The sequence below is a fragment of the Delftia sp. WSY_10 genome (genome assembly GCF_043104705.1).
GTDB lineage: Bacteria > Pseudomonadota > Gammaproteobacteria > Burkholderiales > Burkholderiaceae_C > Comamonas > Comamonas tsuruhatensis.
The window spans coordinates 282,415-392,959 of the sequence record NZ_JBICKY010000019.1 but is presented as its reverse complement, the minus strand read 5'-3'; the positions used below and the strand labels follow the sequence as shown (position 1 = coordinate 392,959).

Sequence of the window (110,545 nt, the reverse complement as noted above, 5' to 3'; positions counted from 1 at the left end):
CTGTGTCATGGGATGGTTGTGCTCCGTGTGCAAGTGGTTCAGGCGGCCGACGGTGCGGCCAGGGCCGGCGCCAGGCGTGCACGCACGCCCAGCACCAGGGCCGCAGCCAGCAGCGTGGTGCCGGCCAGCAGGTACAGGCCGGCCGCCGGGGAGTGGAAAAAGCCCTCGGCCCAGTTCTTGACGATGGGGGCGATGAAGCCCCCCACGGCGCCGAGGGAGTTGATGAAGGCGATGCCGCCAGCGGCCGCAGCGCCGGCCAGCGTGTTGGCGGGAAAGGTCCAGAACACGGGCTGCACGGCGATGAAACCGGCCGCCGCCAGGCACAGCGCGGCCACACCCAGCAGGGGGCTGGAGAAACTCACCGATGCAGCCATGCCCACGGCAGCCATCACCAGCGTCAGGCTGGCGATGCCGCGCGGCTGGCCTGTCCGCTCGGCATGTCCCGGAATCCACCAGGCGGCCAGCAGCGCGCACAGCCAGGGAATGGCCGAGACCACGCCCACCAGCAGGCCCACCTTGGTGCCCAGCAGGCCCGCCACCTGGCTGGGCAGGTAGAACACCACGCCATAGACGCTGGCCTGGATCAACAGATAGATCAGCGCCAGGTAGAGCACGCGCGGTTGGCACAGCGCGGCCAGCAGGCTGTGGCCGTGGCCGCCCTTGGCGCGCTCTTCGCTGTCGAGGATGTCCTGCAGCAGCGCCTTGTCCTCGCGGCTGAGCCAGGTGGCGTCGGCGGGGCGGTTGTCCAGGTGGAAATACGCCCAGATGCCCACGGCCACCGCCATCAGCCCCTCCACCGCGAACAGCCACTGCCAGCCGTGCCAGCCGCCGATGCCGTCCAGCTCCAGCAGCAGGCCCGATAGCGGGCTGCCGAAGATGAAGGCCAGCGGCGCGCCGAAGTAGAAAAAGCCCATGGCCTGCGCGCGGTGCGCTGCCGGGAACCAGTAGGTCAGGTACAGGATGACGCCGGGGAAGAACCCCGCCTCGGCCACGCCCAGCAAAAAGCGCAGCACGTAGAACGTGGTCTGGTCGTGGGCGAACATCATGGCCGCCGACACCAGGCCCCAGGTGACCATGATCCGGCACATCCACATGCGTGCACCCACGCGGTGCATGATCAGGTTGCTGGGCACCTCCAGCAGCGCATAGCCCGCGAAGAACACGCCCGCGCCAAAGGCAAAGGCCGCATCGCTGATGCCGGTGTCGGCCTGGAAGGCCACCTTGGCAAAGCCCACGTTGGCCCGGTCCAGGAAGGCCATGATGTACATGAGCAGCAAGAAGGGCAGCAGGCGCCAGGAGATCCTGGCGAGCAGGGGAGCGGGGAGTTTTTTCATGACTTTCCTTGCAGGCAATGAGAGGCCGTCACGCCCGGTCGTCCGGAGCGCTGAAGGCGTGCTTTGATGAAGGTGCGAGCGGCCGCGGCGTTGGTGCCGGCCGCGTCAGCGCGTCATGAAACAGGCGATGGGCTGTGCATGTCTTGTCTCCTGGATTGGGTCTGCTTTTTCTTGTCGCAGGGCCAATGTACGGCGCATGATCGATGCTCAACAAATCGAATTTCGGTCACATCCGATACCTTGTGCTTATGCCTGCGAACACGCCCGAATCCGCCCCGCCCGTGCTGCACCGCAGCCTGCTCAACCGTCTGCGCTACAAGCACCTGCACATGCTGGTGGCGCTGGGATCGAGCCTGAACCTGCACCGCGCATCGCTGAGCCTGGCCATGTCCCAGCCTGCGGCCACGCGCATGCTGCGCGAGATCGAGGACATGTTCGGCTGCCAGCTCTTCGAGCGCCTGCCGCGCGGCATGCGGCCCACAGCCCTGGGCGCGCAGCTGGTGCGCTTTGCCGAGGCCTCGCTCAACAGCCTGGACCGCTGCGCCGAGGACCTGGCCGCGCGCCGCCAGGGCGGCTACGGCTACCTGTCCATCGGCACCATCATGGGCGCAGCACCCGACCTGGTGATGACGGCCGTGGCCCGCATAAAGGCGCAAAGCCCGCAGCTGCGCCTGCGCATCATGGGCGACACCAGCGACCAGATCCTGCGCCTGCTGGACCAGCGGCGCATCGACCTGGCCATTGCACGGCGCAGCCCCACGGCAGACAGCAGCGGCTACGGCTTCGAGGAACTGGGCAACGAGCGGCTGCTGCTCGTCGTGCGCAGCGGCCATGCGCTGGCGCGCCGGCGCAAGCTCGACTGGGAGGAACTGGTGCGCGACTGGCCCTGGATCCTGCAGCCGGCCACCAGCCCTGCGCGCATCGCGCTCGACCAGCTGCTGCAGCGCCTGGAGCTGCCCGCGCCGGCCGACATCATCGAATGCAGCTCGGTGTACTCCATGCAGCAACTGGTGCAGCTGACCGATGCCGTGATGCTGCTGTCCGAATCCGCGCTCAAGGACTATCTGCGCATGGGCCTGGTCAGGGCGCTGCCGGTCTGCATCGACGTGCCCATGGCGCCCTTCGGCATCCTCACCCGCACCGACGACGCGCCCACGCAGGAGCAGCAGCGCTTCATCGCGCTGCTGCGCGCGCAGGCCCGGGGGCTGGCTCAGGCCGGCTGAGCCAGCACCGCTCGCGTTTCGACCTGCAATCTCGCATGGCGCAGGGGAACGGCAGTTGCCGGGCCTGCTCGGCGGCCTGCTGTCGCGCGGCTTCGGCTTCAACACCGGCGTGCAGTTCATGGGCTACTACACGGCCGTGCTGAGCGTTCCGGCGCTGGTGAAGCTGTTCTGATTTTTGCGCTGCAAGGGTCAGAACATTCTGAGATTTGGGTTCAGCGCCGCGCCCGCCGTCCACAAGGCCCAAGGCCGTTGCCATACTGGGTCACCGAGGCCGCCGCACCGCTGGCGGCTTCTTCCTTTGTGTGGCTTTGTGTCTGTCGTTCCTGCGAGGTGCCCATGGGTCTGGCCCTGGTTCAAAGTCGTGCGCTGCTGGGGCTGGCCGCCCCGCGTGTCACCGTGGAAGTGCATCTGGCCAACGGCCTGCCGTCGTTCACGCTGGTGGGTCTGGCCGATGTCGAGGTCAAGGAAGCGCGTGAACGCGTGCGCTCGGCGCTGCTGAACTCCGGGCTGGAGTTCCCGAGCAACAAACGCATCATCGTCAACCTGGCGCCCGCCGACCTGCCCAAGGATTCGGGGCGCTTCGACCTGCCGATTGCGCTGGGCATTCTCGCGGCCAGCGGCCAGATCAATGGCGATGCGCTGGCCGACTACGAATTCGCGGGCGAGCTGTCGCTGTCGGGCGCGCTGCGGCCCGTGCGCGGCGCGCTGGCCACGGCCCTGGCCCTGCACCGCCAGCAGGACGGCGCCCGCCTGGTGCTGCCGCCGGGCAGCGCGCAGGAGGCGGCCTTCGTGCCATCGGCCCAGGTGTTCTGCGCGCACCACCTGCTGGACGTGGTGCGCCGCTTCATCACACGCTCGGCCAATGCCCTGGTGCAGGCGGAGCAGGAACCGGACGATGCCTGCTGCAGCGACGAAAGCGAGGACACCGAAGAGACCGACGAAACCGACGCCTTGCCGGCAGCAGGCGACACCCATACATGCCCCGGCCCGGGCTGGCATGCGGTGCAGCCGCAGCCCGCCGTCGCCGTGCGCAGCAGCCTGGACCTGGCCGAGGTGCGTGGCCAGGCACAGGCACGGCGCGCGCTGGAGATTGCGGCGGCCGGAGGCCACGGCCTGCTGCTGGTGGGGCCGCCGGGTTCGGGCAAGTCCATGCTGGCCCAGCGCTTTGCCGACCTGCTGCCGCCCATGAGCGACGACGAGGCGCTGGAAGCCGCCGCCATCGCCAGCCTGGCCGGCCGCTTCGCGCCCGAGCGCTGGCGCCAGCGCCCCACGGCCAGTCCGCATCACACGGCCAGCGCCGTGGCCCTGGTCGGAGGAGGTTCGCCGCCGCGCCCTGGCGAGATCTCGCAGTCCCATCACGGAGTACTGTTTCTGGACGAATTCCCCGAGTTCGCACGCAGCGCGCTGGAGGCGCTGCGCGAGCCGCTGGAGACCGGCCAGATCACCATCGCCAGAGCCGCCCAGCGCTGCGAATTCCCCGCGCGCTTCCAGCTCGTCGCGGCCATGAATCCCTGCCCTTGCGGCCATTGGGGGTCGACGGTGCAGCGCTGCCGCTGCACGCCCGACAAGGTGGCGCGCTACCAGGCGCGCATCAGCGGCCCGCTGCTGGATCGCATCGACCTGCATGTGGAAGTCGGCGCCCTGCCCCCGCAGGAGCTGCTGGCCGCGCGCTCGGGCGAAACCAGCGAGGCCGTGCGCGAGCGCGTGGTCCAGGCCCGCGCGCTGGCCCTGCAGCGCCAGGGCAGTGCCAACCACCAGCTCCAGGGCCAGGCCCTGGACGACCACCTGGGCCTGTCGCCCGAGGCCCTGGCCTTCGCCCACAAGGCCGCCGCACGCCTGGGCTGGTCGGCCCGCAGCACCCACCGCGCGCTCAAGGTGGCGCGCACCATTGCCGACTTGGCCGGCAGCGCGGCTGTGGAGACCGGGCATGTGGCCGAGGCCATGCAGTATCGGAGGGTGTTGCGGTTGCCTTCATGAGGATCTGCATTGGACGCGGTTGCATGGTTGTCGGAATTATTTCTGATATTCCGAAATTTCCTCCTGAATGAAACGAAGTACTCCTGAATTTCGGAATATTGGAAATTGTTTTGAAAATTCCCTAAGAAATCCTAGAATTTCGGAATATCAGAAATAAAGCCAATCCATCCATGCCGTCTTCCACGCCCATGAACGGCCCGCAGCAGGATCCCCTGCAGCCCGGGGCCGTGGTCATCGCTGACCTGTCCAGGCTCGGCGCCCAGATCCGTGCCATGCGCAAGGCCCAGCACCTGCGCATCGATGACACGGCAGCCCTGTGCGGCGTGTCGCTGGATCTGCTCTCCCGTCTGGAGAACGGCAAGGGCGGCGTGGGCTCCGACAAGCTGCTGGCCGTACTCGACGGGCTGGGTCTCGCCATGGTCATCGCGCCCAAGCAGGACGCCCTGATGGCACGGCTTCCACGGGCCTGAAGCGCACATGGCCACGCCGCCGTCGCTTTCGCTTTCGCTGTGGAACGATGTCGGCACGCACGTGGCCGATGTGACCCATGACCCGCACAACGATCTTTGGGGACTGCGGTATGCGCCTGCATGGCTGGAGCATGGACGGCCTTTCTACTTGGCGCCCTGCCTGCCGCTGGCCGCTCCCGAAGGGGGCTACGACTCGCGCTCCATCCGGCGTTTCATCGAGAACCTGCTGCCTGAAGGCGCGGCGCTGGATGTGGTGGCCAGAAGTCAGGGCATAGGCAAGGGCAACATCTTCGGTCTGATACTCGCCCTCGGCGCCGAGACCACCGGGGCCTTCCGGTTTCAGGCCGATGGCAGCAGGCCCGATCCACAGGCCGCCAATGCCGCTCGCACCATATCGACCGCAGAACTCTCCCAACGCATTGCAGACCGAGAGACACGCCCTTTCATCGAGTGGGATGGCAAAGTGCGCATGTCGGTGGCCGGCTACCAGGACAAGCTGCCCGTGCACGTGGAAGGCGAGAGCGTGCAGGAGGGCTCCATCTTCCTTCCCGACAACGTTCCGTCCACCCACATCCTCAAACCCCAGCCGCGCGACAGCGCGGTGCCGCACATGGTGGTGAACGAGCATTTCTGCATGCGCCTGGCAGCGGCCATGCGCTTGCCTGCAGCCGAGGTGCAGATGCTGCACGTGCCACAGCCGGTGCTGGCAGTCAGGCGCTTTGACCGCGTGCGGCAGGCGCCACAAAGGCGGGTCCTGCGCACCCACATCATCGATGCATGCCAAGCGGGCGATCTGCCCGTCAGCTACAAGTACGAGCACCACATCGGCAGCGTGGGCGATGCCCGGCTATACCGCGACGGCATGAGCTTTCCCCGGCTGTTCGGTCTACTGGAGCACTCGGTGGCGAAGGCTGCGGACAAGCTGGCAATGATCCGATGGGCGTTGTTCCAGATACTGATCGGCAATGGCGACGCACATGGCAAGAACTTCTCCTTCCACGTGCTGCCGCAGGGCCTGGCGACCGCACCCTGGTACGACCTCGTCAGCGTGGCCCAGTATCCCGATGTATCCCAGGAACTGGCCATGGCCTTCGGCGACTGCTTTGCGCTGGAGGAACTCACACCCTTCGAGTTTGCGCATTTCGCGCACCTGTGTGCGATAGACCGCAGGCTGCTCACACGTGAAGCCCAGCGCATGGCCAAGGCAGCCCCTGGTGCGGCGGCCAAGGTTCTGCGCGAATCGCCTTACACGCCAGAAGAACACGCCTTCGCCCAGCGCATCGCCGCCTATGCGACCACCCAGGCCCAAAGACTGGTGGACATCGCCCAGAAGGCAGCAGCCTTGCCTTCCGACCTGTTCTGAGTCTCAGGCAGACGCTGCCGGGACGGCTTCCATGCCCAGGGCCTCTTCGCCCTGCACACCCTCGATCCCCAGCACCTCCACGCACGCATGCAGCGCAGGCGACCAGCCCTGGCGCGCGGGCACGACGAACCAAGTTTCCACGCGGGCGACTTCCTGGGCGAGTGTGCCGGGCAGGGCCGTGATGTGCACGCCGAAGCGGTGCTGCTGGGCCTGGACCACGCTGCGCGGCAGCAGGCCGTAGCCCATGCCGGCGGCCACGCAGCCGAGGATGGCGTCCAGCGATCCCATTTCCATGATGCGTGCGGCCACGCCGCGCGTGGCCAGCAGCAATTCGATGCGCTGGCGGTAGCTGCAGCCCTGGCGGAAGGCCAGGAAGGGCACGGCGCTGAGCTGGGCGGCATCGGGAAAGCGCGGCAGCGCGAATGCGGTGACCAGCACCAGTTCCTCCTCGAAAACCTTCCAGCCCTGCAGCCGCGACTGGGGCGGCATGCCCGAGACGAAGGCGCAGTCCAGCCGCCCTGCCAGCAGGTCAGCCAGCAGCTCGGCCGTGGTGGCCGTGCGCAGCTCCAGGTCCAGGCCGGGCCGGGCCTGGTGCAGGCGCGCCAGCAGCGGCGGCAGGCGCAGCGCAGCCGTGGTTTCCATGGAGCCTATGCGCAGCGCGCCTGCGGCCCGGGCGCTGCCCTGCAGCAGGGCCAGCGCTTCGTCGTGGTCGGCCAGCATGCGCCGCGCGTATTGCTCCAGCAGGCGGCCGGCAGGCGTGGCGTGCACGGGTGCGCTGCGCTCCAGCAACTGCACGCCAGCCTCGTCCTCGAGCTTTTTCACATGGGCAGTCACGTTGGACTGCACGGTGTGCAGTTGCTGCGCGGCGGCGCCGAAGCTGCCGCTGTCGCAGACGGCCAGGAACATGCGCAGGGACTTCAATTGCATCGCGGCTCCAGTGGCATTCATCTTCAATCGAGATCAACGCCATCATTTTGAATCATTGGACATGATGGGCGGCAGCGCCTAATGTATGCCCATCCTCCCCGCATGGCGCCCACTCCCGTGATCCAACGCAACGAAACTTCCCTGCTGCTGACCGGCTTCATGGCCACGCTCAGCGGCGTCGGCCTGGCGCGCTTTGCCTACACGGCGCTGATGCCGCAGATGGTGCATGCCGGCTGGTTCAGCGGCGAGCAGGTGGCCTATCTGGGCGCGGCCAATCTGCTGGGCTATCTGATCGGTGCGCTGGCCGCCGCGCCGCTGGCCGAACGCCTGGGCGCGCTGCGCGTGCTGCTGTGGTGCTGGGTGGCCCTGGCGCTGAGCTTTGCGGCCTGCGCCTGGCCGCTGCCCATGCCCTGGTTCTTTGCCTGGCGCTGCATCTCGGGCATTGGCGGCGCCATCCTGATGGTGCTGGGCCCCTCCGTGGCCCTGGCGGCCACGCCCCTGCAGCGGCGTGCGGCCCTGGGGCCGCTGATGTTCTGCGGCATAGGTGCCGGCGCCCTGCTGTCGGCCACGCTGATACCGCTGCTGGCGCGCCAGAGCCTGGGCGCCGTCTGGTGGGCGCTGGCGGCGGTCTGCGCCTGGGCCGGCTGGCTGGGCTGGCGCCATGTGCGGCGGCTGCCGGTGCCTGCGCCCATCGCCATCACGCCCCATGCCCGGCCCGTGCCCGCCGCGCCCCTGTGGACGCTGCCCGTGGTGCTGGTGATGCTGGCCTATATGACGGACGCCTTCGGCTTTGTGCCGCACACGGTGTTCTGGGTGGACTACCTGGCGCGCGAGTTGCAGTTGGGCGATGCCTATGCCTCCACGCAGTGGGCCGTGTTCGGCCTGGGCGCCATTGCCGGGCCGCTGGTGGCCTCGCTGTGCGCCACGCGCTTTGGCTGGTGGGGCACGACCACGGGCGCCTATGCGGTCAAGACCCTGGCCATTGCCATGCCGCTGTTCTGGGTGGGATTTACGGGGCATGCGACCTCGTCCTTCCTGGTGGGCGCGCTGTCGCCGGGCATGGCGGCCATCACCTCGGGCTACCTGATGCAGCTGATCGGCCCCGTGCAGCACAAGCGCATGTGGGGCTATGCCACGGCGGCCTTTGCGCTGATGCAGGCCGTGTCGGGATATTTCATGGCCTGGAGCTATGCGGGCCTGGGCTCGTACCAGCGCCTGTTCGTCATCGGCAGCGTGTCGCTGCTGCTGGGCACGCTCATGATCGCCGCCAGCCGCGCCAGCGCACGCCGACAGGCCGCCGCATGAGTGCGCGGATTCGAGACAGGAAACAAGGAGTCGTATGAGCACCGCAAAGACCGCGTGGATGGTCCGACTGGGCATGCGCCATCCCATCATCCAGGCCCCCATGGCCGGCACGTCCACGCCCGCGCTGGCGGCTGCCGTCACCGATGCGGGCGGCCTGGGCTCGCTGGGCATTGGCGCCAGCGGAACGGAGCAGGCGCGCCAGCAGATCGTGCAGACGCGCGCGCTGACCTCGGGCGCCGTCAACATCAATCTGTTCTGCCACCGGCCGGCCCGGGCCGATGCGCAGCGCGAGGCCGCCTGGCTGGCCCATCTGGCGCCCGAGTTCGCGCGCTTTGGCGCCACGCCGCCTGCCACGCTCAACGAGATCTACGCCACCGCCGTCGGCAACGCCGCGCTGCAGGCCATGCTGCTGCAGGAGCGGCCCGCCGTGGTGAGCTTTCATTTCGGGCTGCCTGAGCAGGGCTTCATCGACGCGCTGCGCGCGGCCGGCGTCGTGACCCTGGCCAGCGCCACGTCGCTGGACGAGGCGCGCCAGGTGGAGCAGGCCGGTGTCGATGCCATCGTGGCCCAGGGCGTGGAGGCCGGGGGACACCGCGGAACGTTCGATCCCGCGCAGGACCGCATGATGGGCACCTTCGCCCTGGTGCGCGTGCTGGCGCGCAACACGGCCCTGCCGGTGATCGCGGCCGGTGGCATCATGGATGGCGAAGGCATCGCGGCCGCGCTGGGCCTGGGCGCCTGCGCGGCGCAGCTGGGCACGGCCTTCATCCTCTGCCCTGAATCGTCCGCCAGCCCGGCCTACCGTGCCGAGCTGCGCAGCGAACGCGCCCACCACACAGGCATCACCGCCGCCATCTCGGGCCGGCCGGCGCGCGGCATGGTCAACCGGCTGCATGCGCTGGGCGCCAGCCATGGCCAGCCCCTGCCCGACTATCCGCGCGTCTACGACGCAGGCAAGGCGCTGCACCAGGCGGCCTCGGCGCAGGGCAGCTCCGACTACGCAGCCCACTGGGCCGGCCAGGGTGCGCCGCTGGCGCGCGAGATGCCGGCCGCTGCGCTGGTGCAGACGCTGGCCGGCGAGCTGGCGAGCGCTCAGGCAGGCCGCTAGAGCGTGTTATCCACTAAAGTGCCGCCAGCCCCTGCTCCAGATCGGCGATGAGGTCGCGCGGCGACTCCAGACCGATGTGCAGGCGCACCACGGGCCCGCGCGCACTCCAGTCGGTGACGCTGCGCGCCTGCGCCATGTGCGCGGCCGTCGCCAGGCTCTCGTAGCCGCCCCAGGAGGCGCCGATGCCGAAGAGGCGCAGGCCGTCGATGAAGCGGTCCACGGCGGCCTCGGCGGTGCCGGGCTGCAGCTCCAGCGACACCAGGCCGTTGGTGCCCTGGCAGTCGCGCAGCCACAGCGCATGGCCGGGGTGCGTGGGCAGCGCGGGGCAGAACACGGTGGCCACGGCCGGGTGCTGCTGCAGCCAGTGCGCCACCTCCAGCGCATGCGCCTCGTGCATCTGCAGCCGTGCGGCCAGCGAGCGCATGCCGCGCAGCACCAGCCAGGCATCGTCGGGGCTGACCGCCATGCCGAAGGCATCGCAGCGCGCGGCCAGCGGCTCCCAGGCGGCCTCGGTGGTGGCCACGGTGCCCATCATCACGTCGGAGTGGCCTGACAGGTACTTGGTGGCTGCCATCACCGAGACATCGGCCCCCAGCGCCAGCGGCCGGTACTGGCAGCCCGATCCCCAGGTGTTGTCGGCCACGACCAGAGCGCCGCGCGCATGGGCCATGGCCGCCAGCGCGGGCAGGTCGCACATTTCGTAGACCAGCGATCCCGGGCATTCGGCATAGACCATGCGGGTGTTGGGGCGCATGCGCGCCTGGGCGTCGCTGCCATCGGCCGCGAAGAAGTCGTACTCGATGCCGTAGGGCCGCAGCCATTGGCCGGCCAGGTGGCGCACAGGCTGGTAGGCGCTGTCGGTCAGCAGCACATGGTCGCCGGGGCGCAGGTAGCTGAGCAGGGCCATGCCGATGGCCGCCAGGCCGGTGGGCAGCAGCCGCGTGCGGTGGGCGCCTTCCAGCTCGCTGACGGCGTCTTCCAGCGCAAAGCCGGTGGGTGTTCCGCGCGCGCCGTAGCTGAAGATGCGCTCGCCGGCGCGGCGCTCGCGCATCTCGCGCTGCTGTGCCGTGCTCTCGAACAGCACGGTGCTGGCGCGCACCAGGGGCGGGTTGACGGCCGTGCCGCCCGCATAGGCCGGGCGCTTGCCCGCATGCAGCAGCCGGGTCTGCAGGTCCAGCGCGGGGGCGCCAGAGGCCGATGATCCAGGCACGGGGGCGTGTTCGGCAGCCATCAGTCGATCTTCGCGCCCGAGAGCTTGACCACGCGCGACCAGCGCTCCATGTCCTGGCGCAGCTGGGCGGCAAAGGCTTCGGGCGTATTGGCCACGACTTCGCTGCCGCCATCGACGACCAGCTTGGTCACTTCCGGCAGTTGCAGGGTGCGCACGATGGCGTCGTGCAAGAAGGCCACGCGCTCGGGCGGCGTGCCGGCGGGAGCGAAGAAGCCGTACCAGTCCTCGAAGCGCGCATTGCGCAGGCCCAGTTCCTCCAGCGTGGGCACCTTGCCGAACACGCCGATGCGGCGCGGGCTGGTGACGGCCAGCGCACGCACCTGGCCCGCCTGGATCATGCCGGCCACGGACGAGGTGGAGGTGATCAGCACATCGACCTGCTGGCCCAGCAGATCGTTGATGGCCGGCCCCGCGCCCTTGTAGGGCACATGGGTCATGGGCACGCCGTTTTCCTTGGACAGCACCACGCCCACCAGGTGCGACAGCGTGCCGTTGCCGGGCGTGGCATAGGTGACGCGGCCCGGCTCGCCCTTGCTGCGCGCCACCAGGTCGGCAAAGCTCTTGAGGGGCGAGGCCGAGGCGACCACGATGGCCAGCGGCGCCGCGTTGATCTGCGTGATGGGCACGAAGTTCTTGAGCGGATCAAACCCCGGCGCGCTGTACAGCGCGGGGTTCACCGCCATCAGCGAGACCTGGCCCGTGAGCACGGTGTAGCCATCGGGCTTGGCCTCGGCCACGGCCTTGGCGCCGATGTTGCCGCCTGCACCGCCCCGGTTTTCCACCACGGAGGGCTGGCCTGTGGCCTCGGTCAGCCGCGTGGTGACCCAGCGCGTGCTGGCGTCGTTGCCGCCGCCCGGCGGGAAGGGCGAGATGAAGCGGATCGGCTGGGCCGGATAGCCGTTGCGTGCGGCCAGCGGCTCGGCCGTGGCCTGCGAGAGCATGGCCAGGGCCGCGAGGCTGGCGGCCAGCATCCTGGCCAGGGTGGGGATTGCGAACATGTCTTGTCTCCTGTCGTTATGTGATCTGATTTATGTCGCTCTACGGCAAGTCAGCGATATATGGCGCTGCCTTTGCAACTGACGTGACTTTGGCCAGGGGCACCAAGCAAGGGCCTACGCCGGCCGCGCCGCCCCCGCAGCGAGGGTGCCGTCCCCCTCCCGCGCAGCGAGAGAGGGGGAAGCGGCGAAGCCGCTCAGGGGGAGCTTCATGCACTCGGCAGGCGGAAGGCGGCCAGTTCCTGGGCATCGAGCTGCGGCACCAGGCCCGTCTCCCAGGCCAAGTAGCGGCGTGCCGCTTCCTTGTTGCCGTCGTGGCGGTCGTGCACGAAGAACAGGTAGTCGATGCACTCGGCGTCGGTGGGGCTGTCGGGCGTGGCCTCGACGGGCAGGCCGGCCTGCTGCCATGCGGCCAGGCCGCCTTCGAGCAGCAGCGGCGCGGCGCCCTGCAGTTCCAGCGCGGCCCATTGCGCCATGCCGGGCTCATCGGCCACCAGCACGATCTGGCGCGTCTCGCCGGACAGATCGCTGGCCAAGCACGGGCGGATGGACCAGCGGGCCCCGGCGATGTGGCCTGCGCGGTACTTCATGCCCGCGCGCAGATCGACCACGGCCACCTCGCCCTGGCGCATGCGCTCATGCAGGGCCTGCGCCGTGATGCCTGCCAGTGCGGGGGCCTGGGGCAGTTGGGCCGGTGCCAGGTCCAGGCCGCTGTACAGGCCGCTCCGCAGCACGCAGGCGTCATGGCCGAGCTGGCGCAGCCAGCTGGCCACCACGGGGGCGCGCACGCCATCGCTGTCGAACAGCACCAGGCGCGCACCGCGCACGCCCACGTACTGGTCGCCGGCCTGCATGAGCTGGCCGCCGGGCGTGTGCTGGGCGCCGGGCAGCGAGCCGGCCTTGAATTCCTCGGGCGTGCGCACATCGCACAGGAACAGCGTGCGCGCAGCATCCTGGCTCCAGGCGCGCACGGTGTCGGCATCGACCTCGGGCACGTCGAAGCGTTCGGCCAGGGCGCGGGCCTGTGCTTGCAGCGCGCTGCTGGCCGAGTCGTCGCCATAACGCTGCGTGCCGCCGTGCTCCAGCGGCAGGTCGGCCAGGTACCAGCCCTGGGTGCCGTTTTCCAGCGCGTAGACGGGGTTGGGAATGCCCAGGTTGATCAAGGTCTGCGCGCCGATGATGGAGCGCGTGCGGCCCGCGCAATTGACCACGATGGGCGTGGCCGCATCGGGCACCAGGCGGCTCACGCGCAGCGCCAGCTCGCCATTGGGGCAGCAGATGGCGCCGGGGATGTTCATCTTGTGGAACTCGGAGACGGGCCGGCCGTCCAGCACCACCAGGGGCAGGCCCGCCGCCTGGCGCGCCGCCAGCTGCTGGGCCGTGATGCGCGGCGTGCCGTAGGCGTGTTCGGCCAGTTCGCCAAAGGTCTTGGAGGGCAGGTTCACGCCGGCGAACAGCGTGTAGCCCGCAGCACTCCAGGCCTTGGCACCGCCTTCGAGCACGGCGACCTGGGTATAGCCCAGGTCTTCGAGGCGGCGCGCGGCACGCCCGGCCACGCCCGCGCTGGCATCGCCCTCGCCACCGTCGTAGGTGACGACGCGCACCTGCCTGCGCGGCACCAGGCGGGGCACATCCAGCTCCAGCCGGCTGTAGGGCAGGGGCGTGGCGTAGAACAGGTGCGACTCGCCGTACTGGCCGTGCTCGCGCACGTCGAGCAGCGCGATCTCCTGGCCGTCGTGCAGCCAGGATTTGAGGGTGTGGGCGTCAATGGATGCGGTCATTGCATGCGGTCCGGGAAAAAGATCGGCAAGGAATTTCGGGCAAAGCCCTGCCACGCGCGCCCCGTGGGGCGCGCTGCGGCATGGACAGGGAAAAGGCAGGAAGCGGGAGGTAGCGGCCGGAAGGCCTGGGCTCAGCGGCGCGTCTGCACGCCGATGGCCATGGTCTGGCAGGTGCCGGCGGCCAGGTCGTAGCTGGTGCGCTCGTTGAGCGTCTCCAGCGCGCGGCCGTACATGTGCAGGTGGCGGATGACCTGCTCGCCCTGGATCTCCACGGAGTGGATGTCCTCGGGCATGAGGGCGATGCCCTGGCCTGGCGCCACCACCACGAGATCCGTCTCACGCAGCGTGGCCTTGCCGGGGACGGAGCCGTCGTCGGTGCGCTCGTAGACGCGGTTGTGCTCCGTGCCTTCCACGGCGGCAATGCAGGCCCAGGTCGTGTGGTTGTGCGGCACGATGCGCTTGCCCGGGCGCATGACGTTGAGGTACAGCGCATAGCTCTGGTCGGCGTCCTCGGCGATCAGGTAGCGCGCCTGGTGCTCGCCCTCTTCGGGCGCGGCGTAGTCGGCCTGCTGCCAGAAGTCTCGGCGCGCGGCCAGGCCCAGCAGCTGCTGGAGCACGGCGTCCAGGCTGGCGCGCGTGGCAGCGCCTTCGCCAATGGCCTGCTTCATGTTGTCGATGGCCGCTGTCACGGCGGCGCTGCGCTGTTCGGTGATGGTGGTGGTGTTCAAAGGGGGCTCCTTGTCGTCGTTGAAGCCCACTGTAGTGAGGCGTCCGGCCCGCAACAATCCACGCACCCTCAACAAATACTTCAATAAAATTGAAGTATGGAGACGCTTGACCTGGACCTGCTGCGCACCCTGGCCGCCATTGCCAGCCACGACAGCTTTGCCGCCGCCGCCGTGCAGATGGGCCGCACGCAATCGGCCATCACCCAGCAGATGCAGCGGCTGGAGGAGAAGATCGGCCACGCGCTGTTCGAGAAGCAGGGCCGGCAAAAACGCCTCACCGACCACGGCCAGCGCCTGCTGGGCTATGCGCGCCACATGCTGGCCATCCACGACGAGGCGCTGCGCAACCTGCAGCACCGCCAGGTGCAGGGCCTGGTGCGCATTGGCGCGCCCCACGACGCGGCCGACAACATGCTGCCGCCCGTGCTGCAGGAGATCGCGCTGAACTTTCCGGGCATGCAGATCGACATCCATGTGGGGCGCAGCCCGTTCCTGATGGAGTCGCTCAAGCAGGGCGAGCTGGACCTGGCCATCTCCAACCGCGATGACGAAGGCTTCGAGGGCTTTGCCCTGCGCTCCACACCCACGGTGTGGCTGTGCGGCGCGGGCTATGCCCATGACCCGGGCAAGCCCGTACCCCTGGTCATGGCCGACGGGCCCAGCATCTTCCGCCGCCTGGGCTGCGATGCGCTGGATGCGGCCGGCATTGCCTGGACGCCGCGCCACACCTGCACCAGCCTGGTGGGCATACGCGCGGCCCTGCGCGCGGGCCTGGGCGTGACGGCGCGCGGCGTGGAGCAACTGGACCCGGGTCTGCGCGTGCTGGGTGCGGGCGACGGCATGCCGCCGCTGCCGGACCTGGTCTACCGCCTGTACATCCGCAGCCATGTGATCAGCCCCGTCACGCGCCAGATCTTCGAGAACCTGCAGGCACGCATGCGGCTGCCGGCCGGCTGAGGGACAGCGTTGGGGAGGCGGAGGGACGGCAGGCGTGCAGCTTGCCAGCGTTGCTTGTAATGGGACTTATTCTCAAATAACATCCGCGCCACTGCCGCCTCCTCTGCCGGTGTTTTTCGAGCCTTTCCAGGCACTGCGCCATGCCATCTCCCACTCTTGCCCGCACCCATGACTGGTTCCGTGACTGGTTCCGTGACTACGGGCCGCTGATCTCCCGCATCCTCGCCGCGCTGTTCGGCGGCTATGCCGTGGCCGCCCTGGCCAGCGTGGCCGTTGTGGCCCTGCCCGCAGACCGCACGCAGGCGGCGATCTCGGGCACCTTGCTGAGCTTTGCCGTCTACGCGGGCGCGGTGATCTGGGTGTTTGCCGTGCGCAGCGCCACGCGCGCCTGGGCCGGCCTGCTGGTCGCCGCCCTGGTACTGGCGCCTGCCGCGTGGTGGACCTGGGGCAAGGGGCTGGGCGCATGAACACGAACACCACGAACACCCCGGACACCACGAACACGGCAGGCAAGCCCGCCAAGCCCGCGAAAGCGGCCAAGGCACCCGGCATCCGCCAGACCATGTCCGACCTGCACACCTGGGTCGGCCTGCTGCTGGGCTGGTTCCTCTACGCCATGTTCCTCACGGGCACGGTGAGCTATTTCAGGAACGAGATCACGCAGTGGATGCAGCCCGAGCAGCCGCACCAGAGCCAGGCGAGCGAGCCCGCGCTCGTGGCCCAGCGGATCGGCGACGCCATGGCGCATGTGGCGCCGCAAAGCCCGCAATGGCTGATCAACCTGCCCGATGCGCGCAGCACGGTGGCCACGGTGTTCTGGAGCCCGCCGCAGACCGAAAAGGGCGCCAGGCGCCGCTTCGAGAACGGCCGCTTCGACCCGGCCACCGGCACGCGCCTCGAAGGCCCGGTGCGCGAGACGCGCGGCGGCGAGTTCTTCTACCGCTTCCACTTCCAGTTCCACTACATGCCCGTGCTCTGGGGCCGCTATCTGGCGGGGCTGTGCGCCATGTTCATGCTGGTGGCCATCGTCAGCGGGGTGATCACGCACAAGAAGATCTTTGCCGACTTCTTCACCTTCCGCTGGGGCAAGGGCCAGCGCTCCTGGCTGGACGCGCACAACGCGCTGTCCGTGCTGGGCCTGCCCTTTCACCTGATGATCACGTACACCGGCCTGGTGACGCTGGCCCTGATGTACATGCCCTGGGCCAGCCTGGCCACGACCATGACGCCCGAGCAGCGCGTGGTGGCAGGCCAGCAGCTCAGCGCCTTCGTTCCGGCTGGCAAGCCCTCGGGGCAGGCCGCGCCCCTGGCACCGCTGGCCGACATGGTGCGCCAGGCCGAGCAGCGCTGGGGCGCGGGCCAGGTGGAGCGCCTGAACGTCAACCTGCCCGGCGATGCCAAGGCCAGCGTGGTCGTGGTGCGCGGCGACAACGGCCGCGTCTCCATCAGCCCGCAGTTCATGACGTTCGACGGCGTCAGCGGCCAGCTGCTGCAGGCCCAGGACAGCGTGGGCGCCGCCGCCGAGACGCGCGGCGTGCTCTATGCGCTGCACATGGGCCGCTTCGGCGACCTGCCCACGCGCTGGCTGTACTTCATCGTCAGCCTTGCGGGCACGGCCATGGTGGGAACAGGACTGGTGCTGTGGAACGTCAAGCGGCGCAGCAAGCTGCCCGACCCGGACAGGCCGCATTTCGGCTTCCGGCTCGTGGAACGGCTGAACATCGCCACCATAGCCGGCCTGTCCATCGGCATGGCCGGCATGCTCTGGGCCAATCGCCTGCTGCCGGTGGAGATGGCGCAGCGCGCCGAGTGGGAGGTGCACGCCATGTTCATCGCCTGGGGTGCCACCCTGTTCTGGGCGATGGGCCGGCCCGCCAGGCGGGCCTGGATCGAGTTGCTGTGGGCCGGCGCCGCCGTTCTGGCCCTGCTGCCCGTGGTCAACGCGCTGACCACGGATCGCGGCCTCTTGGCCAGCCTGCGCGCGGGCGACTGGGTGTTTGCCGGCATGGACCTCATGCTGCTGGCCCTGGCCGCACTGCATGCCCATCTGGCCCTGCGCACCCAGCGCCACCAGCCCAAGGCCAAACCGGTGCGCGCCGCCCGGCCCGCGCCCAAGTCAGCCGCCGCTACAGCAGCCGCCACGGCTGTGGCCGCCACAGCAGCGGCCGCCGCAGCGGAGACCAGCGCATGAGCATGGCCCATCTGTTCTGTCAGCTGCTGGCCCTGGGCGCCTTCGCCTGCCTGGCCCTGGCCATGGACCGCCACCAGAGCGACCTGTTCGGCAAGGAACTGCCACCCGCCCGCACACGGCGCCTGCGCGCGGCCGGCTGGGTGCTGCTGGCGCTGTCGCTGTGGGCGGCGCTGCAGGTGGAGCCCTGGTCGCTGGGGCTGGTGGCCTGGTTCGGCCACATCAGCGCAGCCGCCGCCATCGTGCTGCTGTCCATGGTGGCGCGCGAGCGGCTGCGCTGACGCCCCTCCCGGCGCCTTCAGAGAAACATTCCCCCCGAGGCCTCGATGCGCTGGCCCTGCACCCAGCCCATGCCGGGCTGCAGCAGGGCGGCCATCACGGGGCCGATGTCGTCGGGCTGGCCCACGCGGCCCAGCGCCGTCTGGCTGGCCAGGGCCGCGCCTACCTGTGCATCGTCGCGCACACGGCCGCCGCCAAAATCCGTGGCAATCGCCCCCGGCGCCACCGTGTTGACGCGAATGCCGCGCGCCCCCAGCTCGCGCGCCAGGTAGCGCGTCAGCACCTCCACGCCGCCCTTCATGGCCGCATAGGCCGCATAACCGGGCTGGGTGAAGCGCGTGAGCCCGCTGGACAGGTGGATGATGCTGCCGCCGTCGCGCAGCAGGGGCAGCAGGTGCTGGCTCAGGAAGAACGGCGCCTTCAGGTGGATGGCGAACAGTTCGTCGAACTGCGCCTCGGTGGTGGTGGCGAATGGCGCGTTGATGCCGATGCCGGCGTTGTGCACCAGCGCATCGAGGCGGTCGGCCTGCCAGGTCTCGGCCAGGACCCTGCGCACGCGGGCCGCAAAGTCCGCAAAGCCCGCGCTGCGCGCCACGTCCAGCTGCAGGGCGGCGGCCCGCCCGCCCAGCGCCTCGATGGCGGCCACGGCGGCCTGGGCCTCGTCGGCACGCTCGCGGTAGGTCAGCACCACGTCCAGGCCCTGGCGCGCCAGATGCTCGGCCGTATTGCGGCCCAGGCCGCGGCTGCCGCCCGTGACGAGGACGATGCGGCGGGCGGCAGAGGAAGAAGCGGTCGAAGGAGAAGCTGTCATGGCGGACCTCGTTAGGTGGTTTGCAATGACAGCGACTGTATTGAAGGTCTATTTTTGGATAAATTGGCTGTTTCTGATTTATTTGTTCGTCCCATGCAAACAATCAAGCTTCTGGAGCAGATGCAGATCTTCAGCCGCGTGGCCGAGATGGCCAGCTTCACGCGTGCGGCCGACAGCATGGGCCTGCCCAAGGCCAGCGTCTCCCAGGCCGTGCAGCAACTGGAGGCGCGGCTGGGCACGCGGCTGCTGCACCGGACCACGCGGCGCGTGCAGCTCACCCAGGACGGCCAGGCCTGCTACGAACGCTGCCAGGACCTGCTGGCCGACGTGGACGAATTCCAGGGCCAGTTCCAGCAGGCCGGCGACGCGCCGCTGCAGGGCAAGGTGCGGCTGGACATGACCACGGGCCTGGCGCGCCACGTCGTCATGCCCTTGCTGCCGCAACTGCTGCAAAGCCATCCGGCGCTGGAGCTGGAACTGAGCTGCACCGAGCGCCGCGTGGACCTGGTGCGCGAAGGCTTCGACTGCGTGCTGCGCCTGGGCCCCGTGGACGAGCCCGGGCTGGTCGCCCGCCCGCTGGGCCGGCTGGCGCTTGTCACCTGCGCCAGCCCCGGCTATGCGCAGGCCCACGGCCTGCCGGCCACGCTGGCCGACCTGGGCGGACACCGGCTGGTGCATTACCAGCGCACGCTGGGCGCGCGGCCGCTGGGCTTCGAGTACGAAGAGGACGGCCAGGCACTCAGCCTGCCCATGGCGGGCGCGCTCACCGTGAACAACGCCGAGGCCTATCTCTCGGCCTGCCAGGCCGGCCTGGGCCTGATCCAGGTCCCGCGCCTGGCCGTGCAGCCGCTGCTGGACGCAGGGGAACTGGTCGAGGTGTTGCCCCGCCATCCGCCCCCGCCCATGCCCTTGCACCTGGTCTATGCCCACCGCCGCCAATTGCCACGCCGCGTGCGCGTGCTTATGGACTGGCTGGCACAGGCCATACAGCCCTGGACACTCGACGCTGGCCTGCCCGAAAAGCAATAGGCGATGGCCCGCCGGACTCGGCCAGCGTCATTTTGCTTATCACTAATCCGTATCAAGACAAAGGTTCGCGCCTGCCCCTTTTGACGCCATTTACCGGACAATAGCGACCTTGCCCCGGTCACCGGCCGCCACGAAGCAGCGGCAACGCGCACACCGCGCCTGCCCCCTGTGCTTCCCGCCACCGCGTGCCTGAATGGCACTGACCTCTCATTGCAACGTCCCGGCGGGCACTGCCTGCCCCGAATTCACCGTATTGCCAACATGAGTGCTTTTCTTGAAGAACGCGTGCTGTCCGTCCACCACTGGACCGACCGCCTTTTCTCCTTCACCACCACCCGTGACACTGCGCTGCGCTTTTCCAACGGCCATTTCACGATGATCGGCCTGAAGGTCGACGGCAAGAACCTGCTGCGCGCCTACTCCATTGCCAGCCCCAATTACGAGGAGCACCTGGAGTTCCTGTCCATCAAGGTGCCCGACGGCCCGCTGACCTCGCGCCTGCAGAACATCAAGGTGGGCGACACCATCATCGTCGGCAAGAAGCCCACGGGCACGCTGCTGATCGACTACCTGCTGCCCGGCAAGAACCTGTACCTGATCGGCACCGGCACGGGCCTGGCCCCCTGGCTGGCCGTGGCGCGCGACCCCGAGACCTACGAGCGCTACGAGAAGGTGGTCGTGGTGCACGGCGTGCGCCATGCCAACGAGCTGGCCTACCAGGAGCTGTTCGAGAAGGAACTGCCCGAGCACGAGTTCCTCGGCGAGATCGTCAAGGACAAGCTCATCTACTACCCCACGGTGACGCGCGAGCCCTTCCGCAACCAGGGCCGCATCTCCAACCAGATCACGGCCGGAACCTTCCCGCAGAACATCGGCCTGCCCGAGCTCAACCCCGAGACCGACCGCGTCATGTTGTGCGGCAGCCCCGCCATGCTGAACGAACTCAAGGAGCTGCTGGAGCACCGCGGCTTCAAGGAAGGCAACACCACCACGCCCGGCGACTTCGTGGTCGAGCGCGCCTTCGTCGAGAAGTAAAGCCCACGACACCCCGTGGCGGGGCGGCTGCCGATAATCGGCGCATGCCGCCCTCCTCCCTTCCTTCAGCCCCGCCAGGCGACGAAGACCGCAACTTCATCGTCGCACTGGCGCGCGGGCTGGACGTGCTGTCGTGCTTTCGCTCCGGCGAGAAGCTGCTGGGCAACCAGGACATCGCCAGGCGCTGCGGACTGCCCAAGTCCACGGTCTCGCGCCTGACGCACACGCTGACCACGCTGGGTTACCTCATCCATGTGCCCGAAGAGGGCAAATACCGCCTGGGCACGGCCACGCTGGCGCTGGGCAGCGCCATGCTCTCGCGCCTGGACGTGCGCCAGATCGCGCGCCCGCTGATGCGCAAGCTGGCGGCCGCCACCGATGCCGAGGTGGCCCTGGCCACGCGCGACCGGCACAACATGGTCTACATCGAGCACTGCCCCAGCGCGCGCTTCATGCACCGCGACCTGGACATGGGCTCGCGCATTCCCCTGGCCACCACGGCCGTGGGCCGCGCCTGGCTGGCCGCCAGCCCCGCATCCGAGCGCCAGCGCGCGCTGGACTACCTGCAATCGCACGCCCCCGAGCAATGGGCCGCCGCACAGGCCCAGCTGCCGCTATGGCCGGAGGCAGGCAACCAGCCCCAGCCCTGGCTGTCGCGCTCGTTCGGCGACTGGCAGCCCGAGGTCAACGCCATTGCCCTGGCCTTCTCGCCGGGGCGCGGCCTGCCGCTGATGGCCGTCAGCCTGGGCGGGCCCTCGCGCTTCGTCACGGCCGACGCACTGCGCCAGGACGGCGTGCCCGCGCTGCAGCGCATGGTGCGGCGGCTGCAGCAGGACATCGACAGGGCCTGAACGCCTGTCCCGCAGGTGCCCGCGCGGTACCGCTCAGCACGGCAAAGTAGCCAAGACGACAGCGTGCACGGTGCCGGCGCCCTAGCATGCAGGTGTTGCTCAACCACCAGAAACCCAAGCCAGGAGACATACAGCATGAGCGTGAAAGCATTGTTCGACCTCACGGGCAAGACCGCCCTGATCACCGGAGGCTCGCGCGGCCTGGGCCTGCAGATGGCCGAGGCGCTGGGCGAGATGGGCGCCCGGCTCGCCATCACGGCGCGCAAGTCCGACGAGCTGGCCGAAGCCAAGGCCCACCTGCAGGGCCTTGGCTACCAGGTCGAGACCTTCACCAACGACCTGCAGAAGTTCGACACCATCCCCGCCCTGGTCGAGGACGTGCTGGCGCGCTGCGGCGACATCGACATCCTCGTCAACAACGCGGGCGCCACCTGGGGCGCCAAGGCCGAGGAATACCCGGACGAGGCCTGGAACAAGGTCATGAACCTCAACGTCTCCGCACCCTTCTTCCTCACCCGCGAAGTGGCCAGGCGCGTGATGATCCCCAAGGGCCGGGGCAACGTGATCATCACGGCCTCGGTCGCCGCCTTCAAGGGCACGCCGCCCGGCATGAACACCGTGGCCTACAACACCTCCAAGGCGGCCGCCGTGCACCTGGCGCGCACCCTGGCCTCGGAATGGGGCCACTACGGCATCCGCGTCAACTCCATCTGCCCGGGCTTTTTCCCCAGCAAGCTGGCCAACGGCCTCATCGACAAACTCGGCGACCAGCTCATCGCCCGCGCCCCGCTGCGACGCATCGGCGGCGAGGAGGACCTCAAGGGCGCCGTGGTCTACCTGGCGTCCGATGCGTCTCGGCACATGACGGGGCAGGCGTTGGTGCTGGATGGTGGAGCGAGCTTGTTGTAAACAACGCTGCCCTGCAATGAGAAAGGCCCCTGTACCGCGGTGCAGGGGCCTTTCTTACGTGAGCCGCTGCGCAGCGACTCAGCATGTCTTCTTCAAGCCTGCAGAGCAAAGGGCTCGATGGACTCCAGGTCGTCGCCTATGGCCTCGCGCGCGATATCGGCGTCGTACTGGCTTTGCAGATTCATCCAGAACTCCACGGACGTGCCGAAGAAGCGCGCCAGGCGCAGCGCCGTATCCGCGGTGATGGAGCGGCCGTTCTTGACGATGGCCGCGATGCGTGTCTGCGGGACATGGATGGCCTGGGCCAGGCGGTATTGCGTCAGGCCCATGGGCTCCAGGAATTCAGTGGCCAGGATTTCGCCTGGCGTGGGGAGGTTCAAAGGTTTGTTCATGGTCAGCACTCCTGCGCCAGATCCAGGATCAACGCTTTCGCTTCAGTGGTAATCGACGATCTCCAGCTCACTCGGGCCTTCATGGGTCCACACAAAGCACACGCGCCACTGGTCATTGATGCGGATGCTGTGCTGCCCCTTGCGATCTCCGTGCAGCGCCTCCAGCCGGTTTCCGGGCGGGACCCTCAAGTCCTGAAGCACATGAGCGGCATGCAGCATCCGAAGCTTGCGCAGCGCAACCACTTCAATGCTGCTCCACCGACGCACCCTCCTCTGCTGGAACAGTTGCTCGGTGTCGGGGCACTTGAATGACTGGATCGTCATGGAAGCAAATAATAACGCATCGCGTCAGTAACGTCAAACGTAATTACCGGGCCACTGAGTCCACAAGAAAGCGCCTGGGCCAGATCAAGCTGGCACCAGGCGCTTTCGGTCGAAAAACTGAGCAGCGCTCTACTTGTTCGCCACCGTCATCACCGCCTCGATCTTGCCGTCGCGCACAGCGGCACCGCGTTCCGTGGTCAACGTGCCGCCACGCTCATCCACGCCCTTGACGCCGCCGGGGTTCACGTCGGGGCGCAGGGATTTGTAGGCCTCGTCGAGCTTGGCGTGGATGGCCTTGGTGTCCGAGGCCGAGCCGGCCAGCTGCATGGCCTTGACGGTGGCGTGCACGGCTGTGTAGTTCCACTGCGCCTCCGAGCCCGGGATGCGGCCCGGGTAGACCTTGCCGAAGCGTTCGACGAAGGCCTTGTTCTCGGGCTTGGTGTCCTCGGAGACGGGCATGACGCCGATGGCGCCTTCCAGCGGCGCATAGCCCCCGACCACGCGGGCCATTTCGTCGAGCTTGGCCTGGTCCATGACCACGAAACCGCCCTTGAAACCCAGCTCGCGCGCCTGCTTGACGACCAGGGCCGTGGGCTCGGAGGCTCCGCCCACGAAGAGCACATCGGGCTTTTCGGCCAGGGCCTTGCTCACGCCGCTGTAGAAATCGGTGGCGCGGTTGTAGCTCATGGCGTTCTCGGCCACCACGGTGCCGCCCAGCTTTTCCCAGCCGGGCTTGAAGGCAGCGACCCAGGCCTTGGCGTAGTCGTGGTCGGCGCCCACCAGGGCCACCTTCTTGCCGAAGCGGCCCATCACGTACTTGGAGAACGGGTCGATGTACGAGGTGAACTCGGGCGGGATGCGCAGGGTCAGCTTGTTGCCCCGGTTGGTGATCTGCGGCACCGAGCTGTAGGCCAGCACGATGAAGTTGCTGCGCTCGTTGGTGGTCTGCAGCGCGAAGATGCCGCCCGAATGCGGCACCAGGATGGCCGCCGTCTTGTGCTGCTGCACCAGGCGCTGGGCGTTGATCGCGGTCTCGGACGGGTTGTACTTGTCGTCCAGCGGAACGATCTCGATCTTGACCTTCTTGCCACCGATCTCGGGCGCTGCGGCATTGATCTCGGAGACGGCCATCTGCATGCCGTCGAGCACGTTCTTGCCGTACTGGGCAGCGCCGCCCGACAGCGGGCCGGAGTAGCCGATCTTGACCACCTCCTGCGCCAGCGCGGGGCCGGCGGCGGCCACGGCGGCGCAGGCCAGGGCCAGCGTGCCCACCCTGCGGCGGGTCAATGGTGCGAATGCTGTCATGTCTGTCTCCTTGGATCGTTGGTGGTGGTGGCTTGGGTAGAGGCAAGAGGCGGCGTCATGCGCCGATGTAGGCTTTTCGGATGGAGTCGTCGGCCAGCAATTCGGCGGGCCTGCCCTCGCGCACGATGCGGCCGCTTTCCATCACATAGGCGCGGTGCGCGATCTTCAGCGCCGCATAGGCGTTCTGCTCGGCCAGCAGCACGGTGGTGCCGGCCGCGTTGATGCGCTGTATGGCCTCGAACATCTGCTTGATGACCAGGGGCGCCAGGCCCAGCGAGGGCTCGTCCAGCAGCAGGGCCTGGGGCCGGCCCATCATGGCGCGGCCGATGGCCACCATCTGCTGCTGGCCGCCCGACAGCGAGCCGGCCGGGTCGTGCTGCTTCTCGCGCAGGATGGGAAACAGCTCCATCACCTCCTGCAGCGTCTTCTGGCTGGGACCGGGGTCGCGGCGGTGCACATAGGCGCCCAGCTGCAGGTTGCGCAGCACCGACATCTGGGGGAACAGCTTGCGCCCTTCGGGGCACTGCACCACGCCGGACTGCACGATGGCCGAGGGCTTGCTGCCGGCCAGCTCCTTGCCATTCCAGACGATGGAGCCGCCAGCGGCCTTGTGGATGCCGCTGGCCGTGAGGAACAGCGAACTCTTGCCCGCGCCGTTGGCGCCCAGCAGCACCACCAGCTCGCCCCGGTCGGCATGCAGGCTCACGCCGTCCAGCGCCAGGAAGCTGCCGTAGCGCAGCGACACGTTCTCAAACTTCAGCATGCTCGCTCCCCAGGTAGGCATCGATGACGGCGGGGTTGCGGCGGATTTCCTCGGGCGTGCCCTCGGCGATCTTCTCGCCGTAGCTGAGCACCAGGATCTTGTCGGCCAGGCTCATGATCATGCCCATCTTGTGCTCGATCAGCGCCACCGTGATGCCGTGGCGCACCAGCTTGCGGATCAGCTCGGCCAGGCCCTCGGTCTCCTCGGGGTTGACGCCGCCGGCGGGCTCGTCGAGCAGCATCAGCTTGGGGTCGGTGGCCAGGGCCAGCGCGAAGGCCACGCGCTTGCGCTCCTCCTGCGTGATGTCGCCCGCAATGCGGCCGGCCACATGCGACAGGCCCACGAAGTCCAGCGCGTCGCGTGCCTTTTCGCGGCACACGCGCTCTTCCTCGCGCAGGCGGCTGGAGCCGCGCAGCACGTCCCACAGGCCTGAGCGCGTGCGCAGCCGGTGGCCCACGATGAGGTTGTCCAGCACCGTGGCGCGGTCGAACAGCGCCGTGGTCTGGAAGGTGCGCGCCACGCCCAGTTTCGCCACCTGGTCGGTGCGCAGCGAGGTCACGTCCTGACCATTGAAGGTGATGGTGCCCGAGGTGGGCTTGTGCACGCAGCTGATCAGGTTGAAGAACGTGGTCTTGCCGGCGCCGTTGGGGCCGATGATGGCGTTGATGCGGCCTTCCTCGATCACGGTGCTGACATCGCTCACGGCGGCCAGTCCGCCGAACCGCTTGGTCAGGTGGTCAATCTTGAGCATGCGGCTTGCCCTCCTTGGCATTGCGGCGCGCGCGCCAGGCGGTGACGCTGCCCACCACGCCGTAGGGCATGAAGATCACCAGCATCACGAGAATCGGGCCGAAGACGATGAAGCGGTACTCCTGCAGGAACTGCAGGTACTGCGTGATCCAGGGCATGCCGATGGCGCCCAGCAGCGGCCCCAGCACCGTGCCCATGCCGCCGACCATGGCGAAGATCATCATGTCGAAGGTGTGGTGCACGCCGGCCATGTCGGGACCGATGAAGCGCACGAAGCCCGCATACAGGCCGCCGGCCACGCCCGCGTAGACCACGCTCAGCATGAAGGCCAGCACCTTGTTGCGCATGAGGTTGATGCCGAGCGCCTCGGCCAGCTCGTCGCTGTTGCGGATGGCCATGAAGGTGCGGCCCAGCAGCGACCGGACGATGCGCCGCATCACCCAGACCGAGGCCACGAGGAAGGCCAGCACCAGGTAGTACAGCGCCAGCGGCGACTCGAAGCTCAGCGCGCCCAGGGCCTCGGGCGCAGGGATGCCCATGATGCCCACCGTGCCGTGGGTCAGGCCCTCCCACTTCTCGATGACGAGGAACATGATGTAGCCCACGCACAGCGTGAAGATGGAGAAGTAGTGGCCCTTGAGCCGCAGCGAGACGATGCCGATCAGGTAGCCCAGCACCGCGCACACCACGCCCGACATCACCAGCCCGCCCCAGAACGGCCAGCCATGGTCCACCGTGAGGATGCCCACGGTATAGGCGCCCGCGGCCATGAAGCCCGCATGCGCCAGATTGAGCTGGCCCGTGTAGCCCGTGATCAGGTTCAGGCCCAGCGTGGCGATGGCGAAGATGTAGGCCGTGCTCATCACCGTGAGGTGGTAGTCGTTGCCCGCCAGCCAGGGAAAGGCGATGCCGGCGGCCAGCAGCAGGCCCCAGGCGATGCGGGAGTCGATGAATCCGTTCATTCAATGACTCCTCTTGGCGAACAGGCCCTGCGGGCGCAGCGACAGGATCACCACCAGCAGCACGAAGGCGATGATGTCCTTGTAGTCGGTGGAGATGTAGTAGGCGCCGAAGCTCTCGGCGAAGCCGATGATCAGCCCGCCCAGCACGGCGCCCGGGATGCTGCCCATGCCGCCCAGGATGATGATCACGAAGGCCTTGGTGATGACCAGGTGACCCATGGCCGGATAGACCAGGTTGATGGGCGCATACAGCGTGGCCGCCACGGCCGCGAGCACGCCTGAGATGGCAAAGGTCAGCATGGATACGCGGTTGGCGTCGATGCCCACCATCGATGCGCCCTCGCGGTTCTGGGCCATGGCGATGATGGTCGAGCCCGTGGTGGTGCGCGTCAGGAACAGGTGCAGCGCCACCATCAGCGCAAAGGCCGCGACGATGATCAGCAGGCGCTGCGCAGGCGCCGTGATGCCGCCCATCTCCACGATGGAGGTATAGGGCGTGGGCATGCGCTGGAAGTCCGCGCCCCACAGCGCCTGGGCGCCCGCTTCCAGAAACAGCAGCAGGCCGATGGAGGCGATCTTGGGATGCAGGGGAGAGGCCTTGCGCAGCGGATGGAAGATCAGCCGCTCGCTGACGATGCCCAGCACCGCCACCGCCACCGCCGCCACCAGCATGGCCGCCCAGTAGCCCCAGCTCCAGGCCACCATGGCCTGGAAGGCCACGAAGGCGCCGATCATGTAGAAGCCCCCGTGCGCGAAGTTGGGCACGTGCAGGATGCCGTAGACCAGGGTCAGGCCCAGGGCCACGAGGCCATAGATGCCGCCCAGGGTCAGTCCGTTGAGCACTTGCTGCAGGAAGACGTCCATCACCGCCTCCCGCCTGCCGCCGCCGGTGGCCGCCACCGGACCAGGGTCTGTTCTCGCATTGCCTTGCCTCCTTGTTTGCTGTGAACCAGCTTAGGAGGCGGTGCCGTGCACCATCAACCCGAAGATTCCGCACAGCGGAATTCACCTGGGAAACCCCGAGGCTCAAACCGCTGCGGCAGTAACCTAGATGACAGGCGCAGGCCGGCAGGAGCGGGGAACGCTAGATGGACAGCGCCGGCAGGTTCTCGGGCAGGCCCTGCATGGAGCGCTGCGTGTGCTCGGCCACGAAGTCAAGGAAGCTGCGCACGCGCGCCGGCATGAACTTGCGCGTGGGCAGGGTGGCGTAGAGCGTGAATCGGCCCGTGGTCCATTCGGGCAGCACATGGCGCAGCCGGCCCGAGCGCAGGTGGCGCGCGATCAGGTCCAGCGGCTGGGTGCTGATGCCCGCGCCGTCCAGCGTGGCGCGCAGCAGCGTGCCCGTGTGGTTGGCCACCAGCACGGGGCGCACGGCCACCTCGACCTCGCCCGCGTTGCCGTCGAGCCGGCGCATGCGCAGCATGTCGGAGCGGCCCTGGATGCGCCGGCGCAGCAGGCACTGGTGGCCGGCCAGGTCCTCGGGCACGACAGGCACGCCATGGGCGTCCAGGTACTCGGGCGCGGCGCAGGCCAGGCCGCAGGTGGTGACGATGGGCCGGGCCACCACGTTGCCGTCGTAGCCCTCCTCGGCATTGAGGAAGGTGATGTCGTATTCGCCCACGGCCGCCTCGCTGGCCGACTCCACGAAGACCTCGATGCAGATGCGCGGGTGCAGGCGGTGGAAGTCCGCCACCAGCGGTGCCAGCACATGCTCGGCGAACACGGGCGGCGTGAGCACGCGCACGGCGCCAGACAGCTCCAGCGTGTGCGCCTGGGCCAGGCTGAAGGCGTCCTCCACATCGGCCAGGATGCCGCGCACGCGCTCCAGGTAGGCCTCGCCAGCCTCGGTCAGCGAGACGCTTCGCGTGGTGCGCTGCAGCAGCCGCGTGCCCAGGTGCTGCTCCAGGTCGGCCACCAGGCGCGTGACCGTGGGCACGGACATGTCCAGGCGCCGCGCCGCCGCCGAAAACCCGGCCTCGTCGGCCACGGTCTGGAATACCCGCATGGTCTGCAATCGGTCCATCTTGTCCTTGGCCCCCGGCCTTGGTGCCAGGGGACTTTGCTGCATTGTTCCATTGCCCAAACGCCTGCGCCGCGGCTTTGCGGGCCGCGGCGCAGGCGTTCATCTTCGTCGAAATGCGGGAACTCAGCCCTTGCCGCCCGGAGTGTCCCCGGCGCTGGCCGCCTCGGCGGGCGGCGCCCAGCGGATGGGGTGGGTGAAGCGCACGCCGGCATCGCTGAAGGCCTTGGCCGTGGCGGCCGACAGCAGCAGGATGGCCGAGGAAAAGTAGATCCACATCAGCAGCACCACCAGCGAGCCCGCCGCGCCATAGGCCGAGACCACGGCCGCCGTGGCCAGGTACCAGGCCAGGGCCTGCTTGCCCAGCGTGAACAGCAGGGCGCCGATGATGGCCCCGAAGATCAGATAGCGCAGCCGGGGCTTGGGGCCGCCGCCTATGCGCATCAGCCCCACAAAGAGCAGCACGGTGATGCCGAAGGACACGCACTCGTTGATCAGGCTGACCAGCGGCCCCAGCGGCTGCATCTGCAGCTTGGTGCCGGCCCAGTTGGTGATCAGCTGGATGGCCGTGGACAGGGCCATGGACACCAGCAGCAAGAAGCCCAGCGCCAGCACATAGGTCAGGCCGCGCAGCCGCAGCGCGGCCATGCGCCACCACACGGCCTTGGGCGGCGGCGGCTCGCCGTTGGAGGTCCAGAGCCTTTCCAGCGCGGACTGCAGCTCCACGAAGACACCGGTGGCGCCCGACATCAGCAGGATGAAGCCGAACAGCGAAGCCAGCCGCCCCTCGTCGGGCCGCTGGGCGCTTTCCAGCGCGCCGCGCACCACCTGGGCGCCGCGCTCGCCGATCACGTCCTGCACCTGGTCGATGAGCTGGTGCTCCACATAGCTGCGGTCCACCCACCAGCCCAGCACGCCGACCAGCAGCAGCAGCAGCGGGGCAAGGCTCAGGATGCCGTAGAAGGACATGGCGGCGCTCATGCGCAGGCCATCGGCGTCCAGCCAAAGCTGCACGGCGTTCCACATGGCGCGCAGCGGGTTCAGTTCCAGCAGCCGGTCCAGGCGTGCGGACCAGGACGAGGCGGGGGGAGTTTCCGGGGTATCTGAGGGCATGGCCCCCATTGTGCGCAGCGGCGCACCGGCGCCCTGTCAGCCTGTGCCGACAGGGGCCTGTGCGCGCGGCTCAGGTCACGGGCGCTGGATTGAACAGCACCAGGGCGTTGTGCAGCTTCCACTGCTCGGCCCAGGTCTTCCTGCGGCCGCTGGCCACGTCCAGCATCAGGCGGAACATCTCCCAGCCCACGTCCTCGATGCTGGCCTGGCCCTCGGCGATGCGGCCCGCGTTCACGTCCATCAGGTCATGCCAGCGCCGCGCCAGATCGCTGCGCGTGGCCACCTTGATCACGGGCACCTGGGCCAGGCCGTAGGGCGTGCCCCGGCCCGTGGTGAACACATGCAGGTTCATGCCGGCGGCCAGCTGCAGCGTGCCGCAGATGAAGTCGCTGGCCGGCGTGGCTGCATAGACCAGGCCGCTTTGGATGCCCCGGTCGGCCAGACGCTGGCCCGGCGACAGCACGCCGGTGATGGGCGCCGTGCCGCTCTTGATGATGGAGCCCATGGCCTTCTCGACGATATTGGACAGGCCGCCCTTCTTGTTGCCCGGCGTGGTGTTGGCGCTGCGGTCCACGCGGCCCTTGTCCAGGTAGGCGTCGTACCAGGCCATCTCCTCGATCATGGCCTGGGCCACCTCGGGGCTGGAGGCGCGCGAGGTGAGCTGGTCGATGCCGTCGCGCACCTCGGTCACCTCGCTGAACATCACGGTGGCGCCTGCGCGCACCAGCAAATCGGTGCAAAAGCCCACGGCCGGATTGGCCGTGACGCCGCTGAACGCATCGCTGCCGCCGCACTGCACGCCCACCACCAGGGCGCTGGCCGGCACGGTCTCGCGCCGGCGCGCGTTCAGCCGCTCCAGATGCACCCTGGCGCGGCCCATGATGGAGTCCACCATGGACATGAAGCCCACATGCGCCTCGTCCTGCAGGCAGACCACGTCCAGCGCGGGCTCGCGCTCATCGACGATGGGAAACGACCCCGGCGGCAGCAGCCGCTCGGGCTGCAGCTTCTCGCAGCCCAGGCTCACCACCATCACCTCGCCGCCGAAATTCGGGTTGTGGCTGATGTTGCGCAGCGTGCGCTGCGGAATCTCGGCGCCCACGGCATCGATGGCCACGCCGCAGCCATAGCTGTGCTCCAGGCCCACCACATCGTCCACATTCGGATAGCGCGGCAGCAGCTCGGCCTTGATGCGGCCCACCGCGAAATCCAGCACCCCGGCCACGCACTGCACCGTGGTGGTAATGGCCAGGATGTTGCGCGTGCCCACCGTGCCATCGGCATTGCGGTAGCCCTCGAAGGTGTAGCCCGTCAGCGGTGGCAGCTCGGGCGGCTGCACCGTGGCGATCGGCAACCCCTCGAGAGACAGCGCCCCCGGCATGCGCAGCAGCCGCTCATGCACCCAGCTGCCCGCGGCAATGGCCTGCAGCGCATAGCCGATCACCACGTTGTAGCGGCGCACCTCGCCGCCCTCGGCAATGTCCACCAGCGCCACCTTGTGCGCCTGCGGCACCTTGTCGACCAGCACCAGCCCCCCGGGCATCACCGTGCCCGCAGGCAAACCCCCGTCATTGGCCACGATGGCCACGTTGTCGGCCGGATGCATGCGGATGGAAAGAGGAAGTGGGGTACTCATGGCAATGTCTCAATTTTCTAGGGGCCTGTCGCAATCGGAGTGCGGCCCTCGCAACCGTCACGTCCCAACTCAGGAACGCCGAGCAAGAGCCGCCTCGCGGCGAAGGCGTTGTCCCCCTCCGCGAAGCGAGAAGGGGGAAGGCGCGAAGCGCCTCAGGGGGTCACTCTGCTTTAATTCCAGCAGCCTTGATCACCTTCCCCCACTTGACCACCTCGGCCTTCTGGAACTCGCCCAGCTCGGCCGGTGTCATCTGCGAAGGCAGCATGCCGAAGTTCTTCAGGCGCGCCTGCACCTCGGGCGTGGCGACGATCTTCATGATCTCCGCATGCAGCCGCTCCACGATGGGCCCCGGCGTGCCTGCGGGCGCGAACACGGCCTGCCAGGAGCCCATGTCGAAGCCCTTCTCGCCGGCCTCGGCGATGGTGGGCACATCGGGCAGGGATTCCAGGCGCTTGGAGCTGGTCACGGCGATGGGGCGCAGCTTGCCGGCCTGCACATGGGGGCCGACGACCAGGGCGGTGTCGAACATCATGTCCACCTGGCCGCCGATCACGTCCTGCACGGCCGGGCCGCTGCCCTTGTAGGGCACATGGGTGAACTTCACGCCCGTCTGGTAGCCCAGCAGCTCCAGCGCCATGTGGTTGGAGGTGCCGCTGCCCGGCGAGGCCGAGGTCAGGCCGCCCGCCGCTGCCTTGGCCTTGCTGGCGGCCAGCACGTCGGCCAGCGTCCTGTAGGGGCTGGAGGCCGGCACCACCAGCACCAGCGGGCCCGAGCCCAGCATGGCCACCGGCGTGAAGGACTTGACCGGGTCGTAGTCCAGCTTGGCGTACAGGCTCACATTGATGGCGTGCGAGCTGATGGTGCCGCCCAGGATGGTGTAGCCATCGGCCGGTGCGCGCGCCGCAATGGCCGAGCCCACGCTGCCGCCCGCGCCGCCCTTGTTCTCGATCACCACGGGCGTGCCCAGGGCCTTGCTCAGCGGCTGGGCGATCACGCGCGCCAGCGTATCGGTATTGCCGCCGGGCGGGAACGGCACCAGGTAGGTGATGGGCTTGCCCGTGGGCCAGTTGCCCTGCGCTGCGGCCGGCATGGCGGCCAGGGCCGTGCCCAACAGCAGGGCGCTGGCGAGGGAATGTTGGATGAGTGTGCGGCGTTGCATGGTGCTTGTCTCCGGGTATGCGTCGTTGGAATCGTGTGAAAGCGGGTTCAGAAGCGCGGCTGGTGGCCGGTGAAGGAGGGGTCGTACTTGCGCATCTGCCCCAGGTCGTCGCGGTTGCGGATGCCGCAGTGCAGGTAGTTGTCGTGCAGGCGGGCCAGGGCCTCGCGGTCCAGCCGCACACCCAGGCCGGGCGCCGTGGGCACGCGCAGGCTGCCCTGCTCGAACTGCAGCCGGCCGCCCTCGACCACTTCCTCGTCCTGCCAGGGGTAGTGCGTATCGCAGGCATAGGTCAGCAGGGGCACGCTGGCGCACAGGTGCGTCATGGCCACCAGGCTGATGCCCAGGTGCGAGTTGCTGTGCATGGACAGGCCCAGGTCGAAGGTGCGGCACAGCGTGGACAGGCGCTGCGTGGCGCGCAGCCCGCCCCAGTAGTGGTGGTCGCTGAGCACGATCTTCACGGGGCAGCCCATCTCGGCATTGCGGCGGAACTCGGCAAAGTCCGTGACCACCATGTTGGTGGCCAGCGGCACATCGCACTCGCGTGCCACGGCCGCCATGCCGTCCAGGCCGGGCGCCGGGTCCTCGTAGTACTCGAGCACGCCCTGCAGCTGCTGCACGATCTTCAGGCTGGTCTCCACCGTCCAGTTGCCATTGGGATCGATGCGCAGCGGCGTGCCTGGAAAGGCCTCGGCCAGCGCCAGGATGCCGGCCGCCTCCTGCTCGGGCGGCAGCGCGCCGGCCTTGAGCTTGATGCTCTGGAAGCCGTACTGCGCAATCATGCGCCGCGCCTGCTCCACCAGCTGCTGCGGCGCCAGGGCCTCGCCCCAGGCGTCGGGCGAAGAATCTGGCCCATAGGGCCTGTCGATGTGCTCAGCGTACTTGTAGAACAGGTAGGCCGAGAACGGCACGCTGTCGCGCGCCGCCCCGCCCAGCAGGTCCACGATGGGGGCGCCCGCCATCTGGCCCTGCAGGTCCAGCATGGCGACCTCGAAGGCGCTGACCACCTTGGCCACGGTCTTGGACACATGTGTGCCCGGCGCCAGCGACACCTGCTGGCCCAGGAACTCCGACGCCGTCAGCGCAGGCGGCGCCACCAGGGCCGCGACGCGGGCCTCCATCTCGTTGAGCGCCCAGGGCGACAGCCCCACCAGCGCGGGCGCGGCCTTGGCCAGCGCATCGAGCATGGGCTGGTCACCGTAGCTTTCGTTGATGCCGACCAGGCCCGAGGCCGTCTCGATCTCGATGATGGAGCGCAGCGCCCAGGGCTCGTGGATGCCGGCCGCATTGAGCAGCGGCGGATCACGGAAGGCAATGGGCGTGATGCGGACGTGGCGGATCGCGTGGGTCGCTTGGGAGGTGCTCATCTGGACTGCGGACGGGGTCGGTAAATCGGAAAAATCTGCGAAAGCGTTGACGTCTTGTGATACGTTGTCGTACAACTTGGAGCGATTATGATCAGCACCATGGAAAGTTCGGCAAAGGGATTTCCCGCATCACCCCCAACGATCGAGCTTCCCCTGCGAGGAAAGTCCGGTCGCAGCGGCCGCAATCTGGCCGCCCTGCTGTTCGACGAGTTCGCGAGCAAGATCCGCAACGGCCTGCTGGCCGAAGGCGAGAAGCTGCCCACGGAATCGTCGCTGGTGCAGACCTACGAAGTCAGCCGCACCGTGGTGCGCGAGGCGCTGTCGCGCCTGCAGGCCTCGGGCCTGGTGGAGACGCGCCATGGCATAGGCACCTTCGTGCGCGCCGCCCAGCCCGCGTCCACGCTGATGCTCAATGCCGACGAGCTGACGGCCGCCGTGGACGTGATGGCCGTGCTGGAGCTGCGCATCAGCCTGGAGACCGAAAGCGCCGGCCTGGCCGCTCTGCGCCGCAGCCCCGAGCAGCTGCAGGGCATACGCACGGCGCTGCAGGCCTTCGAGATCGCCTTTGCGCGCGGCGAGGACACGGTGGCCCATGACCTGGCCTTCCACACCCAGATCGCCGAGGCCACGGGCAACCGCTACTTCGGCGACATCCTGCGCCACTTCGGCGCCCAGCTGATTCCGCGCACGCGCATCGCCTCCATCCACCAGCCCCAGCGCGACCCCGACTACCTGCGCCGCGTCAACCGCGAGCATGAGGAAATCCTCGCCGCCATCGAGCGCCAGGACGCCGACTCGGCCCGCGCGGCCATGCGCATCCACCTGACCAACAGCCGCGAACGCCTGCGCCTGGCGCAAAAGACCAGCGCCGCCTGACGCCTTCTGACGCCTTCTGGGCATCCTGGACCGCCCTGCGCCCTGCGGGACCGATGGCGCCGGCACAGGAATTCAGACAACCAAGGGAAAACCCTTTATCACGGCATGCATGTCTCGGTTGAAAATTCGCTCCAGTTGTACGACAACTGACAACACAAAACCCGGAGACAAGAGCATGACCCTGAGCCGAAAGCAATTCCTGCGCGCCGCTGGCGCCACCGCCCTCGTGGCCACCGGCGCCGGCGCGCTGGCCCAGAGCAACTGGCCCACGCGGCCGCTGCGCCTGGTGGTGCCCTACCCGCCGGGCGGCAGCTCGGACATCATTGCGCGCGCCATCGGCCCGCTGCTGTCGGCGGAACTCAAGCAGCCCGTGGTCATCGAGAACAAGCCTGGCGCAAACGGCAACCTGGGCGCCGACATGGTGGCCAAGGCCCAGCCCGACGGCCACACGCTGATGCTGTGCGACCTGGGTGCGCTGGCCATCTCGCCCTCGCTCTACACCAAGCTGTCCTTCGACCTGTCCCGGGACCTGCGCGGCACCGCCATGCTGGCCTACTCGCCCCACCTGCTGGTGGTCCATCCCTCGGTGCCGGCCAACAACCTGCAGGAGCTGGTGGCCCTGTCCAAGAAGGAAGACCTGAGCTTTGCCGTCACCGCCACGGGCAGCGCCCCGCACCTGGCCGGCGTGGAACTGGCGCGCGCCACGGGCGCCCGCTGGGAATACGTGCCCTACAAGGGCGGCGTGCAGTCCATACAGGACACGGTGGCCGGCCAGACCCAGGTGCTGATGAACGGCATGCTGGCCACCTATCCCCATGTGCAAAGCGGCAAGCTCAAGCTGCTGGGCCTGTCCAAGGGCACGCGCATGCCGCTGGCCGCCAACGTGCCCACCATCGCCGAGCAGGGCGTGCCCGGCTTCGAGACCGGCACCTGGCAAGGCGTGGTCGTTCCCGCCAAGACGCCCGAGGCCGTGGTCCAGCGCCTGCATGAGGCCCTGATCACCGCCATCCGCTCGCCCGAGGTGCGCGCCCGCCTCACGGGCCAGGGCGCCGAGGTCGTGACCATGAACCCCGCCGAGACCGCGCGCTTCCTGGCCACCGAACGCCAGCGCTGGCAAAAAGTGGTTCAGACAGCCGGTTTGAAGCTCGACTGATTCCACCCCTTTTTCTTTCTTCCCCACCCTTGTTCCCGAGAGCACCATGACCCCCCAAGACCTCAAAGACGTGATGAGTTCCGGCCTGCTGTCCTTCCCCGTGACGGACTTCGACAGCAACGGCAACTTCAATGCCAAGGGCTATGCGGCCCGCCTCGAATGGCTGGCCCCCTACGGCGCCAGCGCGCTGTTCGCGGCCGGCGGCACGGGCGAGTACTTCTCGCTGTACGGCGAGGAATACGGCCAGATCATCAAGACCGCCGTGGACACCTGCCGCGGCAAGGTGCCCATCATCGCGGGCGCCGGCGGCCCCACGCGCACGGCCATCGCACACGCCCAGGAGGCCGAGCGCCTGGGCGCCCACGGCGTCCTGCTGCTGCCCCACTACCTGACCGAAGCCGGCCAGGAAGGCCTGATCGCCCATGTGGAGCAGGTCTGCAAGAGCGTGAAGTTCGGTGTCATCGTCTACAACCGCGACCGCACCCGCTTCACGCCCGAATCGCTGGCCATCCTGGCCGAGCGCTGCCCCAACCTGGTGGGCTTCAAGGACGGCATGGGCAACATCGAGACCATGTCCTCCATCTTCATGACGATGGGCGACCGCTTCGCCTACCTGGGCGGCCTGCCCACGGCCGAGGTCTATGCGGCCGCCTACAAGGCCCTGGGCACGCCGGTGTACTCCTCGGCCGTCTTCAACTTCATCCCCAGGACGGCGATGGCGTTCTACGAAGCCGTGCGCACCGACGACATGGCCACGCAGCACAAGCTGCTCAAGGAATTCTTCATGCCCTACCTGAAGATCCGCAACCGCGTCGAAGGCTACGGCGTGAGCATCATCAAGGCCGGCGCCAAGCTGGTGGGCCACGACGCCGGCCCCGTGCGCGCCCCGCTGACGGACCTCAAGCCCTCCGAGCTGGAAGAGCTCAAGGCCCTGATCGACAAGCTCGGCCCCCAATAAGCCACAAGACCGGGCGCAGGGGCCAGTCCGGCCCTTGCGCCCCCCAGGAGACAAGAACATGAAAAAGATTCTGATCGCGCTGGGTGCCGCACTGGCCCTCACGGCGCAGGCGGCCGGCAGCTTCCCGGACAAGGCCGTCAACATCATCGTGCCCTTCCCGGCTGGCGGCTCCACCGACACCGTGGCCCGCGCCATGGCCCTGAGCATGGGCGAGCAACTGGGCAAGCCCTTCGTGGTGGAAAACCGCCCCGGCGCCACGGGCACCATCGGCGCGGGCGCCGTCAAGCGCGCACCGGCCGATGGCTACACCCTGCTGGTGGCCTCGCTGGGCCCCTTCGTGGTCACGCCGCACCTGGTCAAGAACGTGCCCTATGACGCAGGCAAGGACTTCGACTACATCACCATCCCCGTGCAGGCGCCCAACGTGCTCGTGGCCAGCCCCGCGCAGAAGGCCCGCACCGTGGCCGAGGTCATCGCCGCGCTCAAGGCCAACCCCGGCAAGATCAGTTTCGCGAGTTCGGGCAACGGCTCCTCGGACCATCTGTCGGCCGAGCTGTTCTGGCAGCAAAGCGGCACCGAAGGCATGCACGTTCCCTACAAGGGCGGCGCCCCGGCCATCACCGACCTGATCGGCGGCCAGGTGGACTTCTCGTTCCAGAACGTCAACGCCGTGCTGCCCCATCTGCGCAGCGGCAAGCTGCATGCGATCGCCGTGACCGGCAGCCAGCGCTCGCCCGTGCTGCCCGATGTGCCCACGCTGGCCGAGGCCGGCGTCAAGGGCGCCGAGGTCTATTCCTGGCAAGGCCTGGCCGCACCCAAGGGCCTGCCCGCCGATGTGAAGGCCAAGCTGGCCAAGGCCGCCATCGCCTCCGTGCAGCAGCCCGACATCCGCAAGCGCTTCGTGGAGCAGGGCCTGGAGATCGTGGGCAACACGCCCGAGGAATTCACGCGCTACCAGGCCCAGGAATCGGAGCGCTGGAGGCAGCTCATCCAGACAAGAAAGATCACCGCTGATTGAGCTGGAAACAACGGGCCGGCCCCGGGGCCTTTGCCCGCCGGCCTTTGCCCGCTGGCCTTTGCCCGCAGGCCTGCGCACCGCAGGCCCTTTTCACCGGGGCTTCAAGCCCCCGCAAGTTCCAAGGATTCCAAGGCATGGCGACCTCCCGTCCACGCGTTCTCCAGTTCGGCAAGATGCCGCTGCCCCAGCTCGATGCCGAGCTGGCCCAGGCCTATGAGGTGACGCTGCTGTCCGAGCAGCCCGACCGCGAGCGCTTTCTCGCCGAGCACGGCGCGCAGTTCGAATACCTGGTCACCTCGGCCGCCATGGGCGTGCCCGCGAGCGTGGTGCAGGCCCTGCCCCAGCTGCGCTTCGTGAGCAGCTTCGGCGTGGGCTTCGACGCGCTGGACCGCGAGTCCCTGCTGCGCCAGGGCGTCCGCGTGGGCTACACGCCCGGCGTGCTGGACGACTGCGTGGCCGACATGGCCTTTGCCCTGCTGCTGGACGCCGCGCGTGGCCTGAGCGAGTCCGACCGCTTCGTGCGCCGGGGCGACTGGAGCCGAGGCCGCTTCGGCATCCGCACGCGCGCCAGCGGCAAGCGCCTGGGCATCTTCGGCATGGGCCGCATCGGCTCCACCGTGGCGCGCCGCGCGGCCGGCTTCGACATGGAGGTGGCCTATCACAACCGCCGCCCGGTCGAGGGATCGCCCCACCTCTACCAGCCCTCGCTGCTGGAGCTGGCGCGCTGGGCCGACTTCCTCGTCATCACCGCCGCAGGCGGCGACGGCACGCAGCACCTGGTCAACGCCGAGGTGCTGGACGCGCTGGGCCCGCAGGGCTTTCTGATCAACGTGGCGCGCGGCAGCGTGGTCGACGAGGCCGCCCTGGTCCAGGCCCTGCAGCAGGGCCGCATCGCGGGCGCGGGCCTGGATGTGTTCGAGGACGAGCCCCGCCCCCATGCCGAGCTGCTGTCGCTGGACAACGTGGTGCTTGCTCCCCACATCGCCAGCGGCACGCATGAAACCCGCCGCGCCATGGCCGACCTCGTGCTGCGCAACCTGGCGCAGTTCATCGCCACGGGCCGGCCCGAGGCCGAGGTGCCGTGGTCCGCCGCGCAGCAGGCGGCCACCGCCGCCGCATAGCCGTTTTTTCCCCGAGACCGATTCAAACGATCCAAACGATCCAAGAGCACGCCATGTCCTCCACCCCGACCATCACCGAGATCGAAGTCATTCCCGTCGCCGGCCGCGACGGCATGCTCATGAACCTCAGCGGCGCGCATGCGCCCTACTTCACGCGCAACATCGTGCTCGTGCACGACAGCGCGGGCCATACCGGTGTGGGCGAGGTGCCTGGCGGCGAAGGCATACGCCAGGCGCTGGAGGACAGCAAGGCGCTGCTCATCGGCCAGTCCGTGGGCAACCACCTGAAGCTGCTGCAGAACCTGCAGCAGGCCCTGGCCGGGCGCGACACGGGCGGGCGCGGCCTGCAGACCTTCGATCTGCGCATTGCCGTGCATGCCGTCACCGCCGTGGAATCGGCCCTGCTGGACCTGCTGGGCCAGCACCTGGGCGTGCCCGTGGCGGCCCTGCTGGGCGAAGGCCAGCAGCGCGACCGCGTGGAGATGCTGGGCTACCTGTTCTTCACCGGCCCCACCGACAGGACCGACCTGCCCTACGTCCAACCCGGCGAAGACCAAAGCGGCAGCGACGACTGGACGCAGGTGCGCCACATGACCGCCATGGACCCGGCCGCCATCGTGCGCCAGGCCGAGGCGGCGCACGCGCGCTACGGCTTCAACGACTTCAAGCTCAAGGGCGGCGTGCTGGCCGGCGAGCAGGAGGTGGAGGCCGTCACCGCGCTGGCCAGGCGCTTTCCGCAGGCGCGCGTCACGCTGGACCCCAACGGCGGCTGGCTGCTCAAGGACGCCATCCGCCTCATGCGCGACATGCACGGCGTGCTCGCCTATGCCGAAGACCCCTGCGGCGCCGAGAACGGCTTCTCGGGCCGCGAAGTCATGGCCGAATTCCGCCGCGCCACCGGCCTGCCCACGGCCACCAACATGATCGCCACCGACTGGCGCCAGATGGTGCACGCGCTGTCGCTGCAGTCCGTGGACATCCCGCTGGCCGACCCGCATTTCTGGACCATGGCCGGCTCCGTGCGCGTGGGCCAGACCTGCCGCGACTGGGGCCTGACCTGGGGCTCGCACTCCAACAACCACTTCGACATCTCGCTGGCCATGTTCACCCACGTGGCCGCCGCCGTGCCCGGCAAGGTCACGGCCATCGACACGCACTGGATCTGGCAGGACGGCCAGTACCTCACCCAGAACCCGCTGCAGATCAAGGGCGGCTTCGTCGAGGTGCCCAAGACCCCGGGCCTGGGCGTCACCGTGGACCGCGCCGCGCTGCAGCGCGCCAACGCCCTGTACCTGGAGCACGGCCTGGGAGCGCGCAATGACGCCATGGCCATGCAGTACCTGATCCCGGGCTGGACCTTCGACAACAAGCGCCCCTGCATGGTCCGCTGACCCCTTCCTTCCGTTACCCCTTTCCCGGAGCACCTCATGTCCCGCTACGACAACCTCATCAACGGCCAATGGAAGGCCGCCGACGGCTACAGCGCCAACACCAACCCCAGCGACCTGTCCGATGTGATCGGCGAGTACGCCCAGGGCAATGCCGCCGATGTGGAAGCCGCCATCGCCGCGGCAGCCGCGGCCTTTCCCGCCTGGAGCACCTCGGGCATCCAGGCCCGCCACGACGCCCTGGACAAGATCGGCAACGAAATCCTGGCCCGCAAGGAAGAGCTGGGCGACCTGCTGGCGCGCGAGGAAGGCAAGACCCGCCCCGAAGCCATTGGCGAAGTCGGCCGCGCAGGCCAGATCTTCAAGTTCTTCGCGGGTGAATGCCTGCGCCTGGCCGGCGAGACCCTGCCCTCCGTGCGCCCCGGCATCGGCGTGGAAATCACGCGCGAGCCCGTCGGCGTGGTGGGCCTGATCACGCCGTGGAACTTCCCCATCGCCATTCCCGCCTGGAAGATCGCCCCGGCCCTGGCCTTCGGCAACTGCGTGGTCCTGAAGCCCGCCGACCTCGTGCCCGGCAGCGCCTGGGCGCTGGCCGACATCATTCACCGCTCGGGCATTCCGGCCGGTGTCTTCAACCTCGTCATGGGCCCGGGCCGTGTCATCGGTGATGCCCTGGTGCGCCATAGCGACGTGGCCGCCATCAGCTTCACCGGCTCCGTCGGCGTGGGCCGCGGCATTGCCCGCGCCTGCGTGGAAAGCGGCAAGAAGGTGCAGCTGGAGATGGGCGGCAAGAACCCGCAGATCGTGCTGGACGACGCCGACCTCACCCAGGCCGTGGAGCTGTCCGCGCAAAGCGGCTTCTACTCCACGGGCCAGCGCTGCACGGCATCGAGCCGCCTCATCGTCACCGACAGGATCTACCCCGCCTTCATCGAGGCCCTGCAGGCCCGCATGGCCAGGATCAAGGTGGGCGACGCCCGCGCCGCAGGCACCGACATGGGCCCCGTGGTCAGCCAGGCCCAGCTGGAGCAGGACCTGAGCTACGTGGAAATCGCCAAGGCCGAAGGCGCCGTGCTGGCTGCCGGCGGCGCAGCCGCCGCCTGCCACACCGGCAGCGGCAACCAGGGCTACTACATGGCGCCCACCCTGTTCGTGGAGACCCAGGCCGCCATGCGCATCAACCGCGAGGAAGTCTTCGGCCCCGTGGCCAGCGTCATCCGCGTCAAGGACTATGAAGAAGCCCTGGCCGTGGCCAACGACACGCCCTTCGGCCTGGCCGCAGGCATTGCCACCACCAGCCTCAAGCACGCCACCCACTTCAAGCGCCACAGCCAGGCCGGCATGGTCATGGTCAACCTGCCCACGGCCGGCGTGGACTACCACGTGCCCTTCGGCGGCCGCAAAGGCAGCAGCTACGGCCCGCGCGAACAGGGCCGCTATGCGCAGGAGTTCTATACGACGGTTAAGACCGCCTACACGCTGGCCTGAGGCAGGCCCCAAAGCAGCCGCCAGCACCTGGCGACTGCTTTCATCCCTGACGCCATCCGCAACAAAACGATGCGGATGGCGTTTTTTCATTCGTCGTTGCGCCCACAGTCAAATCCCGTGCGCGAAAGTGCAAACCGCCCCTTCCATTGCACCAGGGCCTTGCATAGCATCTTCCTCAACGTGAGAGCCGGCTTCAGCCGGCCGGCGTCCATACCCGAGGGAGACCATGGCAACAACTGCAAGAATTTCCGGCCCCGTGGGGCGGGCGGCAATGAATCATCCCAAAGACGTGTTCACTGTCCAGCAATTGCTCAACGGACATATGCAGCGTGATCCCTGCCGCAAACTGCTGCGCGAGGACGGCAGATGGTCCAGGGCACTGGAGCGCTCAATCGCCACCTTCCAGCAACTGTCCGGCTCGCCCGTCATGACCCAGGGCCGGATTGCACCCGCGACCCGCATGTTCGAACTGCTGGCCCAGCCTCCGGCAATCTTTGGCTACGAACGGCGCATGGCGCAATTCATGGGGCCGGAGCCGGTAATTCAGGGGCCTACGATCGAGGTTTTCATCTTTGATGGGAGGTTTATCAGCTCAGGATCCCAATGGGGACATGCTGCAATTGATATCGATGGAAAGATATACAGTCGTGCGCCGACAAAATATGCAGTTCTGGATCGAGAAGAGTATATTTATGAAAATATACATAGAGTTAAAAGAGATATCATCGGCCTAGTGATACGCCTGTCCAATGAAGAGAAATCAATTATCAAGAAAGAGCTTGACAAAAGGGTAAAGGAGAATAAACCCTACAGCATCACAGCCAACAGCTGCTCCACCAATGTTGCTGAGATTCTTGAGATGATAGGCATTCTCTCCCACGATCCTCGGTTCAAGAACAATCCTTCATCCGGCCATCTAACCTCTCCCAAGGAACTACTGCTTGCAGTTTCCAAATCTGGGCGCGTAATTAGAAAAGTGAACTATTCAAAGGCAAATTGATGAAAAAAATTACTCAATTCATGGGCCCTATTTTCGCAGCCACATTGGTTGCTTGCAGCTATGAACCAACAGGTCGATGGGAGGCTACAGACACGGTAAATATTTATTCAAACAACGATCACCCACTCGTAATCGCCTTTGTTGTGGAAAAAGGAGAAATATGTGCTATCAGTGAAGACATCATCATAAGAAAGGATCTTGGATATGCACAGGTCTCCTGCGAAAAGGGCCGTGGATGGGATAAATCCGGCCGGTTCAAGAAGATCAGCGACTGAATCTCATGGCCTGCATTATTTTCCATATGACTTATGTCCAACAGGGTTTCAGTGGCGTGAAGGCACCCTAATGAAAATTACTCGCTTTTCGATCATTTTTGGTTGGTGTGCCGTAATATTCGCCTGGACTTGCTGGGTTCTGGCCTACATACAATCTAGCTGGTGGTGGCTGGTAGTTTCGTTGATTCCATATCTGATCTACCAAACATTCCTAAACAAGGATGGACAGGCCGGTGGCGAATAGGGGAACTGCCGCTGGTTTCCTTGAACCGTAAACCGTATCCCATGATAGGAATTCTCTGGGTCATCAAAAGTCTCAGTGAATCACGGTCTGTGCACACACCCATGCAGACTACATACATCTAGATTCACAAAGCTTAGAAGTGATTTACCGAAACCCGGGGCGCAATGCCCCGGCAGGCCTGTCACAAGAAAGCCTGAATCAGCGCTGAAACGCCGCCGCAGCAGCCGCTATCCGCCGCAGATACGCCGGGTCTTCCTGCAGGCAATGCACGTGGTTGACCTCGTCCTCCACCAGCTCCTCCATCCGCTGCGCAGCCCCGCAAATGGCCTGCAGCGCATTGGCCACCACCTCCAGATTGCGGTAGCCCTCGGGCCGCTCCAGCCAGGCCAGCGCCAGCTGGCCCAGCGAGTACACCTCGCTGCTGCCCTGCAGCGTCAGCCGGCCGATTTCGGTCACGGCATGGCTCAACTGCTGCGGCGTGGGCTGGGTCAGGGTTGTGGAAGCGGTATTCATAGCGCGACCTCTCTCACGGCAGGCACGCCTGGACTGCGCGCACACTGGATGGAGAAGGCCGAGAGAAAAACGGCGTACATGGTTTCGTGCTCCTTGCTGAGATCGAACCCACCGACCCGTGTTCTTACGCACAGACAGGTGGACGGGATGTTAAGAACACAGAGCAAGCCGTGCGGACGCCCTTGCGGGTAGCCCCATCCCGCCCAAAACCGCATGGACGAGCGGGCGCTATGCCCACTCTTTCCGAGTGATCAGACGTGACAAGGCCTCGCTAACGGGGAGGCAGCGCCGCTTACTCTAAAGGTGTTCTTACGCACCAGCCCCTGAACAGGGGGCCGCCGCAATGATAGAGGCATTCAGGACCGCAAGCGCCCCGAAGCCCCAGGCCGAGCGCAGCGAAGGCCCGCACCCACTCCCCGTATGTCCGCGCCTGCGCCGTGGCGGTTGCGGGGTTGCAGTCCTGCCGAAGGACAGGACTGCTTCGTCACCTGACTCGCCGTGATTGTTTGAACGTAGCGCGCAGCGCGAAGTGAGTTTCACGGCGAACCCCGCAACCGCCACGGCGCAGGTGGCCCCGCAGCGAAGCGAAGGGGTCGCGGACATCCGGGCGCTTTTCTTTGCTCACTTTCTTGCAGCGAGACAAGAAAGTGAGTCGGCCGCCGGGCCGAGACCCGGCCTCAAAAACAACCACCCGGCAGGGGCAAAAAATGCACCTAAGCCAAAAGCAAACAAGGTGGGCGGGAGTCAAGACCATGTGCAAGGCATGCGGACGCCCTCACGGGTAGCCCCATCCCGCCCCAAACCCAAAGACAGCCAGGCCCCCAAAAGCCCCAGCCATCAAACCCCGGCCAAGGATGGCAGCTCCCGCATCACTTCAGCAAATCACTTCAGAAAAACAGCATCCTCACCCAAGGCGCCACCACCACATTCAACGCCCCCGCAATCATCATCACCAACGAAGCAACCACCGCCTGCACATCCCCAAACTGCCGCGCCTTCGCCACCCCGCTGCCATGCGCGGCACCACCCAGAATGGCGCCCGCAGCCAGCTTGCTGCGCACGTGCGGCAGCAGCCGCAGGATGGTCTCGCCCATGAGCATGCCGCTGACGCCCGTGAGCAGCACGAACAGCGCGGCCAGGTCGGTGGGCCCGCCCAGCACGCGCTCGGCCTCGATGGCGAAGGGGGTGGTCACCGAGCGCACGGCCAGGCCCTTTTGCAGGTCCACGGGCAGTCCGAAGGCCTGTGCGAACCAGATGGTGGTGGCAATGGACACGCCACTGGCCACGAGCACGCCGGTGGCGATCGACATCCAGTGCTTGCGCAGCAAGTGGCGGTTTTCGTGCAGGGGCAGCGCAAAGGCCACCGTGGTGGGGCCCAGCAGCCAAACCAGCCAGTGAGTCTGGGCGATGTACTGCGGGTAGCGCACATGGGTCAGCAGCGCCAGCGCGATCAGCACCATGGGCGTAGCGACGATGGGCATGAGCAGCGGATGCGGATGGCGGCGGTACACGCGCTTGTTGGCCGCATAGCAGGCCAGCGTGGCCAGCAGCGACAGCAGGCCTATCGTCTGGTCGGACATGGCGTTCATTCCTGCTCCCTGTGCAGCCCGGCGCGCGTGGAGCGGCGCCGGGCCAGCCACAGCTCCAGCCGGTAGACGCGGTCCACGGCCAGCGCCGTGGCGGCCATCACGCAGGCCGTGCTGGCCACGATGACGCCCAGGATGCGCAGGCCCTGGTGCTGGATCAGCTCGGTGTATTCGGTGACGACCAGCATGGCGGGCACGAAGAACAGCAGCATCTCGGCCAGCAACCAGTTGGTGCCGCCCTGCAGCCAGCGCGCCTTGACCAGCCCGCTGAACAGGCCCGTGGCCAGCAGCGCGAAGCCGATCAGCCCGGCCGGCATGCCCCAGCCGAAATGCGCACGCACGGCCTCCATGGCCACCCACAGCGCACTGAGCAGCCCCACCTGCAGCACGCCGCGCAGCAGCGGCCAGCAGCGGTGCAGCAGGCCCTGCAACACCTGCGGCCGCAGGACGGGCATGGCGGAAATCTTTGACATGGGGCAATCCTAGGGTTTCCACTCAGATTCGTAAAATGAATAATCTCCATTTTTCCCATGCACAAAAGGAATCCTCATGGACCTGCGCGCGCTGCGCTACTTTGTCGAGGTGGTGCGCTGCAACAGCTTCACGCGTGCGGCCGAGGCGCTGCATGTGACCCAGCCCACCATCAGCAAGATGGTGCGGGCGCTGGAGGAGGAGCTGGGCGGCCCGCTGCTGCTGCGCGAGGGGCGCGGTGTGCAACTGACCGACGCAGGCCAGGTGGTCCATGCGCGCGGCCTGCAGGTGCTGGAGCAGTCACGCCAGCTGCTGCAGGAGGTGGCCGAGGTGGACGGCATTGCGCGCGGCAGCCTGAGCGTGGGCATCATGCCCACGGCCGGGCACTACATGGCGCCCGTGATCGCGCGCTTTCAGCAACTGCATCCGGGCGTGGAACTGCATGTGCAGGAGCAGGGCGCACGCGCCCAGCGCCAGCTGCTGCTGGACGGCAAGCTGGACATGGCGCTGGGCCTGCACGGCGCGGGCGAGGCGGGTGGCGACCTGGCCGGAGAGGGCCTGGAGTACTGCACCATCGCCCACCAGAAGACACGCGTGGCCTTTGCCGCGCACGAGGTGCCCGACCCGGACGCACCCGTGCACTGGAGCGAGCTGGCCCGGCGGCCCTTTGTGTTCTACACCTCGGACTTCGCCCTGCACCAGGCCGTGCTGGAGCATTGCGCGGCGGCAGGCTTCAGCCCACAGGTGCGGCTGCAGACGCGCTACTGGGACTTCATCGGCGACCTGGTGGCAGAAGGCGTGGGCGTGGCCGTGATGTTCGAGCATGTGATCGCGCGGTTCGACCCCCGGCGCGTGTCCAGCCGCCCGCTGGTGGGGCCTGAACTGCACTGGGACGTGGTGCAGCTGTGGCGCAGCGGCTATCTGTCGCGCGCGGCGAGGGCCTGGCTGGAGTGCGTGCGTGCGGTCTATCCCGACGACAATCGCTGAGTCCATGCAACCCAGAAAACGCCCTCCTTCGCGCTCCTTTGCGGGCCCATCCCGGCGCCCGCAGACCGCCTTCGCCGACCGGCCCGACACCGGCCCCTCACGCCTGCTGTGCTTCAACAAGCCCTACGGTGTACTCAGCCAGTTCACCCCCGAGGGCCGCTGGCGTGGCCTCAAGGAGTACATCGACGTGCCGGGCGTGCATGCGGCAGGCCGGCTTGACGCTGACAGCGAAGGACTGCTGCTGCTGACCAATGACGGGCCGCTGCAGGCGCGCATCGCCGATCCGCGCTTCAAGATGGAGAAGACCTACTGGGTACAGGTCGAGGGACTGCCCGACGAGGCCGCGCTGCAGGCCCTGCGCCAGGGCGTGCAGCTCAACGACGGCATGACGCTGCCCGCGCAGGCGCGCCGGCTGGAGCCGCCGCCCGTGCTGTGGCAGCGCGACCCGCCCATCCGCGTGCGCCAGAACATTCCCGATTGCTGGATCGAACTGGTCATCCGCGAAGGCCGCAACCGCCAGGTGCGCCGCATGACGGCGGCCATTGGCCACCCCACGCTGCGGCTGGTGCGCGCGGCCATCGGGCCCTACACGCTGGACGGCCTGGAGCCCGGCCAGTGGAAGGACGTGGAGCCCGCCTAGGGCTCCGGATTGTCGGGAAGTGCCACAGCCTTCCAGCGCTGCAGGCCGAGCCACGGATGAAAGCGCCGCGCCTCGCCCACTTCCACGCGCTCCACACTGCCGGCCAGCAGCGGCCACAGGCGCTGCAATTGCGCCGAGCGCTGCTGCGTGCAGCGCCGCGCGCGGGCCAGCAGCTCGCTGCCCTGGCCCAGCAGGCGCGACAGTTCGCGCAGGCGCGGCGGCGGCAGGCATTGGGCGCTGGCCAGCATCAGCCAGGACGGTGCCTGGCCCGCCTGGGCGGGGCCGCTGGCGGCGAACTGCTCCAGCAAAGCGACATGGGCGCTGAGCAGGGGCGTGGGTGGTTTCTCGGCCAGCATGATCTCCAGCAGAGTGCCCTCGATGCGCCAGCGGGCGGGAACCACGGCATGCTCTACCGAGTTGCCGAAGCGCGTGGACTGGCGATGGCGGACGGCACGGCTGCCCTGCTCCAGCAAGGGCTGCAGCAGTTCGGCCAGGGCCTGCTCGCGCTGCGCCGTGGGCGCTTCGGCCAGCGTGATGCGCAGTGGCACGGCCTCGTAGCCGCGCAGCTGGTCGCGCCAGGCCATCCAGCCCGCCGTGTCGGGGCCGCCCAGCAGCAGGGCGAAGAAGGCGCCCAGGCCGGCCAGGGCCGATCCGGTCCACCAGGACACCTGCACAGGCTGCCGCCCGGCGATCAGCCAGCCCGCCAACCAGACCAGCGCCCCGGCGCAGGTGGCCGCCAGCAGGCCCATGCCGAAGGCGAGGAAGGGCGCGCCATCGAGCCGGTCGGGCAGCAGCACCAGCATGGCCACGCAGGCCGCGCCGGCGCACAGCGCAACGGCCCACCAGCCCGCCACGGGCAGGGTGCGCGCGGTGCGGCCCGTGAGACCCGTGAGACCCGTACGGCCGGCCAGTGCCAGCAGCAGCACGGCCACCACCGCGCCAGCGGTCAGCGCAATGAACAGGGGCGCAAACACCCACAGCGCCAGCAGCCCGAGGACCGCCGATACCGCAAGCGACAGCGCCAGCATGCTCAGGCCTTCTTGAGGAACTCCGACTTGAGCAGCATGGAGCCCAGTTCGGTCTTGCAGTCCACGTTGTGGCCGTCGGCGCCATCGACCAGGCGGATGCCCTTGATCTTGCTGCCCTTCTTGAGCACGGTGGACGAGCCCTTGACCTTGAGGTCCTTGACCAGGATCACGGCATCGCCGTCGGCCAGCGCATTGCCGTTGGCGTCGCGCACGATGCCGTCGCCAGCGGCGGCTTCGCCGGCCTCTTCTTCGGCCTGCATGGGCCATTCGAAGGCGCAGTCGGGGCAGATGTAGCTGGCGGCGTCGGGATAGGTGTTTTCAAGGCCGCACTGGGGGCAGGCGGGAGTGGTCTGGGGCATGAGATTGAACAGATTCGGTGAAGACAAAGAGGCGCGGCGGGCGCGCCGTACCTGGCGATTGTCGCCCCTGCCCCCGCAGGCATGCACCGGCAAACCCGAGCGGCCTGCTACGCTGCGCGCCACTCTTTGCTTTTTCCCCATGGATACGCTGACCCCCTTGCGCGCCTTCCGGCGCATCGTAGAACTGGGCTCCATCGCCAAGGCGGCCGACGCGCTGGACCTGTCCTCGGCCGCGCTGAGCAAGCAGCTGCGCGCGCTCGAAGCCCATCTGGGCGCCGTGCTGCTGCAGCGCACCACGCGCCGCATGAGCCTGACCGACACGGGCCAGGCCTACTACGCCGAGTGCTGCCGCCTGCTCGATGAATTCGATGCGCTGGAGCAGTCGGTGCGCGCGCAGTCGCAGCAGGTGGCCGGCCGGCTGCGCGTGAATGCGCCGCTGTCGTTTGCGCTGAGCACTCTGTCGCCGCTGCTGGCGCGCTTCATGCAGCGCCATCCGCAGCTGCAGATCGACCTGTCCATGGAAGACCGGCTGGTGGATGCGGTGGGCCAGGGCTTCGATGTGTCCATCCGCCTGAGCGCGGAGCTGGCGGACTCCTCGCTGATCGCGCGGCGCCTGGCCTCGCTGTCGCAGATGCTGTGCGCGGCCCCGTCCTATCTGCAGGCGCATGGCCGCCCGGCCAGTGCCGCCGCGCTGCGCGGCCATTCACTGCTGAACTACAGCCTGGCGCATGCGCCCCGCGAAGCGGGCGAGAGTCCCCAGGCGCCGTCCGAGGCGCGCGCCAACGTCAACAACAGCCTGATGCTGCGCGACCTGCTGGTGGCAGGCCTGGGCATTGGCGCCCTGCCCTCGTTCCTGGCGCGGCCGGCGATTGCGGCAGGCCAGCTGGTCGCACTGGACCTTGCGGACCAGGCCGCGCAGGCCCGCCATGTCTACGCGGTCTATCCCACGCAGCGCCACCTGCTGCCCAAGGTGCGCGCCTTCGTGGACTTTCTGGCCGAGGAGCTGCCTGCCGCCATGGGCGAGGATTGTTGACGCCGCGTTAAGAGTTCCTCAAGCGCACGCCCCTTTTTCGCGCCGGGCCTGCGGCCTACGCTTGCCGTCCATCACAGCCATGAAGGACACAAGCATGACGCAATGCAATGATTTTTCCTGCGCCCTGCCCGCGCAGGATGCGGCGACCGCCTCGCCGCAGCAGGCCCTGCAGGCGGCGCCTGCTGCGGCGCCCGCGGTCGCCCCCGCCATCGACTTCTTCCATGACGTGGTCTGCGGCTGGTGCTACGTGATGTCGCCACGCCTGCGCCAGGTGGCGCGCGAGCTGGGCCTGCGCGTGCGCCACCGCAGCTTCGTGCTGCAGGCCTCGCGCGCCGAGATGGTGGCGGCCTTCGGCTCCATGGAGCGCGCCAAGCAGGTCATCCTGGAGCACTGGCAGGCCTGCGCGCAGCATGACGACGAGGACCGCATCGACATCGAGGGCATGCGCCGCGAGGCCTTCGAGTACCCCAGCGGCATGGCCGGCGCACTGGCCTGCCAGGCGGCCCAGATCCTGGGCGGCGATGACGCGCACTGGGATCTGTTCGACGCCATCCAGCACGCCCACATGAGCGAGCACCGCAACATCGGCGACGCCGAAGTGCTGCTGGACATCGCCACGCGCACGGGCTTCGAGCGCAATGCCTTCGCGGGCTGCATGGAAGGCGCCCAGGCGCTGGAGCAGGTGCGCCAGGACCGCGCTCTGGCGCAGCGCATGGGCCTGCGCTCCATTCCCACGCTGATCGCGCCGGGCCTGCCGCCGCTGCAGACCCAGTCGCTGGCTGCGCTGCGCGAACGGCTGCACTTCCTGGCGGCCTGAGCGCCCCCGTCTTTGCTTTTTTTCATCGGCGTTTTTCCGCCTTCCCTCGCGCGCGGCATGCGCGCCCTCTTTCAGCAGACCAAGGACTCTTGCATGACTCTCCAACGCTTCGCTCGCCGCATGGCGCTGCCCTCTCTCGTGATCGCCCTGGCCGCCGCCTTCGCGGGCACCGCGGCCCAGGCCCATGGCGGCCACGAGCCCCCGGCCGGCGCACGCCAGGACGTGGGCACCAGCCCCTGGGGGCCGGCCGACGAGATCGGCCGCCTGAACCTGATCACGCCGGCCTCGCGCGCGGCCATCCTGCAGCGCATCACGGGCGGGCAGGTCTATGACCTGGCCACCGAGTACTACGTGGGCATGCCCAGCTGGCAGGACGCGGGCGATCCGCACTACCAGTTCTGGATGACGCACACGCCGCGCGGCACCGTGGTGGACGACCCGATGAACGTGGGCAAGGACATGAACGCCACGCGCAGCTACACGGGCACGGCGTTTTCCATGTACAGCCACACGGGCACGCACATCGATGCGCTCAACCACTTCGGCATCCGCGGCAGGATCTGGAACGGCTTCAGCGCAGACCAGCACCTGGGCGACCGGGGCTGGCAGCGCACGGGCATAGAGAAATTCCCGCCGCTGGTGGCGCGCGGCGTGCTGATCGACGTGGCGGCCGCCAAGGGCCTGGAGATGCTGCCCGACCAGTACCGCATCACGCGCCAGGACCTCAAGGATGCGCTGGCACGCCAGAAGGTGACGCTGCAGGAGGGCGACATCGTGCTGGTGCGCACGGGCCGCATGAAGCTGTACGGCCAGCCCCAGGCCTACATGGCCAAGCCGCCGGGCCTGGGCCTGGATGCCGCGCGCTTCCTGGTGGAGGAAGGCGGCGCCATGATCGTGGGCGCCGACAACCTGAGCCTGGAGACGTTCCCGTCCGAGGTGGACGACGACTACGTACCGCTGCACAGCTACCTGCTGGCGCAAAAGGGCGTGCCCATCATGGAGCTGGTGGCGCTGGACGACCTGTCGCGCGACAAGGTCTACGAGTTCGCCTTCATCGGCGGCCCGCTCAAGATCCGCGGCGGCGACGCCGCGCCGCTGCGGCCCATCGCCATCCCGGTGCGCTGAGCGGGGCAAGACGAGATTTCTTGAGCTTGACCTCGAAACTCCCGCGCCCCCAAGGCGAGGGACACCGAGCAAGGGCCTACGCCGGCCGCGCCGCCCCGCAGCAAGGGTGTCGCCGGCTGCCCGTACGCCCCCCTCCGAAGAGAGGGGGAAGGCGCGAAGCGACTCAGGGGGTGATCACAGACTCGTGCCCATTTTGCGGAGGAAGCGCTCGCAGGCGTCGAGCTGGGCCAGCTCGACGAACTCGTCGGGCTTGTGCGCCTGCTCGATGGAGCCGGGGCCGCAGACCACGGTGGGAATGCCGGCGTTGTGGAACAGGCCGGCCTCGGTGCCGTAGGCCACCTTGCGCTTTTCCTGGTCGGCGGTCAGCGCGCGCACCAGCTGGGTGATGGCGGCTTCTTCCGAGGCTTCCAGCGCGGGCGCGCTGGCGCCGGTCTCGATCTCGATGCGCGCGTCGGCGAACTCGGCACGCATGCGCGGCAGCAGTTCGTCGCGCACATAGGACTCGACCTGGGCCTGGATGCCATCCACCGACATGCCGGGCAGGTTGCGGAATTCATAGGCGAATTCGCACAGCTCGGGGATGGTGTTGACCGCGATGCCGCCCTGGATCTGGTTGGTGGTCATGGTGGTGAAGGGCACGTCGAAGAATTCGTCGTAGGGGCCGTGCGCCTTGAAGTGGTCGGCGATGTCCCGGATGCGACAGATCAGCCGCGCCGCGTATTCGATGGCATTGCTGCCGCGCGGCGTGAGCGACGAATGCGCGGCCTTGCCGTGCACGCGGCAGCGGTAGAGGTTGATGCCCTTGTGCGCCACCACGACCTGCATGCTGGTGGGCTCGCCGACCACGCAGCCGTCGAAGCGCGCGCCCTCGGCCTTGAGCTGGTTGATCATCACGGGCGCGCCCGCGCAGCCGATTTCCTCGTCGTACGAGAAGGCCAGGTGCACGGGCCTGGCGCGCTGCGTGGCCAGGAATTCGGGCACCAGCGCCAGCGAGGCGGCGATGAAGCCCTTCATGTCGCAGCTGCCGCGCCCATACAGGCGCCCGCCCTTTTCGGTGAGCGCAAAGGGGTTGGTGCTCCACTGCTGGCCATCGACCGGCACCACGTCGGTATGGCCGGACAGCACGATGCCACCCTGCGTTTCGCCATTGCTGGCCGGCAAAGTGGCGAAGAGATTGGCCTTGGCGCCGTCCGGAGAGTGGAACAATCGGGCACTCACGCCCAGCGTGGCCAACTCATCGCGTACACACTCGATCAGCGCCAGGTTGGAGTTGCGGCTGGTGGTGTCGAATGCGACCAGTGTTTCCAGCCAGTCGCGGGTGTTTTTCCAGGTAGTCATGTGGTTCCATCTGCGCCATGGCCTGCGCCGCCCTTCGTGGACGACGCAGGCCATGGCATAGGCATTGCATATGGCGAAGCAGTGTACGCCCGGGTTGCGGCCCGGGCAGGCACGCCGACCCATGCCCCGGGCGTGACTGCCGTCTTTTCAATCCCTTTTCGGAAATGGACCCTGCTTTGACCAAGCAAACCGTCTCGACCCGCAACATCGTGGCTGCCGTCATCGGCAACGCGCTGGAGTGGTATGACTTCCTGGTGTTCGCCTTCATGACACCCATCGTCGCCAAGCTGTTCTTCCCCAGCAATCCCGACAATCCGGACGACAACATCAACCGCATCCTGATGACCACGGCCGTGTTCGGCGTGGGCTTTTTCATGCGGCCCGTGGGCGGCATCCTGCTGGGCCTGTACGGGGACCGCAAGGGCCGCAAGGCGGCCATGGTGATGGTGACCGGCCTGATGGCCGTGGCCATCGCGCTGATCACGCTGGCGCCCACGTATGCGGCGGTGGGCATCCTGGCGCCGCTGTTCATCGTGCTGGCACGGCTGCTGCAGGGCTTTGCGGCCGGCGGCGAGTTCGGCACGTCCACGGCACTGCTGATCGAGCTGGCACCGCCCGGCAAGCGCGGCTTCTATGGTTCCTGGCAGATGGCCGGCCAGATGCTGGCCCTGCTGATCGGCGCGGCCACGGGCACGCTGATCACCGAGATCTTCACCGAGGAAGAGCTGATGGCCTGGGCCTGGCGCGTGCCCTTCGCCGTGGGCCTGCTGATCGTTCCCGTGGCGCTGTACATCCGCCGCCATGTGGAGGAGCCCGAGGTCTTCAAGGAAATGCAGGCCGCGCAGGCCAGCGGCAAGGCGCGCCAGATCGGCATCATGGAGATGCTGCGCACGCATGCGCGCGAGACGCTGGTGGGCATGGGCCTGGTGGTCACGGCCACGGTGTCCATCTACATCACCTTCACCTATCTGGTGACCTATGCCACGGTGACGCTGAAGCTGCCCATGCGCGATGCCTTCATGGTGCAGATGGCCGGCGCCGCGCTGATGGTGGTGATCATGCCGTTCTTCGGCGCCCTGTCGGACCGCGTGGGCCGCCGCATGCTGACCATCGGCTCGCTGATCGGCTACCTGGTGGTGCTCTACCCGCTGTATGCCTGGCTGACCGACGGCCCCACGGTGCAGAAGCTGCTGATCACCCAGTTGGTGGTCTGCGTGTTCGTGGCCGTGTTCTTCGGCGTGTTCAGCACGGTGATGGCCGAGCTGTTCCCGCCCCAGGTGCGGTCTGCCGGCATGTCCATGGCCTACAACGTGGCCGTGATGATCTTCGGCGGCTTCGCGCAGTTCATCGTGACCTGGCTGATCCGCTCCACGGGCTCGCCCATGGCGCCGGCCTTCTATGTGATGTTCGGCGTGACGCTGGGCCTGCTGGCGGCCTTCTTCATCAAGGACCGCGCGATGGAGCGCAACCTGCGCTGATCCCCCCGGGCGGCGCGCCCTGCGCCGCCCTCGCGCATGCCCCGGCACGGGGCCTGCGCAGCCTTGCCGCACGCCGCGCGCACCATGCGCGGGCATGCCGGCCCCCGCCCTGCACCACGGCGGGGAGGCCCGCCCGCATCTGCCGATTTCATGCAGAAAAAGTCAGGGCTGAACTTCTCTGGAGTGCCGCAAATCCGCAGGGAATACCCTCTGCTGGCACGCGTTTCGCTTGTCTACATTCTTGCATGCAAGTTGCAGAGCCACTTGCATACAAGATTCCACAACTTGCGAAAGACGACTATGCGCCGCTTTGCCAGATCACTGTTCGGACAGGTGGTGATCGCACTCATCCTGGGTGTGCTCGCCGGAATATTGGCCCCTGAATGGGCCGTGAAACTCAAGCCCCTGGGCGATGGCTTCATCAAGCTCATCAAGATGATCATTCCCGTGCTGGTGTTCTGCGTGGTGGTGCACGGCATCGCGGGCGCGGGCGACCTCAAGCGCGTGGGCCGGGTCGGCGTCAAGTCGCTGATCTACTTCGAGGTGCTGACCACCATCGCCCTGGTGCTGGGCCTGGTGCTGGCCTTCGTGTTCCAGCCCGGCGCGGGCATGAACGTGGACCCGAGCAAGCTCGACGCCTCGGCCATGAGCGCCTATGCCAGCAACGCCGACAAGCTGACCAGCGGCGGCACGGTGGACTTCCTGATGAAGCTCATCCCCACCACCGTGGTGCAGGCCTTTGCCACGGGCGACGTGCTGCAGGTGCTGCTGTTCGCCGTGCTGTTCGGCTGCGCGCTGACCATGCTGGGCGAGCGCGGCGCGCCCGTGCATGCGCTGATCGACACGCTGTCGAACGTGCTGTTCAAGATCATGGGCATCCTCATCAAGCTGGCGCCGCTGGGCGTGCTGGGCGCCATCGCCTTCACCGTGGGCCAGTACGGCATAGGCTCGCTCAAGCAGCTGGGCATGCTGGTGCTGCTGTTCTACGTGGCGGTGATCTTCTTCGTCTTCGTGGTGCTGGGCCTGGTGATGCGCTTTTCGGGCTTCAGCCTGATCAAGCTGCTGCGCTACCTGCGCGAGGAGCTGATGGTGGTCTTCGCCACCACCTCCTCGGACAGCGTGCTGCCCCAGATCATGGCCAAGCTGCGCAACCTGGGCGTGCGCGACTCCACCGTGGGCCTGGTGATTCCCACGGGCTACTCGTTCAACCTGGACGCCTTCTCCATCTACATCACGCTGGCGGCCGTGTTCATCGCCCAGGCCACGAACACGCCCATCGGCATGGCCGACCTGCTGACCATCCTGGCGATTGCGCTGGTGACCTCCAAGGGCGCCCACGGCGTGCCGGGCTCGGCCATCGTGGTGCTGGCGGCCACGCTGCATGCGATTCCGGCCATCCCCGCCATCGGCCTGGTGCTGGTGCTGTCGGTGGACTGGTTCATGGGCATTGCCCGCGCGCTGGGCAACCTGATCGGCAACTGCGTGGCCACCGTGGCCATCGCGGCCTGGGAAGGTGACATCGACCGCGAGCGCGCCCATGCCGTGCTCAACGGCCTGGCCGACAATCAGGGGCCCGACGCCGAGCCCTCCGGCGCCGCCGCCGTCCCCGCAACCGTGACTCCTGCCCACCCTGCAACGCAATGACACCTGTAAGCCCCCAGCACATCGCCGAGCGCGTCGTCGAAGCCATCCTGGCCCAGAAACTGGCGCCCGGCGAACGGCTGGGGGAGCAGGAACTGGCCGACAACTTCGAGGTCAGCCGCACCATGGTGCGCGAGGCGCTGATGCAGCTGCAGGCGCGCGGCTTCGTGCAGGTGCAGCCCCGGCGCGGCTGGTACGTGGTCCAGCCCTCGGCCGAGGAGGCGCAGGACGCCTTCGCGGCGCGCCGCATCATCGAGACCGGCATCCTGGGCGAGGCCGGGCGCCCCCTGCAAAGCGTGATCGGCCAGCTGCGCCGCCACATCGCCCAGGAGCAGGAGGCCATTGCGGGCGCCGACGCCGCCACACGCGCCTTCCTGCTGGCCGACTTCCACGTCTGCCTGGCCGAGCAGATGGGCCACCGGCTGCTGGCGCTCACCCTGCGCGACCTCACGGCGCGCACCACGCTGGCGGCCACATTGTTCCAGTCCACCCACAGCGCCAGCCAGTCCTGCGCCGAGCACGAGCGCATCGTCGAGGCCCTGGAGCGCGGCGACACCGAGGGCGCCAAGGCCCTGCTGCTGGAGCACATCGGCACGGTGGAGCGTTCGCTGGAGATCCGCCCGAGCGAGGCGCCCGACGCCGGCGACCGCCTGCGTGCCACGCTGGCGCCCCTGTTCGGGGGATAACCCTGTGTCGGTGGGTCGGCAAATTTCCACCGACCGTCGCTAAAACGCCAATCCGGGCCCTACGGAGCGCACTGTCATGGTGCCGACACGGCTGACTGCATACGCTGCTGAGCTGGCGCATTGCGCGCCGTTCATCAACCCACCACTGCTTCGGATATGACCCAACGTCCTATGTCCTTTTCCCGCACTCCCCTGCTCGCGTCCCTGTGCGCGGCTGCAGTCCTCACGGCCTGCGGCGGCGACGGCGGCTCGTTCTACCTCACGCTCGACGGAAAGCAGCCCCAGGTGATCGCCCACCGCGGCTTCTCGGGCAAGTTCCCGGAGCAGACGCGCATGGCCTACGAGGCCGCCGCCGACGCGGGCGCGGACATGCTCGAACTCGACATGCACCTGACGAAGGACTGCCAGCTGGTCGCCCGCCACAACGCCTGGCTCAGCGACAGCACCAACGTGGCCGACGTGGCCAAGACCAATGCCGAAGTGGCGCGCCGCCAGCGCACTGCGGCCGGCGTGCTGGTCAACGTGAAGTACCCCGCCGTGCCTGCCAACGGCCCCTCGCAATACCTGAGCGACCAGCTCGATGCCAACGATCCCAAGTCCGTGCTCAAGGCCCTGGTGGTCGATGGCGAGGACCACCGCAACGACTGGTCCATCAGCGACTTCACGATGCAGGAGCTGCGCACCTGGCTGGGCGGCACGATCCTGGACAACCGCAGCGAGCGCCCCACCGAGTGGAACGGCAAGCTGCCCCTGATCAGCGCCCAGGACGTGCTGGACATCGCCGCCGCCAAGGGCAAGGCCCTGGGCCGCACCATCCCCGTCTACGCCGAGACCAAGAACCCGTACTGGAACAACCAGCAGGCGATCGCCAACGGCTGCGGCGCGCCCGGCTCGCGCCCGTTTGAAGACGCGGTGATCAAGCTGCTGGACCAGAACAAGCTCAACGCCAAGGATTCGCCCATCTACATCCAGAGCTTCGACCCGGCCAGCCTCAAGTACCTGCGCCAGGCCGGCATGAAGGCCAAGGGCGTGCAGCTGATCGACGGCAACGACTTCAATCTGCGCGACGGCTCCATGGTCTACATCACCAACGATGAGTGGACCTTCATCAGCGGCCGCCCCTACAGCTGGACCCTGGCCGGCGACGCGCGCACCTTCGCCACCATGCTCACGCCCGCAGGCCTGGCCGAGATCAAGACCTATGCCGACGGCATCGGCCCCTGGAAGCCCCAGGTCCTGGCCCACTCCGTCGTGCCCTACAAGGACGGCGCCGGCCTCAAGGACGTGAACACCGTCAAGGACACGGGCCTGATCCGCGACGCCCACAAGGCCGGCCTGATCGTGCACAGCTTCACCTTCCGCAACGAGCCGGGCCGCCTGGCCGGCCTGTACAAGGGCGACCCCGTGCAGGAATACCTGGCCTACTACCGCCTGGGCATCGACGGCGTGTTCACCGACTTCACGGACACGGCCGTGACGGCGCGCAAGGCGTACAACAAGGAAATCGGGCTCTGATCGAGCGCTGAATGCCGCTGCGGCAGCGTCCATAAAAAAGCCAGGGCATGCCCTGGCTTTTTACTTGCAACGCGCGGCACCAGTCCGCGCGGACAAACGTTCTCACCCCAGATTCGGCGCCAGCAACCGGCGCAGTTCCTCGATGTCCATGCCCCGGCGCGCGGCCATGTCGGCCAGTTGGTCCTCGCCGATCTCGCCGACGTTGAAGTAGACGGAGTCGGGGTGGCCGATGTAGAAGCCGCTGACGCTGGAGGCCGGGTTCATGGCCAGGCTTTCGGTCAGGCTCATGCCGATCTCGTCGGCCTTGAGCACGGCGAACAGGTCGGTCTTGGCGCTGTGGTCGGGGCAGGCCGGGTAGCCGGGCGCGGGGCGTACGCCCTTGTACTGTTCCTTGATCAGCGCTTCGTTGCTGAGGTCCTCGTCGGGCGCATAGCCCCACAGGTCCTTGCGCACGCGCTGGTGCAGGCATTCGGCGAAGGCCTCGGCCAGGCGGTCGGCCAGGGCCTTGAACATGATGCCGGAGTAGTCGTCCAGCGCGTCCTGGAACTCCTTGTCCTTCTTCTCGGCGCCGATGCCGGCCGTGACGGCGAACAGGCCCGCGTAGTCCTGGATGCCCGATTCCTTGGTGGCCACGAAGTCGGACAGGCAGCGGCTGGGGCGCATCACGGGCTGGCCATCCGGGCCTTCCACCATCTGCTTTTCGGTCTGCTGGCGCATGCCGTACCAGGTCATCAGCACCTGGCTGCGGGACTCGTCGGCGTAGAACTCGATGTCATCGCCCACGCGGTTGGCAGGGAACAGGCCGATGGCGCCGTTGGCCTGCAGCCAGCGGCCTTCGATGATCTTCCTGAGCATGGCCTGGCCGTCGGCCAGCACCTGGCGGGCCTGCACGCCCACGATCTCGTCGTCGAGGATGGCCGGATAGGGGCCGGCCAGGTCCCAGGTCTGGAAGAACGGGCCCCAGTCAATGTATTCGGCGATCTCGGCCAGGTCGAAGTTGCGGAACACGCGCCGGCCCAGGGCGCGCGGCGCCACGGGGGCCTGGGAAAAGTCCACGGGCGTGGCGTTGGCGCGGGCCTTGTCCAGCGGCCACAGCGGCGTCTTCTTCTTGTTGGCGTGCTGGGTGCGGACCTTGTCGTAGTCGGCCTGGATCTCGGCCAGGTAGTTGCCCTTGTTCTCGCCCAGCAGGCTCTGGGCCACGCTGACGCTGCGCGAGGCATCGGGCACGTAGACCACGGGGCCTTCGTACTTGGGCGCGATCTTGACGGCGGTGTGCACGCGCGAGCAGGTGGCGCCGCCGATCAGCAGCGGAATCTTCTTGATGCGGAAGTAGTCGTCCTTGTGCATCTCGCCGGCGACGTACTGCATCTCTTCGAGGCTGGGCGTGATCAGGCCCGACAGGCCGATGATGTCTGCGCCCTCGGCCTTGGCCTTGGCCAGGATCTCGTGGCAGGGCACCATCACGCCCATGTTGATGACCTCGAAGTTGTTGCACTGCAGGACCACGGTGACGATGTTCTTGCCGATGTCGTGCACGTCGCCCTTGACGGTGGCGATGACGATCTTGCCCTTGCTGGACACGTCCAGGCCCGCCGCTTCCTGCTGGCGCTTTTCCTCTTCGATGTAGGGCACGAGGTGGGCCACGGCCTGCTTCATCACGCGCGCCGACTTGACCACCTGGGGCAGGAACATCTTGCCGGCGCCGAACAGGTCGCCCACGATGTTCATGCCGTCCATGAGCGGACCTTCGATCACGTGCAGCGGGCGGCCGCCGCCCTGCACCACGATCTGCTGGTAGGCCTCTTCGGTGTCGGCGACGATGAAGTCGGTGATGCCGTGCACCAGGGCGTGCGACAGGCGCTCGCCCACGGTCTTCGGGTTCTCGGGCGTGCCGCGCCATTCGAGCTTCTTGCTGTCGTCCTTGGCGGCGCCCTTGGCGGCGTCGGCAATCTCCAGCAGGCGTTCCGCAGCGTCAGGGCGGCGGTTGAGCACCACGTCTTCCACGCGCTCGCGCAGCTCGGGCTCCAGGTCGTCATAGACGCCGACCATGCCGGCGTTGACGATGCCCATGTCCATGCCCGCCGAGATGGCGTGGTAAAGGAACACGGTGTGGATGGCCTCGCGCACGGGGTCGTTGCCGCGGAAGCTGAAGCTCACGTTGGAGACGCCGCCCGAGACCTTGGCGCCGGGCAGGTTCTGCTTGATCCAGCGCACGGCCTCGATGAAGTCCACGGCGTAGTTGTCGTGTTCCTCGATGCCGGTGGCCACGGCGAAGATGTTGGGGTCGAAGACGATGTCCTCGGGCGGGAAGCCCACCTCGTCCACCAGGATGCGGTAGGCGCGCTCGCAGATCTCGATCTTGCGCTGGTAGGTGTCGGCCTGGCCCTTCTCGTCGAAGGCCATGACCACGGCGGCCGCGCCGTAGCGCTTGATCAGCCGGGCCTGGCGCTTGAATTCATCCAGGCCTTCCTTCATGGAGATGGAGTTGACGATGCCCTTGCCCTGCAGGCAGCGCAGGCCGGCCTCGATAACCTCCCACTTGGAGCTGTCCACCATGACCGGCACCTTGGCGATGTCGGGCTCGGAGGCGATGAGGTTCAGGAAGCGCACCATGGCGGCCTTGCTGTCGAGCATGGCCTCGTCCATGTTCACGTCGATGACCTGGGCGCCGTTTTCCACCTGCTGGCGCGCCACGGACAGCGCTTCCTCGTACTGCTCGTTGAGGATCATGCGCGCAAAGGCCTTGGAACCCGTGACGTTGGTGCGCTCGCCCACGTTGACGAACAGCGTGCCCTCGCCGATGGTCACCGGCTCCAGGCCGGACAGCTTCATGGGAGGGGGAGTGAAAGAGGACGACATCAAGCTCACCTGCAAAAACGGCATGGCAACAGGTGAGCGTCGTTGGCACCGTGGGCGCGGTCCGGCCGGGAACCTGCACCTGGCCCAAGCCTGACGCGGCACGCGATCCGGTGTACGGATGGGCGGGTGCCGCGCTGCAACGCTCCTCGGGCCAAAGCCCGGGATTCTACGGCGGCTGGCGGCGGCCTGCAGTGCGGGTTTTACGCCCGCATTCGGGGCAGGCCTGCACAAAGCCATGCGGCACTGCACCAAAGCGCGGCAGCGCGGGCCGCCGGCGGTGCCTTCGGGGCGGATTGTCGATGTCCCATCGCCCCGGATTCTTTGCAATGCCTGAGGACAACGCTCCTTTTTTTGCATCTGGCACGCAATTCGCTATCTGCTGGGTACGTGGTCTGACCAGTCAGGCCAAAACCCTCCACCCGCGCCAGCCCATGCAAAGCATTCCGATCTCGATGGCCCAGACGCTGCAGCAGCACATCCTGAGCGGCCACTACCCCGGCGGCAGCCAGCTGCCGCCGCAGCGCGAGCTGGCCCGGCAGCTGGGCATCAGCCGCGCTTCGCTGCGCGAGGCGCTGTCCATGCTGGAGGCCCTGGGCCTGGTCGAGATCCAGCCGGGCAAGGGCGTGCGCATCAACGGCCCGCACAGCGGCCGTGCACGCATGCACCGCGCCTATGCCACCCCGGCGCTGGGCACGCTGTCGCCGCGCCAGCTGATCGAGCTGCGCCTGGTGCTGGAGCCGGGCTGGGCCGCGCTGGCGGCCGTGCGCGCCGACGACAGCGGCCTGCGCCAGCTGCAATGGACCCAGTCCCAGCTGGCCCACGCCCTGGACCGCAGCGACCTGCTGGCCGCCGCCGACGCCGATCTGCAGTTCCACCTGCTGCTGGCCCAGCTGTCGGGCAACCCGGGCCTGGTGGCCATGGCGCGCCAGCTGGAGCTGGCCATCAGCCACAGCCTGCGCCTGCCCTTTGCCTGGAGCGGCGCCGACGACCAGCCGGTGCGCGAGCACGACGCCATCGTGCAGGCCGTCTGCGCAGGCGATGCGCCGGGCGCTGCGGGCGCCATGCGCGCCCACCTGCTGTCGGCTGCCAGGCGCAGCGGCATCGATCTCGACACACCGGACGACGCGGCGGCGCCCGACGCGACGGCACTCGACGCAACAGCGCCCGACGCAACGGCGCCCGATACATCTGCGCCCGACCCTGACCCGCTTTCCTTTCGCCTCATCCCACCTTCCGAAGGAGCTTTCGCATGACTTCCCCCCTGACACCCCGCCGCGCATTCATCCGCACCGCCCTGGCGGCCGCCACCCTGGCCGCTGCCGGCCTGGGCGGCGCCGCTCATGCCGACATGCTGGCCAACATCCAGAAGGCCGGCGTGCTGCGCGTGGCGATTCCGCAGGACTTCCCGCCCTTCGGCTCGCTGGGCACCGACCTGAAGCTGCAGGGCTATGACATCGACATGGCGGCCCTGGTGGCCCAGGAGCTGGGCGTGAAGGTGGAGCTGGTGCCCGTGACCAGCACCAACCGCATCCCCTTCCTGACCACGGGCAAGGCCGACATCGTCATCTCCAGCCTGGGCAAGAACGCCGAGCGCGCCAAGGTGATCGACTTCACCCAGGCCTATGCGCCCTTCCCCAAGAGCGTCTATGGCCCCAAGGACATGAGCATCAAGGCCCCTGCCGACCTGGCCGGCAAGACCGTGGGCGTGACGCGCGGCTCCACCGAGGACCTGGCCCTCACGCAGGTGGCGCCGGCCTCGGCCACCATCAAGCGCTACGAGGACAACAACGCCACCGCGCAAAGCTACCTGACGGGCCAGGTGCAGCTGGTGACGCTGGGCAACATCGTGGCCAACGCCGTCAACGAGCGCACCAGGCTGCGCCAGCTGGACGTGAAGTTCGCGGTCGAGGACACGCCCTGCTACATCGGCGTGGCCAAGGGCGAGCCGGCGCTGCTGCAGAAGGTGGACGCCATCATCACCAAGCTCAAGGCCGACGGCCGCCTGACCGGCCTGTCCCAGCGCTGGATGAAGATGCCGCTGCCCGCCACCCTGTAACCGCTGCGCCCCTGTTCCCGGAAATCCTTCCATGGCCTATCAATTCGACTTCGGCGCCGTGTTCGACTACAGCGGCCTGCTGGCACAGGGCGCGGGCTTCACGCTGGCGCTGACGGCGGCGGGCGCCGTGCTGGGCGGCGCCATCGGCGTGGCCGGCGGCGTCAGCCGCGCCTGGCGCATTGCGCCGCTGCACTGGCTGTTCAAGGTGTACGTGGAGGGCATACGCAACACGCCCTTCCTGGTGCAGCTGATGTTCGTGTTCTTCGGCCTGCCTTCGCTGGGCGTGCAGATCAACGAATGGCAGGCCTGCCTGCTGACCACGGTGATCAACCTGGGCGCCTACATCACCGAGATCGTGCGCGCCGGCATCCAGGAGACGCCGCGCGGCCAGCTGGAAGCCGCTGGCGCGCTGGGCATGGGCCGCTGGGCGGTCTTCCGCCATGTGGTGCTGCGCCCTGCGCTGCAGCGGGTCTGGCCCTCGCTGAGCAGCCAGATCGTGATCGTGATGCTGGGCACCTCGGTGGTCTCGCAGATCGCGGCCCAGGACCTGACGTTTGCGGCCAACTTCATCCAGTCGCGCAACTTCCGCGCGTTCGAGACCTACCTGGTGGTGACGGCGGCGTACTTCGTGCTGGCCCTGGCACTGCGCCAGTTGCTGGCCTGGATAGGCCAGCGCTTCGTGGTGGGCCGCCGCACGCCGCGTGCAGCCAGGCCCGCTGCACCTGCTGCACCTGCGACCACTGCCGGAGACGCCGCATGATTGCCGACATTCCCCTGCTGCCCATCCTGGCCAAGCTGGCCGAGGGCCTGCTGGCCACGCTGGCGCTGTCGCTGCTGGCCTTCGTGCTGGGCGGCGCCACCGGATTGCTGGTGCTGTTCGCCCGCGTGGGCCGCAGCCTGAACCTGCGCCGCCTGGCCAAGGCCTATATCCAGGCCTTCCAGAACACGCCGCTGCTGATGCAGATGTTCATCGTTTTCTTCGGCTCGTCCATGGCCGGCCTGGACATCTCGCCCTGGACGGCGGCCGCCATCGGCCTGACGCTGTACACCAGCGCCTACCTGGCCGAGGTCTGGCGCGGCTGCGTGGAGTCCATTCCCCGCGGCCAGTGGGAAGCCTCGTCCAGCCTGGCCATGGGCTACCTGCAGCAGATGCGCCATGTGGTGCTGCCGCAGGCGCTGCGCCTGTCGATAGCGCCCACGGTCGGCTTCTCGGTGCAGATCATCAAGGGCACGGCCGTGGCCTCGATCATCGGCTTCAGCGAGCTGACCAAGCTCGGCTCCATGCTGGCCAACGCCACCTTCCAGCCCTTCCTCATCTACGGCCTGGTCGCCGCAGGCTACTTCCTGCTGTGCTGGCCCCTGTCCCTCTACGCATCCCATCTGGAGAAGAAACTCTATGCCGCTCGTTGATGTGCGCGCCGTTCACAAGCATTACGGCAACAACCATGTGCTCAAGGGCGTGGACCTGAGCGTGGACAGCGGCCAGGTGGTCGCCATCATCGGCCGCAGCGGCTCGGGCAAGAGCACGCTGCTGCGCTCCATCAACGGGCTGGAGGCCATCCAGTCCGGCCAGATCGTGGTGGACGACGCCGTGCTCAAGGGCTCGGAGGGCAGCGCGCCCTCGCCCGCCCAGCTGCGCGCGCTGCGCCTGAACGTGGGCATGGTCTTCCAGCAGTTCAATCTGTTCCCCCACCTGACGGCGGGCGAGAACGTGGCCCTGTCGCCCACCGTGGTCAAGGGCGTGAAAAAGCCCGAGGCGGCGGCGCTGGCGCGCCAGATGCTGGCCAAGGTCGGCCTGGGCGACAAGTACGACAGCTACCCCGACCAGCTCAGCGGCGGCCAGCAGCAGCGCGTGGCGATTGCACGCGCGCTGGCCATGCAGCCCAAGGTGCTGCTGTGCGACGAGATCACCTCGGCCCTGGACCCGGAGCTGGTCAACGAGGTGCTGGCCGTGGTCAAGCAGCTCGCCGCCGAGGGCATGACGCTGATCATGGTCACGCACGAGATGCGCTTTGCCCGCGACGTGGGCGACCAGCTGGTGTTCATGCACCAGGGCCTGATCCACGAAAGCGGCCCGGCCAAGCAGCTGTTCGCCAGCCCGCAGACGCCGGAGCTGGCCGGCTTCATCGGCGCCGTGCACTGAGCGGTACGGCCAGGCAGGACAAAGGCCCGCGTCGCGGGCCTTTTTTGCATCGGTGCGGCGCAGGGGCCGCGGTCAGTGGCTGATCATCCAGGGCCGCTTGGTCGGGAAGGTCTTGGCGCCGTTGGGCGCCGTGACCGTGGAGCCGCGCTTGCTGGCGCCGCTGCAGCAGCCGCAGCCCGAAGGGTGGCGCATGCGCGCGTAGCTGCCCTCGGCCACATCGCGTGAGCGCCTGGGCTCGTGCCGTGCGCGCTCGTTGGTGTCGTGGGCGCGGCGCTGCTCGGGGCTGGTGCAGGCCAGGCGCGGCGCGCTGACGAAGACGCGGGGCGAGGCCGCCTCGCAGATGGGGCAGGGCGCGGGCTCGTTGCGCTGCGAGAGGCTGCGCAGCGCGTCGAAGCCGCCGCATGCGGCGCAGTGGTAGTCATAGGTGGGCATGGGCGGCCTCTGGCGAATGGTGGATGGCGGGTGTCGTATGCCGGGCTTACTTGTCCTGGGCGATGGGCAGGTCCACCCCGCCCGTGATGATCTTCTGTGGTCCCTCGGCCGTGGGATTGATGTCGAAGTCGAAGATCTCCGTGGGCAGCCACAGCGTGGCGCAGGCATTGGGCACGTCCACCACGCCGCTGATGTGGCCCTGCACGGGCGCCGTGCCCAGCAGCGAGTAGGCCTGGGCGCCGCTGTAGCCGAATTTCTTCAGGTACTCGATGGCGTTCAGGCAGGCCTGGCGGTAGGCCACGGTCACGTCCAGGTAGTGCTGCTTGCCCTTTTCGTCCACCGAGATGCCTTCGAAGATCAGGTAGTCCTTGTAGTTGGGCGTCATGGGGCTGGGCTTGAAGATGGGGTTCTTGATGCCGTACTTGGCCATGCCGCCCTTGATCAGCGAAACCTTCATGTGCACCCATCCGGCCATCTCGATGGCGCCGCAGAAGGTGATTTCGCCATCGCCCTGGCTGAAGTGCAGGTCGCCCACGCTCAGGCCCGCGCCGTCCACGTAGACGGGGAAGAACACGCGCGAGCCGCGCGAGAGGTCCTTGATGTCGCAGTTGCCGCCGTGCTCGCGCGGCGGCACGGTGCGCGCGCCTTCGGCGGCGGCCTTGTCGCGCGCCTCGCCCTGCATCTGGCCCATGTGGGCGGTGGTGGCGTTGGGCGGGTTGGCCAGGCCGGGGATGCGGTCGGGGTCGGTGGCGATGAGGCCGGTCTCGCGCTCATTCCAGCTGGCCAGCATCTTGGGGTCGGGCAGGCAGCCGATCAGTCCCGGGTGGATGAGGCCTGCGAAGTTGACGCCGGGGATGTGGCGGCTCTTGGTGAACATGCCGTGGAAGTCCCAGATGGACTTCTGGGCCAGCGGGAAATGCTCGTCCAGGAAGCCGCCGCCGTTTTGCTTGGAGAAAAAGCCGTTGAAGCCCCAGAGGCTGTCGTCGCGCGCGCCGATGTCCAGCAGGTCCACCACCAGCAGGTCGCCGGGCTCGGCGCCCTTGACGCCCACGGGGCCGGACAGGAAGTGGACGGTGGACAGGTCCACGTCGCGCACGTCTTCGGCGCTGTCGTCGTTCTTGATGGCGCCGCCGGTCCAGTCATACGTCTCCAGCTTGAACTCCGCGCCCGGCTCCACCCAGACCGCCATGGGGATGTCGGGATGCCAGCGGTTGTGCACCTGCGGGTTGTCGTAGGGGGACTGGTTGAGATCGACCTTGATCAGGGTTTCGGCCATGGTGTGCTCCTTGCGATGGCAGTGGGAAAAGAGAGGAACTCGGCGCCTGCATCGACCGCGGTGAATGAAACCGGCACGGCACAACCCAGGGACACCAAGGAAGGGCCGCCCCGCACCGAGGGTGTCGTCCCCCTCCCGCGTGCGAGAGAGGGGGAAGCGGCGCAGCCGCTCAGGGGGTGCTTCATACAGAGAGGTAGGACTTGATGCGCTGCTCGTCGGTATCGGCACGCGCGGTTTCATGTACCAATCTCCCGCCCTCGATGACGAACAGCCGGTCGGCCACATCCATGGCGAAGGAAAGCACCTGCTCGCTGACCACGATGGTGATGCGGCGCAGCTTGCGGATCTCGTTGAGCGCCTTGGCGATGTCCTTGATGATGGAAGGCTGTATGCCCTCGGTGGGCTCGTCCAGCAGCAGCACCTTGGGGTCGGTGACCAGGGCGCGCGCAATGGCCAGCTGCTGCTGCTGCCCGCCCGAGAGGTTGCCGCCCTTGCGCCGGCGCATGTCCCAGAGCACGGGGAACAGGGCGTAGATGTCTTCGGGCACCTGGCGCGACTTCGCGTTCTCCAGGCCCGTCTGTATGTTCTCTTCCACGGTCAGCGTGGGGAAGATCATGCGGCCCTGGGGCACGTAGGCAATGCCCTTGGCCACGCGCCGGAAGCTCTCGTCCTTCGTGACGTCCTGGCCGGCCACGGTGATCTGGCCGCTCTTGGCGGGCATGACGCCCATCAGGCTTTTGAACAGCGTGGTCTTGCCCATGCCGTTGCGGCCCATGATGGCCACGGTTTCGTTCTCGCGGCCCTCGAAGCTGATGCCGTGCAGCGCCTCGCTCTGGCCATAGGCCACGTACAGATCCTTGACTTGCAGCATGTGAATTCCTTGTGCGTGCCTCAGTGGCCGAGGTAGACGTCGATGACCTTGGGGTCGGCCTGCACCTTGTCCATGGGACCCTCGGCGAGGATCTTTCCCTGGTGCATGACGGTGACCTTGTGCGCGATGCGCGCCACGAACTCCATGTCGTGCTCGATGACGATGACGGAGCGGTTCTTGCAGATGCGCTGCAGCAGCTCGGCCGTCAGCTCGCGCTCGCGGGCGCTCATGCCGGCGATGGGCTCGTCCAGCATCAGCAGCTCGGGCTCCTGCATGAGCAGCATGCCGATCTCCAGCCACTGCTTCTGGCCGTGGCTGAGCAGGCCGGCCTCGGTGTCCAGGCGCTCGTCCAGGCCGATGTCGGCGGCCACGGCCTGCACGCGATCGCGCACCGCCTCCGTGCACTTGAAGGCCAGCGCGCCGAAGACCGAGCGGCCTTCGGGGTAGGAGACCTCCAGGTTCTGGAAGACCGACAGGTTCTCGTAGATGGACGGCGTCTGGAACTTGCGCCCGATCCCCAGGCGCACGCGCTTGTGCTCGGCCATGCGCGTGAGTTCCTCGTTCTTGAACTTGATGCTGCCAGCCGTGGCGCGGGTCTTGCCGCAGATCAGGTCCAGCAGCGTGGTCTTGCCCGCGCCGTTGGGGCCGATGATGACGCGCAGCTCGTTCCTGTCGATGTACAGGTTCAGCGCGTCGATGGCCTTGAAGCCGTCGAAGGAGACCGTCAGGTCTTCCACGGCCAGCGTGAAGTCGGTATTGCTCATGGTGTGCTCCCGCTGTGGTTCAGGCGCCCTGGCGGCCCATGCCTTCGGACAGGGCGGACGTGGGCTTGGTGGCGGCCGGGGCAGGTGCTGCCTGGGCTCCCTGCGCTGCGGCCGGTGCCGCGCCCTTGCGGCGGTTGTTCCACCAGGGAACGATGCGACTTTCCCACAGGCCGGCCAGCCCCATCGGGAAGGCCATGGTCACGCCGATGAACAGGCCCGCCATGAGGAACAGCCACAGGTCCGGGAAGCTCTCCGAGAAATAGGTCTTGCCCGCGTTGACCAGAAGCGTGCCGTACACGGCGCCCACCAGGCTCATGCGCCCGCCCACGGCGGCGTAGATGACCATCTCGATGGAGGGCACGATGCCCACGAAGCTGGGCGACATGAAGCCCACCTGCAGCGTGAACAGCGCGCCGCCCACGCCCGACAGCGCAGCGGCCAGGCAGAACACAAAGACCTTGAAATTGGCCACGTCGTAGCCGGAAAAGCGCACGCGGTCTTCCTTGTCGCGCATGGCCAGCAGCAGGGTGCCCACCTTGCCCGTCTGAATCCAGCGGCACAGCACGATGGCGCCGATCAGCAGGGCCACGCAGACGTAGTAGAGGATGTACTTGGCGCTGTCCGTGCGCGTGTCCCAGCCCCACAGGGTCTTGAGGTCGGTCATGCCGTTGACGCCGCCCGTGTAGCCCTGCTGGCCGATGATGAGCACGGTGACGATCAGCGCCACGGCCTGCGTGATGATGGCGAAGTACACCCCGCCCACGCGGCGCTTGAACATGGCGAAGCTGATGAGCCAGGCCAGCAGCGTGGGCACGGCGATGACGGCGGCCAGCGAGAACGGCAGGCTCTTGAAGGGCAGCCAGAACGAGGGCAGCTCGGTCAGCTGGTTCCAGTCCATGAAGTCGGGGATGCCGGGCGTGGACTGGATCTTGGTGCTGATGGGGTCGGACGCCTCCAGCTTCAGGAACATGGCCATGGCGTAGCCGCCCAGGCCGAAGAACACGCCCTGGCCCAGGCTGAGCACGCCGCCATAGCCCCAGACCATGACCAGGCCGATGGCGACGAAGGCATAGGTCAGGTACTTGCCGACCAGGTTGAGGCGGAAGATGTCCAGCGCCAGGGGCAGCACCACCGCCAGCAGGACGGTGAGCAGCACCAGGCTGGCGAGCTGGTAGCGCTGTATCCAGGCTTTGAGGGCTTGCATGGAATGACTCCGGTGAACTCAGGGGAAATCGGGGGAACGCGGGGGAATTCGTGGACAGGGCCGGCGCCGGGATCAGCGCCGCACCTTGGACGCGAACAGGCCCTGGGGACGCAGCATCAGGATGAAGACGATCAGCGACAGCGTGATCACCTTGGCCATGGAGCCCGCGAGGAAGAACTCGGTGATGGACTGCGTCTGCGCAATGCCGAAGGCCGAGACCACGGTGCCCAGCAGGCTGGCCGCGCCGCCGAAGGTGACCACCAGGAAGGCGTCCACGATGTACAGCGAGCCCGAGGTGGGGCCGGTGGAGCCGATGGTGGTGAAGGCCGCGCCCGCCACGCCCGCGATGCCGCAGCCGATGGCAAAGGTCAGGCGGTCGGTCTTCTTGGTGTCGATGCCGATGGCGTTGGCCATCACGCGGTTGCTGACCGTGGCGCGCACGCGCAGGCCCCAGCGGCTCTTGTGCAGCGCGATCAGCACGCCGGCCGTGACGGCCATGGTCAGCGCCAGCACGAACAGGCCGTTGATGGGAATGTCCAGCCCCTCGGCCGGCGCCCATGAGCCCATCAGCCAGTCAGGCAGGGTGGGGCTGACTTCCTTGGGGCCGATGAAGGTGCGAAAGCACTGCTGCAGCGCCAGGCTCACGCCCCAGGTGGCCAGCAGCGTGTCCAGCGGCCGCTTGTAGAGGTGGCGGATCAGCCCCCATTCCACCAGCCAGCCGGCCACGAAGGCGAACAGGAAGGCGGCCACGATGGCCAGCGGGAAGTAGTAGGGCATGAACTCGGGCGCGTGCTGCGCCGTGAGCGTGGAGCCCAGGTAGATGGTGTAGGCGCCAATGGTCATGAACTCGCCATGCGCCATGTTGATCACGCCCATCTGGCCAAAGATGATGGCCAGGCCCAGGCCCATCAGCAGCAGCACGGCGAACAGGCTCAGCCCCGCGAAGCCCTGCATCAGGCCGATGTTCATCATGTCGGAAAAACTCATGGTGCTGCTCCTGCGCGCAAGCCAATCGGGAAAAGCAATCAATGCGACGAGCCGCCCCTGCCTGAAACTGGCAGAGCCCGACGCGGGAGACACCGAGGAAGGGCCGTCCCGCACCGAGGGTGTCGTCCCCCTCCCGCGTAGCGAGAGAGGGGGAAGCCGCGCAGCGGCTCAGGGGGTGCTTATTGATATCCCTTGGGGAAGGGATCGGGTTTGATGAGTTCAGGCGACTCCGAGACCACCTTGAACGTGCCGTCCGGCTGCCCCACGGCAATGCGCGACTTGCTCCACAGGTGGTGGTTGGCGTCCACCTTCACGTAGCCTTCGGGCGCGGTCTTGAGTTCCAGCCCCGGCGATGCGGCCACCACCTTGTCCACGTCGAAGCTCTTGGCCTTTTCCACGGCGGCCTTCCACAGCCAGGGGCCCAGGTAGCCGGCCTGGGTGACGTCGCCGATGACGGCGTTGGGGCCGTACTTGGCCTTGAAGGCGGCCACGAACTTCTTGTTGTTCTCGTTGTCCAGCGTCTGGAAGTACTTCATCGAGGAGTAGAAGCCCGTGAAGTTCTCGCCGCCCACGCCGGTCATCTCGTCCTCGGTCACCGACAGCGTGACCAGCAGTTGCTTGTCACCCGTGATGCCCGCGGCCTTGAGCGCCTTGTAGAAGGCCACGTTGGAGCCGCCCACCACGGCCACGAAGATGCAGTCCGGCTTTTGCAGCTTGATCTTGTTGACCAGCGAGCCGAAGTTGGTGCTGCCCAGCGGGTAGTACTCCTCGCCGACGACCTTGCCCTTCTGGAAGTTCTCGATGTGCTTGCGCGCGATCTTCATGGAAGTGCGCGGCCAGATGTAGTCCGAGCCGATCAGGAAGAAGGTCTTGGCCTTTTTCTCGGCCTTGGCCCAGTCCAGGCTGTACAGGATCTGCTGCGTGGCTTCCTGGCCCGTGTAGATCACGTTCTTGGACTGCTCCAGGCCTTCGTAGAAGGTGGGGTAGTACAGCAGGCCGTTTTCCTTCTCGAACACGGGCAGCACGGCCTTGCGCGAGGCGCTGGTCCAGCAGCCGAAGACGGCGGCGCAGCGGTCGTTGATGAGCAGTTTCTTGGACTTCTCGGCGAAGGTGGGCCAGTCGGAGGCGCCGTCTTCCTTGATCACGCGGATCTTGCGGCCCAGGATGCCGCCCATGGCGTTGATCTGGTCGATGGCCAGTTGCTCGGCCTGGATGGAGCCGGTCTCGGAGATCGCCATGGTGCCCGTGGCCGAGTGCAGCTGGCCCACGACGACTTCGGTATCGGTCACGGCCAGCTTGGTGGTGTTGACCTGGGCCGTGGCCTGGGCGAAGGACCAGGCCGGCAGCCCGGCCACCGAGGCGGCGCCAAGCGCCTGCAGGACGCGGCGGCGGCCCATTTCCGTGCCGGGGGAACCAGGTGTGCGGGGGTCGGAGGGGTGGCTCATGGTGACTCTCCTGTAAGGATCGGTTGGGTGATCTGCAAGTGGCTGAAAACTGGCGTTGCGGTTACGGCTTGTTTCCGCGCTGGGTCCAAGATTAGGAAGAACCCTTGCCGCCGCCCATACGTCAATTGACGTAGCCACCTGCGTACGCACCCCGGCTACCCCTCTTGCAAGCCGCGCCAGCATTGGCCCCGCACGTTTCTTGCTAGACCTGAGAATGCACTCCGCCCCCCCGCCCGACAGCCCCACCGGCACCGCAGCCGCGCCGCAGACCATCTTCCGGTTCCGGCGCGAGTACAACGCCTGGGTGGCCGACGAGACCATGGAGGACTACGCGCTGCGCTACACGCCGCGCAGCTTCCGGCGCTGGAGCGAGTTCCGTGTGGCCAACACGGCCTTCGGCTCGCTGTCCTTCCTGGCGCTGGAGGCCATCGGCGGCGCCATTGCGCTGAACTACGGCTTCGCCAACGCCATGTGGGCCATCGTCACCGTGGGGCTGGTGATCTTCCTGACGGGGCTGCCCATCGCCGTCTGCGCCGCACGCTACGGGCTTGACATGGACCTGCTGACGCGCGGCGCGGGCTTCGGCTACCTGGGCTCGACCATCACCTCGCTGATCTACGCCGTCTTCACCTTCATCTTCTTTGCGCTGGAGGCGGCCATCATGGCGCTGGCCCTGCAGCTGGTGGTGGACTGGCCGCTGCAGTGGTGCTATGCGCTGTCGGCCCTGGTGGTGCTGCCGCTGGCCATGCGCGGCATCACGCTGATCTCGCGCCTGCAGGCCTGGACGCAGCCGCTGTGGCTGTTCCTGCTGGTGCTGCCCTTCGTGTGGATGGCGCTGTCCCAGCCCCAGCTGTACCGCGACTTCGCCAGCCTCACCGGCCTGCGCTCGGGCAGCAGCCAGTTCGATCCGCTGATGTTCGGCGCGGCGGCAGCCGTGATCTTCGCGCTGGTGGTGCAGATCGGCGAGCAGGTGGACTTCCTGCGCTTTCTGCCGCCGCGCACCCAGGCCAACCGGCTGCGCTGGTGGGGCGCGGTGCTGGTGGCCGGCCCGGGCTGGGCCGTGATGGGCATGCTCAAGATGGCGGGCGGCGCCTTTCTCGCGTTCGCGGCCATGCAGCTGCAGGGGGTGGACGCCTCGCGCGCGGCCGAGCCCACGCAGATGTTCCTGGCAGGCTTCCAGCAGGTGCTGCAGGCCCTGGGCCTGCCGGGGCTGGCCGTGGCGGTGACCGTGGTCTTCGTGGTCATCTCGCAGGTCAAGATCAACGTGACCAATGCCTATGCGGGGTCGCTTGCCTGGTCCAACTTCTTCGCGCGCATCACGCGCAGCCATCCGGGGCGCGTGGTCTGGATGGTGTTCAACGTGGTCATCGCCACCTTGCTGATGACGCTGGGCGTGTTCGGCGCACTGGAGAAGGTGCTGACCATCTACAGCAACGTGGCCATCGCCTGGGTGGGCGCGCTGGTGGCCGACCTGGTCATCAACAAGCCGCTGGGGCTGAGCCCGCCGGGCATCGAATTCCGCCGCGCCCATCTGTACGACTTCAATCCCGTGGGACCCGTCGCCATGCTGCTGGCCGCCGCCGTGGCCTGCTGCGCCTATGCGGGCCTGCTGGGCGAGACGGCGGCCGCGTTCTCGCCCTTCATCGCGCTGGCGCTGTCCATGGTGCTGTCGCCGCTGCTGGCCTGGCTGACGGGCGGGCGCTACTACCTGGCACGGCCCGCAGGCAATCTGTGGAAGCCCGGCGAGACGGTGCGCTGCGCCGTCTGCCAGAACCAGTTCGAGTCCGAGGACATGGCGCGCTGCCCGGCCTACGGCGCGCCCATCTGCTCGCTGTGCTGCTCGCTGGAGTCGCGCTGCCATGACCGCTGCAAGACCGGCTCGCGCGCGGGCGAGCAGCTGCGCGCGCTGGCCTCGGCCATGCTGCCGCCGCGGTGGGCCACCAAGGTGAACTTCCGCGCGGGCCAGTACCTGGTGGTGATGCTGTCTCTGTGCGCGGTGACGGCCTTCATGGTGGGCGTGGTCTACATGCAGGAAAGCCTGCAGGCAGGCAGCGTCGATGGCGGCGCGCTGCGCATCCCCTTCCTCAAGGTCTTCGCGCTGCTGGCCCTGCTGTGCGCCGTGGCCGCCTGGTGGGTGGTGCTGAGCACGGACAGCCGGCGCATGGCCCAGGACGAGTCCGAGCGCCAGAACCAGCTGCTGCTGCAGGAGATCGCCGCCCACAAGCGCACCGATGCCGAGCTGCAGGCCGCCAAGGACCATGCCGAGCAGGCCAGCCAGGCCAAGACCCGCTATGTGGCGGGCATGACGCACGAGCTGCGCTCGCCGCTCAACAGCCTGCTCGGCTATACGCAGATCCTGCTCAAGAGCCCGCAGGTCGATGGCTGGGTGCGCGAGACCCTGTCCACCATGCAGCACAGCGGCCAGCACCTGCGCGCGCTGATCGACGAATCGCTGGAGCTGGCCAGCATCGAGGCCGGCCGCCTGCGCCTGGACCTCGCCCCCCTGCCCCTGCCCGCGCTGATCGACGGCATCGAGGCCATGATGCGGCCCCAGGCCCAGGCCAGGGGGCTGCAGTTCTCGGTCGAGACGCTGGGCACCATGCCGCGCTGGGTGCGTGCCGACGCCAAGCGGCTGCGCCAGATCCTGATCAACCTGCTGTCCAACGCCGTGCGCTTCACCCAGCGCGGCGAGGTGCGGCTGCGCATGGATTTCCGGCCCCATGTCTCGCGCATCGAGGTCATCGATACCGGCATCGGGATCGAACCGCAGGACATGGAGCGCATCTTCGTGCCCTTCGAGCGCGGCAGCGCGGGCCGGCGCGTCAGCGAGGCGGGCACGGGCCTGGGGCTGACCATCACCCACCTGCTGACCGAGCTGATGGGCGGGCAGCTCACCCTGAGCAGCACGCCCGGCGAGGGCAGCTGCTTCACCGTGCGCCTGTACCTGCCCGAGATGGCGCCCGACGCGTCCTGGGTGCCCCCCGGCGCCGCCGCCACGCTGCACACCGTCATCGGCTATCTGCCGCCCCGCCGCACCCTGCTGGTGGTGGACGACCAGCCGCTGCAGCGCCAGCTGCTGGCCGGCCTGCTGCTGCCGCTGGGCTTCGAGATCCGCGAGGCCGCCAGCGGCCGCGAGTGCCTGGAGATCGTGGAGCAAAGCCTGCCCGACCTGGTGCTGCTGGACATCAGCATGGACGACCTGGACGGCTGGCAGACCGCCGCCCTGCTGCGCGCGCGCCGGGATGCGCAGCAGCTTCCCGTGGTCTTCGTCTCGGCCAACCTGTTCGACAACGACCCGCCGCGCCTGGCCGATGCGCATTGCCAGGGCTTTGTCGCCAAGCCGGTGATCGAGTCCGAGCTGCTGCAGGTGCTCGAGCGCGTGCTGCGGATCGAATGGGTGCATGACAACCGCCCGTTGCTGCTGCCGGCGCCGCGCGCGGAGCAGGCAGAGGCAAAGGCAGCGCAGGCGCCGGCAGCCGCCCCCTTCCCGCCCGACCTGCGCGAAGACCTGGCCCGGCTGGCGCGCTCGGGCCAAGCCACGGCCCTGCGCGAGCGCCTGCGCCAGGCGCGCCAGCAGGCGCCCGCGCATGCCGCGCTGCTCGATGCGCTGCAGGCCTGCGCGAACCGCTTCGACTTCGATGCGCTGGCGCGCATGCTGCCGCGGCCCGAGCAAGAGGATGAAGAAGACGAAGAAAGAGAGGAGACCGATGAATGAGAACCCGCAAAGGCCACAGATGACGACCGCCGACAGCAGCAGCCACCCCAGCCCCCCCCCTCACAACGCCCACGTCATCCTTGTGGTGGACGACGCGCTGGACAGCCTGCGCATGCTGTGCGACGCGCTGGCCGCCGAAGGCTACGTGGTGCTCGCCGCCCGCGACGCCGACGAGGCCCTGCAGCGCTTCGCCCTCACCGTGCCCGACGGCGTGCTGCTGGACGCCGTCATGCCCGGCATGGACGGCTTCACGCTGTGCCGCCGGCTCAAGGACACGCCGGCCTGGGCCCACGTGCCCGTGGTCTTCATGACCGGCCTGTCGGACACGGACCAGATCATCCGCGGCTTTGCCAGCGGCGGCGTGGACTACGTGGTCAAGCCGCTGCGCATCCCCGAGGTGCTGGTGCGCCTGGCCACCCATGTGCGCAATGCCCGCGCCACGCGCCAGGCGCAGGAGGCCGTGGACGTGGCGGGGCTGGGCGTGGTGGTGCTCGACGGCCAGGGCCGCGTGGCCTGGCGCTCTCCCCAGGCAGCGCGCTGGCTGGGGGAGGCCTTTGCGGACCAGCCCTTCCCGCTGGAGGCGGCCGGGGACTGGCTGGCCGGCGCCCGCCAGCCGGACCAGGCCGGTCACCAGGATCTGGCGCTGGCCCTGGCCGATGGCCGCCAGTTGCTGGCGCGCCACATGGGCGCCAGCGGCCTGGGGGAGTCGATGGTGCTGCTCAGCCACGAAGCGCCGCAGGCGCCCGCCGCGCGCAGGCTGCAGCAGGTGGCGCTCACCCCGCGCGAGACCGAGGTGCTGTCATGGCTGAGCAAGGGCAAGACCAACCGCGACATCGCCGACATCCTGGGCATGAGCCCGCGCACGGTCAACAAGCACCTGGAGCACATCTTCGAGAAACTCGGCGTGGAGACCCGCACGGCCGCCGCCGCCGTGGCCGGTCAGCTGCTGCAAGCCGGCTCGCCCTGAGCGCGGGGTGCCACCGCAGCGGATGCCGAGGCCGAGGCCGGCAGGCCGAACACATGGTCGAAGCACCAGTTGAAGACATAGGTGTAGACCAGGAAGAAGACCAGCAGGCCGGCCTCCATCACCGTGGCCTCCCACAGCGTGACGCCGAACCACCAAGCCATCAGCGGGATCAGCACCATGGCCAGCCCGCCCTCGAAGCCCAGGGCGTGCACCACGCGGCGCATCACCGAGCGGCCCTTGACGCTCTGGCGCGCCTCCCATTGCTCGAACAGGTGGTTGAAGGTCAGGTTCCAGACGATGGCCAGCGTGGAGGCGGCAATCGCCATGCCGCCCGAATGCCCGGCGCTCTGGCCGATGGCCATGAACAGCAGGCTGGAGGCCGCGATGGCGATCAGTTCATACAGGGTCACGAAGACCACTTTGCGCTTGGGCCCCTGGAGGCCCTTTTTGTGTGTCTGCAAGGTCATAGGGGGCGCAGTTTATTTGTCCGGAATTGAACGTTAAAGTCAGATTCTTTCAATAAAACTGACAGGTTCCCGCCATGTCCTTCCCCGCTGATCAGGTGCCGCTGTTCCTTGCCGTGCTGGACCACGGCTCGTTTTCCGCCGCCGCGCGCCAGCTGGGCCGCGTGCCCTCGGCCGTGAGCATGGCCATCGCCCAGCTGGAGGCCGAGCTGGACCTGCAGCTGTTCGACCGCAGCGGCCGCGAGCCCCGGCCCACGGCGGCGGCACGCGCACTCGAACCCCAGGCCCGGCTGCTGGCCGCCCAGCTGCAGCAGCTCAACCACCAGGCGCTGGCCCTGCACCAGGGACTGGAGGAGCGGCTGACCCTGGTGATCGCGCCTGAGCTGCTGTCCACGGCCTGGGCCGCGCCGCTGCAGCCGCTGGTCGAGGAATTCCCGGGTCTGGAGGTGGAAGTGCTGGTGGCCGCCCAGGTCGATGCGCTCAAGGAACTGCACTCGGGCCGCGCACATCTGGCCCTGGTCTTCGAGCGCCCGGCCATCGACGGGCGCGAGGATTTCCAGGAGATGGGCCAGGAAACCATGATCGCCGTGATGGCGGCCAGGCATCCGCTGGCCCGGCAACTGGGCGTGGACGGGCAGCAGCGCCTGGACGTGGGCCAGCTGGCCGGCGCGCGCCAGATCCTGCTGGCCAGCCGCGACCTGGCCCACACCGATCCGCGCTTCGTGTTCTCGCACCAGCTGTGGCGCACGGACAGCCACCAGGCGGCCCTGTCCCTGGTCTCGGCCGGCCTGGGCTGGGGGTGGCTGCCCTTCAGCGTCGCCGAGCCCCTGCTGCAGACGGGCGCGCTGCTGCGCATCCCGCTGTGCAACATCAGCAACGGCACCCAGCTGTTCGTCGACTGGGTGTGGTCCAAGGAGCGCCCGCTGGGGCTGGCGGCGCGGCGGTTCGTGGAGCAGTTGCAGGTGCCGGTGCGGCTGGAGCCCAGGTGAGGCCTGCGGCTTGCGACCTGCAGGCAAGCCCTGCGCCTACACGCGGGAAACCGGCCGGTGCTTGCCGCCTGCAGGCAGGCCTGGGATAGTGGCGCAAGCGTCCGGCCGCCCTCCTTCTTCTGGCTGGACATGGACCATCGAGAGGAACCCATGTTTCAAGATCACTTTGGGGGCAAGGCCCTTGTTGCACTGGTACTGGGTGCGGGACTGGCAGGCTGCGGCGGCGGGGGCGGCGGCTCCACGCCGGGCGACTCCATCACGACACAGTTGACCCCCGCCTGCACGGGCGCCTCGTGCGGCGCGACCGACGCCACCACCTATTCCGGCCAGGGCGTCGGCGTCTGGAGCTACACCAACGCCACCGCCGCAGAGCAGCCCGTTGCCGTGGGCCTGCGCAATCTGGGCACCCGGCCCGTGACGCTGATCTATACCAACACCGGCGATGCCGCCGTGGCCCTGCCGCCCATCACGCTCACGCCGCCAGCCGCAGCGGCGCAGGGCATTGCGGCGCAACAGTCGCTGAGCGCTGCGCAGCTGGTCAACCAGATCCCCCAGCGCGTACGTGACTTCAAGCCAAGCCTGCCCGCCCCGGTTGCAGGGCAGAGCGTGCAGCCCTCGCGCGCGGTGTCGGCGGCCGTGCTGCCCGTTGGCAGCCAGCGCAGCTGGTTCGTCAACACGGAAAGCCCCACGGTCGAGACGCGCAGCGCCACGCTGCGGCGCCAGACCACCGCGCCCACGCCCACGGGCACCCGCACCATCAATCTGTGGCTGGAAGACAGCGAGTACGGCAGCGCCAAGGTCAGCGACGCCCTGCTGGACACCGTGATACAGCGCTTCGCCAGCGGGCCGGATTCCGTGCACGCCCTGGTTACGGGGCTGGCGGGCCAGCCCTGGGGAGCCCAGGCCCACAGCGAGCTGATCGCGGCCGACCAGCCGATCGACATCGTGTTCGTGAACTTCACGCCCGACAGCCAGCCCTACGGCCTGCTGGGCTACTTCTGGGCCGTGAACAACTTCAAGCGCACGGCCGGCAGCTCGCAGTTCCAGTACAGCAACGAATCGCTGTCGTTCTACATGGACACGGAAACGCTGTACCTGGGCGGCGCCAACGGGCTGACCACGCAGATCAGCACGCTGTCGCACGAGTTCATCCACATGATCAACTTCTACCAGCGCGGCGCGCTCAAGGGCTCGGACTACATGTTCGACACCTTCCTGGAAGAGATGTCGGCCCTGATGTCCGAAGACATCCTGGCCGAAAGACTCACGCCCGGCACCAATCCCATGCGTGACGGCCGCATCACCGGCTGGATGTCCAAGCCCGGCTTCAACTGCGACCTGGCCAGCTGGGCCTCGGATGTCAATGCCACCTGCTTCGGCTACAACGTCACGGGCAGCCTGGGCGCCTATCTGCTGCGCCAGCACGGCGTGGGCTTCTACCAGCAAATGCTGAGGAACACCTCCTCGCCCGACTCGCTGCAGGTGCTCGGCAACGCCATTGCACAGGCCGGTGGCCCCTCGTTGCCCGTCACGCTGCAGCGATGGGGGTCCAACATCGCCCTGTTGCCTTCCAGCGGCCCGGCCGGCTACGGCTGGCCCGCACGCACGGACCTGGGCTTCACCCTGGTGGGCATCGACGGCCAGCGCTATGCGGCGGCACGCCGCCTGCCCGCCACCGTGCCCGCCCAGCTCGCGGCGCGCGGCCACTTTCCCTTCGTACGCCAGCCGGACGCCCAGGGCCTGTACCAGGAGCAGTTGCGCGTTCCCGCCGGCACCACCCTCACCGCCATCGTGCAATGACCGCCATGACCCAGACATCCCATACCGCAGTTGCCCGGGCCCTGCCCCTGCTGCTGGCCGGCAGCCTGTCGCTGCTGGCCACGGCCTGCGCCGCGCCACCTCCACCTCCTGCAACCGCACCGGCGCCCGCTTCGGCATCGGCCGCGCCCGCCGCGCCGGATGCCGGCCAGCCCCTGACCCTGCAAGGCCGCCTGGTGCTGCGCGGCAATGCGCCCCATGAGCAGCCCGTGCTGCAGACCACCTCCGGCGAGACCTGGCAGCTCCAGGGCCTGAGCGCCGAGCAGATCACGCAGTGGCAGCGGCAGAACGTGGAAGTCCGGGGCCAGCCCGGCCCCAGGCCCGCCGCTGGCGCCGCGCCTTCGATGGCGCAGCCGCAACTGCAGGTGCAATCCATTCGCGCCCGGCCCTGACATTCCACCTCACCCACCGCTCTATCCATGGACGCCTCCAACCCTTTCTCCAGCCGCGATGCGGCCGTGCAAAAGCTCTGGGAACAATGGCAGCCGCGCTCCGCCAGGTCCGACAAGGACAAGGACAAACCCATTGCCCTGGCCGACTTCGACCCGGGCGCCAAGCCCTTTTCCAATGGCAACGGCAAGGCCGAGGACAAGGTCGCCGTCGAGGCCCTGGCCGAGGAGCTGGATGCGCTGCAGAACCTGCTGTACGCCGACCGCCGCTACAAGCTGCTGGTCGTGCTGCAGGGCACGGACACGGCGGGCAAGGACGGCACCATCCGTGGCGTCTTCGGCCGCATGAGTGCGCTGGGCGTGCACGCCGTGGGCTGGAAGGCCCCCACCGAGGCCGAGCGCGCCCATGACTACCTGTGGCGCATCCACCAGCAGGTGCCTTCCGCTGGCGAAATCACGGTCTTCAACCGCAGCCACTACGAGGACGTGCTGGTGCCCGTGGTCAACGGCTGGATCACACCCGAGCAGCAGCGCCAGCGCTTTGCCCACATCAACGACTTCGAGCGCATGCTCAGCGAGACGGGCACCGTGGTCGTCAAGTTCCTGCTGCACATCAGCGCCGACGAACAGCGCATGCGCCTGCAGGAGCGCCTGGACGACCCGGCCAAGCACTGGAAGTTCGACGAGAACGACATGAAGGTGCGCACGCAGTGGAAGGACTACCAGCAGGCCTACGGCCAGCTGCTGGGCGCCACGCATACGCCCTGGGCGCCCTGGACCATCGTGCCGGCCGACTCCAAGACGCACCGCAACCTCATGATCGCCACCTTGCTGCGCGAGGTGCTGCGCAACCTGGAACTGCGCTTTCCGCCCGGCGATCCGGCCCTCAAGGACTACAAGATCACCTGATCACTCGATGGCCTGCCTGAAGCCTCACAGCTGCAGGCGGGCTTCGGCGATGCCGTCCAGCTCGGCCACCACCAGATCACCGGCCTGCGCAAAGGCCAGTCCATTCCACGTGCCCGTAGTCACCACCGTGCCTGCGGGCACGCTGCCATAGCGGCGCACCAGCTCCTGCAACCAGCCGGCCAGCAGCCACAGCGGATCGCCCAGCGGATGCGTTCCGGTGAACGCCTGCAGCGGCGCCGCGCCCACACGCAGCCGGCAGACCTGGGCAGACCAGTCCCGCGGCGACTCGCGCGGCAGCAGCCGCGAAGCGTCCTGCCACGGCCCCAGCACCAGGGCGCCATGGCACAGGCCGTCGGCGGCCAGCAGCAGCGGCGGCGCCTTCAGGTGCTGGCGCCAGCGCGTATCCACCACCTCGATGGCGGCGGTGATGCCGTCGATCAGCTCCAGCCCATCGCCGGGCTGCAGCGCAGCAGCCATCTCGGCCGTCACCTCGCGGCCCAGGCGCAGGGCGATCTCGGCTTCGATGCCGCGCAGGTGCAGCGGCGCGCCACCGGCCACCGAAGGACTGGCCCAGACGCCTTCTTCGGGCAGCGGCGCATGGGTCAGCGGGGCATCGCGGCGCGGCGCGCCAGACTTCCAGTAGCCCGGAACGCGGCCCGGTCCCTGCTGGCTGCCGGCCACGCGCCAGCCCAGGGCGGGCGCCATGGCGGCCTGCACGGCCTGCGCATCTGCGGGCGCGCGCACCACGTCGGCCCAGTCGTCGGCATCCAGCAATTCGCCGCTGTGGCGTGCCTGGAGCAGCGCATGGGCCAAGGCTGTGGGAGTGCGGGGGTTGTTCGTCATGGAGCGGCTTTCTTGGTGTGCATCGGAGGGTCGCAAGCGGCCCCGATTGTCCGCTGGACAAGGCGATCCCATGGTTATGCATTAAATGCATAAGGCTCTCGCGCATAAGGCGTTGGACAGCGCATAGCCCCGGGAATAAGCTCAAAACCCTCAGACAACTCTTGTGTGGAACCACCATGCAGCAACCCGCTTCGGCCGGCGTTACCAACCACGCCATCCCTTCCTACCTGCAGGCCGATCACCTCGGCCCCTGGGGCAATTACCTGCAGCAGGTCGATCGCGTCACCCCCTACCTGGGCCATCTCGCCCGCTGGGTCGAAACCCTCAAGCGCCCCAAGCGCATCCTGATCGTCGATGTGCCGATCGAGCTGGACAACGGCACCATCGCCCACTACGAAGGCTACCGCGTGCAGCACAACCTGAGCCGCGGCCCCGGCAAGGGCGGCGTGCGCTTCCACCAGGACGTGACCCTGTCCGAAGTCATGGCCCTGTCGGCCTGGATGTCGGTCAAGAACGCGGCCGTCAACGTGCCCTACGGCGGCGCCAAGGGCGGCATCCGTGTCGATCCCAAGACGCTGTCGCGCGGTGAGCTGGAGCGCCTGACGCGCCGCTACACCAGCGAGATCGGCCTGCTGATCGGCCCCTCCAAGGACATTCCAGCGCCTGACGTCAACACGAACGGCCAGATCATGTCCTGGATGATGGACACCTACTCCATGAACACCGGCGCCACCGCCACCGGCGTGGTCACGGGCAAGCCCGTGGACCTGGGCGGCTCGCTGGGCCGCGTCGAGGCCACCGGCCGCGGCGTGTTCACCGTGGGCGTGGAAGCGGCCAAGCTGACCGGCCTGTCGGTCCAGGGCGCGCGCATTGCCGTGCAGGGCTTCGGCAACGTGGGCGGCACGGCCGGCAAGCTGTTCGCCGACGCGGGCGCCAAGGTCGTGGCCGTGCAGGACCACACCGGCACCATCCGCAACGCCAACGGCCTGGATGTGACGGCCCTGCTGGCCCACGTGGCCGCCAAGGGCGGCGTGGGCGGCTTTGACGGCGCCGAAGCCATGGACGCTGCCGATTTCTGGGGCGTGGACTGCGACATCCTGATCCCCGCCGCACTGGAAGGCCAGATCACCAAGGACAACGCCGGCAAGATCAAGGCCAAGATGGTGATCGAGGGCGCCAACGGCCCCACCACCACCGAGGCCGACGACATCCTGACCGAAAAGGGCGTGCTGGTGCTGCCCGACGTGCTGGCCAATGCCGGCGGCGTGACGGTGAGCTACTTCGAATGGGTGCAGGACTTCTCCAGCTTCTTCTGGAGCGAGGACGAGATCAACGCCCGCCTGGTGCGCATCATGCAGGACGCCTTCGCGGCCATCTGGCAGGTGGCCCAGCAGCACGGCGTGACGCTGCGCACCGCCACCTTCATCGTGGCCTGCCAGCGCATCCTGCATGCCCGCGAGATGCGGGGACTGTATCCCTGATCACCCCCTGAGGCGCTGACGCGCCTTCCCCCTCTCTGCTTGCTTCGCAAGGGAGGGGGACGACACCCTCGCGGCAGGGCGGCCCTTGCTCGGTGTCCCTGACTTGGGCCGCGCCAGTTTTTGGCGCTGTGCACCACACGGTCAATGAAAGGCGCTTCGGCGCCTTTTTTCTTGTGGCCGCCTTTTCGGCAAGGGGTTAGCACGCGTTCCAGTGGGCCTAAGCGCGGGTTTCCGAATGGCGAAGCGGATCTCCAGTCAAACCCTGGTGCCCTGTGGCCCAGGGTTTTCTATCGTTGCGGGCAGTGAACTGGAGACTGCCCATGACCGTCCGCCGCAGCCTGCTGGCCCTGCTGGCCCTGCTGGCCGCTTTGCCTTTTTTCTCCCTGGCTCCTGCCGCCGCGCTGGCGGCGGCCTGGCCTGAACGCCCCATCACCATCGTGGTGCCGGCCGCCGCTGGCGGCACCACGGACATTGCCGCGCGCGTGCTGGCCGAGAAGATGGGCAAGGACCTGGGCACGTCGGTGGTGGTGGAGAACAAGGGTGGGGGCGGCGGCAGCATCGGCACGGCCCAGGTGGCGCGCGCCAGGCCCGATGGCTACACGCTGCTCATGGGCAACATCGGCCCGGTGGCCATCAATTTCAGCCTGTACAAGCAGCTCAGCTACAAGGAAAGCGATCTGCGCGGCATCACCAATGTGATCTCCGTGCCCAACATCCTCGTGGTCCATGCCGATTCGCCCGTGCGCAGCGTGCGCGAGCTGGTGGAGCTGGCCAGGACCCGGCGCCTGAACGTGTCCACCTCGGGCGTGGGCCAGTCGCCGCACATGTCCTCGGAGATGTTCCGCCAGAAGGCCGGCATCGAGGTCACGCTCGTGCCCTTTCCCGGTGCCGCGCCTGCGGTCACGGCGCTGCTGGGCCAGCAGGTGGACTACATGATCGACAACCTGCCCAGCTCCATGCCGCACATCAGGAGCGGCAAGTTCCGCGCGCTGGCCATCACCAGCGCCACGCGCTCGGCCCAGTTGCCCGAGGTGCCCACCATGACCGAGGCCGGCGTGCCCATGCAGGTCACGGCCTGGTTCGGGCTGCTGGCCCCTGCCGGCACGCCCGATGCCGTGGTCGAGCGCATCCAGCAGTCGGCCCGGCGCGCCATGCAGACGGCCGAGGTGCGCCAGCGCTTTGCCGACCTGGGCGGCGTGCCCGGTGGCGAGACACCGGCCGAGTACGACGCCTTCATCGCCCAGGAACGCAAGAGCTGGGCCCAGATCGTCAAGGCCGCAGGCCTGTCGCTGGAATAGTGGTCCCTCCCGTCCCTCCCGCCCCTCCCATGCAAGAAGACATCGCCTCCCTGCTGCGCCAGCCCTTTGGCTCGCTGCCCGAACTCGTCGCGCTGCAGGCCAGCCAGCGCCCCCGCCACACCGCCCTGGCCATGGATGGCCGCAGCCTCGACTACGCCGCGCTGCGCCTGGGCATGGACCGCGTGGCCCTGCGCCTGCAACGCCAGGGCCTGGGCCCCGGCGACGTGGTGGCCATCTGCGCGGGCAGCTCGCCCGAGTATGTGCTGGCCTTCCTGGGTGCGTTGCGCGCGGGCGTGGCCGTGGCGCCGCTGGCCCCGTCGGCCACCGCCGGCCACCTGAGCGCCATGCTGGACAACTGCGGCGCCCGGCTGGTGCTGCGCGACGCGGACACCGCCGCGCAATGGCCGCTGCAGGCCGGACAGGATCTGCAATGCGTGGCCCTGGACGGCGCTGTCGAAGCCGGCATGCCGTGGTCGCAATGGCTGGCTGCGGACGAAGCGGACCATGGCACCGCACCCACGCCCATCCACCCCCAGCCCGACTGGCCCTTCAACGTCATCTACTCCTCGGGCACCACGGGCGTGCCCAAGGGCATCGTCCAGTCCTGGGCCATGCGCTGGGCCCACGTGCAGCGCGCCATCCACAACGGCTACGGGCCCGATGCCGTCTCGCTGTGCGCCACGCCGCTGTACTCCAACACCACCCTGGTCGCGGCCCTGCCCACCCTGGGGCTGGGCGGCACCCTGGTGCTGATGCGCAAGTTCGACGCGGCGCACTACCTGGAACTGGCCGAACGCCACCGTGCCACCCACACCATGCTCGTGCCCGTGCAGTACCAGCGGCTGATGCAGTGCCCGGGGTTCGACGGCGCCGACCTGAACCGCCTGCGGCACAAGTTCTGCACCAGCGCACCCTTCCATCCCGCGCTCAAGGCCGAGGTGCTGCGCCGCTGGCCCGGACGGCTCATCGAGTACTACGGCATGACCGAAGGCGGCGTGCGCTGCGAGCTGCACTGCCATGACTTCCCCGACAAGCTGCACACCGTGGGCAGACCGGGACCGGGCGCCGACATCCGCTTCATCGATGAGCAGGGCCGCGAACTGCCGCCCGGCGAGCAGGGCGAGATCGTGGGCCGCTCGGCCGGGATGATGAGCGGCTACCACCGCCTGCCCGACAAGACGCAGGAGGCCGAATGGTTCGATGCCCAGGGCCTGCGCTTCATCCGCAGCGGCGACGTGGGCCGTCTGGACGAGGACGGCTTCATCGTGCTGGGCGACCGCAAGAAGGACATGATCATCACGGGCGGCTTCAACGTCTACCCGAGCGACATCGAGTCCGTGCTGCTGCAGCACCCGCAGGTGGCCGAATGCGCGGTGATCGGCGTGCCCTCCGATGCTTGGGGCGAGACCCCCGTGGCCTACGCCGTGGCGCGCCCCGATGCCACACCCTCGGCCGCCGAGCTGCGCGAATGGCTCAACGCCCGCGTGGGCAAGACCCAGCGCGTGGCCGAGCTGCGGCTGGCCGCCAGCCTGCCGCGCAGCGAGATCGGCAAAGTGCTCAAGCGCGCGCTGCGCGAGCAGTACCAGGCCGGCGCCCTGTCCACTTCATGAAACGGAGTCCCCCCATGCCCATGCCCATGCACCCACTCCCGCGCCGCCGCCTGCTGTCCTGCCTGGCCCTGGCGACCTGCGCCCTGCTGGCCCCGGCCACCCATCTCGCCCATGCTGCCGAGGCCTGGCCTGCCAAGCCCATCCAGCTGGTCATTCCCTATCCACCCGGCGGCAGTGCCGACCTGCTGGGCCGCCCGCTGGCCGTGCAGCTGCAGCAGCAGCTGGGCCAGCCCGTGGTGCTCGAATACAAGCCCGGCGCGGGCGGCACGCTGGCCTCGCAATACGTGGCGCGCGCCAGGCCCGATGGCTACACGGTGCTCATGGTGCTGGCCGCCCATGCCATCAACGACAGCCTCTATCCCAAGCTGCCCTACGACACCCGCCGCGACTTCGCGCCCGTGTCTTTGGTGGCCAACCTGCCCATGGTGGTTGCCGCCAGCAGCAAGCTGCCGGCCAGGAACATCCAGGAACTCATCCAGGCCGCCAAGGCCAACCCCGGCAAGCTCACCTTCGGCTCGGCGGGCAACGGCAACACGGGGCATCTGGCGGCCGAGTACTTCGGCTCCATGGCAGGCGTGCGCATGACCCATGTGCCCTACAAGGGCAGCGCGGGCGTGGTCAACGCCATGCTGGCTGGCGACATCGACCTGACCTTCGACAGCATCTCCACCTCCATGCCCCACATCCGCAGCGGGCGCATGCACGCGCTGGCCGTCACCAACCCGCAGCGATCGGCGCTGGCGCCCGAGGTGGCCACCATCCAGGAGCAGGGCATCGCAGGCTTCGACGTGACCGGCTGGTACGCCGTCATCGCGCCGGCCGGCACGCCCGCCGAAGCCACCCAGCGCCTGAGCCGCGAGATCGCCTCCGCCCTGCGCCAGCCTGCGCTGCAGGCCCAGCTGGCCGCCGGCGGCTACGAGCCCGTGGGCTCCACGCCCGAGGCGCTGCAGGCGCATATCGACAAGGAAATCACGCGCTGGGCCACTGTCGTCAAATCGACAGGTGCACGGGTGGATTGAAAGTCACCCCCTGAGCGGCTGCGCCGCTTCCCCCTCTCTCGCTTCGCGGGAGGGGGACGGCACCCTCGGTGCGGGACGGCCCTTCCTCGGTGCCCCGGAGTCGGTACACGCCAGTCTCGAGCGCCGCGCCCAATGCGATGATCATGTCCATGAACACACCCATCAAAGACCACCCGGCCAACCCCTTCGAAGGCGAGGCGCCCGGCATCCTCTTCGGCCTGCCCATGCCCATGGCCCGCGCCATGAAGCTCAGCGGTGAACGCATCGGCGATGACCGCGCCCAGATCCGCATGGGCTTTCAACCGGACCAGGCCAACAGCCGCGGCGACGTGCACGGCGGCGCCATCGCCTCGCTGCTGGACTGCGCCCTGGCCTCAGCCTGCCGCTCGCATGACCCCACGGCCTTCGGCGTGGCCACCATCGATCTCACGCTGCACTACGTCTCGGCCGGCAGCGGCGATCTCATCGCCACCGCCCACTGCGAGCGGCGCGGCCGCTCCATCAGCTTCGCGCGCGGCGAAGTGCGCTCCGAGGACGGCACCCTGGTGGCCCTGGCCACGGGGACGTTCAAGCTGATGGCGCGCAGCCCGGCACAGGCCTGAGCGCAGGGCACGCGCGGCGCCGGATGGCGCCGGACGGCACTTGCGTGCCGCCGCGTCGTCAGAGCCGCTTTTCCTTGGCCTCGATCAGCTTTTGCATCAGTTCGCAGACCTGCCTGGCCTGCTCCTGGGTGATGTCGATGTTCTCGATCACCGAGCGCTTGAACTGGATGCCGTTGACTGCGCCGCTGTTCTCGATGAAGCCCAGCGTCAGGGTGCGGTTCAGGAAGTAGATGACGGCCGCGATGCCCCAGCCGATCAGCATGACCACCAGGCCTGCAAAGAAGCTCTGGGCCATCATCGACCCGCCCATGAACAGGGACAGGGCACCGATGCCCAGCGCCGTCTTCCAGGGCTTGTGATAGCCGTAGTAGGTGGAGCAGATGCCCTGCAGCGGGATCAGGCGCGACTGGGTGCCCGACAGCGAGGCGCTGCTGAACTCCAGGCGCTCGCTGCCCACGCGGATGGTGGTGGTGGGATCGATGTTGACCTTGGACAGGATCCAGGCGACCAGGCCGCCTTCGCGGCCTGTGATGGCAATGTGGTTGCCCTTGTCGTCTATGGGTTGCTCGCTGGCTTTCCAGGCCTTGATGACCAATGCACTCACGGTAATACCCTCTCTTGAATGTTTGAGAAACCACGGGCTGTCCCGTCATGGCATTGCACCACCGGGGCCGCCTGAGGAGGGGCGATTACAGCACAGGGCATGAGTGCAGCCTTGGGCAACCAGGGCCGCTGTGCGCCATCAACCGGGTTGCACCCCCGCCGACTGCAGCAGCCGCCCCCAGACCGGAGCCTCCTGCGCCCAGGCCTTGCCGAAGCGCTGAGGGCTGTCGTCATCAACAGGGACGAAACCGGCGGCGATGATACGGGCCGTGCCTTCGCGGCTGGCCACGGCGCGGTTGGAGATCTCACCCCATTGCCGCGTGAGGTCGGCCGGCAGGCCCCTGGGGCCGGCGATGGCCAGCCAGCCGGACAGTTCCATGGCCTCGTGGCGGTAGCCGGCCTCGGCAAAGGTGGGCACCTCGGGCAGCAGGGGCACGCGGCGCGTGCCGGTGACGGCCAGGGCGCGCAGCTTGCCTGCATCGATGTGGGGCTTGAGCGTGAGCAGGCTGCCCATGCCGATGGGGATGCGCCCGCCCAGCATGTCCTGCACCATCAGCGCCTCGCCCCGGTAGGCGGCATGCGCCATGCCGGCACCGGCCATGTCGCTGAGCACGGCGCAGGCCAGGTGGCCGTGCGAGCCTATGCCGTAGGAGCCATATGAGAGCTTGCCCGCGTTGGCCTGGGCCCAGGCCATGAATTCGCGCAGGTTGGTGGCGGGCACGTCGGCCGTGACCACCAGGGCGATGGGCGCCATGCACACGCGCGACAGGGGCGTGAGGTCGGTCAGCGGGTCGTAGGCGGTCTTCTTGTAGAGGTATTTGTTGGTGAGCATGGTGGAGGTGGTGCCCAGCAGCAGGGTGAGCCCGTCGGGCGGGGAGCGGACCACCATTTCGCCGCCGATCAGTCCGGCCGCGCCGGGCTTGTTGTCCACCACCACGGTCTGGCCCAGCTGCTGGGCCATGCGCTCGCCCAGGATGCGCGCAATCACGTCGGTGGCGCCGCCCGCCGCAAAGGGCACGACGATGCGCACGGGCCGTGTGGCAAAGCCGGCCTGCGCCAGCACGCTGGCGGGCCCCGCCGCCACGGCGCCGGCCGCCAGGGCCAGCGCCTGGCGCCGATTCAATCGGTTGTTAAGTCGGTCATTCAGTCGGTCATTCAATTGGCCGTTGAATCCGCTGTTCGATGCCGTCCCCGAGATCACTGCCATCACACGCTCCTTTGCCTGGGTGCCTCCATGGACGGAGACACCGGATCAAGAAACCGCCGTCTCGAAATCAATCGAGTTGGCCAAGCGTATTCGAGGCAGATGGATTCACCATCAGGGAAATCATTGGACTGCTTGCACCAGAATCAGAAAACTCTTGGCTCAAAACGGCCTATCAGTCTCATTTTCATCAATACCGTGCTGCAGATCTCTGTTGCGCCCAGGCATGGCGCAGCAGCACCTGTTCGGCCTGCTTGAGCACGGGCGCATCGACCATGCGGCCGTCCAGCACGCAGACGCCGCCTCCGGCCTCGGCCAGGGCCTGACGCAGGCGCTGCGCGTGGGCCACGGCCGCTGCATCGGGGTCGAAGACGGCGTGCAGGGGCTGGACCTGGGCCGGGTGGATGCACAGCTTGCCGCCAAAGCCCATGCGCCGCGCGCGTGCCGCGTCCTGGGCCAGCCGCTCGGGGTTGCGCGCGTCCACCGTCACGCCGTCCACGGCCGCGCCGATGCCGGCGCGGCGCGAGGCCAGGACCAGGGCCATGCGCATGGGCAGCAGCTCTTCCTCGCCCTGCTCGCAGGCCATGCCCGCATCGACCTGGAAGTCCAGGTGGCCGAAGGCCAGGCGCACCACCTGGGGCGCGGCAGCCAGGGCGTCGGCCGCGTCCAGGCCGGCCACGCTTTCGATGAGGGGCAGCACGGCCGCCCGTGCGCCCGCAGCCTGGGCCACCGCATGCAGGGTCTGGGCGCGCTCGGCCTTGGAGACCATGGCGCCGGCCACGCCCTGCTCCACCAGCTGCGCCAGCACGCGCAGGTCATCCGCATGCCAGGGCGTGCCTTCGGCGTTGATGCGCACCAGCAGGCGGGCACGGGCCGGGCCTTCGAGCGCACCCACGGCCTGGGCCAGCACCTGGCGGGCGCCGTCCTTGTCGGCCGGGGCCACGGCGTCCTCCCAGTCGGCGATGACCATGTCGGCGCCGCTGTCCAGGGCCTTGCCCAGGCGCTCGGGCCGCGTGGCGGGGACGAAGAGAAAGGAAGTGGCCTGTCGCGCCAGATCGTGCATGCGGATGTCCTTGGGAGAGCGGTTTATTCGGCCGAGACGCCTGCGGCCTTGATGACCTTGTCCCAGCGCGCCACCTCGGCCTGCAGGTGGGTGCGCAGGCCTTCCGGCGTCGCCTTGTCGGGCGTGACCAGGTCGGAGCTGAGTTCGGCGATGCGTTTCTTGACGTTCTCGTCCTTGATGGCCACGTTCAGCGCCTTGTTGATGGCCATGACCACCTCCTTGGGCGTGCCCTTGGGCGCGTACATGCCGTGCCAGACCTTGACGTCGAAGCCCTTGAGGCCCTGCTCGTCCAGCGTGGGGATGTCGGGCAGCGAGGACAGGCGCTTGGGCGTGGTCACGCCGAAGACCTTGGCGCGCTGGCCGTCCTTGATCACGGGCACGGTCTGCGTGGTCTGGTCGCACAGCAGGTCCACCTGGCCGCCCATGAGGTCGTTCATGGCCGGGCCTGCGCCCTTGTAGGGCACGGTGGTGAGCTTGACGCCCGCCTGGTGCATGAACAGCATGCCGCACAGTTGGGAGACGGCGCCGATGCCGGCATTGGCCAGCGAGACCTTCTCCTGGTTCTTCTTCACGTAGTCCAGCAGCTCGGCAAAGTTGTTGGCCGGGAAGTCCTTGCGCGACAGCAGGGTCATGGGCACGTCCAGCACCTGGCCGATGTACTCGAAGTCCTTGAGCGGGTCATAGGGCAGCTTCTTGTACAGCGCAGGCGCCGTGGCCATGCCCATGTGGTGGATGAGGATGGTGTAGCCGTCGGCCTTGGCCTTGGCCACGCGGTTGGGCGCAATGGTGCCGCCCGCACCCACGGTGTTCTCGACCAGCACGCTCTGGCCCAGCACCTGGCCCATGGGCACGGCCAGCAGGCGCGCCACCACATCGGTGGGGCCGCCAGCGCTGTAGGGCACGACGAGGACGACGGGCTTCTCAGGCCAGGCCGCAGCCAGGGCGCCGGTGGTCGTCCCGCCGGCGGCAAGGGCGCAGGCGGCGGCCGCTGCGTAAACGAGGCGGCGGCGGAAAGAAGTGGTGCGTTGCATGGTTTGTCTCCTGTGCACTTTGGTGGAAGCGGGAGGCGCTCTGTGGTGGCGCCTTTCCCATGGATTCGCCGGCCGGGGCCGGCGCGAAAACTCAGTCAAGAACTCAGTCAAGCAGGCGCTGCACGCGCGGCCAGTGCGCGATCTGCCACAGCCGCGCTACGGCGGCCTGGGCGGGGTCGTCCTGCAGGGCACCGCCATAGGCGATCAGGCGCAGCGCCTTGGCCGTGATCTCCTCGCGCGACAGCGTGTTGCCCGGATCGCCCTTGGGCTCTTCCACACGGCCGTGCAGCGTGCGGCCATCGGTGGTGAGCACGGTGACCTTGCCGATCCAGCGCTGCGGGTAGGCGGCATCGACCTCGGGGTCCAGCACCATGCCCACCTTCTCGCGCAGGGCCACCGTGGTGGCGGCCAAGTATTCGTTGTCGAACTCGTCCAGGCCCGCATGGCCGTGGCGCGCCGCCAGCGCCAGCACCGTGCCCATGGAGAACTTGCTCTGGTGCACCGTGCCGGGATCGACCACGGGGCCCAGCACGTCGATGGCGCCCTGGTGCACGTGGCAGGTGACCTGCGCCAGGTCGGCGGGGACCAGGCCGTGGTCCTGCATGACCTGCAGCAGCGCGTCGGCAGCCGGGTGCGTGTGGCGGCAGGAGGCATGCCATTTGAACGAGGTCTCGGCCGTGGCCCAGCGCGTGCCGATGCCGTCCGTGAGGCGCGTGGGATCGGCGTCCGTGGACATGCCTGCCGCCAGGCCCTGCGGCCCGGTGAAGATGTCCTGCGCACCGGTGAATCCGTCCCGGGCCAGATAGGCCGACATCAGGCCCGCAGCGGCCGCATGCGCCGTGTGCAGCTGCTTGCTGTCGGCGCCCGTGCGCAGGAACTCCCACAGCCCTGCCGACTGCGTGCCGGCCGAGCCGAAGGCATGCTGCATCTGCGCGGGCGTGAGGCCCAGCAGCCGGCCCACGGCGGCCGCGGCGGCCAGGGTGCCGGCCGTGGCCGTGGTGTGGAAGATGCGGTAGTGGCTGCGGCCCAGGAACTCGCCCACGCGGATGCCGACTTCGTAGCCGGCCACGCAGGCGGCCATGAGTTCGGCGCCGCTGGCGCCGATGCTCTGTGCCACGGCCAGCGCGGGCGGGAAGACCACGGCCGCGGGGTGGAAGACCGAGCCGTTGTGCACATCGTCCTGCTCGGCCACATGCGAGGCCGCGGCATTGGCCAGGGCCGCCATCATGGGCGAGGTGGTGTCGGCACTGCCCAGGATCTCGCTAGGCCCCTGCGCCGGCCCCTGGGACAGCGCAAAGCGCGTGATGCTCTGCACGGGGCGCGCGCCCTGGCCTGCGAGCACGGAGCCGAACCAGTCCACCCAGAGGTCTTCGGCGCGCTGCTGAACGGCGGCGGGAACGTCGTCCCAGCGCAGCGAGGCAGCGAATTGGGCCAGCGGATGGATGCTCACTTGGGTGTCGTTTTTCATGGGTTGGGTCTCCGGCGCATTCTTGGGCATGCGCCCTGGTTTCAGGGGGCGGTTTTTCCCGGGGTCGGGCACAGGGCACTGATGCGCTCGGCGCTCCAGCCCAGCTCGGCCAGGATGGCGGCGCTGTGCTCGCCCACGGCGGGCACGGCCTCCATGCGGTAGTCGAAGGCGCTGTTGGCACCGGGGGGCAGCAGCGCCTGCACGGGTCCGGCCGGCGTGTCCACGCTGCACCAGCGCTGGCGTGCGGCCAGCTGGGGATGGGCCCACAGGCCGGCCATGTCGTTGACGCGCGCATTGGCGATGCCCGCCGCATCCAGCCGCTGCACCACCTGTGCGGCATCGAGCGCGTTGAACACGCCCAGGATCAGCGCACGCAGCTCCTCGCGGTTGGCGTTGCGGCGCGCATTGCTGTCAAAGCGCGCATCCGTGGCCAGCTCGGGCTGCAGCAGCACCTGTTCGCAAAAGAGCTTCCACTCGCGTTCGTTTTGCAGGCCCAGCATCACCGTGCCCCCGTCACCCACGTCCTTGCCGGCCTCGAAAGGCCCGTAGGGATAGATGCTGGCGTGCGAGGCGCCGGTGCGCGGCGGCGGCGGCGCGCCGTCGAAGGCGTAGTACATGGGGTAACCCATCCACTCGCCCAGCGCCTCCAGCATGGACACGTCGATGTGGCTGCCCTCGCCCGTGCGCCCGCGCAGCAGCAGGGCCGACAGGATGTTGGTGTAGGCGTACATTCCGGCCGCGATGTCGGCCACCGAGATGCCGGCCTTGGACGGCACCTCGGGCGTGCCCGTGACCGAGAGAAAGCCCGCCTCGCTCTGGATCAGCAGGTCGTAGGCCTTCTTGTCGCGGTAGGGGCCGTCTGCGCCGTAGCCGCTGATGTCGCAGACGATGAGGCGCGGAAAGCGCTCGCGCAGCGCCGCATAGGACAGGCCCATGCGCGCGGCCGCGCCGGGCGCCAGGTTCTGCACCAGCACGTCGGCACCCTCCAGCAGCTGCAGCAGCGCCTGCATGGCCTCGTCCTGCTTGAGGTCCAGCGCCAGGCTCTGCTTGCTGCGGTTGATCCAGGTGAAGTGCGAGGACTGGCCCTGCACGCGCTGGTCATAGCCGCGTGCAAAGTCGCCGCTGCCGGGCCGCTCGACCTTGATCACGCGCGCGCCCAGGTCGGCCAGCTGGCGCGTGCAAAACGGTGCGGCCACCGCATGTTCCAGCGAGACGACGGTGGTGCCGTCAAGCGGCCGAAGACTTTGCTTTTTCATCTTGGAAATCCATTGCACTTTGGCGAAACCCACGACCCGACCAACTGGCGCGCTCCAAGCCAGGGACAGCAAGCAAGGGCCGCCCCCGCAGCGAGGCTGTCGTCCCCCTTCCAGGGGGAAGGCGCGAAGCGACTCAGGGGGTTTTCCATTTCAGAACGAGCGGGGGAGACCGAGGATGTGCTCGGCCACGTAGGAATAGATCAGGTTCGTGGAGATCGGCGCCACCTGGTACAGGCGCGTCTCGCGGAACTTGCGCTCCACGTCGTATTCGCAGGCAAAGCCGAAGCCGCCGTGGAACTGGATGCAGGCATTGGCCGCCTCCCAGCTGGCCTTGGCCGCCAGGTACTTGGCCATGTTGGCCTGGGCGCCCATGGCCTGGTTGGCGTCGAACATCTCGCAGGCCTTCCAGCGCATGAGGTTGGCGGCCTCGACCTCGATGAAGGCATCGGCAATGGGGAACTGCACGCCCTGGTTCTGGCCGATGGGGCGGCCGAACACGTTGCGGTCGCGCACGTAGTTGGTCACGCGGTCCAGGAACCAGTAGCCGTCGCCAATGCATTCGGCCGCAATCAGCGTGCGCTCGGCATTGAGGCCGTCGAGGATGTACTTGAAGCCCTTGCCTTCCTCGCCGATCAGGTTCTCCTCGGGGATTTCCAGGTTCTCGAAGAACAGCTCGTTGGTCTCGTGGTTGACCATGTTGGGGATGGGGCGCACGGTCAGGCCGCTCTTTTGCGCCTCGGCCAGGTCCACCATGAAGATGGACATGCCCTCGCTCTTTTTCTTCACCTCGGCCAGCGGCGTGGTGCGCGCCAGCAGGATCATCCAGTCGCTGTGCTGCACGCGGCTGATCCAGACCTTCTGGCCGTTGACCACGTAGCGGCCATCCTTCTTGACGGCGCTGGTCTTGATCTTGGTGGTGTCCGTGCCCGTGGTGGGCTCGGTCACGCCCATGGACTGCAGGCGCCATTCGCCCGAGGCGATGCGCGGCAGGTATTTCTCCTTTTGCGCCTGCGAGCCGTGGCGCAGCAGCGTGCCCATGTTGTACATCTGGCCATGGCAGGCGCCCGAGTTGCCGCCGCAGCGGTTGATCTCTTCCATGATCACGCTGGCCTCGGTCAGGCCCAGGCCCGAGCCGCCGTACTCCTGCGGGATCAGCGCGGCCAGCCAGCCGGCCTTGGTCAGCGCGTCCACGAAGGTCTCGGGATAGGCGCGCTGCTCGTCGATCTTGCGGAAATACTCGTCAGGGAACTCGGCGCACAGCGCACGGATGGCGTCGCGGATTTCGGGGAAATTGTTGGAAAGCGTTTGTTCGATCATGGTGGTCTCAAGGCTCGGTGTTCAGGGGTCTCAGGCCAGGGTGGCTTTTCCGGTCATGGTCAGCCAGCCTTCGTGGTCCTGGGCCCAGAGTTCAATGGTCTTGCCGTCTGCAGAAGGCTTGCCGTGCACGCTGAAGGCATGCAGGTCGAAGGTGGGACGCACGGCCTTGAACTCGAAGGACAGCACGCGCGCCTGGGGCAGCTCGCGGCGCAGCAGGTCCAGCAGCAGGGTGGCGATCAGCGGGCCGTGCACGATCAGGCCCGGATAGCCCTCCACGCCCGTGACGTAGCGGCGGTCGTAGTGGATGCGGTGGCCGTTGAAGGTCAGGGCCGAGTAGCGGAACAGCAGCACGTCGTCGGGAACGATGGTGCGCGACCAGGTTTGCTGGCCGTCCAGCGGCGGCTTCTGGGGCGTGGGCGCGGGATCGCCGGGCTGGGCAGCGGCGCGGTAGACGATGTCGTGCTCCTCGGTCAGCGCCAGGCCCTGTTCATTGCTGTAGGCATGCTCGACCAGCACGAACAGCAGCTCGCCCGAGCGGCCGCTCTTGTGGCTGACCGAGCCGATGGTGGAGCGGCGCTGCACCTTCTGGCCCACCTGCAGCGCGTTGCCTGCCTCCCAGCGCAGTCGCCCGCCGGCCCACATGCGGCGCGGCAGCGGCACGGGCGGCAGAAAGCCGCCACGGCGCGGGTGGCCGTCGGGGCCGAGCTCGCTTTGGCGTGCATGGGGCAGGAAGTACATCCAGTGCCACAGCGGCGGCAGCGCCGTGCCGTCGGTGGGCTCAGGGTCTTCCCGGTCCAGCGTGGCCGACAGCGCGGCCACGGGCGCGGCCGTGATGCTGTCTGCCAGGGTTTCGCTGCGGCCCTGCCAGGACTGAAGGTGCGCCAGCGCGGCGGCGTCGAGGGTGTCGGTAGCTTGCTTGTCTGTCATGGCCGCCATGGTCGGTGCAAGCGCGGCGGCCCGCAATCCGCGTTTTCTTAAGCAAGCCTTTGGCCGCGCTGAAGGCTGGGCCGGCGCGGCCTGCCCGCCCCTGCTTTCATTCCCGCGAAGTCCGCCCTTGTGATTGGCGAATGGCGCGGTGCGGCGTTTGCCGGCATCCTTGGTCCCGACTTCTTTCCAACGAACACTGAACGGGGACGACAGGCCATGGCGCAGAAAATGATGCAGGACAAGGTAGTGGTGGTGACGGGTGCCGGCGGCGGCATCGGGCGCGACATGGCGCTGGCCATGGCGGCCGAGGGCGCCAAGGTGGTGGTCAACGACATCGGCACCTCCACCACGGGCGAGGGCACGGACGCCGGCCCGGCCCAGAAGGTGGTCGATGAGATCAAGGCCGCAGGCGGCCAGGCCGTGGCCAACACCGACAGCGTGGCCGAGGCCGCCAGCGCGGGCCGCATCGTGCAGTGCGCCGTGGACAGCTTCGGCCGCATCGACGGCGTGGTCAACAACGCCGGCATCCTGCGCGACCGGTTCTTCCACAAGATGAGCCTGGACGAGTGGGACGCCGTCATCAAGGTCCACCTGTACGGCAGCTACTACATGAGCCGCGCGGCCGCCAACCATTTCAAGGAGCAGGAAAGCGGCGCCTTCGTGCACATGACCTCGACCTCGGGCCTGATCGGCAACCTGGGCCAGGCCAACTACAGCGCGGCCAAGCTGGGGCTGACGGCCCTGTCCAAGTCCATTGCGCTGGACATGCAGAAGTTCAACGTGCGCTCCAACTGCATCGCGCCGTTCGCCTGGAGCCGCATGATCGGCTCCATCCCCACCGACACGCCCGAGCAGCAGGCGCGCGTGGCCAAGATCCAGCAGATGACGCCCAACAAGATCGCCCCGCTGGCCGTCTACCTGCTGTCCGACGCGGCCCGCGACGTGAACGCCCAGGTCTTCGCCGTGCGCAACAACGAGATCTTCGTCATGAGCCAGCCGCGCCCGCTGCGCTCGGTGCACCGCAGCGAGGGCTGGTCGCCCCAGTTCATTGCCGAGCACGGCATGCCTGCGCTCAAGGCGTCGTTCGTGCCGCTGGACCGGTCTGCCGACGTGTTCAGCTGGGATCCTGTTTGAACGACACCCCCTGAGGCGCTACGCGCCTTCCCCCTCTCTACTCGCTTCGCGAGGGAGGGGGACGACACCCTCGGTGCGGGGCTGCCCTTCCTCGGTGTCCCTGAGTCGGGCCGCGCCAGTTGCGAGGGTTGAAGCGCGCCAGCGCAATCAAACACTGAGAGGAACCGTGATGGCCATCAGCTATCAGCACTTGAAACAGCGCCCCTTCGAGCCCGTGCGCCAGCACTATGGCGAGCGCGACACCATGCTCTATGCATTGAGCCTGGGCCTGGGCAGCGATCCGCTGTGCGCCGACGCCCTGCCCTTTTTCTACGAAGGGGCGCCGGGCGGGCTGCGCGCCCTGCCCTCGCAGGCCGTGGTGCTGGGCTACCCGGGCTTCTGGGCGCGCGAGGCCGATACGGGCATCGACTGGGTGAAGCTGCTGCATGGCGAGCAGCGCATGCGGCTGCACCGTCCGCTGCCGGCCAGCGCCGACGTGGTGGGCCACAACCGCATCACGCACCTGACGGACAAGGGCGAAGGCAAGGGCGCCATCATGGTCACCGAGCGGCGCCTGGAGACCGCCGGCGGCGAGCTGTTGGCCACCGTGCAGCAGGTCAGCTTTCTGCGCGGCGATGGCGGCTACAGCCTGCTGGACGGCGGCCAGCCCAGCGACGCGCCCCTGGCGCCGCTGCGCCCCACGCCGGAGGACCGCGCGCCCGACTTCACCGACACCCAGGCCATACGCCCCGAGGCCGCGCTGCTGTACCGCCTGATGGGCGACTACAACCCGCTGCATGCCGACCCGGCCGTGGCGCGCAAGGCCGGTTTCGAGCGGCCCATCCTGCATGGCCTGGCCAGCTACGGCCTAGTGGCCCATGCCGTGCTGCGCCAATGCGGCGACCGCAATCCCGCGCGCCTGAAGGCGCTGGATGTGCGCTTCACCGCGCCCGTCTATCCCGGGGAGACCCTGGTCACCGAGATCTGGCGCACGCCCGACCAGCCCTGCCAGCTGCAGTTGCGCGCCCGCGTGCTCGAACGCGACAAAGTCGTGCTGAGCCACGGCTACGCCGAACTCGCCTGATGCACGGCGGCCTCGCAAGAGGCCGCTCCTTCCCCCTGCCCTGGAGTTCCCATGAACACCTCCCCCGTATTGACCTCCGTCCAGGACGGCATAGGCACGATCACGCTGAACCGGCCCGAGGCCCGCAACGCGCTCAACCAGGCCATGCGCCCGGCCCTGGCCGCCGCCGTGGCGCAGATGCGCGATGACGCGCAGGTGCACACCGTCATCCTCACGGGCGCGGGCGGCGCATTCTGCTCGGGCGGCGACATCAGCCAGATGATGGATGCCAGCCAGGCCGGCCTGCCCTGGCGCCAGCGCATGCGCAGCCTGCACCAGTGGTTTCCCGAGCTGGTCAACCTCGAAAAACCCGTGATCGCCGCCGTGGACGGCCCGGCCTTCGGCGCGGGCCTGAGCCTGGCGCTGGCCGCCGACTTCGTGCTGTGCACGCGGCGCGCGAAGTTCTGCGCCGTGTTCGGCCGCATCGGCCTGGTGCCCGACCTGGGCGCCATGCACATGCTGCCGCGCATCGTGGGCCTGCAAAAGGCCAAGGAGCTGGTCTTCACCGCGCGCACCGTGCAGGCCGAGGAAGCCAGGTCGCTGGGCATGGTCTACGAGATCGTGGAAGACGGCGAGGCCCTGCAGGCCGCCGCCGTGGCACTGGCGCGGCGCTTCGGCGAGGCATCCACGGCCGCCATCGGCATGGCCAAGACGGCCATGAACCAGGCCTTCGAGCTGGACGCACGCGCCATGGCCGAGCTGGAAGCCTATGCCCAGACGATGTGCCGTGGCTCGGACTACCACCAGGAGGCGGTGCAGCGCTTCAAGGACAAGCAGCCCACGCGCTTCGACTGGGACCGCGCGCCATGAGCGTGCTGTCGCCGGACGCCCTGCAAGAAAGGCTGCAGGCCCTGATCCACCCCGGCGACACCCTGTGGTGGGGCCAGGCCACGGCCGAGCCTCTGACGCTCACGCGCGCCGTGGTCGCGCAGCGCCATGCACTGGCTCGGCACGGTGGCCAGGGCCGGCTGCGCGTCTTCGTGGGCATGGGCGCATCGGACACCCTGCAACCGGCGCATGCCGACGCCATCGACTTCTTCGGCTACGCGGCCGGCGGCCCCCACCGCGCGCTGGCCCAGGCGGGCGTGCTGGACATCCTGCCCAGCCACTACTCCCACCTGCCCGGCCTGATCGACGAGGGTCTGCTGCCTGCCGACGTGGTGCTGCTCCAGGTCTCGCCACCCGATGCACAGGGCCGCTACAGCCTGGGCCTGGTCCATGAATACCTGCCGGCCGCCATACGCAAGGCGCGCGTGCTGATCGGCGAGGTCAACCCCGCCATTCCGTGGACGCACGGCAGCCTGCACCTGCAGGCCGGCGACTTCGCCCTGCTGGTCGATGCCGAACACCCTCCGCCGGACCAGGCGCGCAGCGCGCCCGGCCCTGCCGAGCAGGCCATTGCCGGCCATGTGGCCGCCCTCATCGAAGACGGCGCCACGCTGCAGGTGGGCGTGGGCAACCTGCCCGAGGCCGTGCTCGCCGCCCTGCACGGCCACCGCGACCTGGGCCTGCACAGCGGCGCCGTGGGCGACGGCATTGCAGCCCTGGCCGAAGCCGGCGTGCTGACCCACGCGCGCAAGAGCCAGGACCGCGGCGTGGGCATCGGCGGCATCCTCATGGGCGGCGAATCGCTCAGGCGCTGGGCCCACCGCAACCCCGCCCTGCAACTGCGCGAGACGCGCTACACGCACGACCCCGAGGTGCTGGCCGCCAGCCACCGGCTGGCTGCCATCAATTCGGCGGTGGAGGTGGACCTCACGGGCCAGATCAACTCCGAGGTGGCAGGCGGCGTCTACGTGGGCGCCGTGGGGGGCGCCGTGGACTTTCTGCGCGGCGCGGCACGCAGCCGCGGGGGCCTGCCCATCATCGCCCTGCCCGCCACGGCCAGGGGGGCCACGCGCATCGTTGCGCGGCTGTCCGGCCCCGTCAGCACGCCGCGCAGCGACGCCGGCCTCATCGTCACCGAACACGGCGTGGCCGACCTGCGCGGCCAGACGCTGTCGCGCCGCGTGAAACGGCTGATCGACATCGCGGCGCCGGAGCACCGCGCCGACCTGGAACAACAGGCACATACCCTGCTGCGCCAATGCGGCGCAGCCTTTTCCTGATCCACTGATCCACTGATTCCCAAGGAGACAACACCATGCGCAGAGCCGCCATCGTCACCCCCCTTCGCACGCCCGTGGGCACCTTCGGCGGCAGCCTGCGGCCGGTATCGGTCGAGGAGCTGGCCGCCACCACGGTGCGCGCCGTGGTCGAGAAAAGCGGCATCGACCCCGCACGCATCGACGACGTGGTCTTCGCCCAGTCCTACGCCAGCAGCGAGACGCCCTGCGTGGGCCGCTGGGCCGCGCTGCAGGCCGGCCTGCCGGTGACGGTGCCGGGCATGCAGCTGGACCGGCGCTGCGGCGGCGGCCTGCAGGCCGTGGCCACGGCGGCCATGATGGTGCAAAGCGGCGCCGCCGACGTGGTGATCGCAGGCGGCGTGGAGAGCATGAGCAACATCGAGTACTACAGCACCGACATGCGCTGGGGTGCGCGCTCGGGCAATGTGCGCTTCTACGACCGCCTGGACCGCGGCCGCGAGCGCTCCCAGCCCGTGGAGCGCTTCGGAAAGATCTCGGGAATGATCGAGACCGCCGAGAACCTGGCGCGCGACTACGGCATCAGCCGCGAGGCAGCCGACGCCTATGCCGTGCGCAGCCACCAGCGCGCCGCCGCCGCCTGGGAGGCGGGCCGCTTCGCCGACGAGATCGTCCCCGTCAAGGTGCCCCAGCGCAAGGGCGACCCCGTGCTGTTCACGCGCGACGAAGGCTTTCGCGCCGACGCCACCACCGACAGCATGGGCAAGCTGCGCGTGCTCATGCCCAATGGAACGGTCACGGCCGGCAACGCCAGCCAGCAGAACGACGCCAGCGCCGCATGCCTGATCGTGGCCGAGGACAGACTGGCCGAACTGGGCCTCACCCCCATGGCCACCCTGGTGGGCTGGGCCGCCGCAGGCTGCGAGCCCTCGCACATGGGCATAGGCCCCGTGCCCGCCGTCAAGAAGCTGCTGGCGCGCCTGAACCTCACGCTGGACCAGATGGACCTGGTCGAACTCAACGAAGCCTTTGCCTGCCAGGTGCTGTCCGTACTCAAGGGCTGGGAGTGGAACGACCAGGGCGCCATAGACCACAAGCTCAACGTCAACGGCTCCGGCATCTCCCTGGGCCACCCCATAGGCGCCACCGGCGTGCGCATCCTGGCCACCCTGCTGCACGAGCTGGAGCGCCGCAAGGGCCGCTATGGGCTGGAGACCATGTGCATCGGCGGCGGCCAGGGGATCGCGGCGGTGTTCGAGCGGGTGTGAGGAACCCGTCATGTCGACACGTCCAGTGAATCTGAGCCAGCAGCAACATCGAATCGTCGAAGCTCAGACCCAAGCGACCAAGCTGGAAGCGCTACGGCAAGCGGCTATGCGGGGGTGGGCGGATGTCGCCTCGGGTCACTACATTGACGTGCCGGATGAAGACTTTGACCTCTTTATCGCGGATCTGGGAAGGCAGGCAGCCAGCCGAATCAAGGCTGGTGCCTGACGGCGGCCTCCTCAATCCGCCCGCGCTCCCGACGCCTTCACGATCTCTTCCCACTTGCGGGCTTCGGCCTGGATGTAGCGCGCGAACTCGGCGGGCGTGGAGCCCACGGGCTCGGCGCCCAGGCGGCGGTATTGCGCGGCGATCTGGGGTTCGGCAAGCACGCGGCGGGACTCGGTCCACAGTTTCTGCACCACGTCCTGGGGCGTGTTCTTCGGCGCCCACAGTCCGTACCAGGTGCTGGTGCGAAAGCCGGGCATGCCGGCCTCTTCCATGGTGGGCACATCGGGCAGGGAGGGCGAGCGACTGGCCGAGGTGACGGCCAGCGCACGCAGCCGGCCCGAGGCAATGAAGGGCATGGCCGAGGGCATGGAGTCGAACATGAGCTGGATCTGCCCGCCCATCAGGTCGGTCAGGGCCGGCGAGCTGCCCTTGTAGGGCACATGCTGCATCTGCGCGCCGGTCTTCAAGCGGAACAGCTCGCCCGACAGGTGCTGTGACGACGCATTGCCGGCCGAGCCGAAGTTCACCTGTCCCGGATGGGCCTTGGCCCAGGCGATCAGTTCCTGCACATTGCGCACCGGAAGCTGGCTGCCCACGACCAGCACCAGGGGCACATCGACCAGCTGCGTGACCGGCTCGAAATCGCGGAAGGCGTCATAGGGCGCGCTGGCATAGACGTAGGGGTTGATGACGTGGATGGAGGCGTTGACCAGCAGCGTGTAGCCGTCGGCCGGCGCCTTGGCCACCAGGGCCGCGCCGACCATGCCGCTGGCGCCGGCCTTGTTGTCCACCACCAGGGGCTGGCCCAGCGCCTCGCCCAGCCGCGTGGTGACCACGCGCCCGACCACGTCGGTAGGCCCGCCCGGTGGATAGGGCACGACGACGCGGATGAGCGCCTTGGGATAGCCCTGGGCCCCGGCGGATGGCTGCGCGCCTGCCGTTCTCCATGCGGCCAGCGCCGCAGCGGCGCCCAGCAGGGTGCGGCGGGAAAGCGCGGGGCCTGTGCGTTGCGTTGTCATACCTTGTCTCCTTGAATGGCGAGTGCGAGCTTGCCGGTCACGTTGCGGCCGTGCAGCGCATCCAGCGCAGCCGGCAGTTCATGCATGTCGAAGACCTGGCTGACCTGGGGATGGATGCATCCCCGGGCAGCCCAGTCGAGCAGCGTGGCAATGACGGGCTGCAGCTGCGCCGCGAAGGCCTGGCGTTCATCGGCCGGCGTCCAGCCGATGTAGCGGCCGTAGAAGAAGCCGTGCAGCGTGAGGTTCTTGACCAGGGCCAGGTTCATGGGCACGGCGGGAATGGTGCCGCTGGCAAAGCCCACGCTCAGCAGTTGCGCGTTCTGCGCAGCGGCGCGCAGCGCCTGCAGCAGCAGATCGCCGCCCACGGGGTCGAAGACGACGGAGGCGCCCCGGCCCTGGGTTGCCTGCTTGATCTGTGCGGCCAGGTCCTGCGGCGCCACGGCCTGGCGGGCCCCGCGGCGCAGCGCATCGGCGCGCTTGGCCTCGGTGCTGGCGCAGGCGATGACCTGCACGCCGGGCGTCTGCCGGGCTACTTCCACCGCCGCGGCGCCCACGCCGGACCCGGCGCCCAGCACCAGCACCACATCGCCTTCCTGCAGGCGCGCGCGCCAGTGCAGGGCCGTGTAGGCCGTGCCGTAGGACAGGGGAATGGGCAGGGCCTGCAGCCAGGGCATGCCCGCAGGCAGGCGGTAGACGGTGGACGCATGCACCACCGTTTCCTGCGCAAAGGCACCCCAGTCGGCAATGAAGGCCACGGCATCGCCGGGCTGCAGGTGCTGCACCGCGCTGCCGCATTCCAGCACGCGCCCCACGCCTTCGGTGCCGGGCACGAAGGGCAGCGGCGGGCGCCGCTGGTAGCGGCCCTCGATCAGCAGGCCCGTGGCGTGGCTGACGTTGGCGTAGGCCACGGCAATCCGCGCCTGGTGCGCGCCCAGGGGCTGGCCGGGCCGGTCCATGGACTGCAGGCGGACCACCTCGTGCGGCGCGCCGAATTGATGGCAGACCAGAGCCTGCATGGAGGTGTCCGGGGAGGTGTCCGGGGAGGCAGGTGTGAACGTGGATGTGGAAGCGCTCATGCCATGACCTCCTGCGCGCACTGGTGCACCACGCCGCTGGCCATCCATTGCTCCATCTCCTGCGGCGTGCAGCCGGCCTCGGCCAGGATCTGGCGCGTGTGCTCGCCCGTGCGCGGCGCGGCGCCAAGGGATGCACCGGAAGCTGCTGCGTCTGCCGGCCAGGGTGAAGCCGCATACAGCAGCGGCCCGAACCCGGGCTGCGCCAGCGTGGCGAACGATGCGCGGTGCACGGCCTGGGGATGCGCCACCACGTCGGCCAGCGTGCGCACGCCCGCATGCAGGGCGCCCTGCGCTGCCAGGCGCTGCTCCCAGTGGGCGCGCGGCTGCTGCGCCAGCAAGGCCTGCAGCCCGGCATGCAGGACATGGCGGTGGGCCATGCGGCCCGCATTGGAGGCAAAGCGCGCGTCCTGCAGCCAGTGCGGCAGGTCCAGCGCGCGGCACAGCCGCTCGAACTGGTCGTTGTTCAGGGCCAGCACGGTGATGAAGCCATCGGCCGTGGCGAACACGCCGTTGGGGGCGCTCACGCCTTCGGCGGGCAGGCCGCCGCGCAGCGTGTCTTCGGCCAGCACCGTGGATTGCAGGGCGCAGCAGACCTCGAACAGATTGAGCTCCACATGGCGCCCGCGCCCGCTGCGCGCCTTGCCCAGCAGGGCCGCCGTGCAGGCCTGTGCGGCGTAGACGCCGGCTGCGATGTCGGCCAGCAGCAGACCCACGCGCTGGGGCTGGCCCTGCGCGTCGCGGTTGCTGGTCATCAAGCCCGTGTCCGCCTGCATGACGGAGTCGGTGGCGGGCCGGTCGGCATACGGCCCCGTGGGTCCGTAGCCGCTGATGGAGACGTACACCGGGTCCAGGCCGGCCGCGCGCAGGCTGTCGTAGTCCACGCCCATGCGCTGCACGACCTGGGGGCGGAAGTTCTGCACCACGATGTCGGCCTCGCGCGCCAGCCGCAGCAGCAGCGCGCGCCCCTGGGCCTGGCGCGCATCGACGGCAATGCTGCGCTTGCCCGCGTTGTAGGTGGCCGACAGGCTGCTGTGCCCATCGCGCGAGATGCCCACGTGGCGCGCCCAGTCGCCTTCGGGCGGATCGACCTTGATCACCTCGGCGCCCTGGCGCGACAGCAGGTGGGTGCAGTAGGGGCCGGCCACGCCCTGGCTCAGATCGAGCACACGGTAGTGCGCCAGGGGCGCCGGCGGCGCGGTTTGCAAAGCTTCTTGGTTCACGGTCTGCGGCCTTTCGCCATGGTTTCCTCCATGCTAGGGAGGCAGGGCTGGCGCCACAATCCTCGCCAGCAGGCCAGGCCTGGTGACTCCCGATCAACAATGGCCGGCCCCGGCCCTGCAAAGAATGCCGAGATGGACCTGAACCTGTGCCGCGTCTTCATCGACATCGCCGAGGCCAAGAGCCTCACGCGGGCGGCCGAGCGCGGCGGCATGACGCGCTCCAACGTCTCGCGCCGGCTGCGTGCGCTGGAGACCGAGATGGGCACGCAGCTGCTGCGCCGCACCACGCGCAATGTGGAGCTCACCCAGGCCGGCCAGCTGCTGTACCGGCGCTGCCTGGCCATGATGGAGGAGCTGCAGCGCGCCCGCGATGCCATCCACCAGTTGCGCTCCACCGTGAGCGGCGAGGTGGGCGTGCGCGTGCCCACCGGCTTCAGGCATTTCTATCTCAAGCCGCTGATCCTGGGCTTTTGCCGCGAGCATCCCGACATCCGCCTGCGCCTGCTGATCAACGACCAGATGGCCGACCTCGTGGCCTCCAAGGTCGATCTGGCGGTGCAGATCACCTCCGCGCCGCTGGACGATCTGGTGGCCACGCGGCTGTGCGATGTGCGCTGGAACTTCGTGGCCACGCCCGCCTGCCTGCAGGCGCTGGAGCAGTCGCTGGGCCGGCCCCTGCGCGCGCCTGCCGACCTGCTGCAGGCCCGCCTCATCCTGCCGCTGGCCATGGGCGGCAGGCTGGCCTGGCTTACAGGCAGCGGCGACGATGGCGTCGCCGCTGCCCTCGATGTGCTGCCCTCGCTGCAATCGGGCGACTACCGCCTGCTGTACGACGCCGTGCTGGACGGCCTGGGCCTGGCCCTGCTCCCGGACTACGTGACCTCGGCCGCGCTGGCCGGCGGCACGCTGGTGGCCGTGCTGGACCAGGTGGTGTTCTCCGGCCTGGGCAATGCCATGTACCTGGTGCGCATGCCCGACCGCCAGCCCACCATGGCGGCCCGCGCCTTCCAGCAGTTCCTGCGCGAGGCCATCGTCACCGCCGCACCCAGCTGGCAGGCGGGCGCCGAAGAGGCGGGTGCGGACCTGTCTTCCTAGGACGTCCTAACAGCCGGCAAACCCCGGCTTAGGCAAAAGCAGATTCCCAAGAAGCGCCGGCGTGCGCACCATTGCCTGCATGTCCGGCGCAGACCGGGCGCGCCGCCGTGCAGGCCACGGCAGCGCTTCATTCATCTTTTGCAGGAGACATGCACATGCCCGCCCAACACCGCCGCAAGGCCCTGGCCACCCTGGCCCATGCCCCGCTTCTGGCGTCCCTGGTGACCGCCCTGGCCACCCTGAGCGCCCTCCCCGCCGCCGCGCAGGACGCGCAGCCCGTGCGCCTCATCGTGGGCTACTCGGCCGGAGGCCCCGTGGACCAGGGCGCCCGCCTGCTCAGCGTGGCGCTGACCAAGGAGCTGGGCGCCTCGGTGGTGGTGGAGAACAAGCCCGGCGCCAACGCCACCATGGCCGGCAGCGAGGTCGTGCGCGCCAGGCCCGACGGGCTGACGCTGTGGTTCGCGGCCAGCCCCACCATCACCATCAGCCCCAACGTGATGAGCAAAATGTCCTTCGACCCGGCCCGTGATCTCACGCCCGTGGCGCCCGTGCTCAGCTACTACAACGTGCTGGTGGTCAACAACAACGAGCCCTACAGGACCACGGCCGAGCTCGTGGCCTATGCCAAGGCCCATCCGCAAAAGCTCAACTACGGCTCGGCCGGCGTGGGCGGCTCCAACCACCTGGGCGCGCTGCTGTTCGCGCGGCGCAGCGGCATCGAGATGAACCACATCCCCTACAAGGGCAACGCACCGGCCATGACCGACGTGATCGGCGGCCAGCTGAGCATGATGCTGGACATCATCAGCACCGCCAGCAGCTACATCCAGGGCGGCAAGGTGCGGGCCATCGCCGTCACCTCGCCGCAGCGCAATGCGTCCCTGCCCGATGTGCCCACCTTTGCCGAGTCCGGCATCGAAGGCCTCAAGGGCTTCGACGTGGGCGGCTGGTATGGCGTCTATGGGCCCAAGGGCATGTCGCCCGAACTCGTGGCCCGCCTGAACAAGTCCATCAACGCCGCCCTGGCCCAGCCGGAGCTGCGCAAGCGCCTCAAGGAACTGGGCTACGAAGAGTGGACCGGCGCACCCCAAAAACTGGCCGAGCGCGGTGCCAAGGAGCGCGCCATGTGGGCCACCGTCACGCAAGGCATTGTGGTGGACTGAGGGATACGCGGAGCATGAGTCAACGAATACACCATCTGCTGGACCGCTGGCTGGCCGAAGCGCCGCAGCGTCCCTTCATCCACCTGCCCGACGGCAGCAGCCTGAGCTTTGCCGACCTGGGCGCGCTGGCGGACACGGCCGAGGCCGAGCTGCGCGCGCTGCAGGTGCGGCCCGGCGACCGCGTGCTGGTCGTGGCCGAGAACTGCCCCGAGCATGCGGCGCTGATCCTGGCCTGCAGCCGCGTGGGCGCCTGGTCCTGCGGCGTGAACGCACGCATGGCGCCCGGCGAGATCGATGCCTTTGCGGCCAAGGCCGACGCCCGCGTGGTGTATTTCACCTCGGCCGCATCGGACAGCGCCAGCGGCCACGCGCGGCGCTTTGGCGCAGGCGACTCGGCCCTGGCCGGCATGCAGCACAGCCCCGTGCGCGCTGAGGCCGTGGCCGAATCCGGTGCGCTGCAGGACGAGGTGGCGGCGCTGATCTTCACCTCGGGCACCACGGGCACGCCCAAGGGCGTGATGGTGGGGCATGAGGCGCTGACGCTGTTCGCGCGCGTCTCGGCCGCATCGCGCGGGCTGGGTCCGCAGGACCGCAGCTACGCCTTCGTGCCCATGACCCACATCTTCGGGCTGGGCACGGTGCTGCTGGCCTCGCTGCATGCGGGCGCGCAGATGGTGATGCGCCCGCAGTTCGACCCAGCCGACCTGCTGGATGCGCTGGCGCGCCACGGCATCTCGCAGTTGCAGGGGCCGCCTGCGCTGTACGCGCGCCTGCTGGCCCATCTGCAGGAGCAGGGCATTGCACACCCTCAGGCGCCGGCGCTGCGCTATGTCTACACAGGCGCAGGCCCGCTGGACCTGACGCTCAAGAAACGCGTGGAGGCCGCCTTCGGCCAGGCGCTGCACCATGGCTACGGCCTGTCGGAATACGCAGGGTCGGTCCACCTCACGCGACAGGGCGAGCAGCGGCCCGACACCAGCGCCGGCTACGTGGTGGAAGGCGCCGAGGTGCGCGCCGTGGACCCGGCCACGGGCCGGCCCCTGCCGGTGGGCGAGCGCGGCGAGCTGTGGATACGCGGGCGCGGCCTGATGCACGGCTACTTCCGCGATGACCAGGCCACG

General features: G+C 68.4%; 104 protein-coding genes and 1 riboswitch (2 of these 105 running past the window's edge). Of the genes, 57 read left to right on the top strand and 47 right to left on the bottom strand.

From position 1 onward, the window contains the following. Both rhmD and ACF8ML_RS10615 read right to left on the bottom strand, forming a co-directional pair. On the bottom strand, positions 1–9 hold the beginning of the coding sequence (gene rhmD, locus ACF8ML_RS10620) for an L-rhamnonate dehydratase (protein WP_013800167.1). The gene continues 1,179 nt to the left of window position 1, outside the view; the window shows 9 of its 1,188 coding nt (coding positions 1–9); the start codon lies at positions 7–9; its stop codon lies off the left edge, out of view. 29 nt (positions 10–38) lie between these two features. After that, a complete protein-coding gene (locus ACF8ML_RS10615; protein ID WP_034368750.1) occupies positions 39–1,334 on the bottom strand; it encodes an MFS transporter in 1,296 nt (431 codons plus the stop codon). A gap of 203 nt (positions 1,335–1,537) precedes the next feature. Between ACF8ML_RS10615 and ACF8ML_RS10610 the strand changes: the two genes are divergently transcribed. From ACF8ML_RS10610 to ACF8ML_RS10595, 4 genes are all read left to right on the top strand, one after another. Next, entirely contained in the window at positions 1,538–2,557 is a 1,020-nt protein-coding gene (locus tag ACF8ML_RS10610) for a LysR family transcriptional regulator (protein WP_392407101.1), read from the top strand. Positions 2,558–2,893: 336 nt separating this feature from the next. Beyond that, positions 2,894–4,534, top strand: coding sequence for a YifB family Mg chelatase-like AAA ATPase (locus ACF8ML_RS10605; protein WP_392407100.1), 1,641 nt, complete (start codon positions 2,894–2,896; stop codon positions 4,532–4,534). Between the two features lie 170 nt (positions 4,535–4,704). After that, the gene (locus ACF8ML_RS10600) at positions 4,705–5,004 is read left to right on the top strand and encodes a helix-turn-helix domain-containing protein (protein WP_016448653.1); all 300 of its coding nucleotides are present in this window, start codon (positions 4,705–4,707) and stop codon (positions 5,002–5,004) included. A gap of 7 nt (positions 5,005–5,011) precedes the next feature. Beyond that, positions 5,012–6,367 carry a HipA domain-containing protein gene (locus tag ACF8ML_RS10595; RefSeq protein ID WP_392407099.1) on the top strand — a complete coding sequence of 452 codons (1,356 nt, stop codon included), beginning with the start codon at positions 5,012–5,014 and terminating at the stop codon, positions 6,365–6,367. Between the two features lie 3 nt (positions 6,368–6,370). Here the strand turns inward: ACF8ML_RS10595 and ACF8ML_RS10590 are convergent, their stop codons facing one another. Further along, on the bottom strand, positions 6,371–7,294 hold the full coding sequence (locus ACF8ML_RS10590; RefSeq protein WP_017405297.1) for a LysR family transcriptional regulator: 924 nt from the start codon (positions 7,292–7,294) through the stop codon (positions 6,371–6,373). Positions 7,295–7,396: 102 nt separating this feature from the next. Here ACF8ML_RS10590 and ACF8ML_RS10585 point away from each other — a divergent pair, with 102 nt between their 5' ends. Further along, entirely contained in the window at positions 7,397–8,599 is a 1,203-nt protein-coding gene (locus ACF8ML_RS10585; protein WP_289815026.1) for a YbfB/YjiJ family MFS transporter, read from the top strand. A gap of 34 nt (positions 8,600–8,633) precedes the next feature. Next, positions 8,634–9,707 carry an NAD(P)H-dependent flavin oxidoreductase gene (locus ACF8ML_RS10580; RefSeq protein ID WP_392407098.1) on the top strand — a complete coding sequence of 358 codons (1,074 nt, stop codon included), beginning with the start codon at positions 8,634–8,636 and terminating at the stop codon, positions 9,705–9,707. A 13-nt stretch (positions 9,708–9,720) separates the two neighbouring features. On the opposite strand, the gene metC is transcribed toward ACF8ML_RS10580, so the two are convergent. From metC to ACF8ML_RS10560, 4 genes are all read right to left on the bottom strand, one after another. Then, on the bottom strand, positions 9,721–10,938 hold the full coding sequence (metC, locus tag ACF8ML_RS10575; RefSeq protein ID WP_392407097.1) for a cystathionine beta-lyase: 1,218 nt from the start codon (positions 10,936–10,938) through the stop codon (positions 9,721–9,723). Beyond that, on the bottom strand, positions 10,938–11,936 hold the full coding sequence (locus ACF8ML_RS10570) for a tripartite tricarboxylate transporter substrate binding protein (RefSeq protein ID WP_016448659.1): 999 nt from the start codon (positions 11,934–11,936) through the stop codon (positions 10,938–10,940). Before ACF8ML_RS10570 ends, metC begins: the two co-directional genes overlap by 1 nt. A gap of 206 nt (positions 11,937–12,142) precedes the next feature. Further along, on the bottom strand, positions 12,143–13,714 hold the full coding sequence (locus tag ACF8ML_RS10565; RefSeq protein ID WP_392407096.1) for a rhodanese-like domain-containing protein: 1,572 nt from the start codon (positions 13,712–13,714) through the stop codon (positions 12,143–12,145). 131 nt (positions 13,715–13,845) lie between these two features. Continuing rightward, entirely contained in the window at positions 13,846–14,382 is a 537-nt protein-coding gene (locus ACF8ML_RS10560) for a cysteine dioxygenase family protein (protein ID WP_046986944.1), read from the bottom strand. 156 nt (positions 14,383–14,538) lie between these two features. Here ACF8ML_RS10560 and ACF8ML_RS10555 point away from each other — a divergent pair, with 156 nt between their 5' ends. From ACF8ML_RS10555 to ACF8ML_RS10540, 4 genes are all read left to right on the top strand, one after another. Further along, a complete protein-coding gene (locus tag ACF8ML_RS10555) occupies positions 14,539–15,399 on the top strand; it encodes a LysR substrate-binding domain-containing protein (RefSeq protein ID WP_392407095.1) in 861 nt (286 codons plus the stop codon). Positions 15,400–15,539: 140 nt separating this feature from the next. Next, the gene (locus tag ACF8ML_RS10550) at positions 15,540–15,866 is read left to right on the top strand and encodes a DUF3649 domain-containing protein (protein ID WP_016452138.1); all 327 of its coding nucleotides are present in this window, start codon (positions 15,540–15,542) and stop codon (positions 15,864–15,866) included. Next, positions 15,863–17,590 carry a PepSY-associated TM helix domain-containing protein gene (locus tag ACF8ML_RS10545; RefSeq protein WP_392407094.1) on the top strand — a complete coding sequence of 576 codons (1,728 nt, stop codon included), beginning with the start codon at positions 15,863–15,865 and terminating at the stop codon, positions 17,588–17,590. Before ACF8ML_RS10550 ends, ACF8ML_RS10545 begins: the two co-directional genes overlap by 4 nt. Beyond that, on the top strand, positions 17,587–17,868 hold the full coding sequence (locus ACF8ML_RS10540; protein ID WP_016452140.1) for a DUF3325 domain-containing protein: 282 nt from the start codon (positions 17,587–17,589) through the stop codon (positions 17,866–17,868). Before ACF8ML_RS10545 ends, ACF8ML_RS10540 begins: the two co-directional genes overlap by 4 nt. A 17-nt stretch (positions 17,869–17,885) precedes the next feature. Here ACF8ML_RS10540 and ACF8ML_RS10535 read toward each other — a convergent pair whose 3' ends face one another. Continuing rightward, a complete protein-coding gene (locus ACF8ML_RS10535) occupies positions 17,886–18,677 on the bottom strand; it encodes an SDR family NAD(P)-dependent oxidoreductase (protein WP_392407093.1) in 792 nt (263 codons plus the stop codon). Between the two features lie 93 nt (positions 18,678–18,770). Here ACF8ML_RS10535 and ACF8ML_RS10530 point away from each other — a divergent pair, with 93 nt between their 5' ends. From ACF8ML_RS10530 to ACF8ML_RS10515, 4 genes are all read left to right on the top strand, one after another. Then, a complete protein-coding gene (locus ACF8ML_RS10530; RefSeq protein WP_392407092.1) occupies positions 18,771–19,706 on the top strand; it encodes a LysR family transcriptional regulator in 936 nt (311 codons plus the stop codon). A 261-nt stretch (positions 19,707–19,967) separates the two neighbouring features. Then, the gene (locus ACF8ML_RS10525) at positions 19,968–20,741 is read left to right on the top strand and encodes a ferredoxin--NADP reductase (RefSeq protein ID WP_016448667.1); all 774 of its coding nucleotides are present in this window, start codon (positions 19,968–19,970) and stop codon (positions 20,739–20,741) included. 44 nt (positions 20,742–20,785) lie between these two features. Next, entirely contained in the window at positions 20,786–21,592 is an 807-nt protein-coding gene (locus ACF8ML_RS10520) for an IclR family transcriptional regulator (protein ID WP_016448668.1), read from the top strand. A 135-nt stretch (positions 21,593–21,727) separates the two neighbouring features. Then, the gene (locus ACF8ML_RS10515) at positions 21,728–22,501 is read left to right on the top strand and encodes an SDR family oxidoreductase (protein ID WP_016448669.1); all 774 of its coding nucleotides are present in this window, start codon (positions 21,728–21,730) and stop codon (positions 22,499–22,501) included. Between the two features lie 92 nt (positions 22,502–22,593). On the opposite strand, the gene ACF8ML_RS10510 is transcribed toward ACF8ML_RS10515, so the two are convergent. The 12 genes from ACF8ML_RS10510 to ACF8ML_RS10455 all read right to left on the bottom strand — a co-directional run bounded on the left by ACF8ML_RS10510 (position 22,594) and on the right by ACF8ML_RS10455 (position 34,289). Then, positions 22,594–22,893, bottom strand: a complete 300-nt coding sequence (locus tag ACF8ML_RS10510) for a HigA family addiction module antitoxin (RefSeq protein ID WP_013800141.1) — start codon at positions 22,891–22,893, stop codon at positions 22,594–22,596. A 42-nt stretch (positions 22,894–22,935) separates the two neighbouring features. Then, entirely contained in the window at positions 22,936–23,217 is a 282-nt protein-coding gene (locus ACF8ML_RS10505; RefSeq protein ID WP_013800140.1) for a type II toxin-antitoxin system RelE/ParE family toxin, read from the bottom strand. A 129-nt stretch (positions 23,218–23,346) separates the two neighbouring features. Further along, positions 23,347–24,522, bottom strand: coding sequence for an ABC transporter substrate-binding protein (locus ACF8ML_RS10500; protein WP_013800139.1), 1,176 nt, complete (start codon positions 24,520–24,522; stop codon positions 23,347–23,349). A gap of 55 nt (positions 24,523–24,577) precedes the next feature. Beyond that, positions 24,578–25,285, bottom strand: coding sequence for an ABC transporter ATP-binding protein (locus ACF8ML_RS10495; RefSeq protein ID WP_013800138.1), 708 nt, complete (start codon positions 25,283–25,285; stop codon positions 24,578–24,580). Further along, positions 25,272–26,036 carry an ABC transporter ATP-binding protein gene (locus tag ACF8ML_RS10490; protein WP_016452146.1) on the bottom strand — a complete coding sequence of 255 codons (765 nt, stop codon included), beginning with the start codon at positions 26,034–26,036 and terminating at the stop codon, positions 25,272–25,274. Before ACF8ML_RS10490 ends, ACF8ML_RS10495 begins: the two co-directional genes overlap by 14 nt. Beyond that, positions 26,023–26,997, bottom strand: coding sequence for a branched-chain amino acid ABC transporter permease (locus ACF8ML_RS10485; RefSeq protein WP_046238969.1), 975 nt, complete (start codon positions 26,995–26,997; stop codon positions 26,023–26,025). The genes ACF8ML_RS10490 and ACF8ML_RS10485 overlap by 14 nt, the downstream gene beginning before the upstream one ends. Next, positions 26,998–27,861: a branched-chain amino acid ABC transporter permease gene (locus ACF8ML_RS10480; protein ID WP_016448674.1), complete on the bottom strand. Its 864-nt coding sequence runs from the start codon at positions 27,859–27,861 to the stop codon at positions 26,998–27,000. A 220-nt stretch (positions 27,862–28,081) separates the two neighbouring features. Next, on the bottom strand, positions 28,082–29,020 hold the full coding sequence (locus tag ACF8ML_RS10475; RefSeq protein ID WP_209670592.1) for a LysR family transcriptional regulator: 939 nt from the start codon (positions 29,018–29,020) through the stop codon (positions 28,082–28,084). 123 nt (positions 29,021–29,143) lie between these two features. After that, on the bottom strand, positions 29,144–30,130 hold the full coding sequence (locus ACF8ML_RS10470; RefSeq protein WP_046238973.1) for a YihY/virulence factor BrkB family protein: 987 nt from the start codon (positions 30,128–30,130) through the stop codon (positions 29,144–29,146). A 70-nt stretch (positions 30,131–30,200) separates the two neighbouring features. Further along, positions 30,201–31,766 carry a galactarate dehydratase gene (garD, locus tag ACF8ML_RS10465; protein WP_043792259.1) on the bottom strand — a complete coding sequence of 522 codons (1,566 nt, stop codon included), beginning with the start codon at positions 31,764–31,766 and terminating at the stop codon, positions 30,201–30,203. Between the two features lie 160 nt (positions 31,767–31,926). Then, entirely contained in the window at positions 31,927–32,925 is a 999-nt protein-coding gene (locus ACF8ML_RS10460; protein WP_017405277.1) for a tripartite tricarboxylate transporter substrate binding protein, read from the bottom strand. 47 nt (positions 32,926–32,972) lie between these two features. Then, the gene (locus ACF8ML_RS10455; RefSeq protein ID WP_392407091.1) at positions 32,973–34,289 is read right to left on the bottom strand and encodes a glucarate dehydratase family protein; all 1,317 of its coding nucleotides are present in this window, start codon (positions 34,287–34,289) and stop codon (positions 32,973–32,975) included. 87 nt (positions 34,290–34,376) lie between these two features. Here ACF8ML_RS10455 and ACF8ML_RS10450 point away from each other — a divergent pair, with 87 nt between their 5' ends. The 9 genes from ACF8ML_RS10450 (at position 34,377) to ACF8ML_RS10410 (ending at position 43,566) form a co-directional block, all read left to right on the top strand. After that, entirely contained in the window at positions 34,377–35,165 is a 789-nt protein-coding gene (locus ACF8ML_RS10450) for a FadR/GntR family transcriptional regulator (protein ID WP_034366548.1), read from the top strand. Positions 35,166–35,340: 175 nt separating this feature from the next. Beyond that, positions 35,341–36,318: a tripartite tricarboxylate transporter substrate binding protein gene (locus tag ACF8ML_RS10445; RefSeq protein ID WP_026062356.1), complete on the top strand. Its 978-nt coding sequence runs from the start codon at positions 35,341–35,343 to the stop codon at positions 36,316–36,318. Positions 36,319–36,364: 46 nt separating this feature from the next. Then, positions 36,365–37,276 carry a 5-dehydro-4-deoxyglucarate dehydratase gene (gene kdgD / locus ACF8ML_RS10440; protein ID WP_016448682.1) on the top strand — a complete coding sequence of 304 codons (912 nt, stop codon included), beginning with the start codon at positions 36,365–36,367 and terminating at the stop codon, positions 37,274–37,276. A 58-nt stretch (positions 37,277–37,334) separates the two neighbouring features. Further along, a complete protein-coding gene (locus ACF8ML_RS10435) occupies positions 37,335–38,294 on the top strand; it encodes a tripartite tricarboxylate transporter substrate binding protein (protein WP_047218561.1) in 960 nt (319 codons plus the stop codon). A gap of 134 nt (positions 38,295–38,428) precedes the next feature. Then, a complete protein-coding gene (locus ACF8ML_RS10430; protein ID WP_392407090.1) occupies positions 38,429–39,415 on the top strand; it encodes a 2-hydroxyacid dehydrogenase in 987 nt (328 codons plus the stop codon). 53 nt (positions 39,416–39,468) lie between these two features. After that, a complete protein-coding gene (locus ACF8ML_RS10425; protein WP_034397726.1) occupies positions 39,469–40,806 on the top strand; it encodes an enolase C-terminal domain-like protein in 1,338 nt (445 codons plus the stop codon). Positions 40,807–40,842: 36 nt separating this feature from the next. Further along, a complete protein-coding gene (locus ACF8ML_RS10420) occupies positions 40,843–42,291 on the top strand; it encodes an aldehyde dehydrogenase family protein (RefSeq protein ID WP_392407089.1) in 1,449 nt (482 codons plus the stop codon). A gap of 226 nt (positions 42,292–42,517) precedes the next feature. Continuing rightward, complete coding sequence (locus ACF8ML_RS10415) at positions 42,518–43,291, top strand: hypothetical protein (protein ID WP_199961834.1); 774 nt, start codon at positions 42,518–42,520, stop codon at positions 43,289–43,291. After that, entirely contained in the window at positions 43,291–43,566 is a 276-nt protein-coding gene (locus ACF8ML_RS10410) for a hypothetical protein (RefSeq protein ID WP_392407088.1), read from the top strand. The genes ACF8ML_RS10415 and ACF8ML_RS10410 overlap by 1 nt, the downstream gene beginning before the upstream one ends. 442 nt (positions 43,567–44,008) lie before the next feature. On the opposite strand, the gene ACF8ML_RS10405 is transcribed toward ACF8ML_RS10410, so the two are convergent. The 3 genes from ACF8ML_RS10405 to ACF8ML_RS10395 all read right to left on the bottom strand — a co-directional run bounded on the left by ACF8ML_RS10405 (position 44,009) and on the right by ACF8ML_RS10395 (position 46,382). After that, entirely contained in the window at positions 44,009–44,323 is a 315-nt protein-coding gene (locus tag ACF8ML_RS10405) for a hypothetical protein (RefSeq protein WP_016452158.1), read from the bottom strand. Positions 44,324–45,210: 887 nt separating this feature from the next. Next, on the bottom strand, positions 45,211–45,903 hold the full coding sequence (locus tag ACF8ML_RS10400) for an LrgB family protein (protein WP_392407087.1): 693 nt from the start codon (positions 45,901–45,903) through the stop codon (positions 45,211–45,213). Positions 45,904–45,908: 5 nt separating this feature from the next. Further along, positions 45,909–46,382, bottom strand: coding sequence for a CidA/LrgA family protein (locus ACF8ML_RS10395; RefSeq protein ID WP_239972763.1), 474 nt, complete (start codon positions 46,380–46,382; stop codon positions 45,909–45,911). 76 nt (positions 46,383–46,458) lie between these two features. Here ACF8ML_RS10395 and ACF8ML_RS10390 point away from each other — a divergent pair, with 76 nt between their 5' ends. Both ACF8ML_RS10390 and ACF8ML_RS10385 read left to right on the top strand, forming a co-directional pair. Continuing rightward, positions 46,459–47,367, top strand: coding sequence for a LysR family transcriptional regulator (locus ACF8ML_RS10390; RefSeq protein WP_012202182.1), 909 nt, complete (start codon positions 46,459–46,461; stop codon positions 47,365–47,367). A 4-nt stretch (positions 47,368–47,371) separates the two neighbouring features. Beyond that, positions 47,372–48,007, top strand: a complete 636-nt coding sequence (locus ACF8ML_RS10385) for a pseudouridine synthase (protein WP_198819746.1) — start codon at positions 47,372–47,374, stop codon at positions 48,005–48,007. Here the strand turns inward: ACF8ML_RS10385 and ACF8ML_RS10380 are convergent. Continuing rightward, the gene (locus ACF8ML_RS10380; protein ID WP_392407086.1) at positions 48,004–49,035 is read right to left on the bottom strand and encodes a hypothetical protein; all 1,032 of its coding nucleotides are present in this window, start codon (positions 49,033–49,035) and stop codon (positions 48,004–48,006) included. The genes ACF8ML_RS10385 and ACF8ML_RS10380 overlap by 4 nt on opposite strands. Before the next feature lie 2 nt (positions 49,036–49,037). After that, positions 49,038–49,394, bottom strand: a complete 357-nt coding sequence (locus ACF8ML_RS10375) for a zinc ribbon domain-containing protein YjdM (protein ID WP_016452161.1) — start codon at positions 49,392–49,394, stop codon at positions 49,038–49,040. A 139-nt stretch (positions 49,395–49,533) separates the two neighbouring features. Between ACF8ML_RS10375 and ACF8ML_RS10370 the strand changes: the two genes are divergently transcribed. The 3 genes from ACF8ML_RS10370 to ACF8ML_RS10360 all read left to right on the top strand — a co-directional run bounded on the left by ACF8ML_RS10370 (position 49,534) and on the right by ACF8ML_RS10360 (position 52,369). Next, complete coding sequence (locus tag ACF8ML_RS10370) at positions 49,534–50,427, top strand: LysR family transcriptional regulator (RefSeq protein ID WP_392407085.1); 894 nt, start codon at positions 49,534–49,536, stop codon at positions 50,425–50,427. A gap of 94 nt (positions 50,428–50,521) precedes the next feature. Then, positions 50,522–51,244, top strand: coding sequence for a DsbA family protein (locus tag ACF8ML_RS10365; RefSeq protein ID WP_392407084.1), 723 nt, complete (start codon positions 50,522–50,524; stop codon positions 51,242–51,244). A gap of 93 nt (positions 51,245–51,337) precedes the next feature. Further along, a complete protein-coding gene (locus ACF8ML_RS10360; RefSeq protein WP_016448695.1) occupies positions 51,338–52,369 on the top strand; it encodes a cyclase family protein in 1,032 nt (343 codons plus the stop codon). A gap of 174 nt (positions 52,370–52,543) precedes the next feature. On the opposite strand, the gene argE is transcribed toward ACF8ML_RS10360, so the two are convergent. Next, the gene (gene argE / locus ACF8ML_RS10355) at positions 52,544–53,707 is read right to left on the bottom strand and encodes an acetylornithine deacetylase (RefSeq protein ID WP_016448696.1); all 1,164 of its coding nucleotides are present in this window, start codon (positions 53,705–53,707) and stop codon (positions 52,544–52,546) included. A gap of 164 nt (positions 53,708–53,871) precedes the next feature. On the opposite strand from argE, the gene ACF8ML_RS10350 reads away from it, so the two are divergent. From ACF8ML_RS10350 to ACF8ML_RS10335, 4 genes are all read left to right on the top strand, one after another. Next, entirely contained in the window at positions 53,872–55,185 is a 1,314-nt protein-coding gene (locus ACF8ML_RS10350) for an MFS transporter (protein ID WP_016448697.1), read from the top strand. A 300-nt stretch (positions 55,186–55,485) separates the two neighbouring features. Then, the gene (locus ACF8ML_RS10345; protein WP_016448698.1) at positions 55,486–56,829 is read left to right on the top strand and encodes a C4-dicarboxylate transporter DctA; all 1,344 of its coding nucleotides are present in this window, start codon (positions 55,486–55,488) and stop codon (positions 56,827–56,829) included. Next, positions 56,826–57,512, top strand: coding sequence for a GntR family transcriptional regulator (locus ACF8ML_RS10340; RefSeq protein ID WP_016448699.1), 687 nt, complete (start codon positions 56,826–56,828; stop codon positions 57,510–57,512). Before ACF8ML_RS10345 ends, ACF8ML_RS10340 begins: the two co-directional genes overlap by 4 nt. A gap of 171 nt (positions 57,513–57,683) precedes the next feature. Beyond that, the gene (locus tag ACF8ML_RS10335) at positions 57,684–59,027 is read left to right on the top strand and encodes a glycerophosphodiester phosphodiesterase family protein (RefSeq protein WP_034368583.1); all 1,344 of its coding nucleotides are present in this window, start codon (positions 57,684–57,686) and stop codon (positions 59,025–59,027) included. 102 nt (positions 59,028–59,129) lie between these two features. Here ACF8ML_RS10335 and metH read toward each other — a convergent pair whose 3' ends face one another. Next, a complete protein-coding gene (gene metH / locus ACF8ML_RS10330; protein ID WP_392407083.1) occupies positions 59,130–61,886 on the bottom strand; it encodes a methionine synthase in 2,757 nt (918 codons plus the stop codon). A 27-nt stretch (positions 61,887–61,913) separates the two neighbouring features. Then, positions 61,914–62,040, bottom strand: a riboswitch (S-adenosyl-L-homocysteine riboswitch). Positions 62,041–62,317: 277 nt separating this feature from the next. Between metH and ACF8ML_RS10325 the strand changes: the two genes are divergently transcribed. The 5 genes from ACF8ML_RS10325 to ACF8ML_RS10305 are packed head-to-tail and all read left to right on the top strand — an operon-like array spanning position 62,318 to position 66,085. After that, entirely contained in the window at positions 62,318–63,139 is an 822-nt protein-coding gene (locus ACF8ML_RS10325; protein ID WP_074921228.1) for a FadR/GntR family transcriptional regulator, read from the top strand. Then, positions 63,136–63,942, top strand: a complete 807-nt coding sequence (locus ACF8ML_RS10320; RefSeq protein WP_088166526.1) for a transporter substrate-binding domain-containing protein — start codon at positions 63,136–63,138, stop codon at positions 63,940–63,942. Before ACF8ML_RS10325 ends, ACF8ML_RS10320 begins: the two co-directional genes overlap by 4 nt. A gap of 31 nt (positions 63,943–63,973) precedes the next feature. Beyond that, positions 63,974–64,702, top strand: a complete 729-nt coding sequence (locus ACF8ML_RS10315; protein ID WP_016448704.1) for an amino acid ABC transporter permease — start codon at positions 63,974–63,976, stop codon at positions 64,700–64,702. Continuing rightward, positions 64,699–65,352, top strand: coding sequence for an amino acid ABC transporter permease (locus ACF8ML_RS10310; protein WP_017406331.1), 654 nt, complete (start codon positions 64,699–64,701; stop codon positions 65,350–65,352). The genes ACF8ML_RS10315 and ACF8ML_RS10310 overlap by 4 nt, the downstream gene beginning before the upstream one ends. Next, on the top strand, positions 65,339–66,085 hold the full coding sequence (locus ACF8ML_RS10305) for an amino acid ABC transporter ATP-binding protein (protein WP_016448706.1): 747 nt from the start codon (positions 65,339–65,341) through the stop codon (positions 66,083–66,085). The genes ACF8ML_RS10310 and ACF8ML_RS10305 overlap by 14 nt, the downstream gene beginning before the upstream one ends. A 72-nt stretch (positions 66,086–66,157) precedes the next feature. On the opposite strand, the gene ACF8ML_RS10300 is transcribed toward ACF8ML_RS10305, so the two are convergent. The 7 genes from ACF8ML_RS10300 to urtA form a co-directional block, all read right to left on the bottom strand. Beyond that, positions 66,158–66,517 (bottom strand): zinc ribbon domain-containing protein, encoded by a 360-nt coding sequence (locus ACF8ML_RS10300; RefSeq protein WP_016452169.1) that lies wholly within the window; start codon positions 66,515–66,517, stop codon positions 66,158–66,160. A 46-nt stretch (positions 66,518–66,563) separates the two neighbouring features. Next, positions 66,564–67,793, bottom strand: coding sequence for a formamidase (fmdA, locus tag ACF8ML_RS10295; RefSeq protein ID WP_012202164.1), 1,230 nt, complete (start codon positions 67,791–67,793; stop codon positions 66,564–66,566). 181 nt (positions 67,794–67,974) lie between these two features. Next, the gene (urtE, locus tag ACF8ML_RS10290) at positions 67,975–68,664 is read right to left on the bottom strand and encodes an urea ABC transporter ATP-binding subunit UrtE (protein WP_043789393.1); all 690 of its coding nucleotides are present in this window, start codon (positions 68,662–68,664) and stop codon (positions 67,975–67,977) included. Positions 68,665–68,684: 20 nt separating this feature from the next. Next, complete coding sequence (gene urtD / locus ACF8ML_RS10285; protein ID WP_016450222.1) at positions 68,685–69,428, bottom strand: urea ABC transporter ATP-binding protein UrtD; 744 nt, start codon at positions 69,426–69,428, stop codon at positions 68,685–68,687. A 19-nt stretch (positions 69,429–69,447) separates the two neighbouring features. Continuing rightward, positions 69,448–70,632 (bottom strand): urea ABC transporter permease subunit UrtC, encoded by a 1,185-nt coding sequence (urtC, locus tag ACF8ML_RS10280; RefSeq protein WP_392407082.1) that lies wholly within the window; start codon positions 70,630–70,632, stop codon positions 69,448–69,450. A 72-nt stretch (positions 70,633–70,704) separates the two neighbouring features. Then, positions 70,705–71,619 (bottom strand): urea ABC transporter permease subunit UrtB, encoded by a 915-nt coding sequence (gene urtB / locus ACF8ML_RS10275; protein ID WP_016450224.1) that lies wholly within the window; start codon positions 71,617–71,619, stop codon positions 70,705–70,707. 179 nt (positions 71,620–71,798) lie between these two features. Next, positions 71,799–73,064: an urea ABC transporter substrate-binding protein gene (gene urtA, locus ACF8ML_RS10270; RefSeq protein WP_016450225.1), complete on the bottom strand. Its 1,266-nt coding sequence runs from the start codon at positions 73,062–73,064 to the stop codon at positions 71,799–71,801. Positions 73,065–73,278: 214 nt separating this feature from the next. On the opposite strand from urtA, the gene ACF8ML_RS10265 reads away from it, so the two are divergent. After that, positions 73,279–76,779, top strand: coding sequence for an ATP-binding protein (locus tag ACF8ML_RS10265; RefSeq protein ID WP_392407081.1), 3,501 nt, complete (start codon positions 73,279–73,281; stop codon positions 76,777–76,779). 19 nt (positions 76,780–76,798) lie between these two features. Continuing rightward, entirely contained in the window at positions 76,799–77,746 is a 948-nt protein-coding gene (locus ACF8ML_RS10260; protein ID WP_392407080.1) for a response regulator, read from the top strand. On the opposite strand, the gene ACF8ML_RS10255 is transcribed toward ACF8ML_RS10260, so the two are convergent. Next, positions 77,719–78,213 (bottom strand): PACE efflux transporter, encoded by a 495-nt coding sequence (locus ACF8ML_RS10255; protein ID WP_392407079.1) that lies wholly within the window; start codon positions 78,211–78,213, stop codon positions 77,719–77,721. The genes ACF8ML_RS10260 and ACF8ML_RS10255 overlap by 28 nt on opposite strands. A 74-nt stretch (positions 78,214–78,287) precedes the next feature. Between ACF8ML_RS10255 and ACF8ML_RS10250 the strand changes: the two genes are divergently transcribed. The 4 genes from ACF8ML_RS10250 to ACF8ML_RS10235 all read left to right on the top strand — a co-directional run bounded on the left by ACF8ML_RS10250 (position 78,288) and on the right by ACF8ML_RS10235 (position 82,315). Further along, a complete protein-coding gene (locus ACF8ML_RS10250; RefSeq protein ID WP_392407078.1) occupies positions 78,288–79,199 on the top strand; it encodes a LysR family transcriptional regulator in 912 nt (303 codons plus the stop codon). 150 nt (positions 79,200–79,349) lie between these two features. After that, positions 79,350–80,999: a hemagglutinin gene (locus ACF8ML_RS10245; protein WP_392407077.1), complete on the top strand. Its 1,650-nt coding sequence runs from the start codon at positions 79,350–79,352 to the stop codon at positions 80,997–80,999. 5 nt (positions 81,000–81,004) lie between these two features. Then, positions 81,005–81,409 (top strand): hypothetical protein, encoded by a 405-nt coding sequence (locus tag ACF8ML_RS10240; RefSeq protein ID WP_061287487.1) that lies wholly within the window; start codon positions 81,005–81,007, stop codon positions 81,407–81,409. 27 nt (positions 81,410–81,436) lie between these two features. Beyond that, entirely contained in the window at positions 81,437–82,315 is an 879-nt protein-coding gene (locus tag ACF8ML_RS10235) for a PPK2 family polyphosphate kinase (protein WP_392407076.1), read from the top strand. Between the two features lie 24 nt (positions 82,316–82,339). Here ACF8ML_RS10235 and ACF8ML_RS10230 read toward each other — a convergent pair whose 3' ends face one another. After that, positions 82,340–83,158, bottom strand: a complete 819-nt coding sequence (locus tag ACF8ML_RS10230) for a fumarylacetoacetate hydrolase family protein (RefSeq protein ID WP_061287489.1) — start codon at positions 83,156–83,158, stop codon at positions 82,340–82,342. A gap of 176 nt (positions 83,159–83,334) precedes the next feature. On the opposite strand from ACF8ML_RS10230, the gene ACF8ML_RS10225 reads away from it, so the two are divergent. The 5 genes from ACF8ML_RS10225 (at position 83,335) to ACF8ML_RS10205 (ending at position 89,168) form a co-directional block, all read left to right on the top strand. Further along, a complete protein-coding gene (locus ACF8ML_RS10225) occupies positions 83,335–84,639 on the top strand; it encodes a Glu/Leu/Phe/Val dehydrogenase (RefSeq protein WP_016450234.1) in 1,305 nt (434 codons plus the stop codon). Positions 84,640–84,959: 320 nt separating this feature from the next. After that, the gene (locus ACF8ML_RS10220) at positions 84,960–85,937 is read left to right on the top strand and encodes a Bug family tripartite tricarboxylate transporter substrate binding protein (RefSeq protein WP_392407075.1); all 978 of its coding nucleotides are present in this window, start codon (positions 84,960–84,962) and stop codon (positions 85,935–85,937) included. Between the two features lie 29 nt (positions 85,938–85,966). Then, the gene (locus tag ACF8ML_RS10215) at positions 85,967–87,547 is read left to right on the top strand and encodes a class I adenylate-forming enzyme family protein (protein ID WP_392407074.1); all 1,581 of its coding nucleotides are present in this window, start codon (positions 85,967–85,969) and stop codon (positions 87,545–87,547) included. 20 nt (positions 87,548–87,567) lie between these two features. Then, positions 87,568–88,566 carry a tripartite tricarboxylate transporter substrate binding protein gene (locus tag ACF8ML_RS10210; protein WP_392407109.1) on the top strand — a complete coding sequence of 333 codons (999 nt, stop codon included), beginning with the start codon at positions 87,568–87,570 and terminating at the stop codon, positions 88,564–88,566. Positions 88,567–88,715: 149 nt separating this feature from the next. After that, entirely contained in the window at positions 88,716–89,168 is a 453-nt protein-coding gene (locus ACF8ML_RS10205) for a PaaI family thioesterase (RefSeq protein ID WP_017406880.1), read from the top strand. 58 nt (positions 89,169–89,226) lie between these two features. Here the strand turns inward: ACF8ML_RS10205 and ACF8ML_RS10200 are convergent, their stop codons facing one another. The 8 genes from ACF8ML_RS10200 to ACF8ML_RS10165 all read right to left on the bottom strand — a co-directional run bounded on the left by ACF8ML_RS10200 (position 89,227) and on the right by ACF8ML_RS10165 (position 98,046). Continuing rightward, complete coding sequence (locus ACF8ML_RS10200; protein WP_012202143.1) at positions 89,227–89,772, bottom strand: hypothetical protein; 546 nt, start codon at positions 89,770–89,772, stop codon at positions 89,227–89,229. 138 nt (positions 89,773–89,910) lie between these two features. After that, positions 89,911–90,978 (bottom strand): Bug family tripartite tricarboxylate transporter substrate binding protein, encoded by a 1,068-nt coding sequence (locus tag ACF8ML_RS10195; RefSeq protein ID WP_392407073.1) that lies wholly within the window; start codon positions 90,976–90,978, stop codon positions 89,911–89,913. 187 nt (positions 90,979–91,165) lie between these two features. Beyond that, a complete protein-coding gene (locus tag ACF8ML_RS10190) occupies positions 91,166–92,038 on the bottom strand; it encodes an HpcH/HpaI aldolase/citrate lyase family protein (RefSeq protein WP_392407072.1) in 873 nt (290 codons plus the stop codon). A 23-nt stretch (positions 92,039–92,061) separates the two neighbouring features. Continuing rightward, positions 92,062–93,069, bottom strand: coding sequence for a tripartite tricarboxylate transporter substrate binding protein BugD (locus ACF8ML_RS10185; RefSeq protein ID WP_013800091.1), 1,008 nt, complete (start codon positions 93,067–93,069; stop codon positions 92,062–92,064). 103 nt (positions 93,070–93,172) lie between these two features. Further along, positions 93,173–94,537 (bottom strand): MmgE/PrpD family protein, encoded by a 1,365-nt coding sequence (locus tag ACF8ML_RS10180; protein ID WP_310636967.1) that lies wholly within the window; start codon positions 94,535–94,537, stop codon positions 93,173–93,175. A gap of 41 nt (positions 94,538–94,578) precedes the next feature. Next, entirely contained in the window at positions 94,579–95,793 is a 1,215-nt protein-coding gene (locus tag ACF8ML_RS10175; protein ID WP_392407071.1) for a CaiB/BaiF CoA transferase family protein, read from the bottom strand. Positions 95,794–95,943: 150 nt separating this feature from the next. After that, on the bottom strand, positions 95,944–97,110 hold the full coding sequence (locus tag ACF8ML_RS10170; RefSeq protein WP_016450242.1) for an acyl-CoA dehydrogenase family protein: 1,167 nt from the start codon (positions 97,108–97,110) through the stop codon (positions 95,944–95,946). Positions 97,111–97,140: 30 nt separating this feature from the next. Next, positions 97,141–98,046: a MaoC family dehydratase N-terminal domain-containing protein gene (locus tag ACF8ML_RS10165; RefSeq protein WP_392407070.1), complete on the bottom strand. Its 906-nt coding sequence runs from the start codon at positions 98,044–98,046 to the stop codon at positions 97,141–97,143. A 207-nt stretch (positions 98,047–98,253) separates the two neighbouring features. Here ACF8ML_RS10165 and ACF8ML_RS10160 point away from each other — a divergent pair, with 207 nt between their 5' ends. The 6 genes from ACF8ML_RS10160 (at position 98,254) to ACF8ML_RS10135 (ending at position 103,851) form a co-directional block, all read left to right on the top strand. Continuing rightward, entirely contained in the window at positions 98,254–99,171 is a 918-nt protein-coding gene (locus ACF8ML_RS10160; RefSeq protein WP_016452187.1) for an SDR family NAD(P)-dependent oxidoreductase, read from the top strand. Positions 99,172–99,340: 169 nt separating this feature from the next. Beyond that, positions 99,341–100,234 carry a MaoC family dehydratase gene (locus ACF8ML_RS10155; RefSeq protein ID WP_016450245.1) on the top strand — a complete coding sequence of 298 codons (894 nt, stop codon included), beginning with the start codon at positions 99,341–99,343 and terminating at the stop codon, positions 100,232–100,234. A gap of 51 nt (positions 100,235–100,285) precedes the next feature. Further along, the gene (locus ACF8ML_RS10150; protein WP_012202133.1) at positions 100,286–101,083 is read left to right on the top strand and encodes an enoyl-CoA hydratase/isomerase family protein; all 798 of its coding nucleotides are present in this window, start codon (positions 100,286–100,288) and stop codon (positions 101,081–101,083) included. After that, positions 101,080–102,381 carry an acetyl-CoA hydrolase/transferase family protein gene (locus ACF8ML_RS10145; RefSeq protein WP_074921219.1) on the top strand — a complete coding sequence of 434 codons (1,302 nt, stop codon included), beginning with the start codon at positions 101,080–101,082 and terminating at the stop codon, positions 102,379–102,381. Before ACF8ML_RS10150 ends, ACF8ML_RS10145 begins: the two co-directional genes overlap by 4 nt. Positions 102,382–102,416: 35 nt before the next feature. Beyond that, positions 102,417–103,625, top strand: a complete 1,209-nt coding sequence (locus tag ACF8ML_RS10140; protein ID WP_013800084.1) for an acetyl-CoA C-acetyltransferase — start codon at positions 102,417–102,419, stop codon at positions 103,623–103,625. A gap of 10 nt (positions 103,626–103,635) precedes the next feature. After that, a complete protein-coding gene (locus ACF8ML_RS10135) occupies positions 103,636–103,851 on the top strand; it encodes a hypothetical protein (RefSeq protein ID WP_052151677.1) in 216 nt (71 codons plus the stop codon). Positions 103,852–103,862: 11 nt separating this feature from the next. Here the strand turns inward: ACF8ML_RS10135 and ACF8ML_RS10130 are convergent, their stop codons facing one another. The 3 genes from ACF8ML_RS10130 to ACF8ML_RS10120 are packed head-to-tail and all read right to left on the bottom strand — an operon-like array spanning position 103,863 to position 107,166. Further along, positions 103,863–104,870 (bottom strand): Bug family tripartite tricarboxylate transporter substrate binding protein, encoded by a 1,008-nt coding sequence (locus ACF8ML_RS10130; RefSeq protein WP_392407069.1) that lies wholly within the window; start codon positions 104,868–104,870, stop codon positions 103,863–103,865. Next, positions 104,867–105,886 (bottom strand): NADPH:quinone oxidoreductase family protein, encoded by a 1,020-nt coding sequence (locus ACF8ML_RS10125; protein ID WP_392407108.1) that lies wholly within the window; start codon positions 105,884–105,886, stop codon positions 104,867–104,869. The genes ACF8ML_RS10130 and ACF8ML_RS10125 overlap by 4 nt, the downstream gene beginning before the upstream one ends. Before the next feature lie 56 nt (positions 105,887–105,942). After that, positions 105,943–107,166 (bottom strand): CoA transferase, encoded by a 1,224-nt coding sequence (locus ACF8ML_RS10120; RefSeq protein ID WP_207442545.1) that lies wholly within the window; start codon positions 107,164–107,166, stop codon positions 105,943–105,945. A 99-nt stretch (positions 107,167–107,265) separates the two neighbouring features. Between ACF8ML_RS10120 and ACF8ML_RS10115 the strand changes: the two genes are divergently transcribed. The 3 genes from ACF8ML_RS10115 to ACF8ML_RS10105 all read left to right on the top strand — a co-directional run. Then, a complete protein-coding gene (locus ACF8ML_RS10115) occupies positions 107,266–108,261 on the top strand; it encodes a LysR family transcriptional regulator (protein ID WP_392407068.1) in 996 nt (331 codons plus the stop codon). 155 nt (positions 108,262–108,416) lie between these two features. Next, entirely contained in the window at positions 108,417–109,424 is a 1,008-nt protein-coding gene (locus ACF8ML_RS10110) for a tripartite tricarboxylate transporter substrate binding protein (protein ID WP_047218579.1), read from the top strand. 14 nt (positions 109,425–109,438) lie between these two features. Further along, positions 109,439–110,545: the 5' portion of a class I adenylate-forming enzyme family protein gene (locus ACF8ML_RS10105; protein ID WP_392407067.1), read on the top strand. Its footprint extends 402 nt past the window's final position; the window shows 1,107 of its 1,509 coding nt (coding positions 1–1,107); it begins with the start codon at positions 109,439–109,441; its stop codon lies off the right edge, out of view.

Bases quoted from the DNA above. Each gene is read 5' to 3' on its own strand.
- ACF8ML_RS10615 (WP_034368750.1), bottom strand. From the start codon at position 1,334: ATGAAAAAACTCCCCGCTCCCCTGCTCGCCAGGATCTCCTGGCGCCTG.
- ACF8ML_RS10610 (WP_392407101.1), top strand. From the start codon at position 1,538: ATGCTCAACAAATCGAATTTCGGTCACATCCGATACCTTGTGCTTATG.
- ACF8ML_RS10605 (WP_392407100.1), top strand. From the start codon at position 2,894: ATGGGTCTGGCCCTGGTTCAAAGTCGTGCGCTGCTGGGGCTGGCCGCC.
- ACF8ML_RS10600 (WP_016448653.1), top strand. From the start codon at position 4,705: ATGCCGTCTTCCACGCCCATGAACGGCCCGCAGCAGGATCCCCTGCAG.
- ACF8ML_RS10595 (WP_392407099.1), top strand. From the start codon at position 5,012: ATGGCCACGCCGCCGTCGCTTTCGCTTTCGCTGTGGAACGATGTCGGC.
- ACF8ML_RS10590 (WP_017405297.1), bottom strand. From the start codon at position 7,294: ATGCAATTGAAGTCCCTGCGCATGTTCCTGGCCGTCTGCGACAGCGGC.
- ACF8ML_RS10585 (WP_289815026.1), top strand. From the start codon at position 7,397: ATGGCGCCCACTCCCGTGATCCAACGCAACGAAACTTCCCTGCTGCTG.
- ACF8ML_RS10580 (WP_392407098.1), top strand. From the start codon at position 8,634: ATGAGCACCGCAAAGACCGCGTGGATGGTCCGACTGGGCATGCGCCAT.
- metC (WP_392407097.1), bottom strand. From the start codon at position 10,938: ATGGCTGCCGAACACGCCCCCGTGCCTGGATCATCGGCCTCTGGCGCC.
- ACF8ML_RS10570 (WP_016448659.1), bottom strand. From the start codon at position 11,936: ATGTTCGCAATCCCCACCCTGGCCAGGATGCTGGCCGCCAGCCTCGCG.
- ACF8ML_RS10565 (WP_392407096.1), bottom strand. From the start codon at position 13,714: ATGACCGCATCCATTGACGCCCACACCCTCAAATCCTGGCTGCACGAC.
- ACF8ML_RS10560 (WP_046986944.1), bottom strand. From the start codon at position 14,382: ATGAAGCAGGCCATTGGCGAAGGCGCTGCCACGCGCGCCAGCCTGGAC.
- ACF8ML_RS10555 (WP_392407095.1), top strand. From the start codon at position 14,539: ATGGAGACGCTTGACCTGGACCTGCTGCGCACCCTGGCCGCCATTGCC.
- ACF8ML_RS10550 (WP_016452138.1), top strand. From the start codon at position 15,540: ATGCCATCTCCCACTCTTGCCCGCACCCATGACTGGTTCCGTGACTGG.
- ACF8ML_RS10545 (WP_392407094.1), top strand. From the start codon at position 15,863: ATGAACACGAACACCACGAACACCCCGGACACCACGAACACGGCAGGC.
- ACF8ML_RS10540 (WP_016452140.1), top strand. From the start codon at position 17,587: ATGAGCATGGCCCATCTGTTCTGTCAGCTGCTGGCCCTGGGCGCCTTC.
- ACF8ML_RS10535 (WP_392407093.1), bottom strand. From the start codon at position 18,677: ATGACAGCTTCTCCTTCGACCGCTTCTTCCTCTGCCGCCCGCCGCATC.
- ACF8ML_RS10530 (WP_392407092.1), top strand. From the start codon at position 18,771: ATGCAAACAATCAAGCTTCTGGAGCAGATGCAGATCTTCAGCCGCGTG.
- ACF8ML_RS10525 (WP_016448667.1), top strand. From the start codon at position 19,968: ATGAGTGCTTTTCTTGAAGAACGCGTGCTGTCCGTCCACCACTGGACC.
- ACF8ML_RS10520 (WP_016448668.1), top strand. From the start codon at position 20,786: ATGCCGCCCTCCTCCCTTCCTTCAGCCCCGCCAGGCGACGAAGACCGC.
- ACF8ML_RS10515 (WP_016448669.1), top strand. From the start codon at position 21,728: ATGAGCGTGAAAGCATTGTTCGACCTCACGGGCAAGACCGCCCTGATC.
- ACF8ML_RS10510 (WP_013800141.1), bottom strand. From the start codon at position 22,893: ATGAACAAACCTTTGAACCTCCCCACGCCAGGCGAAATCCTGGCCACT.
- ACF8ML_RS10505 (WP_013800140.1), bottom strand. From the start codon at position 23,217: ATGACGATCCAGTCATTCAAGTGCCCCGACACCGAGCAACTGTTCCAG.
- ACF8ML_RS10500 (WP_013800139.1), bottom strand. From the start codon at position 24,522: ATGACAGCATTCGCACCATTGACCCGCCGCAGGGTGGGCACGCTGGCC.
- ACF8ML_RS10495 (WP_013800138.1), bottom strand. From the start codon at position 25,285: ATGCTGAAGTTTGAGAACGTGTCGCTGCGCTACGGCAGCTTCCTGGCG.
- ACF8ML_RS10490 (WP_016452146.1), bottom strand. From the start codon at position 26,036: ATGCTCAAGATTGACCACCTGACCAAGCGGTTCGGCGGACTGGCCGCC.
- ACF8ML_RS10485 (WP_046238969.1), bottom strand. From the start codon at position 26,997: ATGAACGGATTCATCGACTCCCGCATCGCCTGGGGCCTGCTGCTGGCC.
- ACF8ML_RS10480 (WP_016448674.1), bottom strand. From the start codon at position 27,861: ATGGACGTCTTCCTGCAGCAAGTGCTCAACGGACTGACCCTGGGCGGC.
- ACF8ML_RS10475 (WP_209670592.1), bottom strand. From the start codon at position 29,020: ATGGACCGATTGCAGACCATGCGGGTATTCCAGACCGTGGCCGACGAG.
- ACF8ML_RS10470 (WP_046238973.1), bottom strand. From the start codon at position 30,130: ATGCCCTCAGATACCCCGGAAACTCCCCCCGCCTCGTCCTGGTCCGCA.
- garD (WP_043792259.1), bottom strand. From the start codon at position 31,766: ATGAGTACCCCACTTCCTCTTTCCATCCGCATGCATCCGGCCGACAAC.
- ACF8ML_RS10460 (WP_017405277.1), bottom strand. From the start codon at position 32,925: ATGCAACGCCGCACACTCATCCAACATTCCCTCGCCAGCGCCCTGCTG.
- ACF8ML_RS10455 (WP_392407091.1), bottom strand. From the start codon at position 34,289: ATGAGCACCTCCCAAGCGACCCACGCGATCCGCCACGTCCGCATCACG.
- ACF8ML_RS10450 (WP_034366548.1), top strand. From the start codon at position 34,377: ATGATCAGCACCATGGAAAGTTCGGCAAAGGGATTTCCCGCATCACCC.
- ACF8ML_RS10445 (WP_026062356.1), top strand. From the start codon at position 35,341: ATGACCCTGAGCCGAAAGCAATTCCTGCGCGCCGCTGGCGCCACCGCC.
- kdgD (WP_016448682.1), top strand. From the start codon at position 36,365: ATGACCCCCCAAGACCTCAAAGACGTGATGAGTTCCGGCCTGCTGTCC.
- ACF8ML_RS10435 (WP_047218561.1), top strand. From the start codon at position 37,335: ATGAAAAAGATTCTGATCGCGCTGGGTGCCGCACTGGCCCTCACGGCG.
- ACF8ML_RS10430 (WP_392407090.1), top strand. From the start codon at position 38,429: ATGGCGACCTCCCGTCCACGCGTTCTCCAGTTCGGCAAGATGCCGCTG.
- ACF8ML_RS10425 (WP_034397726.1), top strand. From the start codon at position 39,469: ATGTCCTCCACCCCGACCATCACCGAGATCGAAGTCATTCCCGTCGCC.
- ACF8ML_RS10420 (WP_392407089.1), top strand. From the start codon at position 40,843: ATGTCCCGCTACGACAACCTCATCAACGGCCAATGGAAGGCCGCCGAC.
- ACF8ML_RS10415 (WP_199961834.1), top strand. From the start codon at position 42,518: ATGGCAACAACTGCAAGAATTTCCGGCCCCGTGGGGCGGGCGGCAATG.
- ACF8ML_RS10410 (WP_392407088.1), top strand. From the start codon at position 43,291: ATGAAAAAAATTACTCAATTCATGGGCCCTATTTTCGCAGCCACATTG.
- ACF8ML_RS10405 (WP_016452158.1), bottom strand. From the start codon at position 44,323: ATGAATACCGCTTCCACAACCCTGACCCAGCCCACGCCGCAGCAGTTG.
- ACF8ML_RS10400 (WP_392407087.1), bottom strand. From the start codon at position 45,903: ATGTCCGACCAGACGATAGGCCTGCTGTCGCTGCTGGCCACGCTGGCC.
- ACF8ML_RS10395 (WP_239972763.1), bottom strand. From the start codon at position 46,382: ATGTCAAAGATTTCCGCCATGCCCGTCCTGCGGCCGCAGGTGTTGCAG.
- ACF8ML_RS10390 (WP_012202182.1), top strand. From the start codon at position 46,459: ATGGACCTGCGCGCGCTGCGCTACTTTGTCGAGGTGGTGCGCTGCAAC.
- ACF8ML_RS10385 (WP_198819746.1), top strand. From the start codon at position 47,372: ATGCAACCCAGAAAACGCCCTCCTTCGCGCTCCTTTGCGGGCCCATCC.
- ACF8ML_RS10380 (WP_392407086.1), bottom strand. From the start codon at position 49,035: ATGCTGGCGCTGTCGCTTGCGGTATCGGCGGTCCTCGGGCTGCTGGCG.
- ACF8ML_RS10375 (WP_016452161.1), bottom strand. From the start codon at position 49,394: ATGCCCCAGACCACTCCCGCCTGCCCCCAGTGCGGCCTTGAAAACACC.
- ACF8ML_RS10370 (WP_392407085.1), top strand. From the start codon at position 49,534: ATGGATACGCTGACCCCCTTGCGCGCCTTCCGGCGCATCGTAGAACTG.
- ACF8ML_RS10365 (WP_392407084.1), top strand. From the start codon at position 50,522: ATGACGCAATGCAATGATTTTTCCTGCGCCCTGCCCGCGCAGGATGCG.
- ACF8ML_RS10360 (WP_016448695.1), top strand. From the start codon at position 51,338: ATGACTCTCCAACGCTTCGCTCGCCGCATGGCGCTGCCCTCTCTCGTG.
- argE (WP_016448696.1), bottom strand. From the start codon at position 53,707: ATGACTACCTGGAAAAACACCCGCGACTGGCTGGAAACACTGGTCGCA.
- ACF8ML_RS10350 (WP_016448697.1), top strand. From the start codon at position 53,872: ATGGACCCTGCTTTGACCAAGCAAACCGTCTCGACCCGCAACATCGTG.
- ACF8ML_RS10345 (WP_016448698.1), top strand. From the start codon at position 55,486: ATGCGCCGCTTTGCCAGATCACTGTTCGGACAGGTGGTGATCGCACTC.
- ACF8ML_RS10340 (WP_016448699.1), top strand. From the start codon at position 56,826: ATGACACCTGTAAGCCCCCAGCACATCGCCGAGCGCGTCGTCGAAGCC.
- ACF8ML_RS10335 (WP_034368583.1), top strand. From the start codon at position 57,684: ATGTCCTTTTCCCGCACTCCCCTGCTCGCGTCCCTGTGCGCGGCTGCA.
- metH (WP_392407083.1), bottom strand. From the start codon at position 61,886: ATGTCGTCCTCTTTCACTCCCCCTCCCATGAAGCTGTCCGGCCTGGAG.
- ACF8ML_RS10325 (WP_074921228.1), top strand. From the start codon at position 62,318: ATGCAAAGCATTCCGATCTCGATGGCCCAGACGCTGCAGCAGCACATC.
- ACF8ML_RS10320 (WP_088166526.1), top strand. From the start codon at position 63,136: ATGACTTCCCCCCTGACACCCCGCCGCGCATTCATCCGCACCGCCCTG.
- ACF8ML_RS10315 (WP_016448704.1), top strand. From the start codon at position 63,974: ATGGCCTATCAATTCGACTTCGGCGCCGTGTTCGACTACAGCGGCCTG.
- ACF8ML_RS10310 (WP_017406331.1), top strand. From the start codon at position 64,699: ATGATTGCCGACATTCCCCTGCTGCCCATCCTGGCCAAGCTGGCCGAG.
- ACF8ML_RS10305 (WP_016448706.1), top strand. From the start codon at position 65,339: ATGCCGCTCGTTGATGTGCGCGCCGTTCACAAGCATTACGGCAACAAC.
- ACF8ML_RS10300 (WP_016452169.1), bottom strand. From the start codon at position 66,517: ATGCCCACCTATGACTACCACTGCGCCGCATGCGGCGGCTTCGACGCG.
- fmdA (WP_012202164.1), bottom strand. From the start codon at position 67,793: ATGGCCGAAACCCTGATCAAGGTCGATCTCAACCAGTCCCCCTACGAC.
- urtE (WP_043789393.1), bottom strand. From the start codon at position 68,664: ATGCTGCAAGTCAAGGATCTGTACGTGGCCTATGGCCAGAGCGAGGCG.
- urtD (WP_016450222.1), bottom strand. From the start codon at position 69,428: ATGAGCAATACCGACTTCACGCTGGCCGTGGAAGACCTGACGGTCTCC.
- urtC (WP_392407082.1), bottom strand. From the start codon at position 70,632: ATGCAAGCCCTCAAAGCCTGGATACAGCGCTACCAGCTCGCCAGCCTG.
- urtB (WP_016450224.1), bottom strand. From the start codon at position 71,619: ATGAGTTTTTCCGACATGATGAACATCGGCCTGATGCAGGGCTTCGCG.
- urtA (WP_016450225.1), bottom strand. From the start codon at position 73,064: ATGAGCCACCCCTCCGACCCCCGCACACCTGGTTCCCCCGGCACGGAA.
- ACF8ML_RS10265 (WP_392407081.1), top strand. From the start codon at position 73,279: ATGCACTCCGCCCCCCCGCCCGACAGCCCCACCGGCACCGCAGCCGCG.
- ACF8ML_RS10260 (WP_392407080.1), top strand. From the start codon at position 76,799: ATGACGACCGCCGACAGCAGCAGCCACCCCAGCCCCCCCCCTCACAAC.
- ACF8ML_RS10255 (WP_392407079.1), bottom strand. From the start codon at position 78,213: ATGACCTTGCAGACACACAAAAAGGGCCTCCAGGGGCCCAAGCGCAAA.
- ACF8ML_RS10250 (WP_392407078.1), top strand. From the start codon at position 78,288: ATGTCCTTCCCCGCTGATCAGGTGCCGCTGTTCCTTGCCGTGCTGGAC.
- ACF8ML_RS10245 (WP_392407077.1), top strand. From the start codon at position 79,350: ATGTTTCAAGATCACTTTGGGGGCAAGGCCCTTGTTGCACTGGTACTG.
- ACF8ML_RS10240 (WP_061287487.1), top strand. From the start codon at position 81,005: ATGACCCAGACATCCCATACCGCAGTTGCCCGGGCCCTGCCCCTGCTG.
- ACF8ML_RS10235 (WP_392407076.1), top strand. From the start codon at position 81,437: ATGGACGCCTCCAACCCTTTCTCCAGCCGCGATGCGGCCGTGCAAAAG.
- ACF8ML_RS10230 (WP_061287489.1), bottom strand. From the start codon at position 83,158: ATGACGAACAACCCCCGCACTCCCACAGCCTTGGCCCATGCGCTGCTC.
- ACF8ML_RS10225 (WP_016450234.1), top strand. From the start codon at position 83,335: ATGCAGCAACCCGCTTCGGCCGGCGTTACCAACCACGCCATCCCTTCC.
- ACF8ML_RS10220 (WP_392407075.1), top strand. From the start codon at position 84,960: ATGACCGTCCGCCGCAGCCTGCTGGCCCTGCTGGCCCTGCTGGCCGCT.
- ACF8ML_RS10215 (WP_392407074.1), top strand. From the start codon at position 85,967: ATGCAAGAAGACATCGCCTCCCTGCTGCGCCAGCCCTTTGGCTCGCTG.
- ACF8ML_RS10210 (WP_392407109.1), top strand. From the start codon at position 87,568: ATGCCCATGCACCCACTCCCGCGCCGCCGCCTGCTGTCCTGCCTGGCC.
- ACF8ML_RS10205 (WP_017406880.1), top strand. From the start codon at position 88,716: ATGAACACACCCATCAAAGACCACCCGGCCAACCCCTTCGAAGGCGAG.
- ACF8ML_RS10195 (WP_392407073.1), bottom strand. From the start codon at position 90,978: ATGGCAGTGATCTCGGGGACGGCATCGAACAGCGGATTCAACGGCCAA.
- ACF8ML_RS10190 (WP_392407072.1), bottom strand. From the start codon at position 92,038: ATGCACGATCTGGCGCGACAGGCCACTTCCTTTCTCTTCGTCCCCGCC.
- ACF8ML_RS10185 (WP_013800091.1), bottom strand. From the start codon at position 93,069: ATGCAACGCACCACTTCTTTCCGCCGCCGCCTCGTTTACGCAGCGGCC.
- ACF8ML_RS10180 (WP_310636967.1), bottom strand. From the start codon at position 94,537: ATGAAAAACGACACCCAAGTGAGCATCCATCCGCTGGCCCAATTCGCT.
- ACF8ML_RS10175 (WP_392407071.1), bottom strand. From the start codon at position 95,793: ATGAAAAAGCAAAGTCTTCGGCCGCTTGACGGCACCACCGTCGTCTCG.
- ACF8ML_RS10170 (WP_016450242.1), bottom strand. From the start codon at position 97,110: ATGATCGAACAAACGCTTTCCAACAATTTCCCCGAAATCCGCGACGCC.
- ACF8ML_RS10165 (WP_392407070.1), bottom strand. From the start codon at position 98,046: ATGGCGGCCATGACAGACAAGCAAGCTACCGACACCCTCGACGCCGCC.
- ACF8ML_RS10160 (WP_016452187.1), top strand. From the start codon at position 98,254: ATGGCGCAGAAAATGATGCAGGACAAGGTAGTGGTGGTGACGGGTGCC.
- ACF8ML_RS10155 (WP_016450245.1), top strand. From the start codon at position 99,341: ATGGCCATCAGCTATCAGCACTTGAAACAGCGCCCCTTCGAGCCCGTG.
- ACF8ML_RS10150 (WP_012202133.1), top strand. From the start codon at position 100,286: ATGAACACCTCCCCCGTATTGACCTCCGTCCAGGACGGCATAGGCACG.
- ACF8ML_RS10145 (WP_074921219.1), top strand. From the start codon at position 101,080: ATGAGCGTGCTGTCGCCGGACGCCCTGCAAGAAAGGCTGCAGGCCCTG.
- ACF8ML_RS10140 (WP_013800084.1), top strand. From the start codon at position 102,417: ATGCGCAGAGCCGCCATCGTCACCCCCCTTCGCACGCCCGTGGGCACC.
- ACF8ML_RS10135 (WP_052151677.1), top strand. From the start codon at position 103,636: ATGTCGACACGTCCAGTGAATCTGAGCCAGCAGCAACATCGAATCGTC.
- ACF8ML_RS10130 (WP_392407069.1), bottom strand. From the start codon at position 104,870: ATGACAACGCAACGCACAGGCCCCGCGCTTTCCCGCCGCACCCTGCTG.
- ACF8ML_RS10125 (WP_392407108.1), bottom strand. From the start codon at position 105,886: ATGCAGGCTCTGGTCTGCCATCAATTCGGCGCGCCGCACGAGGTGGTC.
- ACF8ML_RS10115 (WP_392407068.1), top strand. From the start codon at position 107,266: ATGGCCGGCCCCGGCCCTGCAAAGAATGCCGAGATGGACCTGAACCTG.
- ACF8ML_RS10110 (WP_047218579.1), top strand. From the start codon at position 108,417: ATGCCCGCCCAACACCGCCGCAAGGCCCTGGCCACCCTGGCCCATGCC.